The organism is Agromyces sp. Y782 (assembly GCF_059445405.1).
This window is the reverse complement of sequence record NZ_JCAIUG010000002.1, coordinates 1,195,343-1,279,460: the sequence shown is the minus strand read 5'-3', so window position 1 is coordinate 1,279,460 and position 84,118 is coordinate 1,195,343. Positions and strand designations below refer to the sequence as shown.

Genomic DNA, 84,118 nt, shown 5'->3' with positions numbered 1-84,118 from the left:
GCGCGAGGGAAACGCCCGGACACATTCCGAACCCGGAAGCTAAGACTCGCAGCGCCGATGGTACTGCAGGGGGGACCCTGTGGGAGAGTAGGACACCGCCGGACAATCATTGAGGAGAGTGGCCACCCGAAGACGGGTGGCCATTCTTCGTTAACGGGTCGCTTCACAACGCGGCCAAGTACGGTTGAGTCCCATGAGGACTCCACACTCGACGGGACAATCGTGAGCGACTCAAGGCATGACTCTGCAGATCAGGGACGCCAGGATCGAGGCGGTCAGCGCGGCCGGAGTGGTGACGGAACCGCTCGCGGAGCTGGGGGCGGTCGCCCATCCTCGGGAGCTCGTGACGGTTCGGCCTCGAAGCGCTCGTACAGCGACGCCAAGCGCCCCGCCGGCTCGGGCGATGCGAAGAAGCCCTACGGTGATCGTGACGCGAAGAAACCGTACGGTGATCGTGACGCGAAGAAACCGTACGGTGATCGTGACGCGAAGAAACCGTACGGTGATCGTGACGCGAAGAAACCGTACGGTGATCGCGACGCCAAGCGCCCCGCCGGCTCGGGCGATGCGAAGAAGCCCTACGGTGATCGTGACGCGAAGAAACCGTACGGTGATCGTGACGCGAAGAAACCGTACGGTGATCGTGACGCGAAGAAACCGTACGGTGATCGTGACGCGAAGAAACCGTACGGTGATCGTGACGCGAAGCGCCCCTACGGTGATCGTGACGCGAAGAAGCCCTACGGTGATCGTGACGCGAAGAAGCCCTACGGGGACCGTGACGCGAAGAAGCCCTACGGGGACCGTGATGCGAAGCGCCCCTACGGTGATCGTGATGCGAAGAAGCCCTACGGAGACCGTGATGCGAAGAAGCCGTACGGGGATCGTGATGCGAAGAAGCCGTACGGGGATCGTGATGCGAAGAAGCCGTACGGGGACCGTGATGCGAAGAAGCCGTACGGGGACCGTGATGCGAAGCGCCCCTACGGTGATCGTGATGCGAAGAAGCCGTACGGGGACCATGATGCGAAGCGCCCCTACGGTGATCGTGATGCGAAGAAGCCCTACGGGAACGCGCCGCGCGGCGGCCGACCTGCAGGCCGCGACGAGCAGCGTGACGCTCCTCGCGAGACGTACGGTGCAGCCGAGTTGCAAGTGCGCCCTCGTCACGACGCCCCCGAGATCGATGAGTCGATCGAAGCGCGCGATCTCGACAAGGGTGCTCGCGCCGAGCTCAAGACCCTGAGCAAGGAGAACGCTGACTGGGTGGCTCGTCACCTCGTCGCGGCATCCCTCTTGCTCGACGACGACCCGGAGCTCGCGCACCAGCACGCGATGTCGGCAGCTCGTCGGGCCGGCCGCGTCTCGGTCGTGCGCGAAACGCTCGCGATCACGGCGTATGCGACCGGCGACTTCGGGCTTGCCCTCCGCGAATTGCGCACCTATCGACGGATCTCCGGCAGTAACGATCAACTGCCGCTCCTGGTCGACAGTGAGCGCGGTGTCGGGCGCCCCGACCGTGCACTCGAGGTCGGGCGTGCGGTCGATCGCTCGACGCTGCCCGCTGCGGTGCAGGTCGGACTCGCGATCGCGATGTCGGGTGCACGTCTCGACCTCGGGCAGCCTGAGATCGCCCTCGCCGAACTCGAGATTCCGCAGCTCGAGCCCGACAAGGCGTTTTCGTACAGTCCCGCGCTGTTCGCCGCATACGCAGAGGTACTCGAAGAGCTCGGCCGCACGGCCCAGGCGAAGGAGTGGCGTGCTCGCGCAGATCGCGCTGAAGCGGCCCTCGGCGGCCCGGCCGAGGCCGAGTCGATCGAGATCTTCGAGATCGAGATCGACGAAACGATCGAGTCAGAACAACCGGATGCGGTCGAACCGTCGACTGACGAGACGATCGCCCATGACGCGGCGGAGTCAGAGCCGACCTCACCCGCGCCGAACACGGATGCGGCTGCCGACGACGACCCGGGTGCCGTGCTCGAAGACGACGTCGCAGCGGTGATCGCCGAAGGCGCAGCACTCGAAGACGACGAGAACGAGGGCGCGCCCGATGGGCCTGTTTCGCGCGAAGACTGAGACGTCGACCCCGCTCGACGGGGTCGACGCGGTGCTCGCCGATCTCGACGGCGTCGTCTATGCGGGAGCCGATGCGATCCCGCGTGCTGTCGAGAGCCTCAACCGCGCCAAGCAGCACCACGCAGTCGGATACATCACGAACAACGCGTCGCGAAGCGATGCATCCGTCGCCCGCCATCTTGCCGAACTCGGCCTCGATGTGGTGGCGAGCGACGTCGTCACCTCGCCGCAGGCGGCGATGAGCCTGCTCGACCAGCAGGTGGCGCCAGGCGCGCTCGTGTTCGTCGTCGGCGGCGAGGGCATCGTCACCGAACTCGAGAAGCGAGGATACCGGGTGACGCGCTCGGCCGACGACGCCCCCGACGCGCTCGTGCAGGGGTTCGCGCCCGATATCAGCTGGCGCGATCTCGCCGAGGCGAGCTTCGCACTGAACGCGAACGGCGGGCCGGATGCCGCGACGCCGGGTATTCCCTGGATCGCGACGAACATGGACTGGACGATCCCCGTTGCCAGAGGTATCGCCCCCGGTAACGGCACCCTCGTCTCGGCGGTGCACACGGCCGTCGGTCGGTTCCCGCTGGTCGCAGGCAAGCCCGAGACGCCGATCTTCGACGAGGCCAGGCGCCGATTCGCCGCTGAGCAGCCACTCGTGGTCGGAGATCGCCTCGACACCGACATCCTGGGTGCGAACCGCGCCGGCATGCTGAGCGCGATCGTGCTCACCGGAATCGACCGCGCGAAGCACCTGCTGGCCGCCGATGCGTCGAGCCGGCCGGACTTCATCCTCGCCGACCTCGATGGGCTCCACGAGCCGTACCCGGCGACTGAAGCGGTTCGCGGCGGCGCCCTACGTGTCGGCGCTGCTCGGGTTCGGGTGGTCGGCGGTCGCGTCGAGATCGTCGATGAGGGTGATGGCGGTATCGACCTGCTTCGAGCGGCGTGCGCGGCGATCTGGCAGTCGGGCACGTCGATCCACGTGCTCGAGGTGCCGGAGCGCCTCTACAGCTGACCGGCGGCCGTGCCATCATCAGAACCCGACGTGGGATTCCGAGCAGCGCCGATGTCATCGACCCGCGCGTCGGTCTGTCGGGGTAGCGTTGAGGGGTGAGCACAGAACCCGATCGAAGCCGCGAGGCGAGCACGCCCGCAGTGTCGACCGCTGGTGAGCTCGGCGAGGCATCCGAAGCGACGCCCGGCCTGCTCGCCGATATCGAAGCGCGCCCGCTCTCCGAGCGTGCCGCGGGGTATCAGAGTCTCGCCGATCGGTTGCGTGCACAGCTCGAGCAGTCCGACCCGTCGCTGCGTTCCTGACGCATGACCGAACAACGCCTCGACGCGGCCCTTGCGGCTCGCGGGCTCGCACGTTCTCGCACTCACGCCGCAACGCTGATCACCTCGGGGGTCGTGACCGTCGATGGGCGCCCGGTGACGAAGGCCGCAACGAAGGTCAGCGATGAGGCGCGACTCGGGGTCGCGGCATCCGATCACTATGTGAGCCGAGCAGCGCACAAGCTCATCGCCGGCCTCGATGGATTCGACGTCGCCGTCGAGGGCCGCGTCGTTCTCGACGCGGGAGCCTCGACCGGAGGATTCAGCCAGGTGCTGCTCGAGCGCGCCGCGCGCCAGGTATTGGCAGTCGACGTGGGTCACGGTCAGCTCGCACCAGAACTCGTCGGCGAGGCACGACTCGTGCTCGTCGAGGGCTGCAATGTGCGCCACCTCGACGCCGCACGCCTCGCCGAGCTCACCGGCATCGACGAGCGGCCATCGCTCGTCGTCGCTGACCTGTCGTTCATCTCCCTCACGGTGGTGTTGCCGGCGCTGAAAGCCACGGGGACGCAAGACGCCGACTTCGTGCTGCTCGTCAAACCGCAGTTCGAAGTCGGGCGCGGGGGCGCGCGCGAAGGCGTGGTCCGCGATGCCGGACTCCGCTCCGAGGCGGTGTCGAACGTGCTCTGGGCGGCCTTCGACGAAGGGCTCGGCACGGTCGGCATCCTGTCCTCCCCAATCGCGGGCGGTCACGGAAACCTCGAATACTTCGTGCATCTGAGCGCGGTGCGCGGTGCGAGTCCGACAGAATGGACAGGTCGGGTCGACGAACTGGCAGGGAGGACGAAGGCGTGAATGACGCACGGCGCTTCCTCGTTGTCTCGCACACCGGCCGTCAGGCGGCCCTCGAGGCGACGAGCGAGGTGTGCGCGCAACTGCTCGCGGCCGGCGCCATCCCGGTGATCGCGGCCGAACACTGGGATGACGTGCATGTCTTCGTGCCCGAGCTCAACGGCGAGGTCGAGCGGTTCGAAGAGACCGACCCCGCCGGCATCGAGCTCGTCATCGTGCTCGGTGGCGACGGTACGATTCTGCGCGCAGCCGAGATCATGCGCGACTTCCCGGTGCCGTTGCTCGGCGTGAATCTCGGCCACGTCGGATTCCTCGCCGAGAGTGAGCGCGACGATCTCGGATACACCGTGAGCCGGGCACTCGCGCGGGATTACACCGTCGAAGAGCGGATGACCCTCTCGGTGCGTGCGAAGATCGGCACCGACGTCGTCTACGAGAGCTGGGCGCTCAACGAGGTCACGGTCGAGAAGGCGGAGCGCGAGCGGATGCTCGAGGTCGTCATCGAGGTCGACCGTCGGCCGCTCTCGTCGTTCGGGTGCGACGGCGTCGTGATGTCGACGCCGACCGGCTCCACCGCCTACTCGTTCTCGGCGGGTGGCCCGGTCGTCTGGCCGAGTCTCGAGGCCCTGCTGCTCGTTCCGCTCAGCGCCCATGCCCTGTTCGCGCGTCCGCTCGTTGTCGGCCCCGAGTCGTCCCTCGTGGTCGAGATCCTGCAGCGCACCGAGGCATCCGCAGTCATCTGGTGCGACGGCCGTCGCACCTTCGACCTGCCGCCCGGGGCTCGGGTCATCGTGCGCAGGTCTCCGGTTCCAGTGCGCCTCGCGCGACTTCACGAGGCGCCGTTCACCGATCGTCTCGTGAACAAGTTCCAGCTCCCGGTCACCGGGTGGAGGGGGCCGGTGGGGCGTGAGTGAGGCTGCATCGAAAGAAGGCGGCGCTGAGTGGGGGCTGCGTTGATTGAGGAGCTCGGCATCCGCGACCTCGGCGTCATCGCCGAGGCGACCCTTCCACTCGGTCCGGGTTTCACTGCGGTGACGGGTGAGACCGGTGCAGGCAAGACCATGGTGGTGACGGCCCTCGGGCTGCTGCTCGGCTCCCGTGCCGACGCGGGCTCCGTGCGCGCCGGTGCCAAGCAGGCTTGGGTCGAGGGGCGCTGGGTGGTGCCCGACGACGGCGCGATCGCCGAACGCGTGGCCGAGACGGGCGGCGAAGTCGAGGCCGGTGAGCTGCTGCTGGGGCGCTCGGTCTCCGCTGAAGGGCGCAGCCGCGCCGTGGTGGGCGGCCGCAGTGCACCGGTCGGCGTGCTCGCCGAACTCGGCGACGAACTCGTCGTCGTGCATGGGCAGGCCGACCAGCAACGACTCCGTTCCGCGGTCGCCCAGCGTGAGGCGCTCGATCGCTTCGCGGGGCAGGCCCTGCAGAGCGTGCTCGACGAGTACCGCACGGCCTTCAACGCCTGGCGAACGGATGCCGCTGAGCTCGACCGTTTGCGTGAGGCCCACGACGCGCGCACCAGTGAGGCGGCGGAGCTGCGCGCAGCGCTCGACGAGGTCGAAGTTGCAGACCCGCAGCCCGGTGAAGACGTCGAACTCCAAGAGCGCGCCGATCGCCTGTCGAATCTCGAAGAACTCCGCCTCGCCGCTGCGCAGGCACGCACACTCGTCTCGGCTGAAGACGTCGTCGACGACGCACCCGATGCCGTGGCGCTCGTCGACGGGGCCCGTCGGCACCTCGAACGCGTGTCTGAGCACGACCCCGCCCTGCAGCCGATCACCGAGGTGCTGACGAACGCCGGATTCCTCCTCGCAGATGCTGCGGCGGAGCTGTCGGGATACCTCGCGGGTCTCGACGCCGACGGCGCTCGCGAGCTCGAAGTCGTCAACGAACGACGTGCGATGCTCGGGGGGCTCATTCGCCGCCACGGCAGTCTCGACGAAGTGCTCGAGTTCCGCCGCAGCGGGGGACTGCGGCTCATCGAGCTCGACAGCGATGATGAGCGCATCGAGGGGCTCGAGGCATCCGTCGCCGCACTCGAGGCCCAGGTCGATCTGCTCGCCGGGCAGGTGACCGTCGTACGCACCGAGGCAGCCGGCCGTTTGGCCGCCGCGGTCACGAACGAGCTCGCAGCGCTCGCGATGCCCGACGCCCAGTTGGCGGTCTCCATCGAGGCGGCGCCCGAGGCGGTCGCGCATGGCCGAGACATCGTGTCCATCCTGCTCCGCCCGCATCCAGGAGCCGAGCCCCGACCGGTCTCGCGTGGCGCGTCGGGCGGTGAGCTTTCACGGGTGATGCTTGCGATCGAGGTCGTCATCGCGGGCAGCTATCCGGTTCCGACGTTCGTCTTCGACGAGGTCGACGCGGGAGTCGGCGGTGCGGCGGCGATCGAGATCGGCCGCCGACTCGCACGACTCGCCGAACGCTCCCAAGTCATCGTCGTCACTCACCTCGCACAGGTCGCCGCGTTCGCGACGAATCACCTGAGCGTGGTGAAGGGCACCGACGGTCAGGTCACCTCGTCGAGCGTGCGCCAGCTCGCGGGCGCCGAGCGCGAGGCCGAGATGGCACGGTTGCTGTCAGGGCTCACCGACTCGGAGAGCGGACTCGCGCACGCGCGGGAATTGTTGGAGATCGCCGCAGATCGCGCGGCGTGATGCGCGGCCGAAGGCCGTGCGCGATGGGGGATCAACGGGATCCCGAGCAGAGATGGGGGAGCGCGTGGGGCATGTCGGGGCGAACGGCCGGGAACGTGAGTTAGACTATAAGCCCGTGGTGGATGAACGCGGAACAGCTCCTTCGAGCACAGACAACAATTCGATCCCTGAGTCGACGAACGGCGAGACCAAGCACATTTTTGTGACGGGTGGCGTCGTTTCTTCGTTGGGCAAGGGACTCACGGCGGCGAGTCTCGGCAATCTCCTGACAGCCAGGGGCCTGCGAGTCGTCATGCAGAAGCTCGATCCCTATCTCAATGTGGATCCGGGCACGATGAACCCGTTCCAGCACGGTGAGGTCTTCGTCACCGACGACGGCGCCGAAACCGACCTCGACATCGGGCACTACGAGCGGTTCCTCGACATCAATCTGAGCCAGGCGGCGAACGTCACGACCGGTCAGATCTACTCGACGGTCATCGCCAAAGAGCGACGTGGCGAGTATCTCGGCGACACGGTGCAGGTCATCCCGCACATCACCGACGAGATCAAGCGGCGTATGCGGCTGCAGGCCTCGGAGTCGCCGAAGCCCGATGTGATCATCACCGAGATCGGCGGCACCGTCGGCGACATCGAGTCGCAGCCGTTCATCGAGTCGGCCCGCCAGGTGCGCCACGAGCTCGGCCGCAAGAACGTGTTCTTCGTGCACGTCTCGCTCGTTCCGTTCATGGGCGCATCGGGTGAACAGAAGACGAAGCCAACGCAGCACTCAGTCGCCGCGCTCCGTTCCATCGGCATCCAGCCCGACGCCCTCGTGCTCCGCAGCGACCGGCCGGTCACCGAATCGAACAAGCGCAAGATCGCGCTCATGTGCGATGTCGACGAGGCGGCCGTCGTGAACGCGGTCGACGTGCCGTCGATCTATGAGATCCCCACGATGCTGCACGACCAGGGGCTCGACTCCTACATCATCGACGCGCTCGGACTCACCGCGGCAGACGTGGACTGGTCAGGCTGGAGCGAACTGCTCGACGTCGTGCACCAGCCGAAGCACGAGGTGACGATCGGCCTCGTCGGCAAGTACATCGACCTGCCCGACGCGTACCTCTCGGTCACCGAGGCGTTGCGCGCCGGTGGGTTCGCCAACGACACGAAGGTCAAGATCGAGTGGATCCCATCTGACGAGTGTCAGACGCCAGAGGGGGCCCAGAAGCACTTGGCCCACCTCGACGGCATCTGCGTGCCCGGCGGATTCGGCGTGCGCGGCATCGAGGGCAAGCTCGGCGCCCTGCACTTCGCCCGTGAGAACGGCATTCCCGTGCTCGGCCTCTGCCTCGGTCTGCAGTGCATGGTCATCGAGTACTCGCGCAACGTGGCGGGCCTGCCGGGTGCATCGTCGAGCGAGTTCGATCCCGACACCGAGTTCCCCGTCATCGCGACGATGGAGGAGCAGGTCGAGATCATCGCCGGCGGCGACCTCGGCGGCACCATGCGCCTCGGTCTCTACCCGGCGAAGCTCGCCGTGGGGTCGATCGCGGCCGAGCTCTACGGCTCGACGGAGGTCTCCGAGCGGCACCGGCACCGCTACGAGGTCAACAACGTCTACCGCGATCGCATCGCACAGGCCGGCCTGACGTTCTCGGGCATGTCGCCCGATCGACACCTCGTCGAATTCGTCGAACTGCCGCGCGACGTGCACCCGTTCTACGTCGGCACCCAGGCGCACCCCGAGTTGCGCAGCCGCCCGAACGATCCGCACCCGCTGTTCCGCGGCCTCGTCGGCGCTGCGCTCGAGCGCCAGCAGGCGAGCCTGCTGTTCGACGTCAACAATGGCTGATCTGCGCGAGACCGGCGTCGGCGAGTTGCGAGAGCCGCTCGCCGACGAACGCGTCGAGGTGCCGATCGTCACGAGCGAGCGCGTCTTCGAAGGTCGCGTGTGGGACATCCGCCGTGATGCCTTCGAGTTCGGCGGCGAGACGATCGTGCGCGAGTACATGGACCACACCGGCGCTGTCGGCGTGCTGGCCCTCGACGACGACGACCGTGCGTTCCTGATCAAGCAGTACCGGCATCCGGTGCGCATGCGCGACTGGGAGATCCCCGCGGGGTTGCTCGACATCGACGGTGAAGACCCGCTTGCGGCCGCGAAACGGGAGCTGGCCGAAGAGGCCGACCTCGAGGCATCCGATTGGGCGGTGCTCACCGACTTCGCGACCTCACCGGGCGGCAGCGACGAACTGATTCGGGTCTACCTCGCTCGAGGGCTCTCGGCCACCGCCGACGCGTTCGCACGCGAGGCCGAAGAGGCCGACATGGAGACCCGCTGGGTGCCGCTCGACGAGTGCATCGACGCGGTGCTCGAGCGGCGCATCCGCAATGCGCCGCTCGCCATCGCGGTGCTGTCCGCCGCTGCGGCGCGAGCACGCGGTTGGTCGAGCCTGGGCCAGGCGGATGCACCGTGGCCGGGCCGGGCCGTCGGTCGTTCGGAGCCGTCGCGGCGATGACCCGCACGCCGGTCGACGACTATCTCCGGCATCTCGCCGTGGAGCGGGGACTCGCGCGGAACACCATCGCCTCGTATCGTCGCGACCTCGTGATCTACGCGGACTGGCTCGCTGCTCGTGGCATCGAGGGGCCGGCGGCCGTGATGGAGCAGGACCTCAGCGATTTCATCCGGTTCCTCGGCGCCGAACGAGTGCCGACGCTGGCGACGTCATCGATCGCTCGCGTGCTGTCCGCGGTGCGGGGGCTGCATCGATTTCTCACCGAAGAAGGAGTCGTTCCCGCAGACGTGTCGCGGGAGCTGCGCCCGCCGAAGCTGCCCATGCGGCTGCCGAAGGCGATCCCGGTCGACGATGTCGAGGCGCTCATCGCCGCTGCCGGCGGCGAGGAACCGACCGACCTGCGCGACATGGCCCTGCTCGAGCTCCTCTACGCCACAGGGGCGCGCGTGTCCGAAGCGGTGTCGCTGAACGTCGACGACCTCGTCGACCAAGAGGTGGTGCGACTCTTCGGCAAGGGCGGCAAGCAGCGCGTCGTTCCGCTTGGAAGCTATGCCCGGCGGGCGGTGGACGCGTACCTCGTGCGGGCCCGGCCGTTGCTCTCCGCACGCGGGACGGCGACGCCCGCGCTCTTTCTCGGCGTGCGCGGCAAGCGGATGTCGCGGCAGGCCGCGTGGGAGGCGATCCGTGATGCCGCCGAGGTGGCAGGGCTCGCGACATCCGTCTCACCGCATACTCTGCGGCACTCCTTCGCGACTCATCTGCTCGAAGGCGGTGCGGATGTGCGCGTCGTGCAGGAGCTGCTCGGGCACTCCTCGGTCGCGACGACGCAGATCTACACGCTCGTCACAGCCGATACACTCCGGGAGATGTACACGGCGGCCCACCCGCGTGCTCGCTAGAATCAAGCAAGCACCCGCCCGGCCCCAGGAGAGAGTGAACACGTGACGCACCAGAAGCGCGACTCAGCGAACGGAATCGCAACGCTTCCGCCAGAGCTCGGTCCCACTGGTCGTCCTCATCGCGAATTCCCCGAGCCCAAGGCCTTGACCACCCACGGTCCGGCGCGCATCATCGCCCTCTGCAATCAGAAGGGCGGGGTCGGTAAGACGACCACCACGATCAACCTCGGGGCCACGCTCGCCGAGTACGGTCGCCGCGTGCTCGCGATCGACTTCGACCCGCAGGGTGCGCTCTCGGCGGGTCTCGGCGTGCAGACGCACGACGCGCCGACGATCTACGACCTGTTGCTCTCGCGCACGCTCGACCCGGCCGACGTGATCCAGAAGACCGGCGTCGAGAACCTCGACGTGATTCCCGCGAACATCGACCTCTCCGCGGCAGAAGTGCACCTCGTCACCGAGGTCGCCCGCGAGCAGATCCTCGCCGGGGTGCTGCGCCGGGTCGCCGACGACTACGACGTGATCCTCATCGACTGCCAGCCCTCGCTCGGTCTGCTCACCGTGAACGCGCTCACGGCGAGCCACGGCGTGGTCATCCCGCTCGAGTGCGAGTTCTTCGCGCTGCGCGGCGTGGCCCTCCTCATCGAGACGATCGACAAGGTGCGCGACCGGTTGAATCCCGCCATCGAGCTCGACGGCATCCTCGCGACGATGTACGACTCGCGCACCCTGCACTCACGCGAGGTGCTCGAGCGGGTCGTCGATGCGTTCGGCGAGAAGGTGCTCGAGACGGTCATCACGCGCACGGTCAAGTTCCCCGACGCGACCGTCGCAGCGACCCCGATCACAGAGTTCGCTCCCGAGCACCAGGCGTCGAAGTCGTACCGCCAGCTCGCCAGGGAGCTGGTGTTCCGTGGCGCGGTCGCCTGAAGCGGCTTCGGCCCCCGAGCAGCAGGTGCCCGAGGGTGGCTTCCGCGTCGCCCTCACCAACTTCGAGGGTCCGTTCGACCTCTTGCTCTCGCTCATCGCGAAGCATGAGCTCGACATCACCGAGGTGTCGCTGTCGGCCGTGACCGACGAGTTCATCTCCTACCTGCGCGGGCTCGATTCCGAGGAGGAGCTCGACCGGGCGTCGGAGTTCCTCGTGGTCGCGGCGACCCTGCTCGATCTGAAGGTCGCCGGGCTGCTGCCGCAGGGTGAACTCGTCGATGCTGAAGACGTCGCGCTGCTCGAGGCGCGCGACTTGCTCTTCGCGAGGCTCCTGCAGTACCGGGCGTTCAAGGAGGCTGCGCGGTGGTTCGCGGGGCACCTCGAGCAGGAGGCGCTTCGGCACGCCCGCAACGTACGGCTCGAGGAGAAGTTCCGCCGGCGTGCGCCCGAACTCGTGTGGACGCTCTCTGCCGAGGACTTCGCCGCGCTGGCGGCCCTGGCGCTCACGCCGCGAGAGATTCCCGTGGTGGGACTCGATCACCTGCACGCGCCGCTCGTCTCGATTCGCGAGCAGGCCGCGCACGTCGTGGCGGTACTCCGGCGCGGCGACCCCGTGACATTTCGCCAGCTCATCGCCGGGGTCGCGCAGCCGGGACTCGTCGTGGCGCGCTTCCTCGCCGTGCTCGAGCTCTACCGTCTCGCGGCGATCGGCTTCGAACAACTCGAACCACTCGGTGAACTGACCCTTCGATGGTCGGCCGAGAATTGGACGGATGAGAACCTCGAGAGCCTGGGGGCGGACTATGACGAGTGAGACGGATGTCGCGGCGATGAATCTCGATACCGGCGCAGAGCGCCCGAATCGACCAGAAGAGTCGCCAGCTGAGGGCAACGGCCCTGAACTGTCGATCTCGACACCACTCGACGTTCCGGGGCAACCGCGGCTCGACCTCGACCGCGTACTCGAGGCGATTCTGTTCATCGCCGACGAACCGCAGAGCGTCGTGTCGCTGGCGGCTGCGGTCGCGCGACCCGTCGCAGAGGTGCGTGCGTCGATCGCTCGACTCCGCGCCGACTACGACGGCGCCGGCACGTCGGGCGAGCCGCGAACGGATGTCGCAGGGGAGCCCGAGGCGCGCGGCGTCCGTCGCGGCTTCGAACTTCGCGAGGTGGGCGGTGGCTGGCGATTCTACGTCCGAGCCGAGTACGACGCCCTCGTGGCGGACTTCGTGCTGACGCAGTCGTCGACCAAGCTGTCGCAGGCTGCGCTCGAGACGCTCTCGGTGATCACGTACAAGCAGCCGATCACGCGGTCGCAGGTCGCCTCCATCCGCGCGGTGAACGTGGACTCGGTGGTACGCACCCTGCTCGGTCGCGGACTCGTGACCGAAGTCGACACCGATCCCGAGACGGGCGCGATCCTCTACGGCACGACCGAGCTCCTGCTCACCAACCTCGGTATCAACTCGCTCGACGAGCTGCCGCACATCTCGCCGTTGCTCGACGACGGCCAGGAAGGATTCGACATTGACTGACGCAACCGGCTGGGGCGGGGAACCCGCTCCCGAGGGCGTTCGGCTGCAGAAGGTGCTCGCGGCGGCGGGCGTCGCGAGCCGCCGAGTCTCAGAGCAGTACATCACCGAGGGCCGGGTCGAAGTCAACGGCGAGGTCGTCACGGAGCTGGGGCGCCGCATCGATCCCGAGACCGACCTGGTCGCCGTCGACGGTGTCGCTGTGCAACTCGACCCGGCCAAGCGCTACTACATGCTGAACAAGCCGCGCGGCGTCGTCTCGTCGATGCGCGACGAGCAGGGTCGGCCCGACCTCACGAGCTTCACCGATGACCTCGAGGAGCGCGTGTTCAACGTGGGCAGGCTCGACGCCGAGACGAGCGGCTTGCTGCTGCTCACGAACGACGGCGACCTCGCCCACGTGCTCGCCCACCCTTCGTTCGGCGTCTCGAAGACCTACATCGCGAAGGTCACGGGCCGAGTGAGCCCGCAGACCGTGCAGGGGCTGAAGAACGGCATCGAGCTCGAAGACGGACCGATCAAGGCCGACCGCGCACGCATCCTGCAGCAGCAGGCGGACGACGCGCATTCGATGGTCGAGTTGACGCTCCACTCGGGCCGCAACCGCATCGTGCGCCGCATGCTCGATGCCGTGGGGCATCCGGTCGTCGACCTCGTGCGTCGCAGCTTCGGGCCACTGAATCTCGGCACGCTCCGGTCGGGCGAGATGCGCGAACTGACGAAGGTGGAGCGCGGCGAGCTGCTCACGATCTCGCGGGCCGCGAATGAGCCCGCGAATGAGCCCGCGAATGAGCCCGCGAGTGAGCCCGCGGAAGCAACCGCGGATAGCGCCGCGGAAGCCGAGGGGGAGGCGAACGACACGTGAGCGAATCACGCCTGGTCGGGCCGGTTCGCGTCGTCGGCGTCGGCCTGCTCGGCGCCAGCATCGGCCTCGGGCTGCGGGCGAAGGGCATCGACGTGATCCTCGCCGACGCGTCGCCCACCCACCTCGCGATCGCCGTCGACTACGGTGCCGGCCGGCCCGCAGTACCCGGTGACCAGCCCCAGTTGATCGTCGTGTGCGTGCCGCCCGACGTGACGGCCGATGTCGTGGCGGCAGAGCTCGATGCCTACCCGCAGGCGATTGTCACGGATGTCGCCAGCGTCAAGCTCGCCGTCTACGAAGACCTGAAAGCACGCGGGGCCGATCTCTCGCGCTACATCGGCACGCACCCGATGGCCGGGCGAGAACGCGGTGGCCCGATGTCGGGTCGCGCCGACCTCTTCGTCGGCCGCCCATGGGTCGTCGCGGCCCACGGCGGCATCTCCTACCGAGACGGCTCGGCGATCGACGACCTGATCCTCGATCTCGGCGCCACGCTCGTCGAGCTCACGCCCGAGCAGCATGACGCGGCCGTCGCCCTCGTCTCGCACGTGCCGCAAGTGGTGTCGAGTCTCATGGCGCGCCGACTCATCGAGGCCCCCCATGCTTCGGTGAACCTCGCGGGGCAGGGTCTGCGCGATGTCACTCGGGTCGCCGCGAGCGACCCTGAACTCTGGGTGCAGATCCTCGGTCAGAACGCCGCGCCCGTCGCCGAGATCCTCCGCGGCTACCGCGACGACCTCGACCGGTTCGTCGACGCACTCGAGAACATGGATGCCCCGGGCGCGCGTCGCCGCGTGGCCGAAGAACTCTTCGGCGGCAACACCGGTGTCGAACGGCTGCCCGGCAAGCACGGCGTCGATCGGCGCTACTCGAGCCTCATCGTCATGATCGACGACAGGCCGGGCCAGCTCGCCCGCCTCTTCAACGACGTCGGCGAGGCCGGTGCCAATATCGAAGACCTCCGCCTCGAGCACTCGCCCGGCGCGCAGATCGGCCTCGCCGAGATCTCGGTGCTGCCCGAGGTGCAACAGCATCTCACCGACGAGCTGGCCGCCCGCGGCTGGCGGATTGCAGGTTGAACGTGCCACCCGTCATCCCGTTCGTGGTCGCCGTCGACGGCCCAGCCGGCAGCGGCAAGTCGAGCGTGTCCAAAGAGGTCGCGCGCCGGCTGGGGTTCGGATTCCTCGACACGGGGGCGGCGTATCGCGCGTTGGCCTGGCATGCAGAGGCATCCGGTGTCGACACGGATGACGCGGCATCCGTCGCCTCGTGCCTCGACTCGTTCGAGTATCGCATCGGAACCGACCCGACCGGATACGCGGTGCACGTCGGCGACATCGATGTGACCGATGCGATCCGCGACCCGCAGATCTCCGCGGTGGTCAGCGCCGTCGCACGTGTTCCCGAGGTGCGTCGCCACCTCATCGAGCTGTTCCGTTCGATCATGGCGGCCGTCGACGCGCCCGGCATCATCGTCGAAGGACGCGACATCACGACGGTGGTGGCACCCGACGCCCCCGTTCGCATACTCCTCACAGCATCCGAAGCGGTTAGAATGGGCAGGCGCTCCGCCGAACTCGCCGGATCCTCGGCCGAGGCAGTGGGGGAGCAGTTGCGCAAGCGCGATGCGGCCGATTCCAAAGTCGTGGACTTCATGACCGCGGCCGACGGCGTCACGACCGTCGATTCGACTGAACTCGACTTCGACCAGACGGTTGACGCGGTGATCGGCGTGATCCGCGCAGCGCAACCGGCGCTCGCACCGTAGTCGCGACGCGACCGGCGCACACAGACTTCAGAGGAGAGACCATGACCGACCAGGGCGAAGACTTCGACGCTCCCGACGACGATCTCGCGGAGCGTCTCGCCGACGTCGATGACGAGCTCGCCGAGCAGCGGGCGACCACGCTCCGGTCGGGGCTCGCCGACTACGCGCTCGACGACGACGACCTCGAGGTGCTCGAGCTCTCCGAAGAGGGCGAGGAGGCGATTCGCTTCCTTCCCGCACTGCCGGTGATCGCGATCGTCGGTCGGCCGAACGTCGGCAAGTCGGCCCTCGTGAACCGAATCCTCGGGCGCCGTGAGGCCGTCGTCGAAGATACTCCTGGCGTCACTCGCGACCGCGTGTCGTACAAGGGCGAGTACCTCGACCGGCGGTTCACGCTCGTCGACACCGGTGGGTGGGAGCCCGACGCGAAGGGCATCGACGCATCGGTTGCCGCGCAGGCCGAGGTTGCGATCGACCTCTCCGATATCGTGCTGTTCGTGGTCGATGCCACGGTCGGTGCCACATCGACCGATGAGCACGTCGTGCGCCTGCTCCGCAAAGCGGGCAAGCCGGTGTTCCTGCTGGCGAACAAGGTCGACGACGCCCGCCAGGAGTCCGAGGCTGCTGCGCTCTGGAACCTCGGTCTCGGCGAGCCGCTCCCGGTGTCGGCCCTGCATGGTCGCGGCGTCGCCGACATGCTCGAGACCGTCTTCAAGGTGCTGCCGCAGGTTTCGGCCGTCGCGAAAGACGAGTTCGGTGGCCCGCGTCGCGTCGCGATCCTCGGTCGCCCCAACGTCGGCAAGTCGAGCCTGCTGAACAAGACCGCCGGTGAAGAGCGCGTCGTCGTGAACGAACTCGCGGGCACCACCCGTGACCCCGTCGACGAGCAGATCGAGCTGGGCGGCAAGATCTGGCGCTTCGTCGACACCGCCGGCATCCGTCGTCGCGTGCACCTGCAGCAGGGCGCCGACTTCTACGCCTCGCTGCGAACGCAGGCCGCCCTCGAGAAGGCCGAGGTCGCAGTCGTGCTGCTCGACGTCTCGCAGCCGATCTCCGAGCAAGACGTGCGCATCATCGACCTCGTGCTCGAATCGGGTCGCGCGCTCGTGCTCGCGTACAACAAGTGGGATCTGCTCGACGACGAACGTCGCCGTTATCTCGAACGCGAGATCGACCAAGACCTGCACCACGTGGCGTGGGCACCGCGGGTCAACATCTCGGCGAAGACCGGCCGGCACCTCGAGAAGCTCGTACCCGCCCTCGAGACCGCGCTCGAGTCGTGGGACACCCGCATTCCGACCGGCAAGTTCAACGCGTTCCTCACCGAGCTGACGCAGGAGCACCCGCACCCGGTGCGCGGCGGCAAGCAGCCCCGCATCCTGTTCGGCACGCAGGCAGCAAGTCGCCCGCCGACATTCGTTCTGTTCACGACCGGATTCCTCGACCCGGGCTATCGCCGCTTCATCCAGCGGCGCTTGCGCGAGATCTACGGCTTCGAAGGCTCGCCGATCGTCATCAACATGCGGGTGCGCGAGCGCCGCGAGCGCGGCAGGTAGTTCACGGATGCCGCGGCGCCCGAGTCGTTCCCGTCGAGCGGGGGAGTCGGGCGATCGCGGCATCTACGTCGAGATCCTGGTGCGCGCCGAACTCGACGAGGTCTGGCGGCTCACGCAAGAGCCGGCGTTGCATTCGCGCTGGGACCTTCGCTTCTCATCGATCGTGCCGACGTCGCAGCTGCGCGAGGGCGGCTACCGGTTCGTCTACGAACGGTCGCTGGGCGTGCACACCATCACCGGCACGGGCGTGTCGCTCGGCGAGCGCCGCAAGGGGCCGCTCGTGGAGCCGAACGTCACCGTACGGCCAGGCTGCGGGGGAATGTCACGCCGGTGAGCTTCTCCGAGACGGTCCACAGGCGCTGCTGGATTTCCTGGTCGTGGGAGTCGGCGCTGGAAATGACCGCCTTCGGATATCCGCGGTTCTGACCCGCATGGGCGGGACCGTAGTACTGGCCGCCGACGACCTCCGGATCGGTGGCGGCGCGCAGGGTGGGCAGAGCGCCCATTTCGGGCTTCTGGGAGAGCAGCGGCGCGAGCCAGGTGAGGGGCAGCCGGAGCGCGGCGGGTGTATCGCGGGTCAGGGCGGTGTTGGCCACGCCGGGATGGGCGGCCACCGCGACTGTCGTGCCGTGCGACGCGAGCCGGCGCTGCAGTTCGTACGTGAACATCAGGTTGGCCAGTTTGGCCTGGCCATACGCGCCGGCGCGGCTATACGAGCGCTCCCACTGCAAGTCGTCGAAGTGGATGGCGGCCCGGATGCGGTGGCCGTTGCTGCTGACCGTGACGACGCGGGAGCCGGGGACGGGCAGGAGCCGGTCGAGCAGCAGGCCGGTGAGGGCGAAGTGGCCGAGGTGGTTGGTGCCGAACTGCAGTTCGAAGCCGTCGGCCGTTGTTCGCTTCGGGGTGTACATCACGCCGGCGTTGTTGACCAGAAGGTCGATGCGCGCGTGGGCGGCGCGCAGGTCGGCCGCCGCGGATCGGATCGAGTCGAGGGAGCTCAGGTCGAGGGCCTGGACGGTGACGTCGCCGATGATGCGGTCGGCTGCCTGCTTGCCCTTCTCGACATCGCGAACGGCCAGGACGACCGCTGCCCCCCGCTCGGCGAGCATGCGGGCGGTCTCGAAGCCCAGCCCGGAGTTGGCGCCGGTCACGATCGCCACCCTGCCGTGCTGATCGGGGATGTCCTGCTCTGTCCAGTTGTCGCTCACGGTGCACTCCTAAAAAACTCTCGGTCTGTTATTAGGACAAACCTAAGGGACCGGCGGTCTGATGTCAAGGAACCGGTGGTCTTTAAGCTAGGCTGAGGGCGTGACGTTCCAGCGAGCGCGAAGCGAAGAGCAGCGGGAGATCCGCCGCCGGGCGATTCTGGATACGGCGGCGGCGATGCTCGACGAGATGCCCGTGGCCGAGGTGAGCCTCAACGAGCTCAGTCGGCGGGTGGGCCTGGCCAAGTCGAACGTCCTGCGATATTTCGAGTCGCGCGAGGCAGTGCTGCTCGAACTGCTGGACGACTACCTGGGAAGCTGGCTCACCGAGCTGGCGGAGGAGCTGGCAGTGGGCATCGAGCCGCACGCGGCACCAGAAGTGCGGGCGGGCCAGCTGGCCGAGATCCTTAGCCAGTCGCTCGCGGGCCGGGTGGTGCTCTGCGACCTCTTCGGCGCGCAGGGCGGCGTCCTGGAGCACAACGTCTCGGTCGAGGTGGTCAAGCGACACAAGCGGTCTTCCCTCACCAGGCTCGCGGTCATGTCCGAGCTCGTGCGCCACCATGTGCCAGAACTCGGCGACGGCGCGCAACTGTTCTGCCTGATGAGCCTCGTCTCTGCGGGTGCACTGTCGTCTTACGTGCCGCCGCCGCCCAGCCTCCTCGCCGCCTACGCGGACGAGCCCGCCCTCGGCGTGCTCCACCTGGAGCTGCGTGACGCTCTCCGCGCGACCTTCACTTCGGCGCTCCTGGGTGTGCTGCCGCGCGCGTGAACCTTTCCGTTCGCTGGGCGGCGCTTGCCTCGAACCCGACGAGAAGCGAGGCCGTGAGCCCCTCAAATATGAAGAACGCCGTTGTTCACCAGCTCGACCTGCATGATCGCGCGGTCTGGCTTCGGCCGGGAGATTTCGGTGAAGCCGGCGCCCGCGAACATCGAGACCGTGCCGTGGAAGAGCGCATCTGCTGCGACCTTCGCACGCTTCGAGGGGTCGACGGCGTAGGCCTCGATGACGGCGGCGCCGCCCGCACGGGCGAAGTCGACCGCGGCCTCGGCGAGAGCGCGACCGACACCGCGGCCACGGTGGCTTCGCGGTACGACGAAGCATGAGACGGCCCAGACGCCGGCGTCGTCGAAGTCGGGGTGGGCGGAGCCTCCGGTGACGATGCGGCTGCGGCGGAGTCTGGGGAGATTGGTTCGCGGCTCGACGGCGCACCAACCGACTGGCGTCTCACCGTCGTAGGCGATGAGCCCCGGCCCGGCGTCGGTGCTGTGCATCTGCGCTTGCAGGCGGTCGTGCAGGGCGTCATCGCCGATGCCCCGCCAGTCGCTGCCCGGGATCTTGTACCACTGGCACCAGCAATGCGCCGGGTCGCCGCGTGTGCCGAACACGGCCTCGACATCGGCGAACGGCACTTCGCTCGCCGGAACGACCCGGAGCGGTGCGGGCTCGAGATCTTCGATCAGATCGGTCATCACGTCTCGAAGATAGCGCCGACCACTGACATCCGAGCCCGCCGCTCACGACATGATGCGCGACATGCAACGCGACCACGCCGAGCTCTCAGCAGAGTTGCTGGATGCCGTCGCACCGGTCGATCGGGTAGTACATCTGATTCGGTTTCGAGAACCTCGCTGAAGTCGACTGCTCGATGCGGTGGCGCGTCAAAGCCCAGGCAGGTGCTTGATGTTCGAGCGCGCCATCGCCACTGCCTCGGCTGCGCCGCCGTGCAGCACGGTCTTCGACATCGCAAGCGCGAATCCCTTCACCTGCTCGCCCGTGATCGCGGGCGGCAGCGAGAGCGCTCGCGGATCGGTGACGATGTCGAGCAGCGCCGGGCCGTCGTGGGCGAACGCGGTCGCAACGGCATCCTTCACTGCGTGCGGGTCGTCGACGCGCTCCGCGTGGAAGCCGATCGCCTCGGCGATGCCGGCGTAGTCGACCGGCGGAACGTCGACGCCGAATGACGGGAACCCGTCGACGAGCATCTCGAGCTTCACGAGCCCGAGGGTCGAGTTGTTGAACACGAAGATCTTGAGCGGCAGCTTGTACGCCACCGCGGTGATGAGTTCGCCGAGCAGCATCGAAAGCCCGCCGTCGCCGGCGATCGCAACGACCTGGCGGTCAGGGTAGGCGAACTGCGCGCCGATCGCGTGGGGGAGCGCATTCGCCATCGAGCCGTGGAGGAACGATCCGATGATGCGCCGATCGGGTGCGGGGGTGACGTAGCGGGCCTGCCAGACGTTGCCCATGCCGGTGTCGGCCGTGAAGACCGCGTCGTTGTCTGCGGCCTCGTCGATGAGTGAGATGGCGTACTCGGGATGGATCGGCGTGACCTTCGAGACATCCGTATAGGTGCCCACGACCGTGTCGAGCAGCTTGTGGTGCTTCTTCAACGTGCGGTCGAGGAAGGCATGGTTGCTCTTCGGCGCCACGAGTTCGGTGAGCCGGGCGAGCGTGACCCGCACGTCGCCGTGCACGGGGTGCGCGACGCTGACGCGCCGGCCGAGATGCGCGGCATCCGTATCGATCTGGGCGATGACGACCTTCTCCGGGTCGGGCATGAACTGTTCGTAGGGGAAATCGGTGCCGATGAGCAGCAACAGGTCGGCATCGTGGATGCCCGCGTGCGCTGCGCCGTAGCCGAGCAGGCCGGTCATGCCGACGTCGAAGGGGTTGTCGTACTGGATCCACTGCTTGCCGCGCAGGGTGTGGCCGACCGGTGCCTTGAGCAGCTCGGCGAACGCGATCACCTCGTCGTGCGCACCCTCGACTCCGGCGCCTGCGAAGATCGCGACCGTCTTCGCCTCGTCGATCGCGGCGGCAAGGCGTCGCACATCGGCTTCAGCGGGCACGAGCGTCGCGGGTTCAGTGAGCACGAGCGACGGGAACGAAGCGGATGCCTCGAACTCCGCGACATCCCCTGGCATGACGATCACCGAAACCCCGGGGCCTGCGATCGCATGCCGCAGCGCCGAGTTGACCACACGCGGCGACTGCGCAGCCGTCATGATCTGCTCGCAGTAGTTCGAGCACTCGACGAACAGGCGCTCGGGGTGCGTCTCCTGAAAGTACCCCGAACCGATCTGCGCGCTCGGGATGTGGCTCGCGATGGCGAGCACCGGTGCGCCCGAGCGATGCGCGTCATAGAGGCCGTTGATGAGGTGCAGGTTGCCAGGCCCACAACTGCCGGCGCACACCGCGAGCTTGCCCGTGAGCTGCGCCTCGGCAGCGGCCATGAACGCGGCGGATTCCTCGTGGCGCACGTGGATCCAGTCGATGCCGCCCTTCGCCTTGCCACCCGATCGGCGCACCGCATCGACGATGGGATTCAGCGAGTCCCCGACGATACCGTAGATGTGATCGACGCCAGCATCGATGAGCTGGGCGACGAGCTGGTCGGCGATGGTGCGTGCCACGGTGTTTCCCCCTCGGAAGTGCGTATGTGCCCCCAAGTCTTGCGGGGATGATGCTCGAGGTCGAGGGCTCTCAGCTGATCGTCAGTGGCTGGAGAGGATGTCGTCTGTTGGTTGAGGACGGAGCGGAGCGACCGTCTCGAAACCCGGCGAGCGGATGCCGCGTGGGTGCCCTCGTGTGCACGAGCACGCCCTCGAATGCCGCTATGATGGTCAAGTTGTCTTCGGCGAAATCCGATGGCATCGGGCTGTGGCGCAGCTTGGTAGCGCACTTGACTGGGGGTCAAGGGGTCGCAGGTTCAAATCCTGTCAGCCCGACCAAAAAGTCCCGGAAACTCAAGGGTTTCCGGGACTTTTGAGGTTAAGAGATTTGATCCTCCCATCGAAAACCCATCACTTTCATCCCGTCAGTACCCCTGATCCGTCCTTGCCGTCCGAGCCGACCGTGTCATCGCCGGTCGGTTCCGATCGCTCAGGGGCGGGGTGCGCACCTGACCGGTATGAACACGCACGAGGAGATGGCGATCGATTCCGCGACGGTACCCGCCGACGCATTCGGGCTCGAACCGCTGTTGGACATCACCGAGCTGGCTGCCTATCTGGGTGTGCCGGTCTCGACGCTCTACGACTGGCGCACCCGCGGCAAGGGGCCGGCGGCCTACCGCTTCGGCAAGCACCTGAAGTTCGCCGCCTCGGACGTGCGCGCCTGGGTGGCCGAGCAGCTGGAATCGGCGTAGCCGCCGTATCGATGCTCCGAGGGGCGGCGAACTGACATGGGCCGGCCACGACTGACCATCGGCAGCTTCGGCGATATCACCACCCGGATCCTGCCGTCCGGGCGATTCGAAGCCCGCACCCGATATCGCGACTGGGACGGTCGCTCACGCATCGTGCAGGCCACCGCCGACACCACCAAGGCCGCCGAGCGAGCACTGAAGGAGAGGCTGGCGGGACGCTCGGAACTCCAACCCGCATCCAGCTCCGGCCACCTGACGCCGGACAGCCCCTTCGGCGACCTCGTCGCGTACTGGCTGCAGGACATCGACCTCGAGGGCCGGATCTCGAAGACGACGCGGATCCTGTACGAGCGGAATATGCGCACCCTCGTGCTGCCGGTGTTCGAGCACCTGACGCTGCGTGAGATCGGGGTGGCGCGCTGCGACCGCTTCATCAAGGAGCAGGCGAGGATCTCGTACAACCGCGCCAAGCAGTCGCGCGTGGTGCTGAGGCTCGCGCTCGAACTCGCTGTGCGGCACGAGGTGCTGCCCGCCAACCCGATGCATCACGTCTCCCGCGTCCACCGTGAGGCTCGGATGCCCGATGCGCTGACGAGCGTCGAGGTGAACGCGATCCGCGCCGTGATCGCCCGCTGGGAGTCCGGCGTCGACCACGTCTCAGGTCCTCGGCCCGATGGGCAGCTCGGCGCGATCGTCGAGGTCATGCTCGGCACGTCCGCCCGCATCGGTGAGGTGCTCGCGATCCGCCGGCGCGACGTCGATGTCACCGGCCCGACGCCGACGATCCGCATCGCCGGCACGATCATCAGCCGTCATGGCGAGCCGACGTTCCGGCAGGACCATCCGAAGACGGCGAAGTCTCGGCGCATCATCGCATTGCCGTCGTTCACAGCCGAGGCGGTGCGGCGTCGACTTGCGGTCACAGCGAGGTAGACCCGGAGTCGCTGGTGTTCCGCTCGCGCGAGGGCACTCCGCTGACCACGGCCAACGTCCGGCGTCAGCTGGGACACGTGCTCGAGCTGGCCGGCATCGGCGGAGTGACACCGCACCTGTTCCGGCGCACCGTCGCGACCGCGGTGAACGACAACGCGAGCGTTGAACTCGCCGCCGAATTGCTCGGGCACACCGATACGAAGATCACGGTGCAGCACTCATCCAGCGTCGGGAGTTGGTGAACCCGGCGACGGCGGAGCTGCTGGAGAGGGCGTTCAGGCGGGATGAAGACTGATCGAGGCGGTCGGCGGAGGAGCAACGGCCAGCACGGATGCGGCTGTCCAGGACGGCCCGCCGATACGACTCCGTCTGATCAGAGTGACGGTGGGGGCGAATCAGCCCCGCCGTGTGATCAGGGCTTTTCTCGTTGAGGCACAATCGCGCCCGTGACCCGTATGCGCGTCCACCCGAGCTTTGCAGCCCGACTTGGACGGAATGGGCGAGGCGATGTGCGCGGCGCAGATCACTCCCATGACAGGTAGGTACGCACGTGCTCCCTCGCGTGCAGCGCTGCGCATCTGTTGCCCTCTCCTTCACTATCTCCGATTCGACGGCTCGGGCAGCCTGTTCAACGTCGTCAGTGAAGGATCCCATTACGGGCAGAAGACATCCACGATGCACTGAGCTTCGACACGCTCAGTTCTCTAATGTGCCGATCTCGAATTCGTCGTCCTTGAGTGCGAGCTGTCGCACCGTTTCCAGACCGTCGGCGATTTCGGCGGGGGAAGCACCCAACCGCCAGTCTGAGATTGCCCCAGCCAGGAAGCCACATGCGGTGCCTCGTTTGTCGAGAGTCGCGGCAGCTGCGAGGCTCCATGCCTTGCCGATCTCATCGGCAACCTTCCGCTCTTTGCCCTTCGTACGCATCCGCAGTAGCTCGACAGCGATTGACACGCCAGCGGCGTGCGGAACGTAACGCTGCGGTCGTTGGCCGGCGCCCCAGTTCACTAGGCCGAAGTCCCGCTTATAGGCATCAAGGTCCGAGACGTATTCAGCGATGCGACACAGCAGGTACTCGACAGCCTGGTCCACCCCGTCCTGGGCCGACGCTCGCCGCTGCCATCCGAAAGCAAGCCACACGGCGAAGACACCGATCACGCCGCCGACAATGGTGGCGAGCAACTGAGGAACGAAAGCCTCAAGGAATGGATCAGTCATTCGGAAAGCCTCGCACCTTTCGGGCCGCACGACGTTCTGGCTGCGCGTTGCACCCATACGCTGCACCTCACGCTTTCGCATGCGATGTCGGTAGGACGCCATATCTTCTGCACATGCCCACATGCCAAGTACGCGGGTGCGATCGCACCGACATGCAGCCCATCCGCGAGGCCAACGTGACGCTCGCGTTGTGCACCGATCACAGCCTTGCAGTCCGAGGCGGCGAGCAACACACCTACCTTCCAAACACCCGCGAGGTGTTGATCGGCTCTGCTGCGCTGCCCGAGCTGCTCAACGTGATCACGACTCTCACCGTGGGCAACGAATCAGAACTCGTCGAGCTGCATCTCGGCCGGGATGGTGTCGTAGAGCAGCAGCTTCAGTTCCAGGTGTCGGACGACACGAAACGCAAGCTCGGGATCAGCTGGCTGCAGCCAGCTCGCGAGGTCTAACTAGTCAGTTCGGGATCCAGCAGCGGGTATCCAATCGTGCCGGGCTACGATCCAACAATGAGCGTTCGCCTTGCATACCTCTTCTTCGACCGCGACAAGAACGTATGGAAGCTTCGCCTCGATCCAGACAACAGCGGCCACGGCGCCAAGTTCAATGAACTGCCGGACTTCGGCGGAGATATCCGCAACCCTCAGGACATCGAGAAGATGTCCCTGATTCTCGGCTCGTGGGGCGTCAGCGCCGTCGAGGGCGGTTGGCAGGACGCCGAGGGTGGATGGGTTGTACCCGTGTTGCGACACCGTTGAGCAGCATCTCGTACCTGCCCGACCCAGGGGACGAACTCACTGCATGAAATCGGGCGGGCCCGCGATAGCGGGTCCGCTTAGGCGACGAGGTCCGCAAGCGGATCCCGCAACGGAGAATTGATCCAACGATGAACCGGTCGATGCCACTGTGTCCTCCCGCTGACAGCGGACTGCCTCGCCGCCGCTTCTATAGAGTACGAGCGTGCAAATTTCTTCCCCCGACGGCGACTTCGTCGAGATTCGTCTCGATGGCTATCAATTCGGGGCCATGGCCGTTGCGCCGACGGGTGGTTGGGACGAGAACTGGCTGCTCGTCGATGGGCGTGTGAAGTTGGCCGACGAGTCCTGGGAGTTTCGAGACCCCTGCCTGACGACGTGGGAGGCACGAGAGCTCCTCGCCTGGCTCCGAGCTGTTCCCCAAGCCGTAGAAACCTCGATCGAATTCACGGAGCCGAACCTGTCGTTTGCCGCAGTGGCTGCCAATCCAGGCGAGTCGAGTCTCGTCATCAGGCTGGTCGGAGAGGCAGCGCCACCGAGTGCTTCTTGGGACGACCGATGGGGTCGAGGGATTCGGATGGAATTTCGCGTCGAGCACGCCCTACTCGCCGTCGCAACTAACGACTGGGAACAGCAACTCGAGCACTACCCGTTGCGTTGAAGGGTCGCCGACCGAAACACTCGGCACGTCTCAAGCCGAGCTGTGAGGGCCCGGCATCCGTTGACCGTACGGCTCCCGTACGACCCGCCGCGATATTCCCGGTCAAGGTGCCCCGAACGCGACAGCCGACGCAAGCTGATTTGCCACCCGGACGTATCGATGAACCACCAAGAATCCCGACCCCGGGGGGACGTTCTGGAAGCTCCTGGCGTCGAGCGCTCACCCGCCGTGCTCGACCTCTAGTTGTACTGCCCAGGGAGGTTGATCAAGCTTGTGATGGGTGGGACCTTCCCGATGGCGGTGTGGGGCCTGTGGTGATTGTAGGTGTGCAGCCATGCAGGGAGTGCGTTTCGTCGGGCGGATTCTGAGTTGTAGTGGCGGGCGAATGCCCCACCGTCGCTCATCGTGCGGTGGAAGCGTTCGATCTTGCCGTTGGTCTGTGGTCGGTAGGGTCGGGTTCTCTTCGGCGTGATGCTCAGCTCGACGCACGTGTCGCGACAGGCGTGACTTGTATGCGCCGCCGTTATCGGACAGGACCCGCTCGACACGGATGCCGCGGTCCGCGAACCAAGACACTGCGCGGCGTAGTACTCCTACCGCGGTGGCCGCGGTTTCGTCGTCGTGGATCTCGGCGTACGCGACCCGGGAATGGTCGTCGATGACGGTGTGCACGAATGCATGCCGCATCAGCGGGTGGGAGTACTTGTTGCGGCCCTTGCCCGGCGTCGTCGCCCGGTGCTTGCCGCCCTGCTGCCTGCCGACGGTGCGCCAACCGCCGCCGTCGGGGATGTTGCCGAGCTTCTTCACATCGACATGGATCATCGACCCGGGATACTCGTGCTCGTAGCGGCGGATCGGTTCGCCGGTGCGTACGTCGACGTGGCGGAGCCGGTTCAGCCGGCACCGCACAAGTACCGCGTGCACGGTCGACGCCGGTATCCCGACCCGGCCCGCGATCGCGACCGGGCCCAGGCGCTTCTTCCACCGCAGGTGCACGATCTTCCGCACGAGGTGTGGCGGCGTCTTGTTCGGTGAACCGTGCGGCCTGGACGACCGGTCTTGCATCCCGTCTACGCCCATCGCTTCATACCGGTCGGCCCACCGCTTCGCGGTCGGCCATGCGACGTGAAAGAACACGGCCGCGTGCGCGACCGACCAACCGTCATCGACAATCAGCCGCGCGATCCTCAGACGTTGGATCGGCGTCAAAGCGGCGTTAGCGTGGGACACGAGGACCTCCTGGACTCGAGTGAAAGTGTCAACAGCTCCACTCTCACCGGGAGGTCCTCATCGTGTCCAGCACCCTAGACGCTCACATCACAGCTCGACCAACGTCCCTGGGCAGTACATCTAGCAGCGCTCTCAAATCAAGGCCGGCACCCGCGTTCGTGTGTGACGAGTCCATGCGCATCGTCCTTCTTAGGCTGGCCGTGTCGATTGAAGATCCATTGTGTCGTGGACACTGGCGGGGTCGAAGATGTTCAGATCCCTCAGCTGCGCTGCGGCTGTTGATGTATCTCGGGTGAAAATCACGACGGCAAGGGCGTGCTCTGCGCGCGAGCAGCCGACGTACAGCAGGCGGCGAGTGCGGTCGATTGTGGTTTCGAGGCCGGCGGCCATGTTCTCCCGGTCTTTGTCGGAGAGTTCCTGGAGGCCGAGAAGCTTGTTGTAGGAAAACATGTTCCCTGCGGCGGCGTCATCTTCTAGAAGTACGAGCACGCGGCTAAACTCGGCCCCCTTGACTCCCTGGTGGGTCGCGTAGACCGAATGCTCGTCTAAGTAGCTTTGGTAGGGGAGAAGCTCTCGTGCTGGAACTTCCAAGAACCGAGCGAGGATATCGCTTTCCGGGCCGACACTGTTGGCCAAATCGGACAGATTACCGGGATCAGGGGTCTGATTGATGAGCGCCTCGTGTTCCTTGAACCTCTCATCGAGTGTGAGCAGCCCGGTTGCAGTTGCGTGTTGGAGGACGGCGCGCACGGTCGCGTGGCTGTCTGGTTGCAGCATCTCCGCAACGGACTCAGCGGCCGCGGAGAGCCTCTTGAGCACGGAGCTGGCACTCTGGTTCGTCCCCATGTCGAGGAGGAGGGGGCTGTTGGCGCGGATGAGTTCAATCTGCGGGAACTTCTGTCTCGCCCAGACCGATTGGGCGAGCGGGGTGAGGTAGCCGACGAAGGGAAGGGTTGTCCAGGCCGTGCCCTCGGCGATGGCGGTCTTGAGAGCGTCCGTGCTCTTGTCATGGTGCGAGGAGAATAGGCTCTCGAAGCCGAGCCGTCGGGCAGCAAGACGGTGTTCAATGACAAGGATCCGTACATTGGACGATCGGTGATCCGAGCTCCACTCCGGATCGTTGGTGTTCGTTGCGAGCCACTCGCGAACCCGAGCCAGATGGCTGTCACGCTCCGCATCAATCGGGAGCACGAATAGGTGTGCTTCGCCTCGTATGTACTCGTCTGAGTCGCCGTTTCGTGTGCGTCGACCACCTTCTTGGAGGAGAGCTCCCGGGACTTCGCGTCGGATGTTGTTGATGACCGATAGCACGGTAGACGGGCAGCGAAAATTCTCGGGTTTGTCGATCTGCACCCATCCTGGCTCCAGCGCGATGTCGCCAGCACCTGTTGCGTAGATCTGTTGCATGGGGTCGCCAAAGAAGCCAATGCAGAGTGCACACGACGGATCGTTTGACAGCTCCTTCAGAGCTGCAACCACCAGCGGGAAGGTGTCTTGGCTCTCGTCCACGAAAATGAACGGGTACCGCTGGGCGATCAGCTTCCGGAGGAGAGGCTTCTCGAGGATGAGTTGCGGAACCATCTTGATGATGTCATCGTGGCCAAGGATTCCCTTGCCGTACCGGCTGCCAACCCCGTAGGTGAACGAAGTCACGGTCTGCATCGCAGCCTTGTTCGCTTCTAGTCGCTCGAGCTGGAGTGTGTTCTTCGCGATCGTCTTTGCTTGGGTGCGGGGTTTGGCGTTGTGCTCCTGCAAGGCAGCGACTTTCTCGTCGATGCGCTGAGCAACCCAAGTCGCCACATCTCGTTTGAACGGTTTGATCACCGTCCACAGGAAGCTGTGAATCGTCGAGACATGGAAGAGTGGATCCTCTTCGATCTCGCCGTGGATCTCGCCAGCAGCGACTTCGGTATAGGTGATGCAGGCGACCTGTTGTCCGCTCTTTCTGAGCGTCTCACCGTTCCTATCGCGAAGGTGGGCGAGCGCCTTGACAAGTGAAGTGGTCTTCCCTGACCCTGCGCCAGCGTTCACAACGAAGCAGGTTGCGGTGGGGCGTGCGAGAACTTCACAGAGCTTAATGTCTGCGTCAGTATCCGGACTGTCGATTCGGCGCGTCATGACACAACGACCTGTTCTTTCACTGGTGTCATGGATGGCGGGTTGATCTTGCCGTCAAGCCAGGCGAGTCCTTCTGCGATATAGCTGGGAGACTGCCACTCGTCTGACGAAAGCATGAGGGCTAGGGCAAACTCGGTCTTCTTGAAGCTGGAACGCTTCACTCGATCGTGGATCTTCTCAACGATGTCGTTCAACGAGGCTGCCGTGTGGTCGAACTGTGCGGGCAAGAGCGAGCGTGAACGATGCGTGTCGCTCAGAACCCATACCAGGTTCTCGTAGGCGAAGGTCTCCTCAAATGTGCGCCCGGTCACGCGGGAGGTGCTCCCGTCTTTAGTGACATCACTGGAGGTCTGGTAGGCAACGCGGAGAAGCGTCGGATTGTCCGTGCCGAGCGAGAATTCCTTCGCCGTGTCGCTGAGCTCCAGGAGCTCCGCGACCGTGGTTTTACGGGGATGCCAGTCGCGAAGGGTTGCGTTCGAGGTCACTGCCAATGGAGTGTCTGCGGGGCAGGAAGTACCGGATGCGACACTAGGTGATCCATCTTGCGCAGAATTGACGACAGACCCTCCGGACGGAGCCGAAGGGGTAACGCTATCCAGGTCGGTGATCACCAGCGTTGGGATACCGAGCAGAGCGAGCAGCGGATCGAACTTGTGCGCAAACGCCCCCCCGACCTCAAGAATCGTGAGGTAGTTGGATGTCAATGAACGTTGACTCTTCTCGATTATCGAGGGCAACAGAAGACGCTCAACGTTGCCTTCCACGAGAATTACTGCATCTGCAAAGAAGAGATCACAGTGGGTGAGCTTCATATACCGCTCGAGGAAGTTCTTCGTGTCTTTCTCGAGGGTGTTCAGCTTTGAAACATCGCGAACCTGAGACTCGTGTCTGCCCGTGGAGGACTGAACTCGTCTGAAATACCTGATAGGAGTGAATCGGCTTTCGTTGATCACATGAGCCGAGTGGGTTGTAACTACGAGCTGGGTAGTAAGGCCGCTGTCGTCGGAGATGATCTCTTGCATCTTGCTGATGAAGACCTGCTGGAGCTGCGCGTGAAGATGGGCCTCAGGTTCCTCAACGATCACCAGATGAACTGGTGTTCTCTCATCCTGCGTGACCCACTGTTGGTGGAAGTCCAGCATCTTGATGACCATGTAGATCAGATTCTTGAAGCCAAGCCCGTTGTACTTCTCCGGGAGGCGGATTCCAACCAGATCCCCTTCCGCGCGGGGAAGTGAATACTGAATGGATGTGTCTTGCGCCATGATCTGGTCGGCCGTGAAACTCGACCGGATGACGAGCTCGGGGTCTTCGACACCAGGGTAGCCGAGCGCGTTCAAGCTGCCGAGGGTCGATTCGAACACCTGCGCAAGGTGATCGTTGAAGCTTGTTTCTGAAGCGTGCAGAGCCTGGAGGACGCTGGTGTCTGTCTCAAACCTGTCGAGGTTGCGTTGGTAGAACTGGCTGAGGCTCCTCGAAAGATCCTTCGTGCGTGAATTGGCCTCGGAATCTGAGAGAAACCGTTGGGCGTCCAGATAGTCAAGAGTAAGCAACCCGTCAAGGGTTGCGGCCGCCTCACCCTTCGAATTCTGCAAAGGATGAGCGGTCGGCGAATATGCGTGCTCCTCTCCCTCGGCGATCTCGTGCTCAAGGACAAAATAGGCTAGCTCGTATTCTGAATGGAGCTTCTTCTCGAGGTACTCCTGGAGGCTGCTGGGCCATGGATGGTATGACGTGTCCGATTTCAGCGCCGCCGCTGATTTCGCATCGCGATACCGGGAGAGCAGCTCCGATTCGCTACGCGGCCGATACTGCAAGCGAATCCCGACTGGTTGATCATTCCAGTCGAGACTGGGGAGGAGATCCACGACCCGATGGAGTTCATTCTCCGTCACGTCGAACCACAGGTCGAGGGTGATTGCCGGAAGTGGTGGCTCCTGACCGGGCTCGGAATCTTCGATTTCCCTCAGGCTTTCCAGGCAGCTCGCACTGAAATCAAAGACGGTGAGGCCTTTCGCCCGGCCCTTCACGAGGAGACGAAGCACGCTGGCCGCGGAAGTCTTGCCGCTATTGTTCGCGCCGACGAAAACAGTCGTGCCAGTCTCGAGATCGATCGACACGTTCTTCAGTCGACGGAAGTTGCTGATCTGCACTGTCTTCAGATGCACGGATACCCCTTGTTGCTCTGCAACGATCCCGTTTCGCGCAGAGTGCCCGATCGTATGCCGTCGATGGCCTTACCCAACTATCTCAGAACTGAACAAACATCGACTCGCCCGGTGCAGGGGTCAGAACGAAGCTCTTGGCGTGGTGCGGGTCTGCATGTCGGCCACCACTGCGTTGAGCGAATCATCCAACTCGTCAGTATCGATCTGAGTGTGCAAGCCGAGGAAATCGCTGGTGACTTTCGTTGCTTGATGGAGCCGTTGGCATCGCAGCCATCGACCGGGGCGGCTCAGGGCTGCCGCGAGGGTCCCTTCGCGGCGTTGATGGTTCGCGCATGCGCGTCGATGTCTGGGCCCGTGAAAAGTCGGTGAAAGGCTTCGTCGAGCACCCTGGCGCCGTCGAGTACCTCCATGGTGGTCAAGTCTGAGTCCTCGTGAGTTCCGGCGTTGCCAAGCCACTTGACTGCGAAAAACAAGTCAGCCAGAGGTGGCCGATTGGGGTCAGCGTCTCGCCATTCCTTGATGCGTTCGTGCGGGTTCCGAAACTGCCCGGTTGGTCGAGTGGCAGAGATACCTTCCGAGGTCAAGAAGCGTTCTACCGTGGCACGCAGGGCGGTTGCTGCTAAACCAGGATCGGCGAAAAGCACACGGGATGCGCGGAGCACGCCATCTCGCACTTCGTCGGGAGCTGACATGGGGATCGGCATCATCAGCATGGGTGGATGCAAGTGCGTCACCGTGTAGTACGACGAGTAAGGGGCCTCTGAGAATGTCAACCGAGTTCAGGACCAGGTTGGCAATCTAAGGGGAGACCACCCAGACGCTCATCGCGGCCAGGGTTGGGCCTGACATCTTCGATGAGGCCACCGTTTAGACCTGATGGCCGGGTACACCTAGATGGTGTCGTTGTTCACCGCACCGGCGGCGCCGGGTTCGGCGACGTCCTTTGTCTTGCCGAACAGTTGGTTCACATTGAAGCTTGACCGTCAGGCCGCTGCAGCATGTTGCCCTCGTGGTGAATTTCTAGACGGTGGGAGGCATAGCCCTTGGCAAATGCCGCGACAGCATAGTGGTGCTAGCCGAGCTGGTTCGAGTCGGCTCTTGAGAGGACTTGCCAAACGTGCCGGGACTGGTCAGCCTTTCAGTGCCTAGCGACGCCGCTAGGCATAATTTTGGGGGGTTGTATGCGCAAGGCACTTTCCATTGGTTTCACCGGGGCGTTGATTCTCGCGGCCACGTTGGGGCTCGCGGCACCGGCACAGGCAGGGCAACAAGCCGGATGCTTGCCGACTCCGTCGAAGACGTCGACATCGACGTACGTCTTCGATCGTGGCGGTCAATGTGCCTGGGTCCAGGCAGGCATCTGGCGCTACATCTCTTCTGCGCCCACGCACTACACCGGCGCGCAGGCCTCGTCGTCGTCCGTCACGAACTCGAACGGCTCGGATTCAGGCCACGACTTCCGCCGCGACGGTAGTAGCTGGGTATCGTTCTAGAGCATGCCCAGAGCAATTCAGCTCGTGCTGCCTGTGGCGTTCATTCTGAGCGTCACAGGTTGCGCGGCTCAAGCCACTGAAAAGTCGGACGCTCCGTACTCTGCGGAAATCCAACAGGCGCGCGAAGAGGCGACATCAGATTTCGAGCGTGATGTCCTTGCTGACGGCAAGATATCTCGGCAGGAGTACGACGAAGCCGCGCAGCGCTATGTCGATTGCCTCAATGAATCCGGCTTACAGGCGTCGGCAGAGCTTCAGGCCTCGGGGAGCTACCAGTACGCGATTTCGTATCCAGCGGGGAACGGCACCAGTGTCTCATCGGCAGAGGAGACATGCTTGTTCGGTACCAAGAACCTCATTGAGCCGCTCTACGTGAACATGCTGCAGAATCCGTCAAATGGCGATCCACTAGCGCCCGCAGTCGATTGCCTCATTCGGAACGGCATTGTGGAAGACGACTACGATGTAGACGATCTCGAGAAAGAGCTCAGTGAGTCGCCAGAATTCCGCCCAGACCAGCCCGAAGCCTTCGAGTGCCTCACCAACCCGCACGGATAAGGCCGGGACCGCGATCCTTGTCGGCCTCGTAGCCCTTTCCTGCGGTATCGGCATAGGTGTGGTTGCTGTCCCCGCCGCGTCGCCCTCGACGCTGGAAGCGCACACGGGGCCCGTAATCGTGCCGGTCGAATCCTCTGATTATGGCGACCCGATCAGTGTGGAGCTCGTCGCCGAGCAGACCCCCAGTCGTGGCCTTGCCCCCTACCGCTCGGGCGTTCTGACTGCCGTCGATTGCGCACCTGGAGCGTCTTGGAACTCTGGCACCGCACCGATAGCCATAGACGGAGTGCCGGTGATGCTCTTGCATACCAGTATTCCGCTGTGGCGCGACCTCCAGCCGGGAGATGAAGGCGCCGATGTGCAGGCGCTTGAGAATGAGCTGACCAGGCTCGGCTACCCGGTCGATGTTGACCAATATTTCGGCACCAGCACTTCGACCCAAATGCGTGCACTTCGCATCGCGAATGGACTCGAGTCAGAAGGCACTCTGCCTTTGGCTGATGTCATCTGGCTACCGACGAGTTCGGTCACGGTCGACGCCTGCCCATCGCAGCTTGGTGTGGCTGTGTCACCGGGGGCTCCGGTTGCTCAGCTCGGCGGTACCGTCAGTGGCTTTGCTATCAAAGGGGCCAACGCGATCACCATTGATGGTGAGCGGGTCTTGAGAGTCGGCGATGTTGAAGTCTCTGTTCCGAGTGGCAGTACCACGGTGACGGCTCCAGACGCTATTGCCCGAATCCTCGCCACACCTGAATATGAGGCAGTTGTCTCAAGCGGTGGAGACGTGAAACTAACGGCCGCATTCGAGCTTGCCGCCCCCATCGCGGTCAGCGCAGTCCCGGCTAGCGCCCTGATTGGCGCAGGCACCGACGCTTCATGCGTGTCTGACGGTGACCGGAAGTACGCGGTCGAGGTTGTGGCGTCAACATTGGGTCGGGTGCTCATTCGTACGTTGGCCGATACATTACCCCCGAACGTAGCGATCGTAGATTCCTCGTCGAGGATGACGTGCAACTGACGGCGCGTGGGCTCTCTCACTGGTTCGACGTCGACCGCCCTCTCTTTAGTGGGCTGAGTTTCAAAGCTCAGGGTGGTGACCTAGTCGCGATCACGGGGCCATCTGGGAGCGGAAAGAGCACACTATTGAGCATTCTCGGTGGGTTCGCCGATCCGCGCGCGGGGACGTTGGAGGCGCTCGGGATCAACACGACCCAGTGGGTCTTCCAGAATCCGCACGGTGTCCCTGGTCGCACGGCAGTTGACCACGTGGTGCTTCCTTTGCTCGCGAAGGGTGCACGCCGTCGGGACGCTGAAACGCGTGCGCGTGAACTGCTGTCGCGTGTGCGCCTTGAGGCCGTCAGCGATCACACATTCGGACAACTATCCGGAGGCGAGGCACAACGCTTGATGATGGCACGAGCGATCGCCTGCGACCCTGATCTGATCCTTATGGACGAGCCCACGGCGCAGTTGGACGCCATCAGCGCCGAGGCAGTTATTTCAATCTTGGACGGTCTCGCAGAAGCCGGCCATATTGTAATGATTGCCACGCACGATCCGCGAGTCCGCGATGAGTGCTCCCGTCGCATTGAGCTTGGCGGTCTCGGATGAGAGCGTCTTCAATATTCTCCGAGGCGTGGCGAAATGCATTCGCGAGCCCCTTACGCTCTTTCGCGGTCTTGTGCGTGCTCTCTCTCATCACCATTGGATTGGTCGTCTTAGAAACTCGTGCAATTGGTCAGCTCGTTGACGAAGCCGAGAATTTTCGGACGACTGGTGCATCGGTCTATATCGTCAACGCGGCCGCGGAGATCGACGCCCGCGCCTGCGATGGAATGCCACGTACGAGAGCAGTGGCCGAAGCCGGAGCCCTCCGAGAAAGCGAGCAGCGCATCCGGTTCGACGCACTCCCCTCGAACAGCATCCTCAGCTTTGAAGGTTCTCCTGGCCTGCTCAGGCTGATCCACGCCAGGCCAGCCAACGACGGGCTTGTGCTCTCACGTGCGGTAGCGGACGAATTGGCGCTGTCACCCGGTGACTCAGTTTCTACAACGACTGGCGAAGCCCGCGTGGCAGCCATCTACGACTGGCCGCCGGACGGTCGACGCAGCGATCTAGAGTACGCAGTCATAGTGCCCGTCACGGCGAGCGGTCCCTTTGACGAATGCTGGGTTGATATCTGGCCATCGCTTTCCGACCCCAGTTCATTCACCGCACCAGTCGTCTCTGTGAACGCGCCCCGTGAGACCGAAGTACAGCTGACCCAGCTCAACTCATCGCTGGGCCGAACATTCAATGGTCCGGAGGCTTTCGCGGGCCGGCTGACTCGCTACGGACCCCTGGTCGGACTTATCGGCGCGGCGCTCCTGCTCCTCAGCGTCGTCTACAGCCGACGAGTGGAACTGGCGTCGGCTTTGCACTCGGGCGTAAGACGCGCTTCGCTTCTGTTGATGCTCACCGTCGAGGCTCTTTGGCTCGCCCTGCCTGTTGCCCTCTTGGCAGGCTCCGTCGCACTGGCAACGTCCGCTGAACAAGCGCCATCGGACGCGGAAGTGATTAGGATGGCGTCGATTCCGATCGTGTTGGCAACGATCGTCGGCGCGATCCTGGGCAGCCTCATTGCTGGCATGCTCATTCGTCGCCGCAACCTCTTTCGGTACTTCAAGGACCGCTAGCAGTGGACCAATTTGGCATTGGAAGAACTGTTGATGCAGGTAAAGGCCTTTCTCAGCTGCTCGTGGCCGATTGCTTTCGCAAACCGCCGGCAGATCGGCTTCGCCTTGATACGACAGGTCGGGCTTGTTAACTGGCGTCGGTGAGTCGTCGTGTGTGCGCGAGCCGGTAGGAGTCGGTGCCGGTCTCGATGATGCTGCCGCCGAAGGTGAGCCGGTCGACGATTGCGGCACATAGGCGCGGTTCGGTGAACGTCTTCGTCCAACCTGAGAAGGATTCGTTTGATGCGATCGCGACGGAGTTCTTCTCCTCTCGTTCGGTGAGGACCTGGAACAGTAGTTCGGCGCCGCGACGGTCGAGCTCCATGTAGCCGAGCTCGTCAATGCAGAGAAGATCGACGCGTCCGTACCGCGCGATGGTGCGGGCGAGCTGGCTCTCGTCGGCGGCTTCGACGAGCTCATTGACCAGCTTCGTCGCGAGCGTGTACTTGACTCGGTATCCCTTCTCCGCGGCCGCAGTGCCAAGCCCGATCAGAAGGTGGCTCTTGCCTGTGCCGGAGTCACCGATCAGGCAGAGTGGCTCGCCCTTCCGAATCCAGTCACCAGCTGCGAGTTGGTGGATCGTCGCAGCGTTGATGTTCTGGTTCGCATCGAAATCGAAGTCCCCGAGCCACTTGTTCCTAGGGAAGCCTGCCGCGCTGACACGACGGATAGAGGAGCGCCGGTCCCGGTCGTCACATTCGGCCATGAGTAACTCAGCGAGGAAGCCCTGGTAGGACAGCTGCTCCCGATTGGCAGTCTCGAGCGCTTCATCGACCACCGCACGAACGGTCGGCAGCCGCAGCCGCCTGCAAGCTTGATCGACGGCAGCGGACGCAGCTTCCTCGGTCAGCCCGCGCCGCCGGCGCAAGGTAGTGGTGACAGCAGTAGCTCGTGAGGTCATGTTCTGGTGCTTCCTTCTCGATCGGCGGATGGTCCAGTGATGTTGGGTCGTGCTCGTCGCGGTAGGAGTTCGTCGTAGCCGGCGACCGACGGCAGCGGACGTGTGTCCGGCGGGAGTCCGGCGATCACCGCCGCGGGGTCGGCAAGCCGGCGTTGAGTCAGACTGACAACACGCTGCTCGACGGGTGGTGACTGTTCAACGAGATGCCGGCCCAAGCCGGACCCAGCCGCGTGCAGGCGAGCTTCGACCGCGACCACGTCAGCGGACACAGCACCGACGGTCAGAGCGGCACGGATGCCCGCGATCACGTCGGCGGCGTGCATGGTCCGGTGCAGGAGCAGCACGTCGATGAGGGCGCGGGTGCCGGCGGTGTCGCCGTCGACCTTGCGGGCCGCTTGCCAGAACGCATCGTGCGTGGCCGTGAACGCGCCCGACTCGCGGGCACGGGCAAGGGCCGTGGACCCGGGAAACGCGCCGGGCTTGTGCCGCAGCACCTCGAGGTAGTGATCCAGATTCACGGCGTGGCCGCCGCGAGCGACGACGCGTTCATGGCGGGCGATCTCGGCGTGCCCGTCGAAGACAACGACCTCGGATGCCCGCAGCGACACTCGGACGTTGCGGCCGATCAGGTGCGCGGGGACTGAGTACTTCGCCATCCGCACCGTGATCAGCGCCGACCGGTCAACCCTCGGGTGCAACGTCAGCCCTGGGTCGAACCGCTCGAACGGCAACGGCGCCAGCTTCGTTTGCTCAGCGCTGAAGTCTTGTCCGACGGTGCGGATCCGCGACGCGATGCGGCGTTCATCATCCTCCACATCCCATTGCCGGATCCGCGTGTTGAGCTCGGCCAGCGAGCCCACGACCGGCATCGGCGTGAGTCGTTTCCGGCGGAATCGTCCGACTTCACCCTCGACGCCGCCTTTCTCGTGCGCACCCTTGATCCCGGGTTGGCAGTAAAACGAGTCGAACCCGTAGTGCGAGCGGAACAGCACCCACCGTTCGTTCTCGATCCGGTCCCGGCCGCGGCCGTAGAGCACCGATTGAACGGCGGCGGTGAGGTTGTCGTACTTGATGTGCCGGGTCGGGATTCCGCCGATCTCATCGAACGAGTCGATGTGCCCCTCGAGGAACGCCTCCTGTGATTGCGTCGAGTATACCCGGTGGACTGCCTTGCCCGAGTGCGAGAGGCGGAACACGAACATGTGACACTTCGTCTTCACCCCGGCCAGAACCACCCACACCTCACCGAAGTCGACCTCGGCCTCGGCACCCGGCATGTGCTCCTGTGGGACGAACACATCAGCCCGTCTGCCTGCCGCCGCATCGATCTGCGGGCGCCTGGCCCGAACATAGTTCCGGACCGTCGAGTAGGAAAGCTCCGTCGCCCCGTGCTCGGCAATCAGCCGGTCGAACACGCGCGTCGCGGTGTGCTTCTGCTTCCGCGGTGCGTCCAAGTCCTGACGGAGCATTTCGTCGATGAGGGGCTTGAACCTGTCCAGCCGTGGTGCCGACCGCACCCGCGTCTTCTTCGGCGGCGGTTCAGGCGACTCGAGCGCCTGTCGAACCGTCTGCCGGCCGACCGCGTGCCGGCGGGCCAGCGCCCGAATCCCCAACCCCTCAACGCGCGCATCACGTCGGATCCGAGCAAACACATCCACCCGAGACTCCATCCGTCCTCCACCCTCAGCAATCGGAAATCACAGTTCCGATAACGGTGGAGGTGGGTCCGGCTTAGATTGCCGCAGGCACCCCGGCAACGACCAAGTGGGTCCCGCCTAGATTGCCCCGGTGGGTCCGACTTACGCTGCCATAGTCAGGCCTCTGAGTAATTGAACTCGTCGCGGTTGGACTTCTGGGAGTAGTCCACGCGAAAGTCACCGGTGCCGTGCACAGCCTGCTGGCACTCGGGGTTTTCACACTGGCCGCGGACGACGAAGGTGCCGGAAATCCACTCCGGTTCGAACGCTGGATGGCTGCGCGCCGATGCTGAATCGTGGCTTTCGTCTTCAGCCGGCGCAGAGAAACCGATGTACCCGGTCTGACACTTTGGGCAAGCGGGACGAGGCCACGGCTGGCCTTCCTCGATCGGCCGGGCGAGGTCGGGAAGCGCGGAGTCCACGGGCATGTTTTCAGCGTAGAGGGATGAGCTGTCGGAATCGGCCCGACTCGCCTTTCTATCGGGAGCTATGTCTGACATGTTAATTCTGGTTCTCTCACAGGTCCCCGGGGGACCAGAAGGGGACCAGAATCATGCAAACTATGCATCCCGTTACGGCACTGCATGATCTGACCCCTGGAATCATGCGGGAAACAGACCTGGTCGACGGTTTTGGACGCCTTGGGGGTCAAGGGGTCGCAGGTTCAAATCCTGTCAGCCCGACCGCAAAGAAAAAGTCCCGGTGAGAGTTGATTCCTCGCCGGGACTTTTTGCATCCCAGGTCCGCGTCCGATCTGCGCTGTCAGACCAACCGCTGCCAACCGCGACTATTCGGACCCTCGTGGGGCCGAGGCTGCTCCGTCTCGAGCGGCCACGCGCAGCGTGCCCGTTCTCAGCGTGGACCGCCGGGTCGCGTCACGGTGTTTCAATGGAAACGCTGTTCGCGGCCCAGCTGGCGAGCAGCTGCAGCCGTTCGGCGCTGGGTGAGCCGGGTTCGGCGGTGTAGACCATGAGGACGAGGCCAGGTTCGGCGGTGATGGCGAGTTCTTCGTAGGCGAGCGTGAGTTCGCCGACGACGGGGTGGTTGAAGCGTTTCGTGCCGGTGCCGTGAGTGCGTACATCGTGGGCGGCCCACAGCTGACGGAAGGTGTCGCTTCGGGTGGACAGCTCGCCGACGAGGTCCTGGAGGGACTTGTTGTTGGGGTCGTGGCCGGCCCTCGCGCGCATGATCGCAACGCACATTCCGGCGAACAGCTCCCAGTCGGGGTAGAAGTCGCGGGAGGCGGGGTCGAGGAACTGGAACCGGGCGAGATTCGGTGTGCGTCCGCCGTCGCCGATGATGGGGAGTAGAAGGCACGGCCCAGGTCGTTGGTGGCGAGGACGTCTTGGTTCTGGTTCGACACGATGGCGATGCCGTCGGTGATAGCCGAGAGCATCCACTGCAGGCTGGGCCGGTTCACGGCGTTCTTGCTCGAGCGGCGGCGCGGGCGGCCGGACAGAGGGATGCCGTCGGCAGCGCGGGCGAAATCGAACAGGTGGGTGCGTTCGGTGTCGTCGAGTTGCAGAGCGCGAGCGATGGCGTCGAGGACCGAGGAGGATGCTCCCGCTATGCGCCGCGCTCGAGTTTGGCGTAATACTCGACGCTCGCGCCGGCGAGGGTGGCGACCTCTGAGCGGCGAAGCCCAGCCACCCGCCTATTGGGGCCGACGACAAGGCCCGCGAGCTCGGGCGTGAGTCGCGCCCGTCGTGACATGAGGAACTCACGTACCTCGGATTGATTGTCCATGCCGACGACGTTACGGCGCTCTGGGCTCCAGTGGGGTTCTCTCCTGGTACACCCTCCAGCAGAGACTTCCTCGCGCGGAGGCCCGCGTCTTGACTGGGTTCACGACCTACTTGAGATGAAGGAGCACGCTGTGCGTGGAGTGATGATGTACGGTCCGGGCGATGTCCGGCTCGAAGAGCGGGACGAACCGGAGATCGTCGAACCCACGGATGCGATCATCCGGCTGTCCGCGACGTGTATCTGCGGTTCCGATCTGTGGCCCTACCGCGGAGCCGAGCCACTGAACACTACCCCGCAGGCGATGGGTCATGAGTACATCGGCCGGGTCGAGCAGATCGGCGCGGACGTGAAGAACGTGAACGTCGGCGACTTCGTAATCGGCTCTTTCGTGGCCTCCGACAACACCTGCGAGATCTGTCAGGCCGGCTACCAGTCCCGCTGCATCCACAACGTGATGATGGGCGAGATCGGCACCCAGGCGGAGCTCGCACGCATCCCGCTGGCCGACGGCACCCTCGTCGCCACCCCCGGGCAGCCTGAAGCCGACCTGATTCCGTCGCTCATGGCCGCATCAGACGTGCTCGGCACCGGCTGGTACGGCGCCGTTGCCGCGGAAGCCGGCCCCGGCATGACCATCGCCATCGTCGGTGACGGCGCGGTGGGCCTGTCGGCGGTCCTGGCCGCCAGACAGCTCGGAGCCGAACGGATCATCATGTTCAGCCGCCACCCCGAACGCCAGGCCCTGGCCCGCGCATTCGGAGCGACCGACATCATCGAGGAACGCGGCGACGAGGGAGCAGCGAAGGTCAAGGAGCTCACCAGCGGATACGGCGCCCACGGCACCGTCGAGGCGGTCGGCACCCAGGAATCGATGTGGCAGGCCATCAACGCCACCCGCCCCGGTGGATACGTCGGATACGTCGGAGTCTCCCACGGAGTCGAACTTGACGGCCTGAACCTGTTCTTCACCAGCGTGCACCTGCACGGCGGTCCTGCCCCGGTGCGTCACTACCTTCCACTCGAGGCCGGCCCGGTCTTGACACCGCACTTCCATTTTGGAAGTGTTGGCTGTATGAGCCTATTCATTACCTGCCCGGTCGAGAGCGTCGAGCGCGCGACCACCTTCTACACCGCCCTCGGCTGGACTCTCAACGCCGAGATGTCAGATCACAATGTGTCGTGCTTCGCTATCGCGCCCGAGCAGTACGTCATGCTCGGCAGCCGCGAGATGTACGCGAGCGTCGGCGCCACCGAGGAGTTGACCGGCGGGCCCGACACCCCCTCGAAGGTGACGGTCTCGTTCGACCTCGGCAGCCGTGAGGCGGTCGATGAACTCGTCGAGCGCGCCCGCGCTGCCGGCGGGCGTGTCGGCGTCATCGATGACTACCCCTTCATGTACCAGCGCCAGTTCGATGACCCTGACGGCTACCACTACTCGCCGTTCTGGATGAAGCCGGACACCGATCCGATCGCGTGAGCGACCTCGCCGCAGCCCTCGACATCGTCGGAGCACGGTGGGCCCTGCTCATCGTGGAGCGGCTGCTCGACGGGCCACAGCGATACGGGGATCTGCAGCGCGACCTCGGAATGGGGACGAACATGCTCGCGACCCGCTTGCGCGAGCTCGAAGCGGCTGGCGTCCTGCACCGTCTGCCCCTCCGGCACAACACCCGGGCCTATGCGCTGACCGATCGCGGGTTCGCCTTGCGCGCGACTATCGTCGCGCTCGGACGCTGGGGCGCGGAGGAAGCCTAAAACACAAGGGAATCCGCGGGTCTTCGGAGATTTTCGGAGGCGACCGGCAGACGCCCGATTCCTCCAAGGGGTCGCAGGCCCAAAATCCTGCCAGCCCGACTCACGTCGAAGAGGGCCGCAAACGTGCGGCCCTCTTCGCGTTTCCCGAGTGCGGCCCTGCTGTCGATTCGATTGCCCCCCGACTGCCACGGGGCTCTGGTGAGTGGGGCGGCCCACAGCGGTCACGCTATTTGGTGTCGGTGACGACCACGGTCTGACGGACGAAGGTGTCTTCCACCGCGGACCGGAGGAGAAAGTCGGCGACGTTCGCGCGGGAGGTCGCGGGGAGGATGGGCAGTTCTGTGACGTCTTCGAGCACGGTAGCGGTGTAGTCGCTGCCGTCCCGGTCGTTCAGCGCTCCGGGGTATTCGAGGGTCCATCGCAGTTCGCTAGCGGCCAAGAGGGCATCGGCTGCGGCCTTGTCTGCGTACTTCTTCCGCAGCGCTGTGCGGAAAATCAGGCCAGCCAGGAATGAGGCTTTGGCGAGGGAGTCTCCCACTCCGAATGCGGACACGATGACGAAGCGATTGACGCCCGATATTTCTGCGGATGCGATGACTGCGCGGACCATGTCCGTGATCAGTGTCGGGGTTTCGCGGATGCTCTTGGCTCCGAGGGTGCTGATGATCGCGTCGTGTCCTTGGGCTGCGGTCGCGATCACGGCGGCATCGGTGACGTCTCCGCTGACTATTTGAGCGCGTCCGTCAACGGTGGCGCCGGCCCGCCGAACGAGGGCGGTGACCTGGTGTCCCTGGTCGAGTGCCTTTGTGACGAATGGGACGCCGGTGCGGCCGGTTGCTCCGATAACCAGAAACTTCATAATGTCTTGCTTTCTACGGGGAGATGAATGGGTGTGCTCGTGAGCGGCGTCGGGGCGCGCACATCGTGGCAAGCACCCGTTCATCGCTCAACAATCGCGAAGCACATCGATCATGCTAGTCAAGAATGCTGACTAATAGCAGGGAGGATGAACCCGCCGACGCCCGTTTGCCTCGACGGACGGAGTCAACGTGGCACGGTAGCGGACGACTCGGCGCTACCGGGTTCAACGCGCGTAGGTGTCGGTGATTTCGCGGAGTTGGTCGAGGATCTGTTGCAGCAAGGCATAGTTGCGTGTACCGAGGTAGGCCTCCCATTCTGCGAGGATCTCGTCGAGCGTCGCCATCGCCACGTCGACCGCGCGCTGTCCGCGTTCTTCAAGCACGATGAGACGGGCTCGGCCATCGGAGGGGTCGGGGACCCTGCGCACATAGCCCAGACGTTCAAGCTGGTCGACCAGTACGCCGGCGCTTTGCTTGCTCATCTGCGACTCGTCGGCGAGATCAGTGAGGCGTGAGCCGCCCGGGTCGATGCGTTGAAATACCCGGCACTGGGTGAGGGTCCAATCGTCGAAACCGGCATCCTGCACGGCTCGGAAGATCCGGTCTTCGGCGTATCGGTACGGGATGAACAACGACAGCCCTAAATCAACTCGCGGCTTGTCTTCCATGCTGCTCCCGCCGCCATCGCCACCTGTTCCCACGAACATCTTCCTCTCTCGACGACGTCGCAGCAGCTACATCTGGAACCGGTGCTGCGACGTGCTTATTATAGTAAATATGCTTGACTAATGAGAGCATTGACTCTTGTGAGGAAACCCAGCTGCGGTCGGTGACCGCGGTGACGAAGTGGATCGAGGCCGTGATCGTGCCGGCAATGGTGCTCATCATCGTGGCCGGCGTCTATATGGTCTCCCAGCATGGGAGTCAGGGAAAGAATCCCTGGACTGCCGGCTGGGTGGTAACTTCGTTCGCCGTCACCGTGCTGTTGTCGATAATCGGCGGCACGATCGAGGGGCGGGATGCGAAGGGACTCCACGCCGCAATCGCGAGTCAACTAAACCGACAGCAGTCCCAAAACGAAACCCCGAGAGCCGTGCCCGTAGGGCCGCGGTAGGGGAACTCGACGACACGGTGCAACTCGTCGATGTTCATCCACGGGCCCGACCCGGCCAGATGGTCATTCGAGCCCCGTTCCAACACGGTGACGGCGAGGGGGGCTCTCTGTGCCGTGCAAAGCGATGTTGACTCTGACGTCGCGATGCGTACGGCCACCATCATCATCGCCACGATTCGCGGTCTCCTTCTCGACCTTCTCGCCACTGGCGACCGTGAACGAGTCCAGGTCGCCGCCGATGCGTTCATCTCCTCGCTGGCAGCGAACTGACCTGGTGATCGCGTGACAAATCCGTGGCTGCGGCGCTGAGCACGTTGTGCATGCTCGTGTGAAAGCGGCTCAGCGCGAGGGCTGTTGTACGCCGAGAGTTCGAGCAAGATCATATTTGGAAGCGTCGGCGGAACCGGGCTCCACCGTGTAGGTGATGATCCGCAGATCTGTCCCGATCGTGGTGTACACGTCGCAGTCGACGGTGATTGGACCGACGATTGGATGCAGGAAGGTCTTCTCCTCGGACCGTTGCGCGACGGAGGTGCCCTCCAGCCACATTTCTTCAAAACGGTCGATGCGACGCAATCGCTGTAGAAGCTGCTGAACGGAGCGGTCCTTGGGATACCGCAGCGTCGCGTTTCGCATATCCGTCACTAGGGCGCGCTCGAAACGTTCGATGTACGCCGCGCTCATCAGGACATTGGGCGCTGTTCCGGTGAACTGCGCTTCGATGAGGTTGTAGTCGCGGTGCGGTTGCCCGAGCATGGCCTGCCAGGACGCGTTTACGGTGAGCAGGGTCCAGTGCATCGTATAGACGCCGATCGCAACATCGGGAGCGCGGAGGAGAAGCCGCTGCACGCTTCGCGGGATGTGGGTTGGCACGTTCGTCGGCAACGGGATCGGTAGCCCCGCCGCCTGGAACAGCTGATCGCGTTCTTCGGCAGACAGTTGTAATGCGCGCGCCAACGCCCGTGCGACCTGCACCGACGGGTTTTGAGAGCGGCCTTGCTCAAGTCGAACGAGATAGTCCACGGACAGCCCTGCCAGCATCGCCACTTCCTCCCGACGAAGACCCGTCAATCGGGCGGACACCGCAGGAAGACCCACCGTCGCGGGCTTCAATCGGGCGCGCCACATGTTCAAGAGCTTGCTGAGTTCGCCACGGTCGGTCATGGCTCCATTGTGCAAGAAGCCTCGCAATGGCCACTGGTACCAGGAGTCCTACCCGCATTCTCCCGGCTGCCGCGATGCTAGTCACATCCACCTAGAAAGGAACCCATCGTGGCTGAAATCTTCACCGTCGAGTACTCCTACCCGACCGATACCACCCTCCAGAACGAGCACCGTCCCGCTCACCTGGCCTACTTGCGAGAGCGTCTGGAACAGGGTGAGCTCCTGCTTTCCGGGCCGCGGGGCCAAAACGAGGCTCCCGGCGGGCTACTCATCTACAAAGTCGCGGACCGCGCCCGCATCGACAACATCGTCGACAACGATCCTTTCGTCGTTCACAACGTTGTCGTGGACAAGCGCGTGCACAATTGGCGTCCCATCTTCGGACCGGCATCGTCCGCATTCGCTGCCTAATTCTCGGCCTGGCCGCGTGGCAGCGCCGGCGGGGATCACAATCCTTCGCCGCCGCTGCTTCGCACTTCCCACATCAACCCTGAACGATCGGACTCCCTCCCATGCGACTACCTCGCCACAAATTAGCCCTCATCAACTGGATAGCGGTGTACCCACTCATCACGCTGACTCTCTGGTTGTTACTCCCGCTCTTGACCGAGTACCCGCTTTGGATAACGACCCTCATCGTGTCTCTCATCCTCGTCTCGCTGATGAGCTTCCTTGTGATGCCCCTCATGCTGCGACTGTTCGCACCATGGCTTACGGCTCGGACCAGCGTGACCGCCCCAGAGGCGGCCCTAGCAAATGGAGAAGATCACAAATGAGAAATGGTGGCCTCACAGAGCCAGTAGTCATCCAGCGCATTGAAGGTGCCTTGATCACGGCTCTCTCGCTCGTGGGCACAATCGTCATCGCCCCAGACTGGTGGTGGATGCCGCTGGCGCTGTTCTTGGTGTTCGATCTGTCCCAACTCGGATACCTACGGTCTCCCACCGCAGGAGCAGCCTGGTACAACGCCATTCATACCTACGCCTGGGCGGCCGTTCTGGGTGTCGTCGCGCTAGTAGCCAGCAGCTTCGCGCCCGCTCTGTCGATGTGGTCCGGCATCATCGCCTTCGCCTGGGCATTCCACGTGGGAGTTGACCGGGCTCTCGGATATGGCCTGAAGCTCCCGGATGCCTTCACGCACACCCATATGGGATGGATCGGAAAGGACAGGGAAACGCGTGCCTGAGAGCGACCCCGCGGCGCGGATCGTCGACCGACGGGCGCCGGTAGCTTTCGTACCTTCAGGGCATCAACCGCACCCTGGTCCGCAGCCCGGTCGTCGGCGCGACCGGCGGCAGCAGGGTCATCGCGGCGAGGTCGCGATCCAACGCGTCGATCGGGCGGCCGAAGCCGTGCATGTCCCGGGAGTTCGCCCGCGGCAGCCAGTCAGTCAGCTGCGTATTGAAATCGACCGGTGAGCCGAACAGCCGGGGCGCAGCATCCCTATTTGTCGTATTTCCAAGGTGCGATCACGAGCTCCGCGATCTCGTCCCCGTGAATCGTGAACTGAAACCTCAGTTCCGCGACGCCCCCCGGAAAGTTGCCTTCCAAACGAGCCAGCACCACCCACCGGTCCGGTTCGTCACTGCGCTGCCCGATCAGCGTTGTGGTGTAGGTGAATTCCGTCGCCGCCGTGGTCAGCCAACGGTGGATGGCGTCCAGACCCTTGTATCGGATGCCTTCGTCGGTGACGCTCGCGTTTGACGCGAAGACATCCAAGATCGACTGCCGACCGCGTGTGTCGTCTTGCGCGCTGAGGTAGCGGACGACCACAGCAGGCAAGGCGCGAGGGTCGTAGGGAGGGAATACTTTCGATTGCGTCATATGTGTGCTCCAACTTCTGTGCAGACGTGGTGGACATGCGAGGTTCAGACGGCCTACCTGATGGGCGCGCCAAAGCGGGCTCACCGCACCCGTCGATGACGGCCCGCCCGAAGCGCGTACCGCCCGGCCGCCTTCTGATCCGCGCATGACCTCAGGTTGGGCCTTCCCCTCAGGGGAAGGTCCAACGCTTCCGTCAGCCAGTTTCAGCGCGATACACGGAAGATGGGCCAGCCGATCTCCGTTACGGCGCGTCGGTCGATTCCCGGGAACCCCGCCATGTAGGTCTCGCGTACGGGCGCGTCGGTGCCGAGCTCGTGACGTGCGACGTGCTCGCCGAGCGCGGCGTAGACGCGAGGAACCGTCTCATCCGGGCCGTCATGGATCGCGACCGCCAACTCGACAGCAGGCAGCTCCAAGATTGACGCGTCGCCGCTGACCGCATGGTCATCGAACCCCGGCATGAGCGTCAGGAAGACTGTCGCAGTCCCATACTCTTCCGCGAACAGTTCGTTGGGCCAGACTCCGCCGTACGTCGCGGTCGACGCCGGGTCCATCCGCTTGGCGATGCTCCGGAGAGCGGTGACCGATGCTCTGAACCACTCTCCAAGCTCCTCCAATGCGATGGCTTCGCGGATGGCGACGACTCGTGTTTCGGGAACGCTGCGGTGGGTTATCTCGTCGGCGGGCTGGTGGGCTCGAGTATGGCTCGCAGACTCGCTACAGCGGCACGCGTCGCGTCGAGTTTCCTTTCCATCCGCTCGAGATGATCCACCATCAGCTCCGCCCGTGCTTCAACGTTCGGCATTGCGAGGACATCTCGAACGGAATCGACGGGCACGTCGAGTCCGCGCAAAGTCCGAACGATCTGCGCATCGGCGATCTGCTCTGGCGCATACAGCCGATAGCCGTTTTGGTCATCGACGTGAGCAGGGGTGAGCACCCCGTTCTGGTGGTAGAAGCGAAGCGCCTTCGCACTCAGACGAACCGCACGCGAGAAGTCGCCGATGGTCATGAGTGTTTCCACACGACGATTCTGCCCGACGTGAGCGGCCGCGCCGCCAGTTCGCGGAGTCACCCTTCGCCGGCGTCGGCTTCCAGGCCGCTGCGATAGACCAGGAGTCCCTCGACACCCCGCAGGAAGGTCGCGCAGATGGGTTGCGGGTCGGTCAGAGAGCCGGCGGTCATCGCGCCATCTCGGAGCATCACGAAATGCCGTGCCGCGGGTTCTGCGTCAATCTTCCCGGTCTGAGCGAAGAGCTCGATCATCGTCGTGAGAAACCACTCCCGATGGTTGAGGACGGCATGGTGGACCGGGTGGTCGGGGTCGGGGTATTCGGCCGCGGCGTTGAGGAATGCGCACCCTCGGAAGTCTGCGCCCTGGATGTCGTCGGCGATGGCCTGGGCGACTGTGCGGATGATGTCGTCGGGGTCGGCGCCGGAGTTTCGCGCGGCGTCCGTCCGGGCACGGATCGCCTCGTCGATCCGCGTGAGGTAGGCGACGAGGAGGTCGTCCTTGCTCGGGAAGTGCCGATAGAGCGTGGCGCGGGTGACCTGTGCTTCGGAGATGACGCGATCTATCCCCACAGCGCGTAGCCCGTCGGCGTAGAAGAGTCGACTGGCGGTGTCGAGCAGTCGGGTTCGTGCCTCGGACATGTGTGTTTTCTTCCTGATCGAGTGCTGTGTTCTCGAGTCTACCAGATAGATAGAACGATCGGTCTTGACAAACCGGGATCGACTGCTGCATGCTCGGTGTACCGACCGTTCTATCTATGAGAGACAGAGAGCATATGTCCGCTTCAGTCCACACCGGCGCCGGCGCAACAGGAGTTGTCTTAGACGCCACCAGTAATACGAAGGCCCTGCGAAACCTGTACTTCGTGCGATTCGGGTTCGCTCTCACCTGGGCGATCCTGCTGATCGCGACCGCGGAGTCGATCAACCCTGGCGCGATCGCCTTGCTCGTCATATACCCGTTGCTCGACGTCGTGGCAGCGATCATCGACTTCCGCTCTTCCGGTTCCAGTCGGCCGAAGGCCCCGCTCTACGTCAACATCGCACTGAGCCTGGCAGCCGCGATCGGCCTCGCCGCTGTCGTCGGCTCCGGCATCCCGGATGTCCTGCGAGTTTGGGGTGGCTGGGCGATTTCCGCGGGAATCGTCCAGTTGATCGTCGCGATTCTGCGCTGGCGCATCGGCGGCCAGCTCGCACAGATCCTGAGCGGTGGACTTTCCGTGCTCGCGGGTGCCGGCTTCTTTTTGGTGGCCAGCGGCCCGAATGCCGCGCTCATCATCGTTGCCGGCTACGCGATCCTCGGTGGCCTCTTCTTCCTGATCTCGGCAATCCAGTTGCACCTCGTCATCCGAAAGGCGGGGAAGTGATCATGACCGAAGCCATCCGACCGTCCCTCATCGCATCAGGCGTCGACATGGATTCCGTCGTCGACGTGATCGTCATCGGCGCCGGAGCGGTCGGCGAGAATGTCGCCGACCGGGTCGTGCAAGGCGGCCTGACCGTGACCATCGTCGAACGCGAACTCGTCGGCGGTGAGTGCACGTACTGGGCCTGCATGCCCACCAAAGCCCTCCTCCGCGATGCTGCGGCCCTCCGAGCTGCCCGTGCCCTTCCCGCCGCCGGGCAGGCCGTAAGCGACATCCTCGACCCGTCTCTCGTGTTCGCCCGTCGGGACCGGTTCGCGGAGCATTGGCACGACTCCGGTCAGGTCGGATGGCTGCACAGTGCCGGCATCACCCTGGTCCGCGGACACGGACGGATCACCGGCCCTCGCACGGTGACCGTCACCGACACCGGCGACGGCACGACGACGACCCTGCGGGCACGCTATGCCGTCGTCATCGCCACCGGCAGCAGCGCGTACATTCCGCCGATCGCGGGACTGGCGGACGTCCAGCCGTGGACGAACCGCGAAGCCGTGGCCACCAACAAGGTCCCGGACCGCCTGGCGATCATCGGTGGCGGAGTCGTCGGCGCCGAGATGGCGACTGCATTCAACGCACTCGGGTCCCAGGTGTCCCTGATCTCCCAGACGCGTCTGCTCTCCCGAGCCGAGCCGTTCGCCACCGAGTACGTGACCGACGCACTCCGGTCAGCCGGCGTCGCAGTGCGCCTGAATGTCGACGCCATCGAGGCTCGACGGAACGGATCCGGCACTCTCGAGATCACCCTGTCCGACGGCAGCACCGTCGCGGCGGACGACGTTCTCGTCGCCACCGGTCGTACCGCGAACACCAAGGACATCGGCCTGGACCGGCTCGGCCTGGAACCGGGCAGGTGGCTGACGGTCGACGACACCCTCGCCGTCCTCGACCGCAACGGCATACCGGTCGGCGACGACACCGCCGCCGATCCTGGCGCAGCCTGGCTCTTCGCCGCCGGCGACGTCAACCATCGTGCACCGCTGACGCACCACGGAAAGTATCAGGCTCGCGCGCTGGGCGACGCCATCGCAGCACGAGCGAACGGCGCAGAAGTCGGCCTGGACCCGTGGGGACGCCACGCCGTGACCGCAGATGAACTGGCCCTCACGCAAGTGATCTTCACGGCACCCGAGGTAGCCACCGTCGGACTCACCGCACAGGACGCCGCGGCAACCGGACGAGACACACGGGTCGTCGACTACGACCTCGGAAAGGTCGCCGGTGCCGCACTGCACGCAGACCAATATCGCGGCCAGGCCCGCATGGTCATCGACGCAGAACGCAACATCGTGATCGGGTTCACCGCCGTCGGCCCGGACGTCGCCGAACTCCTCCATGCCGCGACGATCGCCATCGCCGGTGAGGTGCCGCTGGACCGGCTCTGGCACGCGGTGCCCGCGTATCCGACCATCAACGAGATCTGGCTCCGCCTGCTTGAGACCGACGGCCGAGATCACGGCAAAGCCACCCACGACAGAACCCTCGTCACCGTCGACTCCGCGACCGGCGAAGCAGTCGCCTGACCGTCCCACCAGCACATCACCACTCAACGCAAGGAGCTCCACATGCCCACGAAAATCACTCTCATCTTCGACAACCCCATCGACCCCGGCGCATTCGAGTCCGGTTACCCCGAATTGGTCGACCGTGCCCGGAACGTTCCCGGTCTCCTGAAGATGGAGACCTCCAAGGTCTGGCCTAAGGAAGACGGCACCGCCACTCCGGCGTACCGCATGATCGACCTGTACTTCCCCGACTACGAGGCAGCGAACACGCCATTGGGCACGCCCGAAGCGGGGGCGTTCTTCCGGCGCGCCAGCGAACTCGCCACCGGAGGAATGACAGGACTCTTCTCCAACGTCGAAGAGTCCTGAGCCGCGTCCGGGGATCACCCGGCGAACCATCCACCACGAAAACACACGAAAGGAAACTCAAATGAACACCCAATTTCCCAAGCGCCTCACCCAGGTCGCCGTCGCCGGTGCTGCAGTGACCGCGGCGCTCGCCCTCGGAGCCGGCGCCAGCGTGGCGCAGGCCGAACCCGGCCACAACCCCGGCCAGCAGCCGGCCGAGAAGCCCACAGTCGTCCTCGTGCACGGCGCCTGGGCCGACTCGAGCGGCTGGGGCGGTGTGATCACCAAGCTCGAGAAGGATGGCTACCCGGTGCTCGCCGTCGCCAACCCGCTACGCGGCCTGGCGTCCGATTCGGCCTACGTCCGCAGCATCCTCGACTCGATCGACGGCGACGTGGTCCTCGTCGGCCACTCCTACGGCGGTGGGGTCATCACGAACGCCGCGACGGGCGCCGACAACGTCAACGCCCTGGTCTACACGGCGGCCTTCGCGCCCGACGAGGGCGAGACCTTGGGCCAGTTCAACGACCCGGTGAAGTACCCGGGCGCCGAACTGACGCCCGATTCCCTCATCGTGCGCCCCTACCCCGGCGGCCTCGACGCCACTATCGACCCGGCGCGGTTCCGGCAGATCTTCGCCGCGGACCTGCCCGCTCGTCAGGCCGACATCATGGCCGCGACCCAGCGCCCGACCAACGTGGCGGTCCTCGAGGAGCAGACCGGCGAGCCGGCGTGGAAGACGATCCCCAGCTGGTACCAGGTCTCCAACCAGGATAAGGCACTGTCCCCGGTCGCGCAGCGCTTCTTCGCCCAGCGGATGGGCGCGCAGACCACCTCGATCAACGCGTCGCACGCCGGGTACGTCTCGCACCCGGCCGAGACTGCGAAGCTGATCGAGACGGCCGCCCGTGCGACCAGCTGACCACCCTGTTCACGCACCGGGCGTGCGGGCCACATCGGCCCGCACGCCCGGTGCGTGCTGCACGACGGCTACCCCGACGCTCGTACGCTCCGTGTCGGATGCGGCCTCCCACACGTGGATCGGCAGCGCGGAAACCCGGGTTGCGCGATACCTACTCGATGACGCGGTGGTCGAGAATCAGGTAGCCCGCTTGCGAGATCATGCCTCGTATCGGGGCGAGGCGGATGGGCGACAACCCGTCAAGGAGTTTTCGCCCGGGGCTGGCGATCGCCGGTGCGACCACGAGTCTGAGTTCGTCGACGACATGTGCGGCCAACAGCGTCTGCGCGACCGAGATGCTGGCGTGGACGCCGATGTCGCCTCCGGGCCAGTTCTTGAGGTCTCGCACAAAGTCGACCAGATCCCCGTCGATTGCACTCGCGTTGGCCCACTCGGGATCGAGACGTGTGGATGTCGCTACGAACTTCGGGACTGTATTGATAAATGACGCGAACGGCTCGATCTCACTACTTGGCCAGAACCCAGCCCATTCGTCGTAGCTGTTGCGACCTAGGATCACAGCGTCTTGCGTTGCGATCACATCGGCGATATTGGTGTCCATTGCATCGTCCCAGTCGGTGAAGAAGGCAGAGGGATTCTCGGCAACACCGTCGAGGGACATCAGCTCGTAAACGACGACTCTTCTCGGACTCATGTCGTGTGAGCTCCTGTGTCTGGGGTGGGTTGCGCCGCCGGTTTGCCGACCAAAACTGCAGCGGCGACGCCCGCTAGGGCCATGCTGAGGGAAGCGATACCGAGGGCAAGGCCGAAGCCCGCGAGTTCTGCTTCCGGCGCGGCCGTGCTCGTCGCTCCGACATCGGATGCGTATCGCACGGCGATACTCACGAATATTGCGAGGCCAAGAGCCCCGCCGGCGTGGGTCATGGTGGCTTGGATCCCCGATGCGAGCCCCGCATCTTGTTCGCCGACGCCGGACAGTGCCGTGGTCGTCATCGAGGGCAGGAGAACACCCTGGCCGAGGCCAACGACCACCATGCTGGGTGCAATCTGCCACCAGTAGTTTGCGTCCGGCGACAGGAGGGCGACAGTCAGCCCCAGCCCGAGGGCGGTGACAATGCAACCTCCAGCAAGCACCGTGCGGAGGCCCACGCGAGGAATTAGGGCCGAGCCGAGGGCGAGACCCGCACCGATTGCGATACCGATCGGCAGGTAGGCGAGCCCCGCGGCCAGCGGCGTATAGTCCAGGATGCTCTGCACGTACAGGCTCAGGATGAACAGGAACGAGCCGAAGGCGGCCGCGTTCACGAGCGTGACCGCATTGGCGGTCAGCCGGGTCCTGTTGGCGAAAAAGGCGGGCGGGATCAAGGGTCGGCTGCTTCGGGCCTCGATGAGGAACATCAGCGCAAGCAGCACTACCCCCACGATGAGCGGGACAACGACGTCAAGGGCAGTCCAAGAATTCTCTGATGCCCTCAGCAGCCCGTAGATGACGGCGGCAAGTCCGAGAGTTCCGGCGAACATCCCGGAGAACTCGGGTCGAGCGGCGTGCACCATTCGACTTTCCCTCAGGAGGCGAGGTCCAAGCACGAGAACCAGGAGCACTACGGGAAGGGCGATGAGGAAGACATAGCGCCAACTCGCTACGTCGGTGAGCACCCCGGAGATTACGGTGCCGGTCACGCCACCGATCCCTGCGAGTGCACCCCAGACGCCGATCGCCTTTGCTCGTTCCGGTGTCTCGGGGAAGAGTACGACGATGAGCGCGAGTGCGGCGGGTGCGGCGATCGCATCGCCGATCCCTTGGATGACCCGGCCGGTGACGAGGATCCACCCAGTTGGCGCGAGGCCCGCGAGGGCGGAGCCCGCGGCGAAGACGATGACTCCCGTAAAGAACATCCTGCGTCGGCCCGCGAGGTCGGCGATGCGTCCGCCGAGCAGCAGTAGCCCTCCTGCGGTGAGCGCATATGCGTCGACGACCCAAACGAGGTTTGCGGGGCTGAGGTCGAGGTCAGTGCCGATGCGAGGAAGAGCAATGTTGACAACGGTGAGGTCGAGAACGAGAAGGAATTGCATGACCGCCAGTACTCCGAGGGCCTTCCACCGGCGTGGATCGGCCGGTGTGGCGACGCCGTTCGCGACGGGCCGCGTTTCAGAGGTCGACATCGCCGCTTCCGATTTTCTCCCGCAGGGTCCGCCCAGTCTCGAGAAGACTCTTCAAGTCGCGCAGCATGTACGGATGGCCTCCGCCCGCACCGAGGCGTTCGAAGTCCCCGCTCACCACTGCGGCCATATGAGGAGCTCCGAGGAGATCGTGCGTTACGGTCAAGCGGGAGCGGCCATCCCCCAAGCGCTTGATCGCATATCGCACTTCGGTGGCAGGCTCATCGGCGGATTCCGGATCAACCAAGAAGCGCATTCTCGTCGCAAGCAGCGAGGGCGGATCGTAGGCAATAACGACACCCTCGATGATGATGTCGGGCGCGGGAACCGTGCCGTCTCCGGCAACAACGCGAAGGTGCGGCGGTTTTTCAACGAAGTAGCGACCTCCGACCCGCGGCTCGACCACAGCACGTCCGCCGTAACCGTATCGGGCTGTCCAATCGGGATCGGTGATTGCCTCCCAAACGCGCTCGGGCGAGACGGCGATCTCGATTTCGTATATCTGAGTCGTAGCGCGGCGGCGTGATGCGGCCAGGTCTTCGTCGCGCAATCGCGGCACAACAGGAGTGTCGTCATTCATTTCCGTGCTCCAATGCCTCTTTCAGTTCGGTCAGCGCTCCGACGCGCTCGGCCGTGTACTTGTCGATCCAGCGGTCGTGGATGAGCCGGATGGGCACAGGGTTCAGGTAGTGCAGCTTCCACCGTCCGGATTTTCTGGTCGTGATGAGTCCGGCCCCCTCAAGCACACCGAGATGTCGCATCACACCGAACCGGGTGAGTTCGATGTCGCGCATCAGTTCCGCAAGACTCTGCCCATCGCGGACGAACAGCCGATCCAGTAGCAGCCGCCTCGTCGAGTCGGCCAACGCTTTGAATACCAGTTCGTCGTCGTCCATAGGGCCCAATATAGGTGCCAAGCTTGTCACGTGTCAAAGTAGTCACCTATGATGCATTCGAACGAGAGATCGATCGACGTCGCCGATCGACGCGGACGAAGGAGTCATGATGGCCGAAGTACTGCTCTTCCATCACGCGCTCGGCCTCACGGAGGGTGTGCACCTCTTCGCGAACGAGCTCCGTCAAGCGGGCCACACCGTGCACACGCCCGGTCTCTTCGATGGGCGCACCTTCGACTCGATCGAGGCCGGTGTCGCATACGCCGACGAGGTCGGTTGGGATGAGATCATCGCACGCGGCGAGCGCGCAGCGCATGCGCTGACCAACGAGCTCGTCTACGCAGGCTTCTCGCTCGGGGTCATGCCCGCGCAGAAGCTCGCCGAGACCCGTGCCGGCACGAAAGGCGCGCTGTTCTTCTACTCCTGCGTCCCCGTCGCGGAGTTCGGCGGGTGGCCTGCCGGTGTTCCAGTGCAGATCCACGGGATGGATGCCGACCCGATCTTCATGAAGGAGGGCGATGTGGAGGCCGCCCGTGAACTCGTCGAGTCAGCCGACGCCGCCGAGCTGTTCCTCTATCCGGGCGACCAGCACTATTTCGCGGACCCCTGCCTGCCGAGCTACGACGCCGCCGCGACGAAACTCCTCACACGACGCGTGCTCGAGTTCCTCGCGCGGCGTCAGTGACGGCCCAACCGCACGCGACATTGGTGCTTGAGGCAATTGCGGAACCGACGCGGCGACGCATCCTCGATACCGTGCGCGACGGTGAATGCTCAGTCGGCGACCTCGTCGCGCACATCGGCATGAACCAACCCGGGATTTCGCGGCATCTGAAGGTGCTGCGCGACGCTGGTCTCGTCTCCGTTCGCCGTGATGCACAGCGCCGGCTCTACCGCCTTCGGGCCGAGCCGCTGCAGGATCTCGACGCCTGGCTCGAGCCTTACCGCGCGGAGTGGTCAGGCCGTCTGGACGCACTTGAACGGCACCTGGAACGCACTTCCCCCGAAATCCACAAGAAGGAGAACTGATGATCACCGAACTGGCTACCCTCGAGCGCACCGCGATGGGGGGCCTCGTTCGTTTCGAACGGCGACTTCCCTACCCAATCGGGGACGTGTGGGCGGCGCTCACTGAGCCGGAGCGGCTGGCCGATTGGTGGCCGCCGGTCGCGACCGACGTCACCGTCGACCTCCGCGAAGGCGGATCGATGACTTTCGACTGGCCCGACGGCCCGGAACTCGAGTTCCGCTTCCTGCGCATCACGCCACCGACGCTTCTCGAACACACGCACACGAGCCCCGGCTCGTGGATGCGGTATGAACTCGACCCGACGGATGAGGGGACGCTCTTGCGTGCCACGTACTTTACGCCCGAACCGGACCAGGCTATCGAGCGCGGCGACGTCGTCGGCGGCCACTACGGCTTCGACCGTCTCGAGGCGGCGCTCTCAGGACACCCCATCCCAGTTGATTTTCAGGCCTTTGCGTCACTGCAAAGCGTCTACGCCGAACAGGGTCTCGCGGCGGCGACCACGTGATTCGTTTCGATCGCCCGTCAGAAGTAGGGGCGTCGAAGCGCTCTTAATCGAGCAGAGAGAGGACAACGCTGTTCGGCACGATTGAATTTGACCGAAATGGTGGCTCGCGTACCAATGTCTTCAGGCCGGTGCGAGGAGAGATAAGAAATGAGCATAGCGAGAACGATACGAGTGACGTGCGGACCGCGAACGTTTCAACCGGGGCGGCAGAAGGTGACGTCTACACGTCGTTGCCGGCGGCCATGACCGGGAGGGCAAGCCCTGCGAAGGCGGTTATCGGAGACGAACCGGTCTTTGTCTATATCGCCAGCCTTCCGCAACCGCAGCGTGACATCGCCGAGGCGGTAGACGCGCTGGCTGCCAAGACGTTGCGGAATCACCCCACTTGCGGTGGCAGCGCTCAGTCGACGATACGGTCCCGAGTTCAGCCGCGGCCGTCTGCCTTCATCGGCGGGCATGTGCCGCCCGCGGTGGTGAGCAACTCGAAATGCCAGATCTCGTTCGAGTAGACCTGGCAGAGACCCCATCGCGAGCCGAAGCGATTGAGGAAGTCCATCGCATCAGCCATCTCAAGGTCCACGGCGTGACCCGAGACGTGAGCGGAATCGGTGCCCCGCTTCGCCCATTTCGCGCCTTCCTCCTCGCTGCCGTACTTCTGAACGGCCTGCTCGAAGAGGAAGTCCTGGTAGCGCTCCGACCGCCAGCCGTCGACGATCGTGATCGAGATTCCGCGCTCGTCCTCTGCCGCCGTGTTGGCGGACCGGAGCGCGGCGAGCAGCTCCGGGGCCAGCTTGGTGACCGCGGGCTTGTCGCTGTCCAGTGTGAGTGCGTCGCCCGTGGGAATATGGCCGTCCGCGTCGGTGAGCCCGGCTGCGCTCGCCCCGGGCAGGAGGGTCTCGACCAGTTCCGGTCCAGCGGCACACGCCGTCAATGCGACGGTGAGCGCGAGCGCTGTCAGGGCGACAGCGGTACGGGCGCCGCGGCGGTGCTTCATCGGTGCTGTTCCTTCGATTCGCCGGGTGTGCCCGGAGCGGCAGCCGACTGCGTGGTCCCCGTGACGGGAGCGACGGCGGTGGGTGATGGGGTGCTGGAGCAACCGGCTAAGAGCAGTGCGGCGCCGATGGCGGTGACGGACGCCAAACGTCGGGGAAGAAGCGGGTTCATGGAACTCCTCGGTTCAGTCGTTTTGGTTACGACGCAATGGGAAAGTCGAAATAGCTGTTGGGGTAGGGTTCGTCGCGGAGAACGTAATGCCACCATTCGTGGGTATACGGGTCGAACCCGCTGTCTTCCATGACGGAACACAGACTCCGGCGATTTTCCGCATCAGTCTCCGCAACTCCTTGTGCCCCGTGATGCGAACGCTGATCCATGAGGTCGTGACCTCCGCCCATGGATGCGAGCTCCCCGGTGTCCAGCCTGTAGAGCGTCAGGTCAATGGCGCTTCCTCGGCTGTGGCCGGATTCCGGTGCGACGTACCCATTGGTGAACATCGCCGCCCGGTCGATGTTGGGGTAGAACCTCTGTTTTGTGCGCCCGTCATCTGGTTGTTCCGACCATTGCATGAAGCGATTGACCGCGCGTTGGGGACGGTAGGCGTCCCAGATCAGCAAGCCGAAGCCGAGCGCGGCTGCCCGGGTCTTCGCCGTACGTAGCGCCTCCGCCAGGGCAATTGAGCCCACTACGCGGTTGACTTCATATCCATCGACGGGCAGTCCGGTGAAGTTGTCCCACGTCGCGTACTTGGCGTCCCACCGGACACCGTCCAGCACTTCGTCCAGAAAGACGAACCCGCGTTCCATCATTCTCATCGCCCCATCGCCAGCGTGATGCAGCGGTCGATCAAGTCGGAGAAGCCAATGCCGGCCGCGGCCATCATGCGCGGGTAGCGGCTGTACGAAGTGAATCCAGGCATGGTGTTCACTTCGTTGAGCACGATACGTCCGTCCTCTTGCAGGAACATGTCCACGCGGGCAAGACCCGTGCAGCCGAGTACCGCATAGATGGACTTGGCCGTTTCCTGGATCTGTGCACGCGTCCCGACCGGTAGATCCGCGGGAACAATGATGGTCGAGTTTTCGGAGCCCTTTTCCGGCTCGGCTTCCTGATGGATACGGAAGATGCCGTGCCGGAGCTGGATCTGATCCACTTCTCCGACGATCAGCTCAGAACCGTTGCCGAGCACCGCGCAGCCGACCTCGATGCCCGAGATTGCCTGCTCGAGCAGTACCTTGTTGTCGTATTGGCGCGCGGTCGCGATGGCGGCGTCAAGGCCGTCGGGGTTATCGACCTTTCTCACGCCGAACGACGAGCCTGAACGCGCCGGCTTCACGAAGACGGGGTAGGCGAGTTGGTCTGGCGCTGCAGTGCCGGCGCGGTTCAGGACAATGAATTCAGGGGTGTCGATTCCCGCGCTTCTGGCGACGGTGTACGCCAGCGACTTGTCCATGCAGATGGCCGAGCTTTGAATGTCGCAGCCCACATAGGGGATACCGGAAAGTTCGAGCAGGCCCTGCACCGCACCGTCTTCACCCGATTTGCCGTGCAGGACCGGGAAGACCGCATCGATACGGACGGCTTGGTCGTCCACGACCAGTAGGCCGTGTGTCTTCGTGTCCGGTGAGATCACCGCTCGGCGGCAGTCACCGGCCTCCCAGTCCGGGCTCGGCCGATCGCAGATTTGCCAGACACCGGATTGGGTGATGCCGATGTAGATCGGCTCGTACTTTTGGGTGTCGATGCCCGCGGCGACCTCCATCGCAGACTTGACCGATACGGCGTGTTCTTCGGATGCGCCCCCGAACAGGATCGCGATTCTTGGCTTAGTCATTTGACCGGCCCCTTTCGTAATTCAGGCAGTTCATGAGGGTCATCTCGACGGTGTCGTACAGCGCCCGCTCCGTGTAGTAGGCGGTGTGCGGCGTGATCACGACGTTGGGTAGTGCCTGCAGCCTGGGCAGGAATGGATGATCGGCCGCCCGGTCTGCACAGTCGAAGTAGAAGTGCCCTTCCTCACCCTCGAGGACGTCCAGCCCCGCGCCGGCCAATGTTCCGCGCTCCAAGGCTGTAATCAGCGCGTCGGTGTCCACGAGCGCCCCGCGTCCAGTGTTGATAAGGAACGCGCCGGGCTTCATCGTTTCGGTCTCCTCGCGCCCAATGAAGTGGTGCGTGTCCGCATTCAGCGGCAGGTGAAGCGTGATCAGGTCGCTTTCGCGCAGCAACTTGTCGAGCGAAGTGCGGTTCGCCGGTGGTGCAGCGCTCGGGCGGTTGCCGTGTGCCAGCACGCGGCAACCGAAACCCCGCAGCCGCTCGATGACGGCACTACCGATATGGCCGCCCCCGACTACGCCGACCGTCATGTCGCGTAGTTCTCGGCCTCGGATGTGGCCCAACCGAAAATCGTTTCGTTCCGTCGCGAGGATGGTTTCATTCGCGCCGCGGATCACGATCAACATCAGCATCAGGGTGTAGTCGGCGACCCCGTCCGGCGCGTATACGACGTTCTCGACGGTGATACCGAATTCGTCGGCGGCGTGCAGGTCGATGTGGTCGAAGCCGATGCTGCGGGTGGAGATGTGCTCAACGCCAGCTGCCTTCAGCGCACGAAGCGTTGACCGGGAAATCTCGGATTTGTGTCCCACACTGATGCAACGGTCTCCCGGCCCGGCAATGGCGCCAACTTCCGTGAGCACAGCGGCCGTGATCGTCGTGGTGACCCCGAGACGCAGTGACAGTTCATTGAACGCATCCGCCTCATCCTGCTCGCAGCCGTAGACGGTAATGCCGACACGCGGAACAGGCTGACGGTCGAGGATGGCGAGGGGGCCGGCGCTTCGGCTGCTGTTCCTGCTGGTTTCGCTGTGGGACATGCCACCAGTCAAGACGGCGGGATGTTCCCAGCCCGTATGAGGATTTCGATATGTCGGCAATATCAACCGGCGGGTGGGTCAGATTCGCTCGACCAGTTCACCGGCCCTGGCAGGCGAGCTGCACCCCTGAGCTCCGGCCTTAATGTCGGCGCTCGGAATCAGCAGCGGAAGACCATCAGTGGTCTCGAAGTCCACTCGATCGAGACGCCGCGGACGTCAAGGATTGGCCCCGACAGCTCAGCGCTGTCACATCGTGTCATCTGCGATTGTGCAGCGGAGCGGCCGGCAAGTGTGCCGTGGCGCGTAGTCCGCCGTCGGGGCGCGGCACGATGGTGAGCGTCCCGTCGTGGGCTTGGGTGATGCTCTTAACGATCGCCAGACCGAGGCCGACGCCCGCATGGTCGCTGTGTATCCGTTCGGTGCCGCGCTGGAACGGTTCGGTGAGTGTTGAGACCAGTTCCGGCCTGAGCTTCTCGCCGGTGTTCTCAACGGTGAGCACGACGACGTCGGGGCCGGTGGTGGTACTCAACTGCACGGTGCCGTGTTCCGGCAAGTTGTGCACGATGGCGTTGTGCAGGAGGTTCGTGGTCATCTGCAGCAGCAGCGCGTGCGAGCCAGTGGCAACAGCGACGTCCCCGGACGTCTCGATCGTGACGCCTCGCTTCTCCGCGAGGGAGAGCAGTGTTTCGACGGCTTCTTCGGCGATGAGCGACAGGTCGATGTGTTCTCGGGTAAAGGCGCGCTGGTCAGTGCGACTGAGGAGCAGCAGCGCCTCGGTGAGGTCGATGGCTCGGGTGTTGACGGCGTGGAGACGTTCGATGAGGTCGCCGGTAACGCTCGCCGGATCGTTTCGAGCGACTTCGAGCAGCGTCTGGGTGATTGCCAGCGGGGTACGGAGTTCATGGGACGCGTTGGCGGCGAATCGCTCCTGTTCGGCGACGTGCGCTTCGAGCCGTGCGAGCATCGCGTCGAAGATGTCCGCGAGTTCGCGGAACTCGTCGTTGCGACCTTCCAACTCGATCCGATGCGCCAGTGATCCGTTCGCCGCCCTGCGCGTGGCATCCGTGATTCGTGTCAGCGGAGCGAGCATGCGGCCGGCGAGTATCCACCCGCCGAGCAGACCGAACAGCAGCAGAAAGAACAGGGTCCAGGCCGCAGGCGGGACGAAGGCGCGCACGAGGTCGCCGCGGTTGGGCACGAGCGGACCGGGCCCCGTGATCTGATCGTCGGGCACGTAGCGCAGGAGGAATACCCACACGACCGCGAGCAGAAGGACACCCGTAACCATGAGGAACCCGGCGTAGCTCAGAGTGAGTTTGAGTCGGACGCTCAGGCCAGGCTGCCTAGCCACGAGCGTCTCCCTCAGCGCCGTCCGTTCCTGCATCGATGCGGTAGCCGACGCCGGGGACCGTCGCGATGATCCAGGGTTCGCCAAGACGCTTGCGTAGCGCCGAGACGGTGATCCGCACGGCATTGGTGAACGGATCGGCATTCTCGTCCCATGCCTGTTCGAGAAGTTCCTCAGCACTGAGCACCCCGCCCTCAGCCGCGACGAGCACTTCGAGCACGGCGAACTGCTTCCGGGTGAGCGCAACGTAGCGACCGTCGCGATAGACCTCGCGGCGAAACGGGTCCAACCGTAGGCCCGCGATCTCGCGCACGGGCGGCCGATGGTGTGCGCGTCTTCTGTCGAGCGCCCGGAGCCTGAGCACGAGCTCTCTCAGTTCGAAAGGTTTCGTGAGATAGTCGTCGGCGCCAAGTTCGAACCCCGACGCCTTATCATCGAGCCGGTCAGCAGCGGTGAGCATGAGAATCGGCATACCACTGCCGGAAGCGACGATGCGCGCGGCAATCTCGTCACCAGACGGGCCGGGGATGTCCCGGTCGAGCACAGCGATGTCGTAGGCGTTGATGCTCAGCAGCTCAAGAGCGGTATCACCATCAACGGCGATGTCGGCCGCGATTGCCTCCAAGCGCAAACCATCACGAACAGCTTCCGCCAGAAAAGGCTCGTCCTCGACGATCAACACGCGCATGCCCCCAACCCTAGGAGGCGGCACATATCGACGGCGTACCGAAACACGGCCTGCGATTCGATCACGCGTAACCTACCGGCTGAGAAGCTGACCCATTCAGAGTGATCACTTCGGGGCTTATTCGACTATGAGTCGGACCAGTCGGGCCCCTATTCATAGCTGGTTGGCGCGCAGCGAACTCCCTTACAAGACGTCCCGGCCGGGTTTGGATGTGTGCGCGTCGGAGGTGAGAAGCGTGAGATGTTCGCCGCGGCAGATCAAACGACGACTGCGGTCGCCGAGGCGTGGGTTCGGGTTTGGTCGGCGCCCGAGGGCACTTTGCCCCGAACATTCACGACAGATATTGAGACGAACGCCCCTATGGGTCGGCAGAACTCTCATTCCTATCCACTGACGGTAAGGCCGGCTATGGCAACCAGGTGAGGATCGCGGCGAGGACGACGGCACCGCGATAGATGACGGCGTGACGGTCGTACCTGGTGGCGAGGCCCCGCCATTCCTTCATGAGGTTGAACGCGCACTCGACGGTGTGCCGGCGTTTGTACTGCTCCCGGTCGTAGCTGACAGGGCGGCCGCCTGCGGTGCCGCGTCGCCGCCGGTTGGCTTTCTGGTCGCGTTTCTCCGGGATGACGGCTCGGATTTGGCGACGGCGCAGGTCAGCGCGGATCGCCCGCGATGAGTACGCTCGGTCCGCGAGCACCGCGACCGGCCGGGTCCGTGGCCGACCGACGTCGGGTCGCAGCACACGGACGTGGTCCAGGAGCGGGAGGAACATTGGCGAGTCTGCGGCCTGCCCCGGGCCGATGAGGATCGCGAGCGGACGACCTCGGCCGTCGACGGAGTGGTGGATCTTCGTGGACAGGCGGCCACGCGACCGGCCGATGGCGTGATCCGGTGGCTCGATGCGGGGATTCCTGTGATTCGACATATCTCCCTGTGACCCGGCCGAGCCTTGTTGCGTGCTGGTGTGCGCGGACGATCGTGGAGTCCACGCTGACCGCCCAATCGATCCCGCTGACCGAGTCCGCGACGGTCATCAGGGTGGCGAGGATTCGGTCCCAGGTGCCGTCTACAGAGAACCGGCGGTGCCGCTTCCACACCGTCTGCCACGGCCCGAACCGTTCCGGCAGATCCCTCCACGGCACACCGGTCCGGTACCGGAAGATGATGCCCTCAACCACCGACGGTGATCACGCCACGGACGACTCCGCCCCGCCGGATGCGGCATCAGAACCTCGAGCTGTTCCCACTGAGAATCCGAGAGTTCACGACCACGAGCCACCTGGCCAGCATCCCGCACCGACCAGCCCCTTCGCGACTTGGGAGACGCTCCCTAGTGCCCGGCATCGGCGGCAAAAGGCGGTAGACCCCGCAGGCCGACTGGACGGCCCAGCACTCGCCTCTATCTCGTCGGCGCCCGAAGGGACCCGCCAGCGGGCCGGCAACCTACCCGGATGCTGCCCGCCCCACGCGAAGCGACCCCATTGGGCACCGGCAATGAAGCGTACGTCCCTGCAGGTGCGACATCGATCTCACCGGCCCGATCCCGACGATCACGATTGCCGGAACGATCATCAGCGCAGCGCAGCGCAGCGCAGCGCAACGCAGCGCATCTGTTGATGCCGACTGCAACACCCTGATCGAGGGCTCGGGAGGCGGCATCCGTCAGGTGAGGCTGCGTCCTCCGTGCGGGGGCGTCTGCAAGCGACCGAACTGGCCGATCTCGGGTAGAGGCGGTCCCTGCTTCGGTCTGCGTCCGGCGGTGTCACCGGCTCCGACGCGGTTGCTGCGCTCGGTGATTGCGACGAGCGCGAGGTGCCGGTCTGCGGTCCAGCAGATGAGCCGTCCACGCTGGTCCTTCGTACGGCCGAGGATGCCGGCGTCGGCCAGTTCGACCAGAGCGTTGTGCGCAGCGGTCGTCGACACGCCGTGCTGCTGGGCGGCTGACTCGACGGTGAGGACGGGTTCGGTCGCGAGCCTGTCGAGGATGCGGCCGATGACGGCGCCGCGTCGCGGGACCGCGGGGCTGTGGCCCTGGGCTCGGCGGTGGGCGATGAGTTCCTCGCGCGTGCGTTCATCGAGCGCTGCGACGTCGGCGGACAGTCGCACGGCGTTGCCAGCGGCACGCTCGGTGGCCTGGGCGAAAGCGATGACCCAGTCGTCGAGTTGTGGCGGGTCGGCGCGGAAGGCGGTGAGACCGGCGATGTACGCGTTGGTGTCGCCCGCGAAGACCGTGCTGATGGGGATGAGGATGTTTCGAAGCGCGTCGGCCCGGTGGAGCACTGTATGGATGAGTGCACGCCCGGTGCGGCCGTTGCCGTCGATGAAGGGGTGGATCGTCTCGAACTGCGCGTGGGCGATCGCGGCGCGCACGACCGCGTTGCCGGTCGTCTCGGTCACGAAGCGCGCGAGATCTGCGACCAGCCGTGGCACTTCGGTTTCGGGCGGTGGGATGAACTCGGCGCGCAGGGGACTCCAGCCCGGACCACCGACCCAGTTCTGCTCGGTGCGCAACCCCGGCTCGAGCGTCGGCTCGATGGCGTGCTGCAGGCCCTCGATGTCGGCCACGGTGATGGGCCGGGAGCGATCGGCGAGCGCGGCGATGGCGGCTTCGGTCGCGCGCACGTTACCGATCACATCGAGCGCGACCCGGCTGCCCTCGCGCAGCGCCTCGGCGATCGCCAGCCGCTTCGGGCTGATGCGGTTGCCCTCGATCCACGACGACGAGATGCTCTCGGACCGGATCAGCAGGTGATTCAGGTAGGCGCCGCGGGACCCGATGCGCTCGTCGGCCCGCGCGAGCACCGCTACTGCGTCTTCGGCAGCCGACCGCGCTTCTCCACCGAGGAGTAGGAGCGCGGCCCCCAGTTCGTCGGGGACGAAGGCGCGATAGCGGCCGGGAGCGCGATCCTTGCGCCCGAGCTGACCGACGTCATCGGGACGCCAAATCCGATCGATGAAAGTCGGCATCGAGGCCTCCTCAGGTGGGCGGAATTCACTGGTAAATCAATCTTAAGGTATCTAACATTGATTTCGGCCAAGAATGGCCGGCGGCGCGCTGTTCAGGTGCTTCTCCCGATCGACAGCCGGGCATAGTCAAAGTCCGGCTCGCCCGCGGCCCGCCGGCGCCCGGCCTCGGGCGCCGCGCGGCCCGTCACGGCCTCATCGAGCACTGCCCGGCTGTCGTGCCCGTGCGGTGATACCGAAGAAGCGCTCAATCTCCTCGCCCAGATCAAGATCCTGGTGTGATGGCCCGATGACGAGCCGACCGGGCGACGTTGTGCGGTTCGGAATCACATGGCCGGTTCCGATCTGCGTCACGAGGCGAACGCTGTCCCAGTCGGCGCGTTCAAGATCACCGTCGCGGCGTGTGACGGGTTCCGTCGCGGGCGCATACCGACGGGCTGTCGCCTGAGCGGACTGTACTCGCCCGCGGGTGCGGCCGAGAATCTTGGTCGCTCCACCGTCGTATGGCACTATCGGGTCGGCTGTTCCGTGCAGGAGGAGGGTCGGGATCGCGGCTGGTCTGACATTGACGAGCGAGAAGTCGTCGTCGACGGGCAGGCCTGCGGCGACGATCACAGCACCAGCGAGGAGGGCGGGTTTCTCTCGCAGGACGCGATGCAGAAGCTGCCCACCGTTCGAGTATCCGATGGCGATCGTGGGTCGGTCGAAGCTTCGGACAACTGCGCTCACGAATGAGACGTCGTCGATATCTGCCTTTTGCGCCCGCGATATCTTCTGCCTGCGGGCATCGTTCCACGCCCGGCCGTGGCCGTTCAGATAGATGAGGTCAGCGCCGATACGCTCGGCCAAGGCGTCAAGGGTCCGACCGCTGAAGCGCTGCATCGTCCGGCCTTGTTGTGACGTGCCGTGCAGAGCGAGCAGCAGTGGTGCTTCGCTCAGGGGGAATGCGGGCGTGACATGGATGTAGCTGCGTCGGTGCCCGCCGGCGTCGATCGACTCGTTGCGCTGAGTGGTCATGGTGTCATGCTAAATGCAAAACCGGATACATTATCCGTTTCGGAGAATGATCTATTAAGCTGAAAGCATGACCGCACTTCGCCCCGACGCCTCTCGCAACCGCGAGCGGATCCTCGAGGCCGCGAGAATCCTGCGCTCCGACGGCGATGCCCTGCACCTCAACGCCGTGGCACATCGCGCCGGCGTCGGAGTCGGGACGGTGTATCGCCACTTCTCGTCGAGCGAGGTGCTGATGGAAGCGCTCGTCGAGCACCGATTCCTGGAGATGGCCGACGCTGCTCGAGCGGCGGCGACCGACCCTGACAAGTTCGAAGCCATCCGAACGTTCATCGCCCAGTCGATGCAGATCTACATCGACGACCCGGATTTCGCCGGCGCTGTCTTGGCGTCAACGGCGGCGCGCGAGGAGACGCGTGCGCTTCGCGCTGATCTCTTCGCGGCATTCTCGACCTTGGTCTCTCGCGCCGCTCAGTACTTCCGGACAGATCTGGAGCCCGCCGACATCATGATTCTGCTCTGTGGGTTGGGCTACTCCGCACGATTGCGACCCGAACGCGCCTCCGACTACCTCGACGTGCTTTTCGACGGGATCGTCGCACCACCCTTCGCTAACCTTGTTCCATGACCGGATCCGGCCCTGATCTCGCGCTGCTCCTGCTCGCCAGCTACCGCAAACTCGCCGATACCGCGGTGCTCGGACTGGCGGCACGCGGGTTCGAAGACGTACGACCCTCATTCCACTACGCGATGACCGCGATCGACCTCGGGGCGGGGAGCGCGTCGGAGCTTGGCCGGGCGCTCGCGGTGAGCAAGCAGGCGGCGGCCAAGACCATCGCGCTTCTCGGCGAGCGCGGTTGGGTGGCGATCGAGGATGACGCGCTGGATCGTCGGCGCAAGAAGGTCACGGTGACGGATGCGGGTCAGCGGCTGATGCGCGAGGGCGCTTCGATATTCGACGAGCTGCGAGGGGAGTGGGCCGCGCAGGTCGGCGCGGAACAGCTCGACCGCCTCGAGGATCACCTCGCGGTGTTCGTTGGCGATGACACGATCCGGCTGGACGCCCCAGGCTGGGTCGCTGACGCAATGGTCGAGCATCCCGAGCCGCGCGTCGTTCCGCACCCGAGCGACGCAGGGAACGGGCCAGTGACGAAACCACCCGCGCCGAGGGTGTCGATGACCGGCCCTGTTCGAATGGATGCCGGTGAAGAACGGTGAAGAACCATAGCCTCCATCAGGTTCGCAAATACGCCAGCACGGCGAGAACGCGACGATGGCCGCTGTCGCTGGTCGACAGCCCGAGCTTCGCGAAGATGTTGCCGATGTGCTTGCTCACCGCTGTCTCGCTGACGAAAAGTCGCCCGGCGATCGTGGTGTTGTCGAGGCCCTCCGCCATGAGCCCGAGCACCTCCCGCTCTCGCGGGGTGAGCGATTGGATCGGGTCATCTGCGCGACGCCGGCTCAGCAGCTGCGAGATCACCTCCGGATCCATCACGGTGCCGCCGTCGGCGACCCTGCGCAACGCGTCGGTGAACTCAGTGACCTTGCCGACGCGTTCTTTGAGCAGGTAGCCGAGACCGCCGGCGCCCTCTGCCAGCAACTGTCCCGCATAGCGGTCCTCGACGTACGCGGAGAGGACCAGCACCGGAAATCCCGGTCGCCGCCGGCGCGCGACTTCGGCCGCCTTCAGACCCTCATTCGTGAACGTGGGCGGCATCCGCACGTCGAGCACCGCAGCATCCGTATCGTCGAGCAGCGCCAGAAAGTCGTCGGCATTGTCGACCGCCGCCACCACATCGAAGCCCTCACTGCGCAGCAACATGGCGAGTCCCTCGCGCAGCAAAGCATCGTCTTCGGCTATCACCACCCGCATGGCAGTACCACCCTCATGTTCGTCGGGCCGCCGACCGGGCTGGTCAGCAGCAGCGTTCCTTCGAACGCCTCGATGCGGCGACGGATGCCCGCGATGCCGCCGCCCGGGCGCTCGACCGCGCCGCCGCGTCCGTCATCCTCGATGACGATCAGCAGGCCCTCGACCCCCACCGATGGATCGTACCGAACGGAGACCGTCGCTCTGGTGGCGCCGCTGTACTTGTTGAGGTTCGTCACCGCCTCGGCGACGATGTAGTACGCCGCGGATTCCACGGCGGTCGGCACCCGGTCCAGTCCGACCACATCGAGGGAGCAGGGCACGGACGAGCGTCCGGCCACCGACGACAGCGCGCACTCCAGCCCGAGCTCATCCAGGATCGGCGGATAGATGTCGTGCACCATGGTGCGCAGCTCGGCAAGCGCATCCGTTGCGGCTTGCTGCGCACGCTGAAGCTGCGGGAGAGCGTCACCCGGGCTCGTCTCGAACGACCGTTCCGCCATCCCGAGCATCATGACGACACTCACCAAACGATTCTGCGCACCGTCGTGCAGGTCTTGCTCAATGCGCCGCAACTCAGACGAGTGTGCGTCGAGCGCGGCCGCGCGGCTGGCCGTCAGCGCCGTGACCCTCGCGGCAAGTTCGTCCTCGCGGCTCGGGGTCAGAATCTTGTTCTGCGCCCACCTCTGCGCAAATGCCAGCCCGGGAACGATCCACCAGGCGAGGAGGGCATAGCCAACGGCGACAAGGGGCGTCCAGGCGGCCGCGGCCCACGATGTCACCGGAAACGGACTCGATATGGGGTCGTTGGAGGGCGCCAGATACCAATACGCGGGGACGATCAGCGCGTTGACGGCGGCGAGCGGCAATGCGATGGTCAGAAGATTGACGAACGGCACGATCGCACCGTGCCCGATCAGCCACAGTAGATCCCGACCCGTTGACCGCGAGAAAGCGATGCGCAGGCTCTCGGTGAAGGTCGGATCGGCCGGGATCGGACTGTATGCCGACTCGACGTCCCTACGGGAGTTCGGTGCACTGCGAGTGCGCGCGCGTGATGCCCACCATCGCAACGGTCGCACGATCAGCGGCACGATGAGCCATCCGCCGCTGAGCACCAGCAGCGGCATCAGGATCACGCCGATCACCACGAATGCGAGCGAAACGAAACCGGCTCCCAGTTCGACGACCAGATAGCGCAGGGCGCGCCACCATCGTCGAAGTCGGTCGCGGCTCATCCGTTCAGTCTGCCGTAGTGCGCGCGCGCAAGGGGTGGAGCCAGCCACACCATTAACTGGGTAGCGGCCAGGATCGTTGCGGCGAGCGGCAATCCGTAACGTCCATGACATGAGCATTCAGGCATCCGAAACACAGACATCCAGGCTGTCAGGCCCGCACCCGGGCCAGGCGATACGCCTCGAGACGGTCGTCAAGAAATACGGCACCGGCCCGTCAGCAGTGATCGCTCTTCGCGGCATCGATCTCACCCTGGAGCGGGGGTCGTTCACCGCCATCATGGGGCCATCCGGTTCGGGAAAGAGCACGTTTCTGCACACCGCGGCGGGCCTCGACGCTCCGACGAGCGGCTCCGTCTGGATCGGCGACACCGATATCTCACGGATGCGGGCCAACAAGCTCGCGAAGTTCCGGCGTCAGCACGTCGGGTTCGTCTTCCAGGCCTACAACCTGCTTCCTGCTCTGACGGTCGAGCAGAACGTGACGCTGCCCCTGCTTCTGGCCGGCAAGAGCGTGGAGGACGGCTGGCTCGACCGCATCATCCGCTCGGTTGGCCTCGACGAACTTCGACAGCGGCGCCCGGCGGAGCTCTCCGGCGGTCAGCAGCAGCGGGTGGCCATCGCACGGGCGCTCATCACGCGGCCTGACGCCGTCTTCGCCGACGAACCGACGGGCGCGCTCGACTCGCGAACCGGTCGCCAGGTGCTTGACCTGCTCGCACAGATGACACGCGAACTGAACCAGACGGTCATCATGGTGACCCACGACCCGGCGGTCGCATCCCGCGCCGACCGGGTCATCTTTCTCGCCGACGGTGCATTCGTCGGATACCAGGACGGCGCATCGACGCAGGAGATCGTCGACCGCATGACCGAGTTGGGGAAATGGTGAACACACTCATCCGGGCGGGAATCCGCCAAAACAAGGGAACGCTCATCGGCGTCTTCGTCGCCGTTCTCACCGCGACGATGCTCGCGACCGGACTCGGCGTTCTGATCGAATCCGGCTCACGCGGCGGGGTCGACCCCGAACGCTACTCCGCCGCCGACGTGATCGTGGGTGGAAAGCAGTCGTTCGAGACCCCAGAGGGGACGACGTACTCCCTCCCGGAGCGCGTGCCGCTCTCCGCCGATGGGCTCGCTCTGATTCGAACGCTTCCGAATGCGGCGAGCGTCGTCACGGACACCACGGTTCCGATGTCGTGGGACGGATCGCCGATCGAAGCCCACGGGTGGAGTTCCGCGGCGCTCACCCCGTATGAGGTCAGTGACGGGAACGCCCCCCGCGCAGCGGACCAGGTCGTCGTTGACGGCAGCTTGGCGTCGCGCACCGAGGTCGGCGACACCGTCACGCTCGCTCACGGCGGCACCAACGCCGAGTATCGTGTCGTCGGGATCGCCACTGCTGCTTCGGGCAACGACCCCGCCCGTGCGGGGCACGTCTTCCTGACTGATGCCGCGGCAGCCGCACTGGCGCCGCGCGGCGGTGCCGGCGACGTCGTCGGAGTATTCGCGCGTTCAGGCGTCTCGCCGAGTGATCTGGCGAGTGAGATTCGCGCACAGGTGCCCGGTGCCGTCACATATACGGGCAATGACCGCGGCGCCGCCGAGTTTCTCGACGCCGGTGCCGCCCGAGCAACGCTCGTCGCGATCGGTTCGTCGTTCGCCGGCACAGCCATCCTGATTGCTCTGTTCGTGGTCGCAGGCACACTGTCGCTGTCCATTCAGCGGCGAAGGCGCGACTTCGCTCTGATGCGCGCCATCGGCTCCACCCCCATGCAGATCCATCGACTCATCGCACAAGAGGTGCTCCTCGTCGCAGGCGCTGGCGCACTCGTCGGAGTGATCCCCGGCTTCTTTCTGGCGGCCGCGATGCGATTCGGCTTCGCGCAAGCGGGGGTGATTCCTGAGGACTTCGCGCTCACCTTCGGCCCGATTCCTGCGCTGATCGCCGTCGTGGTCATGGTCGTGGCGTCCCAACTCGCCGCTGCGGTCGCTGCTCGGCGGCCCGCGCGCATCAATCCGATCGAAGCACTGCAAGAAGCATCGACCACGCCGTCCCGTCTGGGGCGTGGCCGCACGATCACCGGCATCATCCTCGGAGTCATCGGCTTGCTCGCAAGTGCCATTCCGCTGTTCGTCCCCGGTACGATCGCGGTCGCCGGCCCGGCCGCAGCCGCACTGCTCCTCATCATTGCCGTCGGCTTGCTCGGGCCACGCCTTGTGCGTACCGCCATCACGGTATTCGGTGGGCCGCTACGGCACTTGAAGTCGCCCTCAGCCTTCCTCGCGGCCGCGAATGCGCGCAGTAATTCGCGTCGACTCGCCGCAGCGATCGTCCCACTGGCGCTCGGCATCGGTCTCGGCCTCGTGCAGGTGGGTACGCAGTCGATTATCGCGGCCGAGGCCACCACGCAGTCGCACGCCGGGGTGACGGCCGACTTGATGGTGACAGGCGGAGCATCCGGACTCTCTGAGGACGCCGTCGCTTCCATCGCCCAGACTTCGGGTGTGAGTGCAGCGAACCCGGTGGCGCTCAGTCAGATGATCTTCAGCTTCGTTCAGCTCGGCGATCCGACGTCCGAGCAGTATCCGGTACAGGGGATCGATCCGGCAGCGACTGCCTCAACGTTGGATTTGGGCGTGGTGGCAGGCACGCTCGAGTCTCTGACCGGTGCGGACACCGTCGCGTTGAGTTCCGACGCGGCGCTGGCGGCGGGCGTGGGCGTCGGCGATACAGTCAGCGGGCATCTCGGTGACGGAACGGCGGTCACCTCGAGCGTGGTTGCCATCTACACCCGCGGTTTGGGCTTCGGCGACGTGACGATGACGAATCCCGCGTTGCTCGCCCACACGACGACCAGCCTCAGCAATTATGTGCTCGTGGGCACGCAGCCGGGGCAGCTGGCGCACGTGCAGAAGGCACTGGACGAGGCCGGATTCACCGTGGCGAACCGCAGCGAGCTCCGCGCGGCAGGCGACAGCGCGCGCGATGCGAACTCACTCGTCAACCTGATCGCGCTCGCCGTCATCCTCGGCTACATCGCGATTGCCGTGGTGAACACGTTGGTGATGGCAACGGGGGAGCGGCGGCGTGAGTTCGCGCTGATGCAATTGGTCGGAGCGACGCGCAGGCAGGTGCGGGCGATGATGCGCACGGAGTCTGCAATGGTCGTGGTGCTCGCCGCAGCGCTCGGAGTACTGGTGGCCCTACCCCCGTTGATCGGGATCAGCTTCGGTATTTCGGGACAGCTGCTGCCGAACGTCTCGCCGATCGAGTCCGCCGCGATCGTCGGCTCTCTGAGCATCATCGGCCTGATCTCGCTCGCTGTCGCGACACGGGCTGCGATGCGGAGCGCGCCGATCGCCGAGATCGGTTCGCGCCAGTAGCGTCTACTGGGCCTGCGTGAAACGCACCCTGCCACCGATGGGTCGCAAGGTGCGTTCGCGCGGGCCTGCTGCTGCCCGCTCGGGCAGCGAGCCGTGCGCGGTCCGCTGCGCGGCCGTACTGGACGTACTGCTCCCGGCGCGCGGTGATGGAAGCTGAGGGAAGCCAGGAGGAGGTCTGCCGATCCAAGAGCGAGGCGAGCAGGGCAGGCACGGCGAGCGAGTCGACCCGGGTGCGAAACGCGCGGGCGGCTCGACGCCCGTGAAGCGCGCCGCACAGCGCGCGCAGGCATCGCTCAATGCCCCGTGGATGCTGCGGGCCGACGACGTCATCGATCTGCAGCGGGACGCGGGCAACCGCGCGGTCGCGGCACACGTGCAGCGCGATCTCGAGCCCGACTCGCTCGCGGGACGGCATGCGCGCGAGCCGATCCCGAAGGGCGGTCCCGACATCCGGCCGGCGTTGCAAGCCCGGTATCCGGCGCTGCTCGGCGCCCTCACCTCGGCGCAGCTCGAGCACTGGCAGCGGGTCGTCGACCATTTCACGATCGCATGGCACATCGACGCCCGCGTGCGGCGGCTGTGGGATGACTTCGCCTATTACGGCACGGTCCGCGAGCAGCATCCCGACTACCTGAAGGAGCGGCGCCGGCTGCTCGGCGCCGTGCCGCCGAAACCCGACGAGCACCTCAGCGTGGACGTGCGGCTGCTGCTCGCTGACGATGTGAGCGAGCCGCCCGAGTGGGACGTCAAGGCAGAGACCGACTTCCGTCAGTGGGCCGTCGAGCAGATTACGAAGCGGCCGCTCGAGCTCAGTATGCGGCCGGTGCCCGGCGAAGCGCTCGGGCAGCACCCGATGCCTGGCATCGTCCACAAGACGAAGGGCTTCGTGACCGCCGACGACCTGCGCAATGACTACCCCGAAGAGTACGCGCGGCGTGTGTCGAACCGCGAAGAGCTCGCGAAGCTGCGAGAGGCGCTCAAAGAGACGACCGACGTGTGGCACGAGCTGCAGCCGATGCACCTCGAGCGAAGCGCCATCAACGCCGAGCGCATCGGCTTCGGGGCGATCCGACACGTCTCTGAAGCGCTCGGCTCGGGCAGCGATCCCTACCCCACGATCCGCATCTGGGACCAGCCGCGCCAGCTCATCGAGCGCGCGTGGCCGCTGCTGCGCGAGCGCAAGTACGAACTCGCCGTGCCGCTCATCGCCATGGCCGAGCAGTCGACCGCCGACGCGGCCAAGCGCTTCTCCGCCTATGAGAACCGCGTCATGACGGGCGCGGGCACCGCCGTGAAATGGCTCAACCGGCTGAAGACCGCAGGCACTATCGCCGCTGGAATCGCCTCGGGCGGGCTCGGCCTCACGGGCTCGGCCCTCGTCGCCGGCGGCTACACCTTCGCGCAGGAGGGACTCGGCCGCGCGGCTGAAATGCACTACGGCCAGCGTACGAGCCTCGGACTCGCAAGCCTCGTGCAGGCCGCGGGCGTGAGCGCCATCATGACCTACCTCGGCGGCGCCCTGCAGGCCAGATTCCAGGTCGCGATCAAGGCGCGCATCGACCGTATCCCCGACCTCGTGGGCACGAAGCTCGCAGAACTCACCGCGAGCGCGATGGCCGCCGGCACCTCGTCGGTCTACATGACGGCGACCGAGACCGTTCTGAAGACCGTCGTCGAGGGCAAGGCGCTGCCGAAGAACGCGAACGAGTTCGCCGACCTCATCGTCGACGGCGTGGTGCAGAACGTCGCCATGGACCTCGGCCTCGCCCGCGTCAACAGCCGAGTCGCGAAGGAGTACGAGGCGTGGCGCGGCGGCTCGCGCGGACCCGCAGTCATGGTGCCGGAGACCGCAGTCACGGATGCCGGGGGCGGGGCTGGGCGAGCGGCACCCGCGGTCGACGTGCCGGGCGCGACCGGAAAGACGGGCGCCCGGCTCTCGGATGTCGCCGTGCGATCGCTGCTCACCGAGGCAGGCGGATGGCAACGGCTCCACGCCGAGCTGCAGGGCGGAACCGGCCTGGGCGCGAACCTGCCGTTGCCCGAGCGGCACGCACTCATCGCGCGGTTCGAGGCGCATCGCGAGGGGCTCGCGCGCAACGCGGGTGCGGTGTTCGGCGGCGAGGTCGTCATCATCGACTCGGGTGGCGGGCGTCAGGTCGAGGTGCGCTTCACGGGCGACGAGGCGGCGCAGCACGTGCAGCACGCGACCGAGTACCTCGACGCGAAGTCGCCCGGGTGGGGGCGACAGACCGACGTGCGGCTCGTGGCCGAACCCGCCTCGACGCGGTCGCCGCAGGCGACGACGGGCGGCCCCGGCGGCAGGGATGCCGCACGCGTCGTCGATCACCTCGGTGCTGAGGCGCGGGCGCTCGCCACGGAGTTCGTCCCCCTCTACGACCGTTACCGCCGCATGACCCCCGAAGCGCGATTCGACGCCCTGCTCGAGATCACGAACCGGCAGCTCACGGCGTCGGGTGCGCCGCAGCTCATTCCCAACCATTTGCACAACCCGACCCCCGACCAGTTCGGCAAGCAGCCCGCCTCGGTGTGGGAGCTGCACATCAACCGCGATCTCGTGTCGCAGCGGGATCCGACACCAGAGCAGTTCGCCGATGCGTGCGACACGATCGCCCACGAGGCGCGGCACGCGCTGCAGTGGTTCCGCATGGCTCGGCTGCGCATCGAGCGCGCGATGCCGGGCGCGACCTATGCCGACGTGCGGTCGCGCGCTGAAGGCGACGTCGTGCTGCGGAACTTCGATGCGCAGACGGTGAAGGCCGCCTGGGAGGCGCAGTCCGGAGCACGGCCCGCGGAGTCGTTCCGCGCGAGGGAGCTGCACCATGACGCCGCGGCCGCCTTCTACGACAGCGTGTTCGGCGCGAACGGTCCGACTCGGAATCGGATCTACGACATGACGAAGATCCGAAAGAACGAGCTCGGCGTCGCGATGCGTCGCCTCGACTTCATCTCACGGCTCGGCCTGCCCGAGAACAACCGGCAACTCGGCGACGCGCGTGCGCGCTACCAGGAAGCCCTCGACGCGCACACTCGAGCGCACAACGACTACGAGATGCTCATCGAGGAGATCGACGCCCGCATCCACGGGCAGGATGTCGCGGCCGCCGTGCTCAACGACGCCCGGATGCTCCCGCAGGTGCGCGATCGGGCGCGCGAGGCGCACCGTGCGTTCATCCTCGCCAGTCGCGAGACTCGGGATCCCTCTGCTCGAGGGACTCATGCCGCCCGAACGACTGCGCGAGCCGACGCCTTCCGCCGGTATGAAGAAGCCATGGAGACGCTGCGTCGGCTCCAGCAGCGCCTCGAGGCGCATGCGGCCGCGGCGGCAAGGGCGGGGGCCACGGGTGGTGGCGGCGCAGGCGGAACGGCCGGCGGCGGGGCATCCACTCGCTGAACCGGTCAGCTCGGCGAGCCGGGTCGCGAGGCGCGGGTGAGCAACACGTATGCGCAGCATCCGAGGGCGGCGATGATGGCCGCGGTGAGCAGCGACGCCGTACCACCGGTGTCGTGTTGCGTTGCGGCGATGAGAGCGCCCATCACGGCGACGCCGAGTGTTGCGCCCACCTGGCGGACGGCGTTGAATATGCCGCCGACGCTGCCCGCGGTTCCATCTGGCGCCGCTGACAGCACAGCGGAGATCAATGCGGGGAGGGTGAAGGAGACTCCGAACCCGACGATGGCAAGTCCGACTGCGGTCGGAATCGGCGGGAAGCGAACGGTGACGGCCACGGTGAGCACCGCGCTGCCGAACGCGAGCAGCGTCAGACCGCCGATGATCGGAGGTCGTGGTCCGTAACGGGCCACGATCCGGCCCGTCAAGAGAGGGTTCAGCGCACACGGGATCGTGAGCGGTAGCAGGAACATCCCGATCTGGAGAGGCGTCAGGTCGAGGTTCTGGAACAGCAGCAAGGGCAGCGCGAATATCGCGCCAGTGAGTACGAAGTTCACGGCGGCGCCGGCGATCAGCCCGGCGACGACACCCCGCGCTCGGAGCACCTGTGGTGCGAACACGGGCGAGGCACTTCGCCGTTCGACGATGATGAGGGCCGCGGCAACGGCAATCGCAGCCGCTCCCGACACCGTGGCGAGCACGATGTCCCGGCCGCCGAACGAGATCAGCGAGCCGCTGAGAAGGGCCAGCGTCGCGCCGGCGAGCAACTGCGCGCCGACGTCGATCCGACGTTGGGTCAGAGGAGCGGCGAATCCGGAACCGGCGACCAGTACCAGGACGATGACGGCGATCGGCACGTTGACGATGAACACGGCGCGCCATCCCGCGAACGCCACCAGCGCGCCACCGATGATGGGTCCGGAGGCGAGCCCGACACCGCTGATCGCGGTCCAGGCTGCCAGCGCTCGGGAGCGTGCGGCGGGCTCGTGGTACAGGCGGGTGATCATCGCCATCGACGAGGGGATGCACAGCGCGGCCGCCACGCCCAGCAGCGCGCGCAACGCGACCAGCAGCCCGACCGACGGCGCGAAGGCGGTCAGCAGGGACAGCAGCCCGAACCCGGCGATCCCGACTCGGAACACTCGGTGGGCGCCGAACCGATCGGCGATTGCGCCGGCCGAGAGCACGAACGCCGCCAGCGTGATCGTGTATCCGTTCACCACCCACTGCAGTCCGCCGACCGAGGCGTGCAGAGACCGAACGATGTCAGGTTCGGCAACGGAGAGCACGGTTGTGTCGAGGAGGACCATGAAGTAGCCGAGCGACAGGCCGAGCAGTGCCCGGAAGCGTCCCGGATGCGTCGCAGAGCTCACTGAGTGCTGGACATACGACTGGCGCTGGCGAGCGTTCACCATGTATTCCTCCCACGGAATCGAATCGAGTTCGGAGCCAATCCTGTGCGGGACGAGCGAAGTCAGCGACCGGCTGAGCCGTATGCTGACTTCGGAGAATCCGAACGGAGGTGCGCCGTGGAGCTCAGACAACTGGCGGTATTCGAGGCCATCGTTCGCGAAGGAACGGTCGGCGGTGCGGCGATCGCGCTCGACCGTGCACCCTCGTCGATATCCGAACAACTGCGCACGCTCGAACAATCACTCGGCGTCACATTGTTCGAGCGGAAGTCGCGCGGTATGCAGCTGACGCCGGCCGGACAGCGGCTGCAACGGTGGGCCCGCAGCCTTCTCGACACGGCTGATGATGCTCGCCGTGACGTGGCCGCGACTCCGGTCGAGGTCCGGCTCGGCGCCCGACGTTCGGGCATCCAGGTGAAGACGAGCTGGACGGCCAGCCGCGTCGCCCTCCTCGAAGACCTCGGCAGCGGGGCGATCGACGCTGGACTCCTGCTCGACCTGGGCGAGGGCCTCGGTGAACTCGGATTCGAGACGCCACCAGGCGACTTCGCCTACCTCGACATCGAACCGGTGTCACTCTCCCTCGTAGTGGCGGCGTCGCATCCGCTCGCGCAATCGGCGCCGCCGGAACCCGACAACTTCGAGGTCTACCCGCTCGTCGGCACCAGCCCCGGTTGCTCGTTCTGGCTCGCGGCCGACAAGATGATCGCCCCGCGCACCCCGCGGGTCGAAGCAGGCAGCGTTGCGATCGCGAAAGCCTGGACGATTCACGGCGACGGGCTGGCGCTGCTTCCGGACTTCGCCATCACGACCGAACTCGCTGCCGGCGAACTCGTGCGCCTTCCGGTCGAGACACCGCAGCTCGAACTTCGCCTGGTCTGGCGCTCCGACCGCGAAGGGCGCCCCGGCGTCCGCGACCTCCTCTACGCCATCGCCGATCCGGCGTAGAACCGGGCCCCGCCGCGCACGTTCTACGTGCTCGACGGCACGGTGCGCCCGAGAAGGGTGTCGAGCGGCTGCGAGCGGCGTTCGAGGAGTTCTGCATAGGTGCCGGCGCGTTCTGCCCACCGAAGCGTCTGTGCGCGCTCGACCACGATCTCGTTCGGGGTCGGGGTCACCGTCACGAGACCGATGACCTCGTCGAGGAATTGGTCCAGTGGCAGGGCAGCTGGGTTGATCTTCTCCTGGCCGGCCGTTGCGACCGCCGGCGGCACGAGTTCGGTGACCTCGACACCAGTGCCGGCGAGCTGTGCGCGGAGCGATTCGGTGTACGCGTGCACGCCCGCCTTCGACGCGCCATACGTGGGCATGGCGGGGAACGGAAGGAACGCGATGCCGGAGGTCACCGTGATGATGTCGCCGCCACCGCGGTTGATCAGGTGCGGGGTGAACGCGTCGATCACACGAATCGTGCCGAGGAGGTTGACGGTGATGGTCGTCTCAGCCTGGGCGAAATGCGCAGGGTCGCGGAGGTCCTCGATGGTCATGACACCCGACATCGTCACCACGACATCGAGGTCGGGATGGTTCAGGAGAACCTCGTCGCGAGCCCGGAGGACGGATGCCGCGTCGGTCACGTCGATCTCGACCGCCTCGAGATCCTCGACCTTGCCGGTGTCACGCCCCCCGACGATGACGGTGCTTCCCGCGCCGACGAAACGTCGTGCCAGCCCGAGCCCGATGCCCGACGTTCCTCCGACGATCAGAACGGTGCGATTGCTGATATCCATGTCTGTGTTCTCTCCATCCGATGAGCGGTACGTGCCGATGACCGGTACGTCTCACCATGGTCACCCGAACGGAACAGCTCAGGAAGGACCCCATCGGTCCGGGGAGTGACAGGACCCCTTTCACCCGCTGCCGCACGGATATCGTGGCCTCTATGGATGTTGACGGCCAAGCGAATGTCGACGGCGAGGCGAATCGGCTCGGTGAGTACCTCCGCGCGCGGCGCGCGTTGGTCACTCCCGAACAGCTCGGGATCGCCGTCGACTCGAACCGTCGCGTGCCGGGTTTGCGCCGCGAAGAAGTCGCGTTCCTTGCCGGCGTCAGTGCCGACTACTACCTCAGGCTCGAACGAGGGCGGGACAGCAACCCCTCTTCACAGGTCTTGGAGTCGTTGGCCCGTGTTCTGCGACTCGACGAAGTTGAAACCGAGTACCTGCTGGGCCTCGGCGGACCTCGCCCGCGAGTCCGGCGGCGGCGGCACACCGAGCGAGTTCCTGCGCGGTTGCACCACCTGCTGGCCGCCCTCGACATGCCGGCATTCATCGAAGGGCGGCATTTCGACGTGCTCGCCTCGAACCCGCTCGCCGTCGCGTTCTCGCCTCGCCTCACGCCGGGGCAGAATCGGCTGCGGTCCCTGCTCTTGGATCCCGAAGAGCGCGAGTTCCACGAGAACTGGGATCGGGCCGTGGTCGAGTTCGTCGCATCGTTCCGGCGCTCCATCGGCGACGACGTCACCGATGCACGCGCCGTCGAACTCGTCGGCGAACTCTCACTCGCGAGTGCTCGATTCCGATCGCTCTGGGCACGACACGACGTGCAGCAGCTCGACGGGGGCAGCACGATCGTGAACCACCCGACGGTCGGCGAGCTTCGCCTTCACCGCGAGAAGCTTCCCATCGGCGATCTCATCCTCGTGCTCTACTACCCCGACGAACGCAGCGACAGCGCAGAGAAGCTCCACCTGCTCGCCTCGAACCGATCAACCGACGCACACCCGCGCTCCTTCGAGCGTTCGAATCCCGAAGCGCAGGGTTAGACGAGGAGCACCACCCCAGTGACGGCGAGCCAGAGCGACCACGCGATGTACGTGAACGGCGTGAGCATCGCCGCGAGCCTCCAGCCGTTCCGCTCGAACGGGCCGACGAATTCGAGCGAGCACACCACGAGCACCGTGCCGATCACGACGATCAACAGGATCCCGGCTGCGGGCGACGTCGTCATCGATGACCCTCCTCGGTCGTACCGGTGTTCACACCGACCAGCTCTGCACTGACCCGCCAGAGGCGCTCGGCGTCGGCTCGATCCTCGCTTCGTCTCGAGGACCTCACGCGCTTGCCGTTCGAGAAGAATCCGCCGGTGACCTGCTCGAGTTCGGGCGCTGCGGCGAGGTGGATCGAGGTCAGAGCGCCTCGGGCGGGCGTCTTCATGAATGGCTTGATCACGGGAACGATGACGCGTTGCACCGTCGCCGGGTCCTCGGCGCCGAACGAGGTGCGCACCACGCCGGGATGCAGCGCGTTGGAGGTGACCCCGCTGCCCTGCAGTCTTCGGGCGAGTTCGTAGGCGAACAGCAGATTCGCGAGCTTCGACTGGTCGTAGGCGCGGGAGCCGGAGTAGGTGCGTTCGCCCTGGAGGTCGTCGAAGTCGATGCGTCCCGTGCGGTGGGCGTTCGACGAGACCGTGACGATCCTCGATGGTGCGCCGGCCTTCAGCCGGTCGAGGAGGAGGTTCGTCAGCAGGAAGGGCGCGAGGTGGTTGACGGCGAAGGTGCGTTCGAGGCCGTCAGCGGTGATGTGCCGGGTCTGCCAGAATCCGCCGACGTTGTTCACCAGCACGTCGATGCGCGGCAGGCGCCCCAGCACCTCGGCCGCGACGCGTCGCACCTCGGCTTGCGACGAGAGGTCGGCGACGAATGCGTCCACTGGTCCGTCACCGGCCTCACGGATGTCGCGTGCAGCGGCCTCGGTGCGCTGCCGATCACGCCCGACGATCGCGAGGTGCGCACCCGTTCGGGCCAGCCCGAGCGCGGTCGCCTTGCCGATGCCGCCTGTCGCGCCGGTCACGAGCACGACGCGCTGCCGGGGCCGGGACGGAGTCGAGGCCGACGCGGCATCCGATGGGGATTCCGAGTGATCGCGGCGCTCTGCTCCTCGCGACATGGCACCTCCCTTGGCGCGGACGAACCCAGTATGCTCCGGAACTCGCCTGACCACAGCTGCGCGTGCTCGCGGACACCGACCGCGTTTCGACGATCGCCTTGCGCTGATCCCGATCAGTTGTGGGAGATGCGAGATGGAGCCGCCGGAACCGATGAGGTCGGAGCGGCGACGTCGCCCGGGCCGTCGAGGAGCAAGCGGAGTGAGATCGCGGCGACGAAGCCGAACGAAATCGCAGTCCCCACGACGAGCCGCAGGCTCAGGCTCGCGAGATCGGGCCACGCGCTGACTCCGATGTTGAGCACGAGGGCGACGATGCACAGCCCAACCCATCCAGGCCTTCCATCCGAGGCGAACCGGCGTGCGAGCACGATGCAGGCGACGATCCACGACACGGTCGCGATGCCGAATCCGATCTCGTGTAGAACGCCGTGCCAGCTGATGTCGGGAGCGCCTTGTGGCGCGCCGGGTGGGAAGCCGGCGCCCGCGTCTGTGACGAAGACGCCGGCGATGATCAGGCCGATGCCGCTGAGTGCGATCAGGATGGGCGCCCAGGTCGACGCGCGCCCTGGGCGGAGTCGGCGCCGCAGGCCGAGAGCGCATGCAACGTACAGCGCGCCCGCCAGCACGAAGCTCGAGACCTGTATCCATCCCAGCTCACCGAGGCTGAGCAGGCTCAGCGGATGACGAGTCGGATCGAAGCCGTCGCGAGTGAAGGCTTGCAGCGCCCAGACGAGGAGGAACACTGGTCCGGCGACGACGCCGCAGACGAGGAGTCGGGTCGTTGTTCTCTCGCCGCGGGCAGCGGTATCGGATGTCGACATGGTGGAACCCTTTCCCGAGCCCTCGTACCTCCGATGAAGGACGGAAGCTCGATGTTCAACAGTGAACTAAGAAGTTCAGTATTGCAGACTGAACCAATTGGTTCAATGTCCGGTTCCCCGACATTCAGAACGACCGCGCCAAACGGCTGAGTCCCTCCCCGATCGTGGCGGGTGGGTAGGTGGTGAACGAGAGCCGCAACGTGGTCGGGTCCGGCCGATCGGCGTAGAACGGCGCTCCCGGCACGTATGCGACCGAGTGCTCGATCGCGCGGGTGAGCTGGTGAGCGGCGTCGTGCCCGGGTGGCAGGGTGACCCACACGAACATCCCGCCCTGCGGGGAGTTCCACGTGCTTCCGCCCGGAAGTGCGTGCGGCAGCGCCGCGAGCATCGTGTCTCGGCGCTCACGGTAGGCCGCGCGAATCCGATCGAGTGACGGCTCGAGGGTGCCGGCGTGCAGGTACTGGGCGGCGGCGGCCTGATCGACGGTCGACGTGTGCAGATCGGCGGCCTGCTTCGTCACGACGACGGTCGAGTGGAGATCGGCCCGGGTGCGGATCCAGCCGAGGCGAAGGCCGGGGGCGAGGATCTTGGAGAAACTGCCGACGGTGATGACATGCTCGGCCGAGAGTGCGGCGAGGTACGGCAGAGGATCGCCCGAGTAGCGCAACTCGCGATAGGGCTCGTCTTCGATGATGCGGAACCCGTGAGTGGCGGCGAGCCGGGCGAGCCCCTCGCGCGTCGCGAGGTCGAGGGAGGCGCCGGTCGGGTTCTGAAACGTCGGCACCGTGTACATGAGCTTCGGGCGGTGCTGCTGCGCCAGCCGGCCCAAGGCGTCGAGGTCGACGCCATCGGCATTCACCGGGACACTGACGACGCGGGCGCCCGCCAGGGTGAACGCTTGGAGTGCGGCGAGGTAACTCGGGCGCTCGACGAGCACCGTGTCGCCTGGATCGAGCAGTGCGAGCGCCAGGAGGCTCAGCGCTTGCTGCGACCCCGTCGTGATGAGGATCTCGTCGCTCGTCGTCGGCAGCCCCTGGGCGGTGTACCGATCGGCGATGAACTCGCGAAGCGCGACGTTTCCTTCGGTCGTCGAATACTGCAGGCCGCCCGGATCGCCGAGCGCCGTCTCGAATGCGGCTCGAAGCCCGTCGAGGTCGAAGAGTTCGGGGGCCGGCAGGCCACCGGCGAACGAGATGACGTTGGGATTGGCGGTGAGCGCGAGCAGATCGCGAACCGG

The 84,118-nt window shown here is 65.4% G+C and carries 88 protein-coding genes, 1 tRNA gene, 1 rRNA gene and 3 pseudogenes (1 of these 93 only partly in view); 53 read left to right on the top strand and 40 right to left on the bottom strand.

The annotated features are described in order from the left end of the window. The 18 genes from rrf to AC1C2S_RS20220 form a co-directional block, all read left to right on the top strand. A 5S ribosomal RNA gene (rrf, locus tag AC1C2S_RS20305) occupies nt 1-104 on the top strand; the annotation flags it as partial. A 118-nt stretch (nt 105-222) separates the two neighbouring features. Further along, the gene (locus tag AC1C2S_RS20300) at nt 223-2,079 is read left to right on the top strand and encodes a primosomal protein (protein WP_495354398.1); all 1,857 of its coding nucleotides are present in this window, start codon (nt 223-225) and stop codon (nt 2,077-2,079) included. Continuing rightward, nucleotides 2,054-3,088 carry an HAD-IIA family hydrolase gene (locus AC1C2S_RS20295; protein WP_495354397.1) on the top strand — a complete coding sequence of 345 codons (1,035 nt, stop codon included), beginning with the start codon at nt 2,054-2,056 and terminating at the stop codon, nt 3,086-3,088. The genes AC1C2S_RS20300 and AC1C2S_RS20295 overlap by 26 nt, the downstream gene beginning before the upstream one ends. 95 nt (nt 3,089-3,183) lie before the next feature. Continuing rightward, on the top strand, nt 3,184-3,390 hold the full coding sequence (locus tag AC1C2S_RS20290) for a hypothetical protein (protein ID WP_495354396.1): 207 nt from the start codon (nt 3,184-3,186) through the stop codon (nt 3,388-3,390). 3 nt (nt 3,391-3,393) lie between these two features. Continuing rightward, a complete protein-coding gene (locus AC1C2S_RS20285) occupies nt 3,394-4,203 on the top strand; it encodes a TlyA family RNA methyltransferase (protein WP_495354395.1) in 810 nt (269 codons plus the stop codon). Continuing rightward, entirely contained in the window at nt 4,158-5,114 is a 957-nt protein-coding gene (locus AC1C2S_RS20280; protein ID WP_495354394.1) for an NAD kinase, read from the top strand. Before AC1C2S_RS20285 ends, AC1C2S_RS20280 begins: the two co-directional genes overlap by 46 nt. A gap of 39 nt (nt 5,115-5,153) precedes the next feature. Next, nucleotides 5,154-6,851: a DNA repair protein RecN gene (recN, locus tag AC1C2S_RS20275; protein WP_495354435.1), complete on the top strand. Its 1,698-nt coding sequence runs from the start codon at nt 5,154-5,156 to the stop codon at nt 6,849-6,851. Between the two features lie 52 nt (nt 6,852-6,903). Further along, nucleotides 6,904-8,688, top strand: a complete 1,785-nt coding sequence (gene pyrG, locus AC1C2S_RS20270) for a CTP synthase (protein ID WP_495354393.1) — start codon at nt 6,904-6,906, stop codon at nt 8,686-8,688. Then, a complete protein-coding gene (locus tag AC1C2S_RS20265) occupies nt 8,681-9,355 on the top strand; it encodes an NUDIX domain-containing protein (protein ID WP_495354392.1) in 675 nt (224 codons plus the stop codon). The genes pyrG and AC1C2S_RS20265 overlap by 8 nt, the downstream gene beginning before the upstream one ends. Further along, the gene (xerD, locus tag AC1C2S_RS20260; protein ID WP_495354391.1) at nt 9,352-10,254 is read left to right on the top strand and encodes a site-specific tyrosine recombinase XerD; all 903 of its coding nucleotides are present in this window, start codon (nt 9,352-9,354) and stop codon (nt 10,252-10,254) included. Before AC1C2S_RS20265 ends, xerD begins: the two co-directional genes overlap by 4 nt. 42 nt (nt 10,255-10,296) lie before the next feature. Continuing rightward, entirely contained in the window at nt 10,297-11,184 is an 888-nt protein-coding gene (locus tag AC1C2S_RS20255; protein WP_495354390.1) for a ParA family protein, read from the top strand. Continuing rightward, nucleotides 11,168-11,998, top strand: a complete 831-nt coding sequence (locus AC1C2S_RS20250) for a segregation and condensation protein A (protein ID WP_495354389.1) — start codon at nt 11,168-11,170, stop codon at nt 11,996-11,998. The genes AC1C2S_RS20255 and AC1C2S_RS20250 overlap by 17 nt, the downstream gene beginning before the upstream one ends. Next, a complete protein-coding gene (scpB, locus tag AC1C2S_RS20245) occupies nt 11,988-12,719 on the top strand; it encodes an SMC-Scp complex subunit ScpB (RefSeq protein ID WP_495354388.1) in 732 nt (243 codons plus the stop codon). The genes AC1C2S_RS20250 and scpB overlap by 11 nt, the downstream gene beginning before the upstream one ends. Next, nucleotides 12,712-13,581 carry a pseudouridine synthase gene (locus AC1C2S_RS20240; RefSeq protein ID WP_495354387.1) on the top strand — a complete coding sequence of 290 codons (870 nt, stop codon included), beginning with the start codon at nt 12,712-12,714 and terminating at the stop codon, nt 13,579-13,581. The genes scpB and AC1C2S_RS20240 overlap by 8 nt, the downstream gene beginning before the upstream one ends. Next, nucleotides 13,578-14,660, top strand: a complete 1,083-nt coding sequence (locus AC1C2S_RS20235) for a prephenate dehydrogenase (protein WP_495354386.1) — start codon at nt 13,578-13,580, stop codon at nt 14,658-14,660. The genes AC1C2S_RS20240 and AC1C2S_RS20235 overlap by 4 nt, the downstream gene beginning before the upstream one ends. Next, nucleotides 14,657-15,349 carry a (d)CMP kinase gene (gene cmk / locus AC1C2S_RS20230; protein ID WP_495354385.1) on the top strand — a complete coding sequence of 231 codons (693 nt, stop codon included), beginning with the start codon at nt 14,657-14,659 and terminating at the stop codon, nt 15,347-15,349. Before AC1C2S_RS20235 ends, cmk begins: the two co-directional genes overlap by 4 nt. Nucleotides 15,350-15,390: 41 nt before the next feature. Continuing rightward, entirely contained in the window at nt 15,391-16,905 is a 1,515-nt protein-coding gene (gene der, locus AC1C2S_RS20225; RefSeq protein WP_495354384.1) for a ribosome biogenesis GTPase Der, read from the top strand. 7 nt (nt 16,906-16,912) lie between these two features. After that, nucleotides 16,913-17,239 carry a hypothetical protein gene (locus tag AC1C2S_RS20220; RefSeq protein ID WP_495354383.1) on the top strand — a complete coding sequence of 109 codons (327 nt, stop codon included), beginning with the start codon at nt 16,913-16,915 and terminating at the stop codon, nt 17,237-17,239. Here AC1C2S_RS20220 and AC1C2S_RS20215 read toward each other — a convergent pair. Next, entirely contained in the window at nt 17,199-18,113 is a 915-nt protein-coding gene (locus AC1C2S_RS20215; protein ID WP_495354382.1) for an SDR family NAD(P)-dependent oxidoreductase, read from the bottom strand. The genes AC1C2S_RS20220 and AC1C2S_RS20215 overlap by 41 nt on opposite strands. 100 nt (nt 18,114-18,213) lie before the next feature. Between AC1C2S_RS20215 and AC1C2S_RS20210 the strand changes: the two genes are divergently transcribed. Next, nucleotides 18,214-18,879: a TetR/AcrR family transcriptional regulator gene (locus AC1C2S_RS20210; RefSeq protein ID WP_495354381.1), complete on the top strand. Its 666-nt coding sequence runs from the start codon at nt 18,214-18,216 to the stop codon at nt 18,877-18,879. Nucleotides 18,880-18,941: 62 nt separating this feature from the next. On the opposite strand, the gene AC1C2S_RS20205 is transcribed toward AC1C2S_RS20210, so the two are convergent. Both AC1C2S_RS20205 and AC1C2S_RS20200 read right to left on the bottom strand, forming a co-directional pair. Further along, nucleotides 18,942-19,580, bottom strand: a complete 639-nt coding sequence (locus tag AC1C2S_RS20205) for a GNAT family N-acetyltransferase (protein ID WP_495354380.1) — start codon at nt 19,578-19,580, stop codon at nt 18,942-18,944. Between the two features lie 189 nt (nt 19,581-19,769). Next, entirely contained in the window at nt 19,770-21,524 is a 1,755-nt protein-coding gene (locus tag AC1C2S_RS20200; protein ID WP_495354379.1) for a pyruvate dehydrogenase, read from the bottom strand. Nucleotides 21,525-21,765: 241 nt separating this feature from the next. Here AC1C2S_RS20200 and AC1C2S_RS20195 point away from each other — a divergent pair. The 4 genes from AC1C2S_RS20195 to AC1C2S_RS20180 all read left to right on the top strand — a co-directional run bounded on the left by AC1C2S_RS20195 (nt 21,766) and on the right by AC1C2S_RS20180 (nt 23,433). Further along, nucleotides 21,766-21,842 (top strand) — tRNA-Pro (locus tag AC1C2S_RS20195). 179 nt (nt 21,843-22,021) lie between these two features. Further along, nucleotides 22,022-22,258 (top strand): helix-turn-helix transcriptional regulator, encoded by a 237-nt coding sequence (locus AC1C2S_RS20190; protein WP_495354378.1) that lies wholly within the window; start codon nt 22,022-22,024, stop codon nt 22,256-22,258. Nucleotides 22,259-22,294: 36 nt separating this feature from the next. Continuing rightward, nucleotides 22,295-23,191, top strand: coding sequence for a tyrosine-type recombinase/integrase (locus AC1C2S_RS20185; protein WP_495354377.1), 897 nt, complete (start codon nt 22,295-22,297; stop codon nt 23,189-23,191). 14 nt (nt 23,192-23,205) lie between these two features. Next, nucleotides 23,206-23,433 (top strand): tyrosine-type recombinase/integrase, encoded by a 228-nt coding sequence (locus AC1C2S_RS20180; RefSeq protein ID WP_495354376.1) that lies wholly within the window; start codon nt 23,206-23,208, stop codon nt 23,431-23,433. Between the two features lie 454 nt (nt 23,434-23,887). On the opposite strand, the gene AC1C2S_RS20175 is transcribed toward AC1C2S_RS20180, so the two are convergent. After that, the gene (locus AC1C2S_RS20175; protein ID WP_495354375.1) at nt 23,888-24,409 is read right to left on the bottom strand and encodes a hypothetical protein; all 522 of its coding nucleotides are present in this window, start codon (nt 24,407-24,409) and stop codon (nt 23,888-23,890) included. A gap of 152 nt (nt 24,410-24,561) precedes the next feature. Here AC1C2S_RS20175 and AC1C2S_RS20170 point away from each other — a divergent pair, with 152 nt between their 5' ends. The 3 genes from AC1C2S_RS20170 to AC1C2S_RS20160 all read left to right on the top strand — a co-directional run bounded on the left by AC1C2S_RS20170 (nt 24,562) and on the right by AC1C2S_RS20160 (nt 25,825). Beyond that, entirely contained in the window at nt 24,562-24,861 is a 300-nt protein-coding gene (locus AC1C2S_RS20170) for a hypothetical protein (RefSeq protein ID WP_495354374.1), read from the top strand. A gap of 57 nt (nt 24,862-24,918) precedes the next feature. Further along, nucleotides 24,919-25,167: a hypothetical protein gene (locus AC1C2S_RS20165; protein WP_495354373.1), complete on the top strand. Its 249-nt coding sequence runs from the start codon at nt 24,919-24,921 to the stop codon at nt 25,165-25,167. 202 nt (nt 25,168-25,369) lie between these two features. Further along, nucleotides 25,370-25,825 carry a WapI family immunity protein gene (locus AC1C2S_RS20160; protein WP_495354372.1) on the top strand — a complete coding sequence of 152 codons (456 nt, stop codon included), beginning with the start codon at nt 25,370-25,372 and terminating at the stop codon, nt 25,823-25,825. A 239-nt stretch (nt 25,826-26,064) separates the two neighbouring features. Here the strand turns inward: AC1C2S_RS20160 and AC1C2S_RS20155 are convergent. The 4 genes and pseudogenes from AC1C2S_RS20155 to AC1C2S_RS20140 all read right to left on the bottom strand — a co-directional run bounded on the left by AC1C2S_RS20155 (nt 26,065) and on the right by AC1C2S_RS20140 (nt 32,054). Beyond that, nucleotides 26,065-27,055 (bottom strand): annotated as a pseudogene (locus AC1C2S_RS20155) (IS481 family transposase). A 189-nt stretch (nt 27,056-27,244) separates the two neighbouring features. Next, nucleotides 27,245-29,173 (bottom strand): UvrD-helicase domain-containing protein, encoded by a 1,929-nt coding sequence (locus tag AC1C2S_RS20150; RefSeq protein ID WP_495354371.1) that lies wholly within the window; start codon nt 29,171-29,173, stop codon nt 27,245-27,247. Then, on the bottom strand, nt 29,170-31,341 hold the full coding sequence (locus tag AC1C2S_RS20145) for an ATP-dependent nuclease (protein ID WP_495354370.1): 2,172 nt from the start codon (nt 31,339-31,341) through the stop codon (nt 29,170-29,172). The genes AC1C2S_RS20150 and AC1C2S_RS20145 overlap by 4 nt, the downstream gene beginning before the upstream one ends. A gap of 287 nt (nt 31,342-31,628) precedes the next feature. After that, complete coding sequence (locus tag AC1C2S_RS20140; protein WP_495354369.1) at nt 31,629-32,054, bottom strand: DUF4145 domain-containing protein; 426 nt, start codon at nt 32,052-32,054, stop codon at nt 31,629-31,631. Nucleotides 32,055-32,522: 468 nt separating this feature from the next. Here AC1C2S_RS20140 and AC1C2S_RS20135 point away from each other — a divergent pair, with 468 nt between their 5' ends. From AC1C2S_RS20135 to AC1C2S_RS20115, 5 genes are all read left to right on the top strand, one after another. After that, a complete protein-coding gene (locus AC1C2S_RS20135; protein ID WP_495354368.1) occupies nt 32,523-32,834 on the top strand; it encodes a hypothetical protein in 312 nt (103 codons plus the stop codon). A 3-nt stretch (nt 32,835-32,837) separates the two neighbouring features. Then, nucleotides 32,838-33,392, top strand: coding sequence for a hypothetical protein (locus AC1C2S_RS20130; protein ID WP_495354367.1), 555 nt, complete (start codon nt 32,838-32,840; stop codon nt 33,390-33,392). A gap of 118 nt (nt 33,393-33,510) precedes the next feature. Further along, a complete protein-coding gene (locus AC1C2S_RS20125; protein ID WP_495354366.1) occupies nt 33,511-34,410 on the top strand; it encodes a peptidoglycan-binding domain-containing protein in 900 nt (299 codons plus the stop codon). Next, entirely contained in the window at nt 34,401-35,003 is a 603-nt protein-coding gene (locus AC1C2S_RS20120; protein WP_495354365.1) for an ATP-binding cassette domain-containing protein, read from the top strand. Before AC1C2S_RS20125 ends, AC1C2S_RS20120 begins: the two co-directional genes overlap by 10 nt. A 74-nt stretch (nt 35,004-35,077) precedes the next feature. Continuing rightward, entirely contained in the window at nt 35,078-36,067 is a 990-nt protein-coding gene (locus tag AC1C2S_RS20115; protein WP_495354364.1) for a hypothetical protein, read from the top strand. A gap of 127 nt (nt 36,068-36,194) precedes the next feature. Here the strand turns inward: AC1C2S_RS20115 and istB are convergent, their stop codons facing one another. From istB to AC1C2S_RS20095, 4 genes and pseudogenes are all read right to left on the bottom strand, one after another. After that, nucleotides 36,195-37,007: an IS21-like element helper ATPase IstB gene (gene istB, locus AC1C2S_RS20110; RefSeq protein WP_495354363.1), complete on the bottom strand. Its 813-nt coding sequence runs from the start codon at nt 37,005-37,007 to the stop codon at nt 36,195-36,197. After that, entirely contained in the window at nt 37,004-38,677 is a 1,674-nt protein-coding gene (gene istA, locus AC1C2S_RS20105; protein WP_495354362.1) for an IS21 family transposase, read from the bottom strand. Before istA ends, istB begins: the two co-directional genes overlap by 4 nt. A 143-nt stretch (nt 38,678-38,820) precedes the next feature. Beyond that, nucleotides 38,821-39,132 (bottom strand): DUF8608 domain-containing protein, encoded by a 312-nt coding sequence (locus AC1C2S_RS20100; RefSeq protein ID WP_495354361.1) that lies wholly within the window; start codon nt 39,130-39,132, stop codon nt 38,821-38,823. A gap of 447 nt (nt 39,133-39,579) precedes the next feature. Further along, nucleotides 39,580-40,450: pseudogene (locus tag AC1C2S_RS20095) on the bottom strand (helix-turn-helix transcriptional regulator). 130 nt (nt 40,451-40,580) lie between these two features. Between AC1C2S_RS20095 and AC1C2S_RS20090 the strand changes: the two are divergent. The 3 genes and pseudogenes from AC1C2S_RS20090 to AC1C2S_RS20080 all read left to right on the top strand — a co-directional run. Next, nucleotides 40,581-41,468, top strand: a pseudogene (locus AC1C2S_RS20090) (zinc-binding dehydrogenase); the annotation flags it as partial. A gap of 54 nt (nt 41,469-41,522) precedes the next feature. Beyond that, a complete protein-coding gene (locus tag AC1C2S_RS20085) occupies nt 41,523-41,927 on the top strand; it encodes a VOC family protein (RefSeq protein ID WP_495354434.1) in 405 nt (134 codons plus the stop codon). Continuing rightward, the gene (locus tag AC1C2S_RS20080) at nt 41,924-42,205 is read left to right on the top strand and encodes a winged helix-turn-helix transcriptional regulator (protein ID WP_495354360.1); all 282 of its coding nucleotides are present in this window, start codon (nt 41,924-41,926) and stop codon (nt 42,203-42,205) included. The genes AC1C2S_RS20085 and AC1C2S_RS20080 overlap by 4 nt, the downstream gene beginning before the upstream one ends. A 226-nt stretch (nt 42,206-42,431) precedes the next feature. Here the strand turns inward: AC1C2S_RS20080 and AC1C2S_RS20075 are convergent, their stop codons facing one another. Next, a complete protein-coding gene (locus AC1C2S_RS20075) occupies nt 42,432-43,064 on the bottom strand; it encodes an NAD(P)-dependent oxidoreductase (protein WP_495354359.1) in 633 nt (210 codons plus the stop codon). A gap of 225 nt (nt 43,065-43,289) precedes the next feature. After that, the gene (locus AC1C2S_RS20070) at nt 43,290-43,733 is read right to left on the bottom strand and encodes a MarR family winged helix-turn-helix transcriptional regulator (protein WP_495354358.1); all 444 of its coding nucleotides are present in this window, start codon (nt 43,731-43,733) and stop codon (nt 43,290-43,292) included. 170 nt (nt 43,734-43,903) lie between these two features. Here AC1C2S_RS20070 and AC1C2S_RS20065 point away from each other — a divergent pair, with 170 nt between their 5' ends. Next, nucleotides 43,904-44,179, top strand: coding sequence for a hypothetical protein (locus tag AC1C2S_RS20065; protein ID WP_495354357.1), 276 nt, complete (start codon nt 43,904-43,906; stop codon nt 44,177-44,179). A 144-nt stretch (nt 44,180-44,323) separates the two neighbouring features. Next, nucleotides 44,324-44,449 (top strand): hypothetical protein, encoded by a 126-nt coding sequence (locus AC1C2S_RS20060; RefSeq protein WP_495354356.1) that lies wholly within the window; start codon nt 44,324-44,326, stop codon nt 44,447-44,449. 69 nt (nt 44,450-44,518) lie between these two features. Here AC1C2S_RS20060 and AC1C2S_RS20055 read toward each other — a convergent pair whose 3' ends face one another. Next, entirely contained in the window at nt 44,519-45,343 is an 825-nt protein-coding gene (locus tag AC1C2S_RS20055; protein ID WP_495354355.1) for a helix-turn-helix transcriptional regulator, read from the bottom strand. A 108-nt stretch (nt 45,344-45,451) separates the two neighbouring features. On the opposite strand from AC1C2S_RS20055, the gene AC1C2S_RS20050 reads away from it, so the two are divergent. From AC1C2S_RS20050 to AC1C2S_RS20040, 3 genes are all read left to right on the top strand, one after another. Continuing rightward, nucleotides 45,452-45,754 carry a YciI family protein gene (locus tag AC1C2S_RS20050; protein WP_495354354.1) on the top strand — a complete coding sequence of 101 codons (303 nt, stop codon included), beginning with the start codon at nt 45,452-45,454 and terminating at the stop codon, nt 45,752-45,754. Nucleotides 45,755-45,855: 101 nt separating this feature from the next. Beyond that, complete coding sequence (locus AC1C2S_RS20045) at nt 45,856-46,119, top strand: putative antibiotic biosynthesis monooxygenase (RefSeq protein ID WP_495354353.1); 264 nt, start codon at nt 45,856-45,858, stop codon at nt 46,117-46,119. Continuing rightward, on the top strand, nt 46,116-46,529 hold the full coding sequence (locus AC1C2S_RS20040; protein ID WP_495354352.1) for a DUF4260 family protein: 414 nt from the start codon (nt 46,116-46,118) through the stop codon (nt 46,527-46,529). The genes AC1C2S_RS20045 and AC1C2S_RS20040 overlap by 4 nt, the downstream gene beginning before the upstream one ends. Nucleotides 46,530-46,786: 257 nt before the next feature. Here the strand turns inward: AC1C2S_RS20040 and AC1C2S_RS20035 are convergent, their stop codons facing one another. The 4 genes from AC1C2S_RS20035 to AC1C2S_RS20020 all read right to left on the bottom strand — a co-directional run bounded on the left by AC1C2S_RS20035 (nt 46,787) and on the right by AC1C2S_RS20020 (nt 48,820). Beyond that, nucleotides 46,787-47,167 (bottom strand): nuclear transport factor 2-like protein, encoded by a 381-nt coding sequence (locus AC1C2S_RS20035; RefSeq protein WP_495354351.1) that lies wholly within the window; start codon nt 47,165-47,167, stop codon nt 46,787-46,789. A gap of 203 nt (nt 47,168-47,370) precedes the next feature. After that, nucleotides 47,371-47,784 (bottom strand): GyrI-like domain-containing protein, encoded by a 414-nt coding sequence (locus AC1C2S_RS20030; protein ID WP_495354350.1) that lies wholly within the window; start codon nt 47,782-47,784, stop codon nt 47,371-47,373. 53 nt (nt 47,785-47,837) lie between these two features. Continuing rightward, complete coding sequence (locus AC1C2S_RS20025) at nt 47,838-48,179, bottom strand: MerR family transcriptional regulator (RefSeq protein ID WP_495354349.1); 342 nt, start codon at nt 48,177-48,179, stop codon at nt 47,838-47,840. Between the two features lie 59 nt (nt 48,180-48,238). After that, a complete protein-coding gene (locus tag AC1C2S_RS20020; protein WP_495354348.1) occupies nt 48,239-48,820 on the bottom strand; it encodes a TetR/AcrR family transcriptional regulator in 582 nt (193 codons plus the stop codon). A gap of 89 nt (nt 48,821-48,909) precedes the next feature. On the opposite strand from AC1C2S_RS20020, the gene AC1C2S_RS20015 reads away from it, so the two are divergent. The 4 genes from AC1C2S_RS20015 to AC1C2S_RS20000 all read left to right on the top strand — a co-directional run bounded on the left by AC1C2S_RS20015 (nt 48,910) and on the right by AC1C2S_RS20000 (nt 52,377). Beyond that, nucleotides 48,910-49,545, top strand: a complete 636-nt coding sequence (locus tag AC1C2S_RS20015) for a hypothetical protein (protein WP_495354347.1) — start codon at nt 48,910-48,912, stop codon at nt 49,543-49,545. A gap of 2 nt (nt 49,546-49,547) precedes the next feature. Then, entirely contained in the window at nt 49,548-51,125 is a 1,578-nt protein-coding gene (locus AC1C2S_RS20010) for a dihydrolipoyl dehydrogenase family protein (RefSeq protein ID WP_495354346.1), read from the top strand. Nucleotides 51,126-51,167: 42 nt separating this feature from the next. Next, complete coding sequence (locus AC1C2S_RS20005) at nt 51,168-51,476, top strand: EthD domain-containing protein (RefSeq protein WP_495354345.1); 309 nt, start codon at nt 51,168-51,170, stop codon at nt 51,474-51,476. A gap of 61 nt (nt 51,477-51,537) precedes the next feature. Further along, nucleotides 51,538-52,377, top strand: a complete 840-nt coding sequence (locus AC1C2S_RS20000; RefSeq protein WP_495354344.1) for an alpha/beta hydrolase — start codon at nt 51,538-51,540, stop codon at nt 52,375-52,377. A gap of 151 nt (nt 52,378-52,528) precedes the next feature. On the opposite strand, the gene AC1C2S_RS19995 is transcribed toward AC1C2S_RS20000, so the two are convergent. From AC1C2S_RS19995 to AC1C2S_RS19980, 4 genes are read right to left on the bottom strand one after another with little or no spacing between them, the layout of a single operon-like run. Next, on the bottom strand, nt 52,529-53,071 hold the full coding sequence (locus AC1C2S_RS19995; RefSeq protein ID WP_495354343.1) for a dihydrofolate reductase family protein: 543 nt from the start codon (nt 53,069-53,071) through the stop codon (nt 52,529-52,531). Continuing rightward, nucleotides 53,068-54,540 (bottom strand): MFS transporter, encoded by a 1,473-nt coding sequence (locus AC1C2S_RS19990; protein ID WP_495354342.1) that lies wholly within the window; start codon nt 54,538-54,540, stop codon nt 53,068-53,070. Before AC1C2S_RS19990 ends, AC1C2S_RS19995 begins: the two co-directional genes overlap by 4 nt. Continuing rightward, nucleotides 54,527-55,117 carry an SRPBCC domain-containing protein gene (locus AC1C2S_RS19985; protein WP_495354341.1) on the bottom strand — a complete coding sequence of 197 codons (591 nt, stop codon included), beginning with the start codon at nt 55,115-55,117 and terminating at the stop codon, nt 54,527-54,529. The genes AC1C2S_RS19990 and AC1C2S_RS19985 overlap by 14 nt, the downstream gene beginning before the upstream one ends. Further along, nucleotides 55,110-55,433: an ArsR/SmtB family transcription factor gene (locus tag AC1C2S_RS19980; protein ID WP_495354340.1), complete on the bottom strand. Its 324-nt coding sequence runs from the start codon at nt 55,431-55,433 to the stop codon at nt 55,110-55,112. The genes AC1C2S_RS19985 and AC1C2S_RS19980 overlap by 8 nt, the downstream gene beginning before the upstream one ends. A gap of 109 nt (nt 55,434-55,542) precedes the next feature. On the opposite strand from AC1C2S_RS19980, the gene AC1C2S_RS19975 reads away from it, so the two are divergent. The 3 genes from AC1C2S_RS19975 to AC1C2S_RS19965 are packed head-to-tail and all read left to right on the top strand — an operon-like array spanning nt 55,543 to nt 56,971. Next, nucleotides 55,543-56,118, top strand: coding sequence for a dienelactone hydrolase family protein (locus AC1C2S_RS19975; RefSeq protein ID WP_495354339.1), 576 nt, complete (start codon nt 55,543-55,545; stop codon nt 56,116-56,118). A gap of 23 nt (nt 56,119-56,141) precedes the next feature. Beyond that, nucleotides 56,142-56,462, top strand: coding sequence for an ArsR/SmtB family transcription factor (locus tag AC1C2S_RS19970; protein WP_495354338.1), 321 nt, complete (start codon nt 56,142-56,144; stop codon nt 56,460-56,462). After that, nucleotides 56,462-56,971, top strand: coding sequence for an SRPBCC family protein (locus AC1C2S_RS19965; protein ID WP_495354337.1), 510 nt, complete (start codon nt 56,462-56,464; stop codon nt 56,969-56,971). Before AC1C2S_RS19970 ends, AC1C2S_RS19965 begins: the two co-directional genes overlap by 1 nt. Before the next feature lie 424 nt (nt 56,972-57,395). Here the strand turns inward: AC1C2S_RS19965 and AC1C2S_RS19960 are convergent, their stop codons facing one another. From AC1C2S_RS19960 to AC1C2S_RS19920, 9 genes are all read right to left on the bottom strand, one after another. After that, on the bottom strand, nt 57,396-57,965 hold the full coding sequence (locus tag AC1C2S_RS19960) for a M15 family metallopeptidase (RefSeq protein WP_495354336.1): 570 nt from the start codon (nt 57,963-57,965) through the stop codon (nt 57,396-57,398). Nucleotides 57,966-58,161: 196 nt separating this feature from the next. Further along, a complete protein-coding gene (gene vanX, locus AC1C2S_RS19955; protein ID WP_495354335.1) occupies nt 58,162-58,773 on the bottom strand; it encodes a D-Ala-D-Ala dipeptidase VanX in 612 nt (203 codons plus the stop codon). Between the two features lie 5 nt (nt 58,774-58,778). After that, nucleotides 58,779-59,801 carry a D-alanine--(R)-lactate ligase gene (gene vanA / locus AC1C2S_RS19950; RefSeq protein WP_495354334.1) on the bottom strand — a complete coding sequence of 341 codons (1,023 nt, stop codon included), beginning with the start codon at nt 59,799-59,801 and terminating at the stop codon, nt 58,779-58,781. Next, nucleotides 59,794-60,840, bottom strand: a complete 1,047-nt coding sequence (locus tag AC1C2S_RS19945; RefSeq protein WP_495354333.1) for an NAD(P)-dependent oxidoreductase — start codon at nt 60,838-60,840, stop codon at nt 59,794-59,796. Before AC1C2S_RS19945 ends, vanA begins: the two co-directional genes overlap by 8 nt. A 256-nt stretch (nt 60,841-61,096) precedes the next feature. Then, the gene (locus tag AC1C2S_RS19940) at nt 61,097-62,173 is read right to left on the bottom strand and encodes a sensor histidine kinase (protein ID WP_495354433.1); all 1,077 of its coding nucleotides are present in this window, start codon (nt 62,171-62,173) and stop codon (nt 61,097-61,099) included. Nucleotides 62,174-62,183: 10 nt separating this feature from the next. After that, on the bottom strand, nt 62,184-62,876 hold the full coding sequence (locus tag AC1C2S_RS19935; protein WP_495354332.1) for a response regulator transcription factor: 693 nt from the start codon (nt 62,874-62,876) through the stop codon (nt 62,184-62,186). A 406-nt stretch (nt 62,877-63,282) separates the two neighbouring features. Further along, a complete protein-coding gene (locus AC1C2S_RS19930) occupies nt 63,283-63,882 on the bottom strand; it encodes an IS5 family transposase (RefSeq protein WP_495354432.1) in 600 nt (199 codons plus the stop codon). Nucleotides 63,883-64,541: 659 nt separating this feature from the next. Then, the gene (locus tag AC1C2S_RS19925; protein ID WP_495354331.1) at nt 64,542-65,846 is read right to left on the bottom strand and encodes a Fic family protein; all 1,305 of its coding nucleotides are present in this window, start codon (nt 65,844-65,846) and stop codon (nt 64,542-64,544) included. A gap of 192 nt (nt 65,847-66,038) precedes the next feature. Further along, on the bottom strand, nt 66,039-66,860 hold the full coding sequence (locus tag AC1C2S_RS19920) for a CE1 family esterase (protein WP_495354330.1): 822 nt from the start codon (nt 66,858-66,860) through the stop codon (nt 66,039-66,041). A 67-nt stretch (nt 66,861-66,927) separates the two neighbouring features. On the opposite strand from AC1C2S_RS19920, the gene AC1C2S_RS19915 reads away from it, so the two are divergent. Next, the gene (locus tag AC1C2S_RS19915; RefSeq protein ID WP_495354329.1) at nt 66,928-67,485 is read left to right on the top strand and encodes a TetR/AcrR family transcriptional regulator; all 558 of its coding nucleotides are present in this window, start codon (nt 66,928-66,930) and stop codon (nt 67,483-67,485) included. Continuing rightward, nucleotides 67,482-68,075 carry a MarR family winged helix-turn-helix transcriptional regulator gene (locus tag AC1C2S_RS19910; protein WP_495354328.1) on the top strand — a complete coding sequence of 198 codons (594 nt, stop codon included), beginning with the start codon at nt 67,482-67,484 and terminating at the stop codon, nt 68,073-68,075. The genes AC1C2S_RS19915 and AC1C2S_RS19910 overlap by 4 nt, the downstream gene beginning before the upstream one ends. Before the next feature lie 16 nt (nt 68,076-68,091). On the opposite strand, the gene AC1C2S_RS19905 is transcribed toward AC1C2S_RS19910, so the two are convergent. Beyond that, nucleotides 68,092-68,730 (bottom strand): response regulator transcription factor, encoded by a 639-nt coding sequence (locus AC1C2S_RS19905; protein ID WP_495354327.1) that lies wholly within the window; start codon nt 68,728-68,730, stop codon nt 68,092-68,094. Next, the gene (locus tag AC1C2S_RS19900) at nt 68,718-69,965 is read right to left on the bottom strand and encodes a sensor histidine kinase (RefSeq protein ID WP_495354326.1); all 1,248 of its coding nucleotides are present in this window, start codon (nt 69,963-69,965) and stop codon (nt 68,718-68,720) included. Before AC1C2S_RS19900 ends, AC1C2S_RS19905 begins: the two co-directional genes overlap by 13 nt. A 109-nt stretch (nt 69,966-70,074) precedes the next feature. Between AC1C2S_RS19900 and AC1C2S_RS19895 the strand changes: the two genes are divergently transcribed. From AC1C2S_RS19895 to AC1C2S_RS19885, 3 genes are all read left to right on the top strand, one after another. Beyond that, nucleotides 70,075-70,854: an ABC transporter ATP-binding protein gene (locus AC1C2S_RS19895; RefSeq protein ID WP_495354325.1), complete on the top strand. Its 780-nt coding sequence runs from the start codon at nt 70,075-70,077 to the stop codon at nt 70,852-70,854. Then, nucleotides 70,848-73,352: an FtsX-like permease family protein gene (locus AC1C2S_RS19890; RefSeq protein ID WP_495354324.1), complete on the top strand. Its 2,505-nt coding sequence runs from the start codon at nt 70,848-70,850 to the stop codon at nt 73,350-73,352. The genes AC1C2S_RS19895 and AC1C2S_RS19890 overlap by 7 nt, the downstream gene beginning before the upstream one ends. 259 nt (nt 73,353-73,611) lie before the next feature. Beyond that, nucleotides 73,612-76,764 carry a hypothetical protein gene (locus AC1C2S_RS19885; protein WP_495354323.1) on the top strand — a complete coding sequence of 1,051 codons (3,153 nt, stop codon included), beginning with the start codon at nt 73,612-73,614 and terminating at the stop codon, nt 76,762-76,764. Between the two features lie 5 nt (nt 76,765-76,769). Here AC1C2S_RS19885 and AC1C2S_RS19880 read toward each other — a convergent pair whose 3' ends face one another. Beyond that, the gene (locus AC1C2S_RS19880) at nt 76,770-78,176 is read right to left on the bottom strand and encodes an MFS transporter (protein ID WP_495354322.1); all 1,407 of its coding nucleotides are present in this window, start codon (nt 78,174-78,176) and stop codon (nt 76,770-76,772) included. 114 nt (nt 78,177-78,290) lie between these two features. Here AC1C2S_RS19880 and AC1C2S_RS19875 point away from each other — a divergent pair, with 114 nt between their 5' ends. Then, nucleotides 78,291-79,121: a LysR family transcriptional regulator gene (locus tag AC1C2S_RS19875; RefSeq protein WP_495354321.1), complete on the top strand. Its 831-nt coding sequence runs from the start codon at nt 78,291-78,293 to the stop codon at nt 79,119-79,121. 23 nt (nt 79,122-79,144) lie between these two features. On the opposite strand, the gene AC1C2S_RS19870 is transcribed toward AC1C2S_RS19875, so the two are convergent. Beyond that, nucleotides 79,145-79,903, bottom strand: a complete 759-nt coding sequence (locus AC1C2S_RS19870; protein WP_495354320.1) for an SDR family oxidoreductase — start codon at nt 79,901-79,903, stop codon at nt 79,145-79,147. 152 nt (nt 79,904-80,055) lie between these two features. Between AC1C2S_RS19870 and AC1C2S_RS19865 the strand changes: the two genes are divergently transcribed. Next, complete coding sequence (locus AC1C2S_RS19865; RefSeq protein ID WP_495354319.1) at nt 80,056-80,937, top strand: helix-turn-helix transcriptional regulator; 882 nt, start codon at nt 80,056-80,058, stop codon at nt 80,935-80,937. On the opposite strand, the gene AC1C2S_RS19860 is transcribed toward AC1C2S_RS19865, so the two are convergent. From AC1C2S_RS19860 to AC1C2S_RS19845, 4 genes are all read right to left on the bottom strand, one after another. Next, nucleotides 80,934-81,122 (bottom strand): hypothetical protein, encoded by a 189-nt coding sequence (locus AC1C2S_RS19860; protein WP_495354318.1) that lies wholly within the window; start codon nt 81,120-81,122, stop codon nt 80,934-80,936. The two genes, AC1C2S_RS19865 and AC1C2S_RS19860, sit on opposite strands and share 4 nt — an antisense overlap. Continuing rightward, nucleotides 81,119-82,060, bottom strand: coding sequence for an SDR family oxidoreductase (locus AC1C2S_RS19855; RefSeq protein ID WP_495354317.1), 942 nt, complete (start codon nt 82,058-82,060; stop codon nt 81,119-81,121). The genes AC1C2S_RS19860 and AC1C2S_RS19855 overlap by 4 nt, the downstream gene beginning before the upstream one ends. A 113-nt stretch (nt 82,061-82,173) precedes the next feature. Next, nucleotides 82,174-82,881 (bottom strand): DUF998 domain-containing protein, encoded by a 708-nt coding sequence (locus AC1C2S_RS19850; protein ID WP_495354316.1) that lies wholly within the window; start codon nt 82,879-82,881, stop codon nt 82,174-82,176. A gap of 124 nt (nt 82,882-83,005) precedes the next feature. Next, on the bottom strand, nt 83,006-84,118 hold the 3' portion of the coding sequence (locus AC1C2S_RS19845; protein WP_495354315.1) for an aminotransferase-like domain-containing protein. It continues 60 nt past the right edge of the window; only the last 1,113 of its 1,173 coding nucleotides appear in the window; the start codon falls outside the window, past its right edge; the stop codon is at nt 83,006-83,008.

Excerpts from the sequence above, each read along its gene's own strand:
- istB (WP_495354363.1), bottom strand. The coding sequence starts at position 37,007 with ATGACCTCACGAGCTACTGCTGTCACCACTACCTTGCGCCGGCGGCGC.
- vanX (WP_495354335.1), bottom strand. The coding sequence starts at position 58,773 with ATGGAACGCGGGTTCGTCTTTCTGGACGAAGTGCTGGACGGTGTCCGG.
- AC1C2S_RS19860 (WP_495354318.1), bottom strand. The coding sequence starts at position 81,122 with ATGACGACGTCGCCCGCAGCCGGGATCCTGTTGATCGTCGTGATCGGC.
- AC1C2S_RS19975 (WP_495354339.1), top strand. The coding sequence starts at position 55,543 with ATGGCCGAAGTACTGCTCTTCCATCACGCGCTCGGCCTCACGGAGGGT.
- AC1C2S_RS19900 (WP_495354326.1), bottom strand. The coding sequence starts at position 69,965 with ATGAGCCGCGACCGACTTCGACGATGGTGGCGCGCCCTGCGCTATCTG.
- scpB (WP_495354388.1), top strand. The coding sequence starts at position 11,988 with ATGACGAGTGAGACGGATGTCGCGGCGATGAATCTCGATACCGGCGCA.
- AC1C2S_RS19980 (WP_495354340.1), bottom strand. The coding sequence starts at position 55,433 with ATGGACGACGACGAACTGGTATTCAAAGCGTTGGCCGACTCGACGAGG.
- AC1C2S_RS20025 (WP_495354349.1), bottom strand. The coding sequence starts at position 48,179 with ATGACCATCGGCGACTTCTCGCGTGCGGTTCGTCTGAGTGCGAAGGCG.
- AC1C2S_RS20140 (WP_495354369.1), bottom strand. The coding sequence starts at position 32,054 with ATGCTGATGATGCCGATCCCCATGTCAGCTCCCGACGAAGTGCGAGAT.
- AC1C2S_RS19935 (WP_495354332.1), bottom strand. The coding sequence starts at position 62,876 with ATGCGCGTGTTGATCGTCGAGGACGAGCCTTTTCTGGCGGAAGCTGTT.
- AC1C2S_RS20085 (WP_495354434.1), top strand. The coding sequence starts at position 41,523 with ATGAGCCTATTCATTACCTGCCCGGTCGAGAGCGTCGAGCGCGCGACC.
- AC1C2S_RS20265 (WP_495354392.1), top strand. The coding sequence starts at position 8,681 with ATGGCTGATCTGCGCGAGACCGGCGTCGGCGAGTTGCGAGAGCCGCTC.
- AC1C2S_RS20295 (WP_495354397.1), top strand. The coding sequence starts at position 2,054 with ATGGGCCTGTTTCGCGCGAAGACTGAGACGTCGACCCCGCTCGACGGG.
- AC1C2S_RS20005 (WP_495354345.1), top strand. The coding sequence starts at position 51,168 with ATGCCCACGAAAATCACTCTCATCTTCGACAACCCCATCGACCCCGGC.
- AC1C2S_RS20130 (WP_495354367.1), top strand. The coding sequence starts at position 32,838 with ATGCCCAGAGCAATTCAGCTCGTGCTGCCTGTGGCGTTCATTCTGAGC.
- AC1C2S_RS19925 (WP_495354331.1), bottom strand. The coding sequence starts at position 65,846 with ATGCCGACTTTCATCGATCGGATTTGGCGTCCCGATGACGTCGGTCAG.
- AC1C2S_RS20000 (WP_495354344.1), top strand. The coding sequence starts at position 51,538 with ATGAACACCCAATTTCCCAAGCGCCTCACCCAGGTCGCCGTCGCCGGT.
- der (WP_495354384.1), top strand. The coding sequence starts at position 15,391 with ATGACCGACCAGGGCGAAGACTTCGACGCTCCCGACGACGATCTCGCG.
- AC1C2S_RS20135 (WP_495354368.1), top strand. The coding sequence starts at position 32,523 with ATGCGCAAGGCACTTTCCATTGGTTTCACCGGGGCGTTGATTCTCGCG.
- AC1C2S_RS20170 (WP_495354374.1), top strand. The coding sequence starts at position 24,562 with ATGCAGCCCATCCGCGAGGCCAACGTGACGCTCGCGTTGTGCACCGAT.
- AC1C2S_RS19890 (WP_495354324.1), top strand. The coding sequence starts at position 70,848 with ATGGTGAACACACTCATCCGGGCGGGAATCCGCCAAAACAAGGGAACG.
- AC1C2S_RS20165 (WP_495354373.1), top strand. The coding sequence starts at position 24,919 with ATGAGCGTTCGCCTTGCATACCTCTTCTTCGACCGCGACAAGAACGTA.
- AC1C2S_RS20060 (WP_495354356.1), top strand. The coding sequence starts at position 44,324 with ATGCGTACGGCCACCATCATCATCGCCACGATTCGCGGTCTCCTTCTC.
- AC1C2S_RS19995 (WP_495354343.1), bottom strand. The coding sequence starts at position 53,071 with ATGAGTCCGAGAAGAGTCGTCGTTTACGAGCTGATGTCCCTCGACGGT.
- AC1C2S_RS19850 (WP_495354316.1), bottom strand. The coding sequence starts at position 82,881 with ATGTCGACATCCGATACCGCTGCCCGCGGCGAGAGAACAACGACCCGA.
- AC1C2S_RS20035 (WP_495354351.1), bottom strand. The coding sequence starts at position 47,167 with ATGACGCAATCGAAAGTATTCCCTCCCTACGACCCTCGCGCCTTGCCT.
- AC1C2S_RS20280 (WP_495354394.1), top strand. The coding sequence starts at position 4,158 with ATGGACAGGTCGGGTCGACGAACTGGCAGGGAGGACGAAGGCGTGAAT.
- AC1C2S_RS19985 (WP_495354341.1), bottom strand. The coding sequence starts at position 55,117 with ATGAATGACGACACTCCTGTTGTGCCGCGATTGCGCGACGAAGACCTG.
- AC1C2S_RS19915 (WP_495354329.1), top strand. The coding sequence starts at position 66,928 with ATGACCGCACTTCGCCCCGACGCCTCTCGCAACCGCGAGCGGATCCTC.
- AC1C2S_RS19965 (WP_495354337.1), top strand. The coding sequence starts at position 56,462 with ATGATCACCGAACTGGCTACCCTCGAGCGCACCGCGATGGGGGGCCTC.
- AC1C2S_RS20220 (WP_495354383.1), top strand. The coding sequence starts at position 16,913 with ATGCCGCGGCGCCCGAGTCGTTCCCGTCGAGCGGGGGAGTCGGGCGAT.
- xerD (WP_495354391.1), top strand. The coding sequence starts at position 9,352 with ATGACCCGCACGCCGGTCGACGACTATCTCCGGCATCTCGCCGTGGAG.
- vanA (WP_495354334.1), bottom strand. The coding sequence starts at position 59,801 with ATGACTAAGCCAAGAATCGCGATCCTGTTCGGGGGCGCATCCGAAGAA.
- AC1C2S_RS19855 (WP_495354317.1), bottom strand. The coding sequence starts at position 82,060 with ATGTCGCGAGGAGCAGAGCGCCGCGATCACTCGGAATCCCCATCGGAT.
- AC1C2S_RS20020 (WP_495354348.1), bottom strand. The coding sequence starts at position 48,820 with ATGTCCGAGGCACGAACCCGACTGCTCGACACCGCCAGTCGACTCTTC.
- AC1C2S_RS20175 (WP_495354375.1), bottom strand. The coding sequence starts at position 24,409 with ATGACTGATCCATTCCTTGAGGCTTTCGTTCCTCAGTTGCTCGCCACC.
- AC1C2S_RS20070 (WP_495354358.1), bottom strand. The coding sequence starts at position 43,733 with ATGGAAGACAAGCCGCGAGTTGATTTAGGGCTGTCGTTGTTCATCCCG.
- AC1C2S_RS20150 (WP_495354371.1), bottom strand. The coding sequence starts at position 29,173 with ATGACGCGCCGAATCGACAGTCCGGATACTGACGCAGACATTAAGCTC.
- AC1C2S_RS19880 (WP_495354322.1), bottom strand. The coding sequence starts at position 78,176 with ATGGTGAACGCTCGCCAGCGCCAGTCGTATGTCCAGCACTCAGTGAGC.
- AC1C2S_RS19920 (WP_495354330.1), bottom strand. The coding sequence starts at position 66,860 with ATGACCACTCAGCGCAACGAGTCGATCGACGCCGGCGGGCACCGACGC.
- AC1C2S_RS20015 (WP_495354347.1), top strand. The coding sequence starts at position 48,910 with ATGCTCGGTGTACCGACCGTTCTATCTATGAGAGACAGAGAGCATATG.
- AC1C2S_RS20185 (WP_495354377.1), top strand. The coding sequence starts at position 22,295 with ATGGGCCGGCCACGACTGACCATCGGCAGCTTCGGCGATATCACCACC.
- AC1C2S_RS20205 (WP_495354380.1), bottom strand. The coding sequence starts at position 19,580 with ATGACCGATCTGATCGAAGATCTCGAGCCCGCACCGCTCCGGGTCGTT.
- AC1C2S_RS20100 (WP_495354361.1), bottom strand. The coding sequence starts at position 39,132 with ATGCCCGTGGACTCCGCGCTTCCCGACCTCGCCCGGCCGATCGAGGAA.
- AC1C2S_RS19945 (WP_495354333.1), bottom strand. The coding sequence starts at position 60,840 with ATGTCCCACAGCGAAACCAGCAGGAACAGCAGCCGAAGCGCCGGCCCC.
- pyrG (WP_495354393.1), top strand. The coding sequence starts at position 6,904 with ATGGGGGAGCGCGTGGGGCATGTCGGGGCGAACGGCCGGGAACGTGAG.
- istA (WP_495354362.1), bottom strand. The coding sequence starts at position 38,677 with ATGGAGTCTCGGGTGGATGTGTTTGCTCGGATCCGACGTGATGCGCGC.
- AC1C2S_RS19910 (WP_495354328.1), top strand. The coding sequence starts at position 67,482 with ATGACCGGATCCGGCCCTGATCTCGCGCTGCTCCTGCTCGCCAGCTAC.
- AC1C2S_RS20010 (WP_495354346.1), top strand. The coding sequence starts at position 49,548 with ATGACCGAAGCCATCCGACCGTCCCTCATCGCATCAGGCGTCGACATG.
- AC1C2S_RS20075 (WP_495354359.1), bottom strand. The coding sequence starts at position 43,064 with ATGAAGTTTCTGGTTATCGGAGCAACCGGCCGCACCGGCGTCCCATTC.
- AC1C2S_RS19960 (WP_495354336.1), bottom strand. The coding sequence starts at position 57,965 with ATGAAGCACCGCCGCGGCGCCCGTACCGCTGTCGCCCTGACAGCGCTC.
- AC1C2S_RS19990 (WP_495354342.1), bottom strand. The coding sequence starts at position 54,540 with ATGTCGACCTCTGAAACGCGGCCCGTCGCGAACGGCGTCGCCACACCG.
- AC1C2S_RS19905 (WP_495354327.1), bottom strand. The coding sequence starts at position 68,730 with ATGCGGGTGGTGATAGCCGAAGACGATGCTTTGCTGCGCGAGGGACTC.
- AC1C2S_RS20045 (WP_495354353.1), top strand. The coding sequence starts at position 45,856 with ATGCGACTACCTCGCCACAAATTAGCCCTCATCAACTGGATAGCGGTG.
- AC1C2S_RS19895 (WP_495354325.1), top strand. The coding sequence starts at position 70,075 with ATGAGCATTCAGGCATCCGAAACACAGACATCCAGGCTGTCAGGCCCG.
- AC1C2S_RS20055 (WP_495354355.1), bottom strand. The coding sequence starts at position 45,343 with ATGACCGACCGTGGCGAACTCAGCAAGCTCTTGAACATGTGGCGCGCC.
- AC1C2S_RS20190 (WP_495354378.1), top strand. The coding sequence starts at position 22,022 with ATGAACACGCACGAGGAGATGGCGATCGATTCCGCGACGGTACCCGCC.
- AC1C2S_RS19870 (WP_495354320.1), bottom strand. The coding sequence starts at position 79,903 with ATGGATATCAGCAATCGCACCGTTCTGATCGTCGGAGGAACGTCGGGC.
- AC1C2S_RS20285 (WP_495354395.1), top strand. The coding sequence starts at position 3,394 with ATGACCGAACAACGCCTCGACGCGGCCCTTGCGGCTCGCGGGCTCGCA.
- AC1C2S_RS19865 (WP_495354319.1), top strand. The coding sequence starts at position 80,056 with ATGGATGTTGACGGCCAAGCGAATGTCGACGGCGAGGCGAATCGGCTC.
- AC1C2S_RS20040 (WP_495354352.1), top strand. The coding sequence starts at position 46,116 with ATGAGAAATGGTGGCCTCACAGAGCCAGTAGTCATCCAGCGCATTGAA.